Origin of the sequence: Streptomyces sp. NPDC051136 (assembly GCF_044455745.1) — a bacterium.
Taxonomy (GTDB): Bacteria; Actinomycetota; Actinomycetes; order Streptomycetales; family Streptomycetaceae; genus Streptomyces.
This window is the reverse complement of record NZ_JBITFE010000008.1, coordinates 335,142-449,765: the sequence shown is the minus strand read 5'-3', so window position 1 is coordinate 449,765 and position 114,624 is coordinate 335,142. Positions and strand designations below refer to the sequence as shown.

General features: G+C 72.6%; 98 protein-coding genes and 1 riboswitch (1 of these 99 cut by a window edge). Of the genes, 62 read left to right on the top strand and 36 right to left on the bottom strand.

What is annotated here, in order from left to right; genetic code table 11:
- Positions 1 to 1,902 carry the 5' portion of an ATP-dependent helicase gene (locus ACIBCJ_RS24870; RefSeq protein ID WP_365978462.1) on the bottom strand. 3,129 nt of this gene lie to the left of the window's left edge, so only the first 1,902 of its 5,031 coding nucleotides appear in the window; the start codon lies at positions 1,900 to 1,902; its stop codon lies beyond the left edge, outside the window.
- Between the two features lie 397 nt (positions 1,903 to 2,299).
- On the opposite strand from ACIBCJ_RS24870, the gene ACIBCJ_RS24865 reads away from it, so the two are divergent.
- From ACIBCJ_RS24865 to ACIBCJ_RS24855, 3 genes are read left to right on the top strand one after another with little or no spacing between them, the layout of a single operon-like run.
- Positions 2,300 to 3,166 (top strand): AraC family transcriptional regulator, encoded by an 867-nt coding sequence (locus tag ACIBCJ_RS24865; RefSeq protein WP_365978461.1) that lies wholly within the window; start codon positions 2,300 to 2,302, stop codon positions 3,164 to 3,166.
- Complete coding sequence (locus ACIBCJ_RS24860; RefSeq protein ID WP_365978460.1) at positions 3,163 to 3,933, top strand: AzlC family ABC transporter permease; 771 nt, start codon at positions 3,163 to 3,165, stop codon at positions 3,931 to 3,933. The genes ACIBCJ_RS24865 and ACIBCJ_RS24860 overlap by 4 nt, the downstream gene beginning before the upstream one ends.
- The gene (locus tag ACIBCJ_RS24855) at positions 3,930 to 4,238 is read left to right on the top strand and encodes an AzlD domain-containing protein (RefSeq protein WP_362105166.1); all 309 of its coding nucleotides are present in this window, start codon (positions 3,930 to 3,932) and stop codon (positions 4,236 to 4,238) included. Before ACIBCJ_RS24860 ends, ACIBCJ_RS24855 begins: the two co-directional genes overlap by 4 nt.
- Before the next feature lie 25 nt (positions 4,239 to 4,263).
- On the opposite strand, the gene ACIBCJ_RS24850 is transcribed toward ACIBCJ_RS24855, so the two are convergent.
- Complete coding sequence (locus ACIBCJ_RS24850; RefSeq protein WP_365978459.1) at positions 4,264 to 5,277, bottom strand: hypothetical protein; 1,014 nt, start codon at positions 5,275 to 5,277, stop codon at positions 4,264 to 4,266.
- Between the two features lie 80 nt (positions 5,278 to 5,357).
- Here ACIBCJ_RS24850 and ACIBCJ_RS24845 point away from each other — a divergent pair, with 80 nt between their 5' ends.
- The 4 genes from ACIBCJ_RS24845 (at position 5,358) to recX (ending at position 9,187) form a co-directional block, all read left to right on the top strand.
- Positions 5,358 to 5,552, top strand: coding sequence for a DUF3046 domain-containing protein (locus ACIBCJ_RS24845; RefSeq protein WP_007445009.1), 195 nt, complete (start codon positions 5,358 to 5,360; stop codon positions 5,550 to 5,552).
- Positions 5,553 to 5,612: 60 nt separating this feature from the next.
- On the top strand, positions 5,613 to 6,896 hold the full coding sequence (locus ACIBCJ_RS24840) for an AI-2E family transporter (protein ID WP_365978458.1): 1,284 nt from the start codon (positions 5,613 to 5,615) through the stop codon (positions 6,894 to 6,896).
- 380 nt (positions 6,897 to 7,276) lie between these two features.
- Positions 7,277 to 8,401: a recombinase RecA gene (gene recA / locus ACIBCJ_RS24835; protein WP_133890088.1), complete on the top strand. Its 1,125-nt coding sequence runs from the start codon at positions 7,277 to 7,279 to the stop codon at positions 8,399 to 8,401.
- 3 nt (positions 8,402 to 8,404) lie between these two features.
- Complete coding sequence (gene recX, locus ACIBCJ_RS24830; RefSeq protein WP_365978457.1) at positions 8,405 to 9,187, top strand: recombination regulator RecX; 783 nt, start codon at positions 8,405 to 8,407, stop codon at positions 9,185 to 9,187.
- Between the two features lie 150 nt (positions 9,188 to 9,337).
- Here the strand turns inward: recX and ACIBCJ_RS24825 are convergent, their stop codons facing one another.
- The 8 genes from ACIBCJ_RS24825 to ACIBCJ_RS24790 form a co-directional block, all read right to left on the bottom strand.
- Complete coding sequence (locus ACIBCJ_RS24825; RefSeq protein ID WP_365978456.1) at positions 9,338 to 9,736, bottom strand: rhodanese-like domain-containing protein; 399 nt, start codon at positions 9,734 to 9,736, stop codon at positions 9,338 to 9,340.
- On the bottom strand, positions 9,733 to 10,278 hold the full coding sequence (locus ACIBCJ_RS24820) for a cysteine dioxygenase (protein ID WP_362510973.1): 546 nt from the start codon (positions 10,276 to 10,278) through the stop codon (positions 9,733 to 9,735). The genes ACIBCJ_RS24825 and ACIBCJ_RS24820 overlap by 4 nt, the downstream gene beginning before the upstream one ends.
- A gap of 82 nt (positions 10,279 to 10,360) precedes the next feature.
- Positions 10,361 to 10,432 carry a putative leader peptide gene (locus ACIBCJ_RS24815; protein ID WP_309544753.1) on the bottom strand — a complete coding sequence of 24 codons (72 nt, stop codon included), beginning with the start codon at positions 10,430 to 10,432 and terminating at the stop codon, positions 10,361 to 10,363.
- Between the two features lie 196 nt (positions 10,433 to 10,628).
- Positions 10,629 to 12,245, bottom strand: a complete 1,617-nt coding sequence (locus ACIBCJ_RS24810) for an FAD-dependent monooxygenase (RefSeq protein WP_365978455.1) — start codon at positions 12,243 to 12,245, stop codon at positions 10,629 to 10,631.
- Between the two features lie 197 nt (positions 12,246 to 12,442).
- Complete coding sequence (locus ACIBCJ_RS24805) at positions 12,443 to 13,330, bottom strand: amino acid ABC transporter permease (protein WP_362105143.1); 888 nt, start codon at positions 13,328 to 13,330, stop codon at positions 12,443 to 12,445.
- The gene (locus ACIBCJ_RS24800) at positions 13,327 to 13,995 is read right to left on the bottom strand and encodes an amino acid ABC transporter permease (RefSeq protein WP_362105140.1); all 669 of its coding nucleotides are present in this window, start codon (positions 13,993 to 13,995) and stop codon (positions 13,327 to 13,329) included. The genes ACIBCJ_RS24805 and ACIBCJ_RS24800 overlap by 4 nt, the downstream gene beginning before the upstream one ends.
- A gap of 84 nt (positions 13,996 to 14,079) precedes the next feature.
- Positions 14,080 to 14,916, bottom strand: coding sequence for a glutamate ABC transporter substrate-binding protein (locus ACIBCJ_RS24795; RefSeq protein ID WP_133890095.1), 837 nt, complete (start codon positions 14,914 to 14,916; stop codon positions 14,080 to 14,082).
- 143 nt (positions 14,917 to 15,059) lie between these two features.
- Entirely contained in the window at positions 15,060 to 15,836 is a 777-nt protein-coding gene (locus tag ACIBCJ_RS24790; protein WP_133890096.1) for an amino acid ABC transporter ATP-binding protein, read from the bottom strand.
- 302 nt (positions 15,837 to 16,138) lie between these two features.
- On the opposite strand from ACIBCJ_RS24790, the gene ACIBCJ_RS24785 reads away from it, so the two are divergent.
- Together ACIBCJ_RS24785 and ACIBCJ_RS24780 are read left to right on the top strand one after the other, a co-directional pair.
- Positions 16,139 to 16,825, top strand: a complete 687-nt coding sequence (locus tag ACIBCJ_RS24785; protein ID WP_133890097.1) for a response regulator transcription factor — start codon at positions 16,139 to 16,141, stop codon at positions 16,823 to 16,825.
- 9 nt (positions 16,826 to 16,834) lie between these two features.
- The gene (locus ACIBCJ_RS24780) at positions 16,835 to 18,280 is read left to right on the top strand and encodes a HAMP domain-containing sensor histidine kinase (RefSeq protein WP_362105132.1); all 1,446 of its coding nucleotides are present in this window, start codon (positions 16,835 to 16,837) and stop codon (positions 18,278 to 18,280) included.
- Here the strand turns inward: ACIBCJ_RS24780 and ACIBCJ_RS24775 are convergent.
- From ACIBCJ_RS24775 to ACIBCJ_RS24765, 3 genes are all read right to left on the bottom strand, one after another.
- Positions 18,259 to 19,254 (bottom strand): TAXI family TRAP transporter solute-binding subunit, encoded by a 996-nt coding sequence (locus tag ACIBCJ_RS24775; RefSeq protein ID WP_362105129.1) that lies wholly within the window; start codon positions 19,252 to 19,254, stop codon positions 18,259 to 18,261. The two genes, ACIBCJ_RS24780 and ACIBCJ_RS24775, sit on opposite strands and share 22 nt — an antisense overlap.
- 343 nt (positions 19,255 to 19,597) lie before the next feature.
- Positions 19,598 to 20,824 carry a cation:proton antiporter gene (locus tag ACIBCJ_RS24770; RefSeq protein WP_362105126.1) on the bottom strand — a complete coding sequence of 409 codons (1,227 nt, stop codon included), beginning with the start codon at positions 20,822 to 20,824 and terminating at the stop codon, positions 19,598 to 19,600.
- 4 nt (positions 20,825 to 20,828) lie between these two features.
- On the bottom strand, positions 20,829 to 21,314 hold the full coding sequence (locus ACIBCJ_RS24765) for a cation:proton antiporter regulatory subunit (protein WP_133890101.1): 486 nt from the start codon (positions 21,312 to 21,314) through the stop codon (positions 20,829 to 20,831).
- Positions 21,315 to 21,416: 102 nt separating this feature from the next.
- Between ACIBCJ_RS24765 and ACIBCJ_RS24760 the strand changes: the two genes are divergently transcribed.
- The gene (locus ACIBCJ_RS24760; protein WP_365978453.1) at positions 21,417 to 22,499 is read left to right on the top strand and encodes a HAMP domain-containing sensor histidine kinase; all 1,083 of its coding nucleotides are present in this window, start codon (positions 21,417 to 21,419) and stop codon (positions 22,497 to 22,499) included.
- On the top strand, positions 22,499 to 23,158 hold the full coding sequence (locus tag ACIBCJ_RS24755; RefSeq protein WP_226030173.1) for a response regulator transcription factor: 660 nt from the start codon (positions 22,499 to 22,501) through the stop codon (positions 23,156 to 23,158). The genes ACIBCJ_RS24760 and ACIBCJ_RS24755 overlap by 1 nt, the downstream gene beginning before the upstream one ends.
- A 263-nt stretch (positions 23,159 to 23,421) precedes the next feature.
- Here ACIBCJ_RS24755 and ACIBCJ_RS24750 read toward each other — a convergent pair whose 3' ends face one another.
- Positions 23,422 to 24,597, bottom strand: coding sequence for a cellulose-binding domain-containing protein (locus tag ACIBCJ_RS24750; protein WP_365978452.1), 1,176 nt, complete (start codon positions 24,595 to 24,597; stop codon positions 23,422 to 23,424).
- Between the two features lie 138 nt (positions 24,598 to 24,735).
- Between ACIBCJ_RS24750 and miaB the strand changes: the two genes are divergently transcribed.
- Both miaB and ACIBCJ_RS24740 read left to right on the top strand, forming a co-directional pair.
- Positions 24,736 to 26,253, top strand: a complete 1,518-nt coding sequence (gene miaB / locus ACIBCJ_RS24745; protein WP_365978451.1) for a tRNA (N6-isopentenyl adenosine(37)-C2)-methylthiotransferase MiaB — start codon at positions 24,736 to 24,738, stop codon at positions 26,251 to 26,253.
- A 50-nt stretch (positions 26,254 to 26,303) separates the two neighbouring features.
- A complete protein-coding gene (locus ACIBCJ_RS24740; protein WP_362513737.1) occupies positions 26,304 to 27,020 on the top strand; it encodes a class III extradiol dioxygenase subunit B-like domain-containing protein in 717 nt (238 codons plus the stop codon).
- 130 nt (positions 27,021 to 27,150) lie between these two features.
- Here the strand turns inward: ACIBCJ_RS24740 and ACIBCJ_RS24735 are convergent, their stop codons facing one another.
- Together ACIBCJ_RS24735 and ACIBCJ_RS24730 are read right to left on the bottom strand one after the other, a co-directional pair.
- Positions 27,151 to 27,456: an antitoxin gene (locus ACIBCJ_RS24735; protein WP_365978450.1), complete on the bottom strand. Its 306-nt coding sequence runs from the start codon at positions 27,454 to 27,456 to the stop codon at positions 27,151 to 27,153.
- Positions 27,457 to 27,480: 24 nt separating this feature from the next.
- Positions 27,481 to 27,765, bottom strand: a complete 285-nt coding sequence (locus tag ACIBCJ_RS24730; RefSeq protein WP_362105107.1) for a hypothetical protein — start codon at positions 27,763 to 27,765, stop codon at positions 27,481 to 27,483.
- Positions 27,766 to 27,947: 182 nt separating this feature from the next.
- On the opposite strand from ACIBCJ_RS24730, the gene miaA reads away from it, so the two are divergent.
- The 6 genes from miaA to hflX all read left to right on the top strand — a co-directional run bounded on the left by miaA (position 27,948) and on the right by hflX (position 36,216).
- A complete protein-coding gene (miaA, locus tag ACIBCJ_RS24725) occupies positions 27,948 to 28,886 on the top strand; it encodes a tRNA (adenosine(37)-N6)-dimethylallyltransferase MiaA (RefSeq protein ID WP_365978449.1) in 939 nt (312 codons plus the stop codon).
- Between the two features lie 107 nt (positions 28,887 to 28,993).
- Positions 28,994 to 29,494, top strand: coding sequence for a hypothetical protein (locus tag ACIBCJ_RS24720; RefSeq protein ID WP_362513750.1), 501 nt, complete (start codon positions 28,994 to 28,996; stop codon positions 29,492 to 29,494).
- Between the two features lie 78 nt (positions 29,495 to 29,572).
- Positions 29,573 to 30,466: a diaminopimelate epimerase gene (gene dapF, locus ACIBCJ_RS24715; RefSeq protein ID WP_365978448.1), complete on the top strand. Its 894-nt coding sequence runs from the start codon at positions 29,573 to 29,575 to the stop codon at positions 30,464 to 30,466.
- A gap of 246 nt (positions 30,467 to 30,712) precedes the next feature.
- A complete protein-coding gene (locus ACIBCJ_RS24710; RefSeq protein WP_362105098.1) occupies positions 30,713 to 32,884 on the top strand; it encodes an HD domain-containing protein in 2,172 nt (723 codons plus the stop codon).
- Positions 32,885 to 33,016: 132 nt separating this feature from the next.
- Positions 33,017 to 34,576, top strand: coding sequence for a M1 family metallopeptidase (locus tag ACIBCJ_RS24705; protein ID WP_365978447.1), 1,560 nt, complete (start codon positions 33,017 to 33,019; stop codon positions 34,574 to 34,576).
- Between the two features lie 146 nt (positions 34,577 to 34,722).
- Positions 34,723 to 36,216 carry a GTPase HflX gene (hflX, locus tag ACIBCJ_RS24700; RefSeq protein ID WP_362105092.1) on the top strand — a complete coding sequence of 498 codons (1,494 nt, stop codon included), beginning with the start codon at positions 34,723 to 34,725 and terminating at the stop codon, positions 36,214 to 36,216.
- A gap of 89 nt (positions 36,217 to 36,305) precedes the next feature.
- Here hflX and ACIBCJ_RS24695 read toward each other — a convergent pair whose 3' ends face one another.
- Positions 36,306 to 37,523 carry a hypothetical protein gene (locus ACIBCJ_RS24695; protein WP_362513862.1) on the bottom strand — a complete coding sequence of 406 codons (1,218 nt, stop codon included), beginning with the start codon at positions 37,521 to 37,523 and terminating at the stop codon, positions 36,306 to 36,308.
- Positions 37,524 to 37,748: 225 nt separating this feature from the next.
- Complete coding sequence (locus ACIBCJ_RS24690; protein ID WP_365978446.1) at positions 37,749 to 38,975, bottom strand: hypothetical protein; 1,227 nt, start codon at positions 38,973 to 38,975, stop codon at positions 37,749 to 37,751.
- Between the two features lie 467 nt (positions 38,976 to 39,442).
- Here ACIBCJ_RS24690 and ACIBCJ_RS24685 point away from each other — a divergent pair, with 467 nt between their 5' ends.
- From ACIBCJ_RS24685 to ACIBCJ_RS24670, 4 genes are all read left to right on the top strand, one after another.
- On the top strand, positions 39,443 to 40,765 hold the full coding sequence (locus tag ACIBCJ_RS24685) for an aminotransferase class III-fold pyridoxal phosphate-dependent enzyme (protein ID WP_365978445.1): 1,323 nt from the start codon (positions 39,443 to 39,445) through the stop codon (positions 40,763 to 40,765).
- On the top strand, positions 40,762 to 42,873 hold the full coding sequence (locus tag ACIBCJ_RS24680) for an IucA/IucC family protein (protein ID WP_365978444.1): 2,112 nt from the start codon (positions 40,762 to 40,764) through the stop codon (positions 42,871 to 42,873). Before ACIBCJ_RS24685 ends, ACIBCJ_RS24680 begins: the two co-directional genes overlap by 4 nt.
- A gap of 29 nt (positions 42,874 to 42,902) precedes the next feature.
- On the top strand, positions 42,903 to 43,592 hold the full coding sequence (locus ACIBCJ_RS24675) for a GNAT family N-acetyltransferase (RefSeq protein ID WP_365978443.1): 690 nt from the start codon (positions 42,903 to 42,905) through the stop codon (positions 43,590 to 43,592).
- A gap of 216 nt (positions 43,593 to 43,808) precedes the next feature.
- Positions 43,809 to 45,863 carry an ATP-dependent DNA helicase gene (locus ACIBCJ_RS24670; RefSeq protein WP_365978442.1) on the top strand — a complete coding sequence of 685 codons (2,055 nt, stop codon included), beginning with the start codon at positions 43,809 to 43,811 and terminating at the stop codon, positions 45,861 to 45,863.
- Positions 45,864 to 45,985: 122 nt separating this feature from the next.
- Here the strand turns inward: ACIBCJ_RS24670 and lexA are convergent, their stop codons facing one another.
- Entirely contained in the window at positions 45,986 to 46,765 is a 780-nt protein-coding gene (gene lexA, locus ACIBCJ_RS24665; protein ID WP_133890119.1) for a transcriptional repressor LexA, read from the bottom strand.
- A gap of 617 nt (positions 46,766 to 47,382) precedes the next feature.
- On the opposite strand from lexA, the gene nrdR reads away from it, so the two are divergent.
- Positions 47,383 to 47,931 carry a transcriptional regulator NrdR gene (nrdR, locus tag ACIBCJ_RS24660; protein WP_362105072.1) on the top strand — a complete coding sequence of 183 codons (549 nt, stop codon included), beginning with the start codon at positions 47,383 to 47,385 and terminating at the stop codon, positions 47,929 to 47,931.
- A 167-nt stretch (positions 47,932 to 48,098) separates the two neighbouring features.
- Positions 48,099 to 51,002, top strand: a complete 2,904-nt coding sequence (locus ACIBCJ_RS24655; RefSeq protein ID WP_362105069.1) for a vitamin B12-dependent ribonucleotide reductase — start codon at positions 48,099 to 48,101, stop codon at positions 51,000 to 51,002.
- Between the two features lie 134 nt (positions 51,003 to 51,136).
- Here the strand turns inward: ACIBCJ_RS24655 and ACIBCJ_RS24650 are convergent, their stop codons facing one another.
- The gene (locus ACIBCJ_RS24650) at positions 51,137 to 51,670 is read right to left on the bottom strand and encodes a TerD family protein (RefSeq protein WP_362105066.1); all 534 of its coding nucleotides are present in this window, start codon (positions 51,668 to 51,670) and stop codon (positions 51,137 to 51,139) included.
- A gap of 156 nt (positions 51,671 to 51,826) precedes the next feature.
- Here ACIBCJ_RS24650 and ACIBCJ_RS24645 point away from each other — a divergent pair, with 156 nt between their 5' ends.
- The 3 genes from ACIBCJ_RS24645 (at position 51,827) to ACIBCJ_RS24635 (ending at position 54,134) form a co-directional block, all read left to right on the top strand.
- Positions 51,827 to 52,441: a YdbC family protein gene (locus ACIBCJ_RS24645; RefSeq protein WP_362105063.1), complete on the top strand. Its 615-nt coding sequence runs from the start codon at positions 51,827 to 51,829 to the stop codon at positions 52,439 to 52,441.
- 115 nt (positions 52,442 to 52,556) lie between these two features.
- A complete protein-coding gene (locus ACIBCJ_RS24640) occupies positions 52,557 to 53,216 on the top strand; it encodes a histidine phosphatase family protein (RefSeq protein WP_133890124.1) in 660 nt (219 codons plus the stop codon).
- Between the two features lie 12 nt (positions 53,217 to 53,228).
- Entirely contained in the window at positions 53,229 to 54,134 is a 906-nt protein-coding gene (locus ACIBCJ_RS24635; RefSeq protein WP_365978441.1) for an ADP-ribosylglycohydrolase family protein, read from the top strand.
- A 333-nt stretch (positions 54,135 to 54,467) separates the two neighbouring features.
- Here the strand turns inward: ACIBCJ_RS24635 and ACIBCJ_RS24630 are convergent, their stop codons facing one another.
- Positions 54,468 to 56,015, bottom strand: a complete 1,548-nt coding sequence (locus ACIBCJ_RS24630) for an MFS transporter (RefSeq protein ID WP_362513419.1) — start codon at positions 56,013 to 56,015, stop codon at positions 54,468 to 54,470.
- A gap of 187 nt (positions 56,016 to 56,202) precedes the next feature.
- Here ACIBCJ_RS24630 and ACIBCJ_RS24625 point away from each other — a divergent pair, with 187 nt between their 5' ends.
- From ACIBCJ_RS24625 to ACIBCJ_RS24615, 3 genes are all read left to right on the top strand, one after another.
- Positions 56,203 to 56,823, top strand: coding sequence for a TetR/AcrR family transcriptional regulator (locus tag ACIBCJ_RS24625; protein WP_362105052.1), 621 nt, complete (start codon positions 56,203 to 56,205; stop codon positions 56,821 to 56,823).
- Positions 56,824 to 56,904: 81 nt separating this feature from the next.
- A complete protein-coding gene (locus ACIBCJ_RS24620) occupies positions 56,905 to 57,606 on the top strand; it encodes a ribonuclease HII (RefSeq protein ID WP_362513417.1) in 702 nt (233 codons plus the stop codon).
- A 68-nt stretch (positions 57,607 to 57,674) separates the two neighbouring features.
- Positions 57,675 to 58,388, top strand: a complete 714-nt coding sequence (locus ACIBCJ_RS24615) for a hypothetical protein (protein WP_365978440.1) — start codon at positions 57,675 to 57,677, stop codon at positions 58,386 to 58,388.
- A 314-nt stretch (positions 58,389 to 58,702) separates the two neighbouring features.
- Here the strand turns inward: ACIBCJ_RS24615 and ACIBCJ_RS24610 are convergent, their stop codons facing one another.
- Positions 58,703 to 59,317, bottom strand: a complete 615-nt coding sequence (locus ACIBCJ_RS24610) for a hypothetical protein (protein WP_362101374.1) — start codon at positions 59,315 to 59,317, stop codon at positions 58,703 to 58,705.
- Positions 59,318 to 59,606: 289 nt separating this feature from the next.
- On the opposite strand from ACIBCJ_RS24610, the gene ACIBCJ_RS24605 reads away from it, so the two are divergent.
- From ACIBCJ_RS24605 to ACIBCJ_RS24575, 7 genes are all read left to right on the top strand, one after another.
- Entirely contained in the window at positions 59,607 to 61,766 is a 2,160-nt protein-coding gene (locus ACIBCJ_RS24605) for a RecQ family ATP-dependent DNA helicase (RefSeq protein WP_365978439.1), read from the top strand.
- A gap of 128 nt (positions 61,767 to 61,894) precedes the next feature.
- Entirely contained in the window at positions 61,895 to 63,463 is a 1,569-nt protein-coding gene (locus tag ACIBCJ_RS24600; RefSeq protein ID WP_365978438.1) for a DUF4192 domain-containing protein, read from the top strand.
- A gap of 366 nt (positions 63,464 to 63,829) precedes the next feature.
- Positions 63,830 to 64,588, top strand: a complete 759-nt coding sequence (locus ACIBCJ_RS24595; RefSeq protein WP_362101367.1) for an NUDIX hydrolase — start codon at positions 63,830 to 63,832, stop codon at positions 64,586 to 64,588.
- 124 nt (positions 64,589 to 64,712) lie between these two features.
- A complete protein-coding gene (locus ACIBCJ_RS24590; protein WP_365978437.1) occupies positions 64,713 to 66,767 on the top strand; it encodes an ATP-binding cassette domain-containing protein in 2,055 nt (684 codons plus the stop codon).
- A gap of 162 nt (positions 66,768 to 66,929) precedes the next feature.
- Positions 66,930 to 67,817, top strand: coding sequence for a sporulation transcriptional regulator WhiH (gene whiH / locus ACIBCJ_RS24585; RefSeq protein ID WP_362101361.1), 888 nt, complete (start codon positions 66,930 to 66,932; stop codon positions 67,815 to 67,817).
- A 425-nt stretch (positions 67,818 to 68,242) separates the two neighbouring features.
- A complete protein-coding gene (locus ACIBCJ_RS24580; RefSeq protein ID WP_365978436.1) occupies positions 68,243 to 69,775 on the top strand; it encodes an RNA polymerase sigma factor in 1,533 nt (510 codons plus the stop codon).
- 154 nt (positions 69,776 to 69,929) lie between these two features.
- A complete protein-coding gene (locus ACIBCJ_RS24575; protein WP_365978435.1) occupies positions 69,930 to 70,787 on the top strand; it encodes a serine protease in 858 nt (285 codons plus the stop codon).
- Positions 70,788 to 70,898: 111 nt separating this feature from the next.
- Here the strand turns inward: ACIBCJ_RS24575 and ACIBCJ_RS24570 are convergent, their stop codons facing one another.
- On the bottom strand, positions 70,899 to 71,129 hold the full coding sequence (locus ACIBCJ_RS24570) for a hypothetical protein (RefSeq protein WP_007445070.1): 231 nt from the start codon (positions 71,127 to 71,129) through the stop codon (positions 70,899 to 70,901).
- 440 nt (positions 71,130 to 71,569) lie between these two features.
- Between ACIBCJ_RS24570 and ACIBCJ_RS24565 the strand changes: the two genes are divergently transcribed.
- The 6 genes from ACIBCJ_RS24565 to ACIBCJ_RS24540 all read left to right on the top strand — a co-directional run bounded on the left by ACIBCJ_RS24565 (position 71,570) and on the right by ACIBCJ_RS24540 (position 78,583).
- Positions 71,570 to 73,693 carry a DNA topoisomerase IV subunit B gene (locus tag ACIBCJ_RS24565; RefSeq protein ID WP_362101352.1) on the top strand — a complete coding sequence of 708 codons (2,124 nt, stop codon included), beginning with the start codon at positions 71,570 to 71,572 and terminating at the stop codon, positions 73,691 to 73,693.
- A 288-nt stretch (positions 73,694 to 73,981) separates the two neighbouring features.
- On the top strand, positions 73,982 to 74,506 hold the full coding sequence (locus ACIBCJ_RS24560; RefSeq protein WP_362101349.1) for a DUF1453 domain-containing protein: 525 nt from the start codon (positions 73,982 to 73,984) through the stop codon (positions 74,504 to 74,506).
- Positions 74,503 to 75,657 (top strand): histidine kinase, encoded by a 1,155-nt coding sequence (locus ACIBCJ_RS24555; protein WP_365978434.1) that lies wholly within the window; start codon positions 74,503 to 74,505, stop codon positions 75,655 to 75,657. Before ACIBCJ_RS24560 ends, ACIBCJ_RS24555 begins: the two co-directional genes overlap by 4 nt.
- Positions 75,654 to 76,343, top strand: coding sequence for a response regulator transcription factor (locus ACIBCJ_RS24550; RefSeq protein WP_362101342.1), 690 nt, complete (start codon positions 75,654 to 75,656; stop codon positions 76,341 to 76,343). Before ACIBCJ_RS24555 ends, ACIBCJ_RS24550 begins: the two co-directional genes overlap by 4 nt.
- 69 nt (positions 76,344 to 76,412) lie before the next feature.
- Entirely contained in the window at positions 76,413 to 76,994 is a 582-nt protein-coding gene (locus ACIBCJ_RS24545; RefSeq protein ID WP_365978433.1) for a DUF485 domain-containing protein, read from the top strand.
- The gene (locus tag ACIBCJ_RS24540; protein WP_362101336.1) at positions 76,991 to 78,583 is read left to right on the top strand and encodes a cation acetate symporter; all 1,593 of its coding nucleotides are present in this window, start codon (positions 76,991 to 76,993) and stop codon (positions 78,581 to 78,583) included. Before ACIBCJ_RS24545 ends, ACIBCJ_RS24540 begins: the two co-directional genes overlap by 4 nt.
- A gap of 62 nt (positions 78,584 to 78,645) precedes the next feature.
- Here the strand turns inward: ACIBCJ_RS24540 and ACIBCJ_RS24535 are convergent, their stop codons facing one another.
- The 4 genes from ACIBCJ_RS24535 to ACIBCJ_RS24520 all read right to left on the bottom strand — a co-directional run bounded on the left by ACIBCJ_RS24535 (position 78,646) and on the right by ACIBCJ_RS24520 (position 83,421).
- The gene (locus ACIBCJ_RS24535; protein ID WP_365978432.1) at positions 78,646 to 79,326 is read right to left on the bottom strand and encodes a response regulator; all 681 of its coding nucleotides are present in this window, start codon (positions 79,324 to 79,326) and stop codon (positions 78,646 to 78,648) included.
- Positions 79,323 to 81,026 (bottom strand): sensor histidine kinase, encoded by a 1,704-nt coding sequence (locus tag ACIBCJ_RS24530; RefSeq protein ID WP_365978431.1) that lies wholly within the window; start codon positions 81,024 to 81,026, stop codon positions 79,323 to 79,325. The genes ACIBCJ_RS24535 and ACIBCJ_RS24530 overlap by 4 nt, the downstream gene beginning before the upstream one ends.
- 118 nt (positions 81,027 to 81,144) lie before the next feature.
- Entirely contained in the window at positions 81,145 to 82,089 is a 945-nt protein-coding gene (locus ACIBCJ_RS24525) for a sucrase ferredoxin (RefSeq protein WP_365978430.1), read from the bottom strand.
- A gap of 54 nt (positions 82,090 to 82,143) precedes the next feature.
- Entirely contained in the window at positions 82,144 to 83,421 is a 1,278-nt protein-coding gene (locus tag ACIBCJ_RS24520; RefSeq protein WP_362511133.1) for a citrate synthase, read from the bottom strand.
- Positions 83,422 to 83,543: 122 nt separating this feature from the next.
- Here ACIBCJ_RS24520 and ACIBCJ_RS24515 point away from each other — a divergent pair, with 122 nt between their 5' ends.
- Positions 83,544 to 84,728 (top strand): citrate synthase/methylcitrate synthase, encoded by a 1,185-nt coding sequence (locus ACIBCJ_RS24515; RefSeq protein WP_365978429.1) that lies wholly within the window; start codon positions 83,544 to 83,546, stop codon positions 84,726 to 84,728.
- Between the two features lie 137 nt (positions 84,729 to 84,865).
- Here the strand turns inward: ACIBCJ_RS24515 and ACIBCJ_RS24510 are convergent, their stop codons facing one another.
- A complete protein-coding gene (locus ACIBCJ_RS24510; protein ID WP_007387735.1) occupies positions 84,866 to 85,102 on the bottom strand; it encodes a hypothetical protein in 237 nt (78 codons plus the stop codon).
- Between the two features lie 150 nt (positions 85,103 to 85,252).
- Complete coding sequence (locus tag ACIBCJ_RS24505) at positions 85,253 to 85,783, bottom strand: DUF6082 family protein (protein WP_365978428.1); 531 nt, start codon at positions 85,781 to 85,783, stop codon at positions 85,253 to 85,255.
- Between the two features lie 318 nt (positions 85,784 to 86,101).
- On the opposite strand from ACIBCJ_RS24505, the gene ACIBCJ_RS24500 reads away from it, so the two are divergent.
- On the top strand, positions 86,102 to 87,268 hold the full coding sequence (locus tag ACIBCJ_RS24500) for a GTP-binding protein (protein WP_365978427.1): 1,167 nt from the start codon (positions 86,102 to 86,104) through the stop codon (positions 87,266 to 87,268).
- Here the strand turns inward: ACIBCJ_RS24500 and ACIBCJ_RS24495 are convergent.
- On the bottom strand, positions 87,265 to 89,721 hold the full coding sequence (locus ACIBCJ_RS24495) for a DNA topoisomerase IV subunit A (protein WP_362511142.1): 2,457 nt from the start codon (positions 89,719 to 89,721) through the stop codon (positions 87,265 to 87,267). The genes ACIBCJ_RS24500 and ACIBCJ_RS24495 overlap by 4 nt on opposite strands.
- Positions 89,722 to 90,079: 358 nt before the next feature.
- Here ACIBCJ_RS24495 and ACIBCJ_RS24490 point away from each other — a divergent pair, with 358 nt between their 5' ends.
- The 4 genes from ACIBCJ_RS24490 (at position 90,080) to ACIBCJ_RS24475 (ending at position 94,774) form a co-directional block, all read left to right on the top strand.
- Positions 90,080 to 91,429 carry a pitrilysin family protein gene (locus tag ACIBCJ_RS24490; protein WP_362101309.1) on the top strand — a complete coding sequence of 450 codons (1,350 nt, stop codon included), beginning with the start codon at positions 90,080 to 90,082 and terminating at the stop codon, positions 91,427 to 91,429.
- On the top strand, positions 91,426 to 92,814 hold the full coding sequence (locus tag ACIBCJ_RS24485) for a pitrilysin family protein (RefSeq protein WP_365978426.1): 1,389 nt from the start codon (positions 91,426 to 91,428) through the stop codon (positions 92,812 to 92,814). The genes ACIBCJ_RS24490 and ACIBCJ_RS24485 overlap by 4 nt, the downstream gene beginning before the upstream one ends.
- 190 nt (positions 92,815 to 93,004) lie before the next feature.
- Positions 93,005 to 93,169, top strand: a riboswitch (cyclic di-AMP (ydaO/yuaA leader).
- Between the two features lie 12 nt (positions 93,170 to 93,181).
- Positions 93,182 to 93,946 carry a M23 family metallopeptidase gene (locus ACIBCJ_RS24480; RefSeq protein WP_362101303.1) on the top strand — a complete coding sequence of 255 codons (765 nt, stop codon included), beginning with the start codon at positions 93,182 to 93,184 and terminating at the stop codon, positions 93,944 to 93,946.
- Between the two features lie 132 nt (positions 93,947 to 94,078).
- Entirely contained in the window at positions 94,079 to 94,774 is a 696-nt protein-coding gene (locus ACIBCJ_RS24475) for a GntR family transcriptional regulator (RefSeq protein ID WP_362511148.1), read from the top strand.
- Between the two features lie 280 nt (positions 94,775 to 95,054).
- Here ACIBCJ_RS24475 and ACIBCJ_RS24470 read toward each other — a convergent pair whose 3' ends face one another.
- On the bottom strand, positions 95,055 to 95,336 hold the full coding sequence (locus ACIBCJ_RS24470) for an HPr family phosphocarrier protein (RefSeq protein WP_133890157.1): 282 nt from the start codon (positions 95,334 to 95,336) through the stop codon (positions 95,055 to 95,057).
- A 199-nt stretch (positions 95,337 to 95,535) separates the two neighbouring features.
- On the opposite strand from ACIBCJ_RS24470, the gene ACIBCJ_RS24465 reads away from it, so the two are divergent.
- The 4 genes from ACIBCJ_RS24465 (at position 95,536) to ACIBCJ_RS24450 (ending at position 100,995) form a co-directional block, all read left to right on the top strand.
- On the top strand, positions 95,536 to 98,355 hold the full coding sequence (locus tag ACIBCJ_RS24465; protein WP_365978425.1) for a GNAT family N-acetyltransferase: 2,820 nt from the start codon (positions 95,536 to 95,538) through the stop codon (positions 98,353 to 98,355).
- Between the two features lie 160 nt (positions 98,356 to 98,515).
- Complete coding sequence (locus ACIBCJ_RS24460) at positions 98,516 to 99,112, top strand: DUF5998 family protein (RefSeq protein ID WP_362101294.1); 597 nt, start codon at positions 98,516 to 98,518, stop codon at positions 99,110 to 99,112.
- On the top strand, positions 99,112 to 100,305 hold the full coding sequence (locus ACIBCJ_RS24455) for a nucleotide pyrophosphatase/phosphodiesterase family protein (RefSeq protein ID WP_365978424.1): 1,194 nt from the start codon (positions 99,112 to 99,114) through the stop codon (positions 100,303 to 100,305). The genes ACIBCJ_RS24460 and ACIBCJ_RS24455 overlap by 1 nt, the downstream gene beginning before the upstream one ends.
- Positions 100,306 to 100,344: 39 nt before the next feature.
- On the top strand, positions 100,345 to 100,995 hold the full coding sequence (locus tag ACIBCJ_RS24450) for a thymidine kinase (RefSeq protein ID WP_362511154.1): 651 nt from the start codon (positions 100,345 to 100,347) through the stop codon (positions 100,993 to 100,995).
- 34 nt (positions 100,996 to 101,029) lie between these two features.
- Here the strand turns inward: ACIBCJ_RS24450 and ACIBCJ_RS24445 are convergent, their stop codons facing one another.
- On the bottom strand, positions 101,030 to 101,833 hold the full coding sequence (locus ACIBCJ_RS24445; protein WP_365978423.1) for a VOC family protein: 804 nt from the start codon (positions 101,831 to 101,833) through the stop codon (positions 101,030 to 101,032).
- Between the two features lie 251 nt (positions 101,834 to 102,084).
- On the opposite strand from ACIBCJ_RS24445, the gene ACIBCJ_RS24440 reads away from it, so the two are divergent.
- Entirely contained in the window at positions 102,085 to 102,936 is an 852-nt protein-coding gene (locus tag ACIBCJ_RS24440; protein WP_362511160.1) for a sulfurtransferase, read from the top strand.
- A gap of 107 nt (positions 102,937 to 103,043) precedes the next feature.
- On the opposite strand, the gene sepH is transcribed toward ACIBCJ_RS24440, so the two are convergent.
- The gene (gene sepH / locus ACIBCJ_RS24435) at positions 103,044 to 104,105 is read right to left on the bottom strand and encodes a septation protein SepH (RefSeq protein WP_365978421.1); all 1,062 of its coding nucleotides are present in this window, start codon (positions 104,103 to 104,105) and stop codon (positions 103,044 to 103,046) included.
- Between the two features lie 471 nt (positions 104,106 to 104,576).
- Between sepH and ACIBCJ_RS24430 the strand changes: the two genes are divergently transcribed.
- Complete coding sequence (locus ACIBCJ_RS24430) at positions 104,577 to 105,485, top strand: hypothetical protein (protein ID WP_365978420.1); 909 nt, start codon at positions 104,577 to 104,579, stop codon at positions 105,483 to 105,485.
- Here ACIBCJ_RS24430 and ACIBCJ_RS24425 read toward each other — a convergent pair.
- Together ACIBCJ_RS24425 and ACIBCJ_RS24420 are read right to left on the bottom strand one after the other, a co-directional pair.
- Entirely contained in the window at positions 105,409 to 106,758 is a 1,350-nt protein-coding gene (locus tag ACIBCJ_RS24425; protein ID WP_362511169.1) for a D-arabinono-1,4-lactone oxidase, read from the bottom strand. The two genes, ACIBCJ_RS24430 and ACIBCJ_RS24425, sit on opposite strands and share 77 nt — an antisense overlap.
- The gene (locus tag ACIBCJ_RS24420; RefSeq protein ID WP_362511172.1) at positions 106,688 to 107,956 is read right to left on the bottom strand and encodes an MFS transporter; all 1,269 of its coding nucleotides are present in this window, start codon (positions 107,954 to 107,956) and stop codon (positions 106,688 to 106,690) included. Before ACIBCJ_RS24420 ends, ACIBCJ_RS24425 begins: the two co-directional genes overlap by 71 nt.
- Before the next feature lie 174 nt (positions 107,957 to 108,130).
- On the opposite strand from ACIBCJ_RS24420, the gene ACIBCJ_RS24415 reads away from it, so the two are divergent.
- Both ACIBCJ_RS24415 and ACIBCJ_RS24410 read left to right on the top strand, forming a co-directional pair.
- Positions 108,131 to 109,258: a ferrochelatase gene (locus ACIBCJ_RS24415; RefSeq protein WP_362511175.1), complete on the top strand. Its 1,128-nt coding sequence runs from the start codon at positions 108,131 to 108,133 to the stop codon at positions 109,256 to 109,258.
- Between the two features lie 8 nt (positions 109,259 to 109,266).
- Positions 109,267 to 110,085, top strand: a complete 819-nt coding sequence (locus tag ACIBCJ_RS24410) for an inositol monophosphatase family protein (protein WP_365978419.1) — start codon at positions 109,267 to 109,269, stop codon at positions 110,083 to 110,085.
- A gap of 301 nt (positions 110,086 to 110,386) precedes the next feature.
- Here the strand turns inward: ACIBCJ_RS24410 and ACIBCJ_RS24405 are convergent, their stop codons facing one another.
- Complete coding sequence (locus ACIBCJ_RS24405; RefSeq protein ID WP_362101263.1) at positions 110,387 to 110,560, bottom strand: hypothetical protein; 174 nt, start codon at positions 110,558 to 110,560, stop codon at positions 110,387 to 110,389.
- Between the two features lie 426 nt (positions 110,561 to 110,986).
- On the opposite strand from ACIBCJ_RS24405, the gene ACIBCJ_RS24400 reads away from it, so the two are divergent.
- The 4 genes from ACIBCJ_RS24400 (at position 110,987) to ACIBCJ_RS24385 (ending at position 114,560) form a co-directional block, all read left to right on the top strand.
- Positions 110,987 to 111,640, top strand: coding sequence for a response regulator transcription factor (locus ACIBCJ_RS24400; protein ID WP_003993508.1), 654 nt, complete (start codon positions 110,987 to 110,989; stop codon positions 111,638 to 111,640).
- 6 nt (positions 111,641 to 111,646) lie between these two features.
- On the top strand, positions 111,647 to 112,891 hold the full coding sequence (locus ACIBCJ_RS24395) for a HAMP domain-containing sensor histidine kinase (protein ID WP_362101259.1): 1,245 nt from the start codon (positions 111,647 to 111,649) through the stop codon (positions 112,889 to 112,891).
- Between the two features lie 405 nt (positions 112,892 to 113,296).
- Entirely contained in the window at positions 113,297 to 113,593 is a 297-nt protein-coding gene (locus ACIBCJ_RS24390) for a DUF4193 domain-containing protein (RefSeq protein WP_003993510.1), read from the top strand.
- 13 nt (positions 113,594 to 113,606) lie between these two features.
- Positions 113,607 to 114,560 (top strand): hypothetical protein, encoded by a 954-nt coding sequence (locus ACIBCJ_RS24385; RefSeq protein ID WP_365978417.1) that lies wholly within the window; start codon positions 113,607 to 113,609, stop codon positions 114,558 to 114,560.
- The last annotated feature ends 64 nt before the right edge of the window (positions 114,561 to 114,624 follow it).

The window sequence follows — 114,624 nt, the reverse complement described above, 5'->3', positions numbered from 1 at the left end:
GGAGAGCGCACCGACCTCGCGCAGGAACGCACCCAGCGCGCGGCCCAGCTCCAGGGGGCGCCCCAGCTGGTCGCCCTTCCAGAACGGCAGCCTGCCCGGCACGCCGGGCGCCGGGGAGACCAGCACCCGGTCGCGCGTGATGTCCTCGATCCGCCAGGAGCTGGTGCCCAGCGTGAAGACGTCCCCCACCCGGGACTCGTACACCATCTCCTCGTCCAGCTCGCCGACCCGGCCGCCGCCCTTCTTGGGATCGGCACCGGCGAGGAACACTCCGAAGAGTCCGCGGTCGGGAATCGTGCCGCCGGACGTCACGGCGAGCCGCTGCGCCCCCGGACGGCCGGTGACCGTGCCGGCGATCCGGTCCCACACCACGCGCGGGCGCAGCTCGGCGAAGGCGTCGGAGGGATAGCGGCCCGCGAGCATGTCCAGGACGGCGGTGAAGGCCGACTCCGGCAGCGAGGCGAAGGGCGCGGCGCGGCGGACGGTGGTGAGGAGGTCGTCGACCTGCCAGGTGTCCAGCGCGGTCATCGCCACGAGCTGCTGGGCCAGCACGTCCAGCGGGTTCGCCGGGATGCGCAGCGCTTCGATGGCGCCGCTGCGCATGCGCTCGGTGACCACGGCCGACTGCACCAGGTCGCCGCGGTACTTGGGGAAGACCACGCCCGTGGAGACCGCGCCGACCTGGTGCCCCGCGCGGCCGACACGCTGGAGGCCGGAGGCGACGGAGGGCGGCGACTCGACCTGGATCACCAGGTCGACGGCGCCCATGTCGATGCCCAGCTCCAGGCTGGAGGTGGCGACGACGGCGGGCAGCCGGCCGGCCTTGAGGTCCTCCTCGACCAGCGCCCGCTGCTCCTTGGAGACCGAGCCGTGGTGGGCGCGGGCGATCACCGAGGGGGCGCCCTGGGCGGCGCCGGAGCCGCCCATCAGCTCGGCGGGGGAGTGGTGCTCGTCCAGGGGCTCGCCGGTCGCGCGCTCGTACGCGATCTCGTTGAGCCGGTTGCACAGGCGCTCGGCCAGCCGCCGGGAGTTGGCGAAGACGATCGTGGAGCGGTGCGACTGGACCAGGTCGGTGATCCGCTCCTCGACGTGCGGCCAGATCGACGGGCGCTCCGCGCCCTCGTCACCGTCCGCGACGGGGGAGCCGCCCAGCTCGCCGAGGTCCTCGACCGGGACGACGACGGACAGGTCGAACTCCTTGCCGGACTCCGGCTGGACGATCTCCACCTTGCCGCGCGGAGCCAGGAACCGGGCGACCTCGTCCACGGGGCGGACCGTCGCCGACAGCCCGATGCGGCGCGCGGGCTTCGGCAGCAGCTCGTCCAGCCGCTCCAGGGTGAGCGCCAGATGGGCGCCGCGCTTGGTGCCCGCGACGGCGTGCACCTCGTCCAGGATCACCGTCTCGATGCCGGTCAGCGCGTCGCGCGTGGCCGACGTCAGCATCAGGAAGAGGGACTCCGGGGTGGTGATCAGGATGTCCGGCGGCCGGGTGGACAGGGCGCGGCGCTCGGCGGGCGGGGTGTCGCCGGAGCGGATGCCCACCTTGACCTCGGGCTCGGGCAGCCCGAGGCGCACCGACTCCTGGCGGATGCCGGTCAGCGGACTGCGGAGGTTGCGCTCGACGTCGACGGCGAGGGCCTTGAGCGGGGAGACGTACAGGACGCGGCAGCGCTTCTTGGGATCGGCGGGCGGGGGCGTGGAGGTCAGCTGGTCCAGCGCGGCGAGGAAGGCGGCCAGCGTCTTGCCCGACCCGGTCGGGGCGACCACCAGGACGTCCGAACCCTGGGAGATGGCCTGCCACGCGCCCGCCTGGGCGGAGGTGGGCGCGGAGAAGGCACCCGTGAACCAGCCGCGGGTCGCGGGGGAGAAGCCGTCCAGGGCTCGGTGTGCGGAGCTGACCATGGATCCATCGTGCACCCGGCCACTGACATTCGGCCCGAGCCGGGCGTACGGGCCGTGCCCTCGCCGGTGCCGGGCGTCCGGCCGGCCGGGCGTCGAGACCGCTCGCGCGAGCCGGACGTGCGAGGGTGTCCGGGGCGAGTCCGGGGCCGGCCGGCCGTCCGCCCGTCGAGTCTGGGGCCGACCGCCGACCGCCGACCGCCGACCGCCGACGCCGGGGCCGACCGCTGAGGCCGGCCCGTCCGGTTGCCCGGCGTGTCCGGGCTCGTCGGCCCCGGCGGCAAGGCCGGGCCGGTCGTCGTGGGGGCTTGCGCGCCGGTCGTCGAGCCGGTCCGCCCCGGCATGGCCCCTGCCTTGCGAGGGACGAGGGGGTGGGGGCGGGTGGCGGAGAATGGACGGCATGACGGGAACACGTGAGCGGGCACGGCACTGGCGGTACGCGGAGCTGCCGGACGTCGACCTGCTCCGTGCCCAGTACATACGCAAGACCTTCGTGCGCCACACGCACGAGCACTTCGTCATCGCCGCCATCGCCGACGGCGTGGAGGTCTTCCACCACGGCGGGGGCGACCAGTACGCCGGGGCCGGCTCGCTCGCCCTGGTCAACCCGGACACGCCGCACACCGGACGGGCCGGCGTGCCGGAGGGGTGGCGGTACGGGGCCGTCTACCCGGCGCCCGAGCTGGTGGCCGCGATCGCGGCGGAGACGACGACGCTGCGCGGGACGCCGGGGTTCGTCCGCCCGGTGCTCGACGACCCGTACACCGTCGAGCTGGTGCACCGCGTGCTGCGCGCCGCCGACGAAGGGAACGCGCTCGCCGCCGACACCCTGCTGCGGGTGGCGGTGACCCGGCTGCTGCGTCTGAACGGCGGTCAGCTGCCACGGCGCCCGGTGCGCACGGCCGGAGCCGGGACGGCGGCACGCGCGCGTGCCGTGCTGGAGGAGCGGATGGCCGACCCGCCGAGCCTGGAGCGGCTCGCCGCGGAACTCGGGAGCAGCCCGTTCGCGCTGCTGCGGGCCTTCCGCGCCGCCTACGGAATGCCGCCCCACACCTGGCTGACCGACGCCCGGGTACGTCGGGCGCGGCGGCTGCTGGACACCGGGACGTCCCCGGCCGAGGCCGCCGTCGCCGTGGGGTTCACCGACCAGCCGCACCTCAACCGGCACTTCGCGCGGATCGTCGGGGTGCCGCCCGGTGCCTACCAGCGGGAGCGCAAGAACGTACAAGACGCGCCGCGGGAGCTGTTCCTACCGTTCGAGGCGTGAGAGAACAGACAGCCCCTCCCGACGTGTCCGGCGCCGGCGCGGACGGCGGCAAGCCGGACGCCGCCGTCGTACGCGATGCCCTCGGGGTCGGAGTCGCCGTCGGACTGTCCGGGTTCGCCTTCGGGGTGACCTCGGCCGGCAGCGGACTCACCCTGGCCCAGACCTGCGCGCTCAGCCTCCTGGTGTTCACCGGCGCGTCCCAGTTCGCGCTCGTCGGCGCGCTCACGGCCGGCGGCAATCCGCTCACCGCGGCGGCGGGGGCCTTCTTCCTCGGCGTGCGCAACGCCTTCTACGGGCTGCGGCTGTCCCAGTTGCTGGCCCTCCCGCGCGCGGTGCGGCCGTTCGCCGCGCAGTGGGTCATCGACGAGACGACGGCCGTGGCGCTCGCCCAGCCCACCCGGCGCAGCGTCCGGATCGGGTTCACCGTCACCGGGCTCACCCTGTACGTCCTGTGGAACCTCACCACCCTGCTCGGCGCGCTGGGCGCGGAGGCCATCGGGGACACCGACACCTGGGGCCTGGACGCGGCCGGTCCCGCGGTCTTCCTCGCGCTGCTCGCGCCGATGCTGAAGGACACCACCGAGCGCACGGTCGCGGCGCTGGCCGTCCTCCTGGGGCTCGGTCTGCTGCCCGTGCTGCCCGCCGGCGTGCCCGTCCTGGTGGCGGCGCTGGCGGCACCCCTCGTGCTCTGGGCGCGCGGACGCCGCGCGGGTGGCGCAGGCGAGGACAGGGGTCGTGGGGCCGCTGGAGGGGAGGACGGGCGATGAGCGTGTGGATCGCGATCGGCGTGACCGCGGTGGGCTGCTACGCCGTCAAGCTCCTGGGGCTGCTGGTGCCCGCGGGCGCTCTGGAACGTCCCCTGGTCCGGCGGCTCGCCGCGCTGCTGCCCGTTGCTCTCCTCGCGGCGCTCACCGCCCAGCAGACCTTCGCCGACGGCCGGACCCTCGTCCTGGACGCGCGGGCCGCGGGCGTCGCCGCGGCGGCGGTCGCGCTGCTGTTGCGGGCGCCGTTCCTGCTCGTCGTCGCGGCCGCCGTGGTCGTCACCGCCGGCGTACGGGCCATGGGCGGCTGAGCGGGCGCGCGGTGGTGCGTCCGGGTCAGCCGAGGGGGCGGCCGTACGCCCCGAGCGTGCGCAGGGCCTCGATCGTCACCAGGGCGCGCGCCTCCAGTGCCGGGGCGGGCGCCCATGGGCGCCGCCCGACGGGCCAGCCGCCGTCGTCGTCCTGCCGGGCCGCGAGGAAGTCGAGGGAGCGGTCCATCTCCTCGTCGGTGAACCACGCGCGCGCGAGCGCGTGCGGGTGCCCGGCGTAGTCGTGCGGGAAGCCGCGCCCGCCCGGCGCGCATCCGCTGGGGGCCGGGTCCGCGCCGGGAGCGTTCGGGTCAAGCACGGCGAGGTGGCGCTCGCGCACCAGGCGGCCCAGCCGGTCGGCCGCGGCCTGCGCGCGCGGGCGGTCCACGGCCGTGTCCAGGAAGGCCAGGGCGGCCTGGACCTCGTACGGGTCCGAGGGCTCCAGCGACTCGGCCGCCTGCCAGCAGAAGTCGGTGGCGCGGAACAGCCAGGCGTGCCAGACCTCGTTCCGGTGCAGCAGCCCGACCACCGGCCCGGTGACGAGCAGCGCGCCCGGGGGATCGGCCACGACCGGTACACGGGGTGCGACCGGATGCGCGAGCCCGTCCGCACGGACCACCGGCAGGGCGCCGTCCGGTGTGGACACGGAGGTCAGGTAGCGGCACACCCGCTCGACACGCTGCCCGCCGCAGCGGCCGACGGCATCCAGGACGCGCACGGCGCGCGCGGTGTGCAGCGGCTGGCTGACCGGGCCGCGCACATCGGGCTCCAGGGCGTGGCCGTACCCGCCGTCCGCGTTGCGGTACGCGTCGAGCGCGGTCTCCACCGGGTCGGGATCCCCGCCACGGAAGTGGTACGCGAACAGCCGCTGCTCCAGCACGCGCGCGGTGAGCCACACGAAGCGCTCCGCGCGCGCGAGCGGTGAGCGCGCGTCGGAGGGGCGCGCGTCCGGGATTCGCGGGTCCGAGGGGCCGGGGACCGCGCGGCCGGGAGTGGCGCGCGGTGGGATCGCGGGGAGGGGGGACGCTCCGGGTTCGGCCATGGGACAGACCGTAGGCCGGGAAGCGGTCACCGCAGGTGGCCTTGGCTCGGGGCCCACCCCAGGGACGCAATACTGGGGGCATGCGGTTGACGGTCTTCTGGGAGCGGATGACGGATCACTTCGGTCCGGGGTACGCCGACACCTTCGCGCGCGATCACGTGATGGCGGAGCTGGGCGGGCGTACCGTGCACGAGGCGCTGGACGCCGGCTGGGACGCCAAGGACGTGTGGCGGGTGGTGTGCACCGTCATGAACGTGCCGCGGGAACAGCGGTGACGGTCCGGGAAGATCGGGGAACGGGGCTTTCCCGTGGGTGGCGTGGGCGAGACTTGATCCGTGGCATCCACTGACGAGACCGGGCAGGCGACCCGGCACGCGACTCCGGCGGGCACGACGCCGCCCACCGGCCCCCCGGCCGCCGGCGCCGGCACCGGGCAGGGCGCCCGCATGCCGCGCTGGCTGCCGCGCGCCATGGTGCTGGCCCTCGCCCTCATCGCCGCCTTCCAGCTGGGCAGCTGGGCCTTCCACCAGCTCACCGGGCTGCTGATCAACGTCCTCATCGCGTTCTTCCTGGCCCTGGCCATCGAACCCGCGGTGAGCTGGATGGCCGCGCGCGGCCTGCGCCGCGGGTTCGCCACGTTCCTGGTCTTCCTCGCCGTGCTGGTCGCCGCCGCCGGGTTCGTCACCCTGCTCGGCTCCATGCTCGCCGGGCAGATCGTCAAGATGGTCGAGGACTTCCCGGACTACCTCGACTCCGTCATCAACTGGGTCAACGGCCACTTCCACACCGAACTGCGGCGGGTGGACATCCAGGAGGGCCTACTCCGCTCCGACTGGCTGCGCAACTACGTGCAGAACAGCGCGACGGGCGTCCTGGACGTGTCGGCCCAGGTCCTCGGCGGCCTCTTCCAACTGCTGACGATCGTGCTGTTCTCGTTCTACTTCGCCGCCGACGGGCCCCGGCTGCGGCGCGGCCTCTGCTCCGTCCTGCCGCCCGCCCGCCAGGCCGAGGTCCTGCGCGCGTGGGAGATCGCCGTGGACAAGACCGGCGGCTACCTGTACTCACGTGGGTTGATGGCGCTGGTCTCGGGCGTCGCGCACTACATCCTCCTGGAGTTCCTCGGGGTGCCCTACGCGCCGGCGCTCGCCGTGTGGGTGGGCCTGGTGTCCCAGTTCATCCCGACGATCGGCACCTACCTCGCGGGCGCCCTGCCCATGCTGATCGCGTTCACGGTCAATCCCTGGTACGCGCTGTGGGTGCTGGTCTTCGTGGTGATCTACCAGCAGTTCGAGAACTACGTGCTGCAACCCAAGCTCACCTCCAAGACCGTGGACATCCACCCCGCGGTCGCCTTCGGCTCGGTCATCGCGGGCACCGCCCTGCTCGGCGCGGTCGGCGCGCTGATCGCCATCCCGGCGGTCGCCACACTGCAGGCGTTCCTCGGGGCGTACATCAAGCGCTACGACGTCACGGACGACCCGCGCGTCCACGGGCGGCGGATCCGTCGGCCGGGGACCGGGAGGCCCACGCGTCTGCGCACCCTGTGGACCCGGCGCCCGGAACAGCGGCGCCCGGAGGTGGAGGGACCGGAGGAGCCCGGGGACGGCGGATCCTCCTGAGGAGCGGCGCCTTCGCCCGGCCGGGGGCGCGCCCCGTCCGTGGGTGAGAGCGGTCCGGGTCCCGGTGCCAGACGACGGCAGCCCGTAGCAGCACACCGCCCGGTCCGGGCTCCCCGAGGCCCGCCTCCGCGTCCGGAAGCCCGGTCCGCGGGGCCGGGAGACGTACGCTCGGAAGTGCCGTGTGGCGCGCTTGACACGAAAATCGAACATCCATTCTCATGGAGGCTCCGGCAGGGCTCGTGACGGGTGATTCGAGTGGGTTCAGGGAGATAAGTCCCCGAGTTATCCACAGGCCGGACCCGCATCGGGGCCCATTGTCAGTGGCAGGCATTAGCGTCTTTGACGTGAAGCGATCGAATCAAGCAAACCGGGTGGAACCCATGGCAGGAACCGACCGCGAGAAGGCCCTGGACGCCGCGCTCGCACAGATTGAACGGCAGTTCGGCAAGGGCGCGGTCATGCGCATGGGCGAGCGGCCGAACGAGCCCATCGAGGTCATCCCCACCGGGTCGACCGCGCTCGACGTGGCCCTCGGTGTCGGCGGTCTCCCGCGCGGCCGTGTCGTGGAGGTCTACGGCCCCGAGTCCTCCGGCAAGACGACCCTGACCCTGCACGCGGTGGCGAACGCCCAGAAGGCCGGCGGCCAGGTCGCGTTCGTGGACGCCGAGCACGCCCTCGACCCCGAGTACGCCAAGAAGCTCGGCGTCGACATCGACAACCTGATCCTCTCCCAGCCGGACAACGGCGAGCAGGCCCTGGAGATCGTGGACATGCTGGTCCGCTCCGGCGCCCTCGACCTCATCGTCATCGACTCCGTCGCCGCGCTCGTCCCGCGCGCGGAGATCGAGGGCGAGATGGGTGACAGTCACGTCGGTCTGCAGGCCCGTCTGATGAGCCAGGCCCTGCGGAAGATCACCAGCGCGCTCAACCAGTCGAAGACCACCGCGATCTTCATCAACCAGCTCCGCGAGAAGATCGGCGTGATGTTCGGCTCCCCGGAGACCACGACCGGTGGCCGGGCGCTGAAGTTCTACGCCTCCGTGCGCATCGACATCCGCCGCATCGAGACGCTGAAGGACGGCACGGACGCGGTCGGCAACCGCACCCGCTGCAAGGTCGTCAAGAACAAGGTCGCGCCGCCCTTCAAGCAGGCCGAGTTCGACATCCTCTACGGCCAGGGCATCAGCCGTGAGGGCGGCCTGATCGACATGGGCGTGGAGCACGGCTTCGTCCGCAAGGCCGGCGCCTGGTACACGTACGAGGGCGACCAGCTCGGCCAGGGCAAGGAGAACGCGCGGAACTTCCTGAAGGACAACCCCGACCTGGCCAACGAGATCGAGAAGAAGATCAAGGAGAAGCTGGGCGTGGGCGTGCGGCCCGAGGAGCCTGCCACCGAGTCCGGCGCGGACGCCGCCTCCGCCGCCACGGCCGACGCCGCACCGGCGGTGCCCGCCCCCGCGACCGCCAAGGCCACCAAGTCCAAGGCCGCGGCAGCCAAGAGCTGATCCGTGACCCGACGAACCGACTGGGCCGAGTACGCGAGCGGCTCCGCCGGGCCGGACGACGACGCGTACGGGGCGGCTGCGGCCCCGTACGGGACGGACCCTTCCGCCGGGGACTCCCACGAGGACGGTGAGGCGCGCCGCGGTGACGGCGAGGTGCGCCGCGGAGGAGGACGGGGCCGTGGTGCCGGCGGCACGCGCGGACGCCGGCGGCACACGCGCGCGGAGCCGTCCGCCGAGGACGGAGGTGCCACTTACTCGTCGAGGGCCGAGAAGGGGGAGCCTCCGCGGGACCCGGTCGAGCAGGCACGGGCGATCTGCCTGCGCCTGCTGACCGGGACCCCGCGCACCCGCAGACAGCTGGCGGACGCCCTGCGCAAGCGGGAGATCCCCGACGAGGCCGCGGAGGAGGTGCTGTCCAGGTTCGAGGAGGTCGGCCTGATCAACGACAGTGCCTTCGCGGAGGCCTGGGTGGAGTCCCGCCATCACGGCCGCGGGCTGGCCAGACGCGCCCTCGCCAGAGAGCTGCGCACCAAGGGCGTCGACGCCACCCTCATCGACGCGGCGGTGTCCCACCTGGACAGCGAGCAGGAGGAGGAGACCGCGCGCGACCTGGTCGCCCGCAAGCTGCGAGCCACCCGGGGCCTCGACCGCGACAAGAGGCTGCGCCGCCTCGCGGGCATGCTCGCCCGCAAGGGCTACCCCGAGGGCATGGCCCTGCGGGTGGTCCGCCGGGCGCTGGAGGAGGAGGGCGAGGACACGGAGTACCTCGACGGCGAGGAATTCTGACGTCCCGTCAGCCCGGAACTGCTGAGGGGCGGGCCGGGCGGACAGGGCAGTCGAGGACTGCACCGCTCAGGACCGCCTTGCGCTCCCCGAAGGAATCCCCCTGATCACCGGGGTCAACGCGGACACGGCGTCCCCGTACCGCCCCGCCGGCTACGGAGACGGAACAGTCACCGGCAGGCCCGCCGCGCGCCACGCCTGGAAGCCGCCGACCAGATCGGTGGCCCGGCGCAGCCCCAGGCGGTGCAGCGACTCCGCTGCCAGGCTGGAGGCGTAGCCCTCGTTGCACACCACGACCACCCGCACGTCGTGGTCCTTCGCCTCGGGGAGACGGTGGCTGCCCTGCGGATCCAGACGCCATTCCAGTTCGTTGCGTTCGACCACCAGGGCGCCGGGGATGACGCCGTCCCGCTCACGCAGTGCGGCGTACCGGATGTCGACCAGGAGTGCGGTGCCGGCCTCGGCGGCGTCGTGGGCCTCCTGCGGTGCGATCCGCCGGTAGCCGGCGCGTACGCGTTCCAGCAGGGCGTCGATACCGGTGGGCTCGCTCACTGCCAGTCCTGGGGGCGCTCTACCTGCTCCAGCCGAAGGGTCTGCCCGCTGCGGCTGTAGCGGCGGATCTGCGGCAGGGGCGGGTAGTAGGCGTGCACCGACACCGCGTGGTGGCCGGAGGACTCGTTGAGGACCTCGTGCACGTGGTGCCGGCCGAAGGCGCGCCCCTTGCCGGCGGTCAGCCTGCGTTCCCGGTCCACGCCGTCGCTGAGTTCCAGGGTCTTCCAGCCGTCGGTGGGCAGCCGGGCGGCGAGCGCGTTCTCCTTGAGTTCGCCCAGGGCGGTCACGAAGGCGCCCACGGAGTCGGCGTGGTCGTGCCAGCCGGTGCCCGTGCCCGGCGGCCAGCCGATGAGCCAGGCCTCGCTGCCGCCGGGACCCGCGAGCCGCACCCAGGTGCGGCCCTCGGGATCGAGCGGCAGGGAGTCGATCAGTTCGGTGTCGGCCGCCGCACGCCGTACGAAGTCGAGGAGCTCGGCCTGCGTAGGGGCGACCGCGGAGGCGGAGACGGAGGAGGAGACGGGAGAGAGGGAGGGGAGGGACACGGGTACCGTCCTGGGAGTTCGCGTGGAAGCGCGCGGCGGCACGTCCGAGCGGCGGCGCGCGCGCAGAAGAAGGGGTGCGAATTCAGCAGGACGGACGACACACGCAGCCCGCATAGCGGACGAGGTCCATATGGACCCTCCGCCACAGGCGCACACGGGTGTCGGTCACGCTCCGGAGTAGACCATGACGGTGCGGACCGGTCAACTCGCCGTCACCATGCGGACACCGCCGGACCGCGGGGCGACCGGCGGCCGGGAATCATCGACGGACCGCCCCTGGGCTCGGGGCCGGCCCGGCCCTGGGCGCGCGGCCCCCCCGGGACGTGCGGTCCGTGTCCACTCGGTGCGTCTCAGCGCGTCCCGGCCGCCGCTCCTGCCCCCTCGTCGGCTTCCGCTCCGGCCGCCGTCCCGCCCAGCGCGCTCTCCGCCGCCGCGTAGAGGTCGGCCGGACGCACCCCGTTCAGGGCCGTGACCAGATGGCCGTCGGGCCGCACCAGCAGCACCGTGTGCGCCGCGGCCCCCGGGTAGCTCTCGGCGACCAGCAGCTCGGCGCGGTGGGGCAGCGCCGTGACCGCGGCCGCCAGCCGGGGCATGATGCCGGCCGACACCCAGTGCTTGCGCTCCCACACCCCGGTGCCCGGCGCGATCAGCACCACCAGCAGCGCCCCGCGCCCGAGCCGGTCGCGCAGCCGTACGAAGGTGCCGTCCTCCGCCGTGACCCGCACATCGGCGACCGGCGCCCCGGGCGCCGTGCCGACCGACACGTCCCCGTCGAGGGCCTCGGGCGCGAGGGGTGAGTCGGCGTACGTCCCCGGTGCGCCCAGCGTCCCGCGGCCGAGGTGACCGTCCGTCAGCAGAGCGTCGTTGCCGCGCGAGGAGCCCGGGACGTAGGAACGCAGTCCGCCGCCGCCGCGCAGCAGCGGGAGCACCTGGTCGGCGGCGCGCAGTCGCACCGAGATCGCCGCCCGGCGTTCCTCCTGGTAGCTGTCCAGCAGGGCTTCGCGAGGACCGTGGTGCCAGGCCAGGGCCAGCTTCCAGGCGAGGTTGTCGGCGTCCAGCAGCCCCTCTTCGAGGCCCTGCGTGCCCAGCGCGCCCAGCAGGTGCGCCGCGTCCCCGGCGAGCAGCACCCGGCCCACCCGCCAGCGGCGGGCCAGGCGGTGGTGGACCGTGTGGACGCCGGTGTCGAGGAGTTCGTACGCCGGGGTCGCGCCGTCGGCCCAGCCGGTCAGGGTCTCGCGGACCCGGTTCACCAGGAGTTCCGGTGTGACCAGGTCCTTGCCGGGCGGCAACAGCCAGTCCAGGCGCCACACGCCGTCCGGCAGCGGGCGGGCGACGACCTCTCCGGCCGACGGGCCGGTCGTCCGCCACGGCGGCGTCCGGTGGAGCAGTGCCTCGTCGGCCCACGGGAGTTCGGTGCGCAGGGCGGCGACGGCGTATCGTTCCACCGCCGTACGGCCGGGGAAGCGGATGTCCTGGAGCTTGCGGACGGTGGAGCGGGGGCCGTCGCAGCCGATCAGGTAACTGCCGCGCCACCAGGTGCCGGCCGGGCCGCGGGTGTGGGCCGTGACGCCGGACTTCTCCTGCTCGACGCCGTCCAGCCGGCTGTCCACGGCGATCCTGACGAGCCGCTCACCGGTGAGCGCCGTGCGCAGGACGCCGGTCAGCTCGTGCTGGGCGATGTGCAGGGGAGCCGGATCGGCGTCCCCGAACACGACCTCGCGCGTCACCTGCTTGCGCCGCATCGACCGCCATCCGGCCCAACGCGCACCGAGCCCCGTCAGCGGAGTGCCGGTCAGCCGCTCGACGAGCGCGACGGCCTCCTCGCGCAGGACGACGGTGCGCGCGGGGCGCGGTTCGTCCTTGCCCGGCCCCTCGTCGAGGACGACGCAGGGCACCTCCTGCCGCGCCAGCGCCAGGGCGAGCGTGAGCCCGACGGGCCCCGCTCCGGTGATGATCACCGGGTCCACGGTGCGGCGCCCCCTGCCCGTGGCGGTGTCCCGGGGGACGTGGGTGAACAGGACGTTGGAGCAGGGTGCACGGTCACAGAACGTATGCAACCTATTGCCGCAGCTTGCGTCAAGCGAACGGAGGCCGTGGCGATCATGCCACGACCTCCGTTGATGGTCATACGAGATGACCGAGTGTCAGCTGTGCTCGGAAGTGGTCAGACCTTGCCGACCGTCCCGGCGTCGGCGGTCTCCACGTCGTCCGCACTGAGCACCGCACCGGTCGACTTCTTCCCCCGCCGCAGCCGGCGCTCCAGCCAGCTCGCGAAGGAGGTGAGGGCGAAGTTGAGCGCGATGTAGATCACGGCGACCACGGTGTAGCAGGCGATCACGTTGGCGCCGTAGTAGCCGCTCATCGTGTTGGCCGAGGAGAGCAGCTCGGGGAAGGTGAGGATGGCGCCACCGAGCGCGGTGTCCTTGAGGATCACGACGAGCTGGCTGACGATGGCCGGCAGCATCGCCGTGACCGCCTGCGGCAGCAGGATCAGCCGCATGACCTGGCCCTTGCGCAGCCCGATCGCCATCGCGCCCTCCGCCTGGCCCCTGGGCAGGGCCAGGATGCCGGAGCGGACGATCTCGGCGAGGACGGAGGCGTTGTACAGCACCAGACCGGTGACGACGGCGTAGAGCGGACGGTCGTCCGAGCTGACGTTCGTGTACTCGGCGAACAGCGCGAGACCGAAGATCATCAGGACCAGCACAGGGATGGACCGGAAGAACTCGACCACGATCGCGGCCGGTACCCGGACCCACCGGTGGTCGGAGAGCCGGGCGATGCCCAGCACGGCCCCCAGCGGCAGGGCGATGACCACGGCCAGGACCGCGGCCTTCAGGGTGTTCTGCAGACCCGGCCAGATGTACGTCGACCACGCCTCGGTGCCGGTGAAGAACGGCTTCCACAGGGCCCACTCCAGCTGCCCCTTGTCGTCGAGGGTGCTGAACACCCACCACAGCAGGGCGGCGAAGGCGACCAGGAAGACGACCGTGAAGAGGATGTTGCGACGCTTGGCGCGGGGGCCCTGTGCGTCGTAGAGGACCGAGCTCATCGCTTCACCGCCACCTTCTTGCCCACCCAGCCGAGGATCAGGCCGGTCGGCAGCGTCAACACCACGAACACGAGAGCGATGACAGCGGAGATGAGCAGCAGCTGCGCCTCGTTCTCGATCATCTTCTTCATCAGCAGCGCCGTCTCCGCCACGCCGATGGCGGCGGCGACCGTGGTGTTCTTGATCAGCGCGATCAGCACGTTCGCCAGCGGGACGACGGACGAGCGGAACGCCTGCGGCAGCACCACCAGGCGGAGCACCTGCCCGAAGCTCAGACCGAGGGCCCGGGCCGCCTCCGCCTGGCCGACCGGCACCGTGTTGATGCCGGAGCGCAGCGCCTCGCACACGAAGGACGAGGTGTAGAGGATCAGGCCCAGGACGGCGAGCCGGAAGTTGATCGTCTCGAAGTCGTTGCCCCCGCCGAGGGTGACCCCGAGCGTCTGGTTCAGTCCCAGCGACGCGAACAGAATGATCACCGTCAGCGGAATGTTCCGCACGATGTTCACGTACGCGGTTCCGAAAGCGCGCATCAACGGAACCGGGCCGACCCGCATGGCGGCCAGCATGGTGCCCCAGATCAGGGAGCCGACGGCCGAGAGCACAGCGAGCTGCACTGTCGTCCAGACGGCACCCGCCAGGTCGTAATCCTGAAGAAAGTCGAACACGATCTCCCGCGCTTCCGGGTGTAGGGATGCCCGCCCCGGTGCGCCGCCCCTGGCGTGGGGCGGCGCACCCTGTCAGGCCCGGCCTCAGCTCTTGATGTCGCCGATCTTCGGCGCCGGCTCGTTCTTGTAGTTGGCCGGGCCGAAGTTGTCCTTGACGGCCTTGTCCCAGGACTTGTCCGCGACCATGTCCTCAAGGGCCTTGTTGATCTTGTCCTTGAGGTCGCTGCCCTTCTTGACGCCGATGCCGTAGTTCTCGTTCGTCAGCTTGAAGCCGCCGAGCTTGAACTTGCCCTTGAACTGCGACTGGGAGGCGTAACCGGCGAGGATCGAGTCGTCGGTGGTCAGCGCGTCGATGGCGCCGTTCTGCAGGCCGGGCAGGCAGGCCGAGTACGTCGGGTACGGCTGCAGCTGCGCCTTGGGGGCCAGCTTGTCCTTGATGTTCTGGGCCGAGGTCGAACCGGTGACCGAGCAGAGCTTCGCGTTGTTCAGGTCCTCCGGCGACTTGACCTTGTCGTCGTCGGCACGGAGCAGCACGTCCTGGTGGGCGAGCAGGTAGGGGCCGGCGAAGTCGACCTTCTCCTGGCGCTGCGGGGTGATCGAGTAGGTGGCGGCGATGAAGTCGACGTCGCCGCGCTGCAGCATGGTCTCGCGGTCGGCGCTCTTCGACTCCTTCCACTCGATCTGGTCCTCGGTGTAGCCGAGCTTCTTGGCCACGTACGTGGCGACGTCCACGTCGAAGCCCGCGTAGCCGTCCGGGGTCTTCTGGCCGAGGCCGGGCTGGTCGAACTTGATGCCGATGGTGATCTTCTTGCCGTCGCCGCCGGACGAGCCGCTGTCCTTGTCGTCACCGCCGCACGCGGTGGCGGTCAGGGCGAGGGCGAGCACGGCGGCCGAGGCGGCGGAGACCTTGCGGAGCTTCATGGTGAACATCCTTTGGCTGTGATCGAGCTCCGATCGAGCGCGATCGGACGATCAGAGGATCAGGCGATCAGGTGATCAGGCGCGGCCGTCGACGGCGGCCGCCACGGTCGGGCGGCGCGGGACGCCGAAGCCGCCCCGGGACATCAGTGGTGCAGGATCTTCGACAGGAAGTCCTTGGCACGGTCGCTGCGCGGATTGCTGAAGAACTGGTCCGGCGTGGCCTCTTCGACGATGCGGCCGTCCGCCATGAACACCACGCGGTTGGCCGCCGAGCGGGCGAAGCCCATCTCGTGCGTGACGACGACCATGGTCATGCCGTCCTGGGCGAGCTGCTTCATCACCTCGAGCACCTCGTTGATCATCTCGGGGTCGAGGGCCGACGTCGGCTCGTCGAAGAGCATGACCTTCGGATCCATGGCCAGCGCCCGCGCGATGGCGACACGCTGCTGCTGACCGCCGGAGAGCTGCGCGGGGTACTTGTCCGCCTGGGCGCCCACGCCGACCCGGTCGAGCAGGGCGCGGGCCTTCTCCTCGGCCTTCTTGGCGTCGACCTTGCGGACCTTGACCTGGCCCAGGGTCACGTTCTCGAGCACCGTCTTGTGCGCGAAGAGGTTGAAGGACTGGAAGACCATGCCGACGTCGGCCCGCAGCCGGGCCAGCTCCTTGCCCTCGGCGGGCAGCGGCTTGCCGTCGATCGTGATCGAACCGTCGTCGATGCTCTCCAGACGGTTGACGGTGCGGCACAGGGTGGACTTGCCGGACCCCGAGGGGCCGATGACCACGACGACCTCGCCGCGGTGGATGGTCAGGTCGATGTCCTGGAGCACGTGCAACGCGCCGAAGTGCTTGTTGACACTCTTCAGGACGACCAGTTCGCCGGTCGCAGCCTTGTCTTCCTTGGCCACCGATACTTCGGTCATCGCTCTCGGGCTCCGTCCTCCTGGGTTTCGCAGGACAGTAGTGACCCGGGACACTCCGCGTCTCTACATCTGAGCGAGATCTGAGCATCACGATCCGATAGCAATCGGACACTGGTCGTAGCACTTGTGAGCTGGGCGCATATCGGCCGGGTAACTTCGAGCGGCCGCGACCGGAAGCCTCTTGACGCCGTCCCCTTGCATCGGCGTCACTGCACAGGACGCACGCGCGCGTGCCCGTGGTTCCACCCGCCCCGGCACCCCGACCAGCGCCCGCCGCCGAAACGAAACCGAAGGGAGCCCGGATGAGACTGCTGCTCGTCGAGGACGACAACCACGTGGCCGCCGCCCTGTCCGCGATCCTGGCACGGCACGGCTTCGACGTCACCCACGCGCGCAGCGGCGAGGAGGCACTCCAGGCGCTCGTCCCCGAGGGCGACGGCTTCGGCGTGGTCCTGCTCGACCTGGGCCTGCCGGACCAGGACGGCTACGAGGTCTGCGGCAAGATCCGCAAGCGCACCAGCACCCCGGTCATCATGGTCACCGCGCGCTCCGACGTGCGCTCCCGCATCCACGGCCTCAATCTCGGCGCCGACGACTACGTGGTCAAGCCGTACGACACCGGGGAGCTGCTCGCCCGGATCCACGCCGTCAGCCGGCGCACCGCCCACGAGGACGCGACCGGGAGCACCGAGACCGTGGTGCGCCTCGGCGCCGTGCGGATCGACCTGCCGACCCGCCAGGTGAGCGTGGACGGCTCGGTCGTCCAGCTCACCCGCAAGGAGTTCGACCTGCTCGCTCTGCTCGCCCAGCGCCCCGGAGTGGTCTTCCGCCGCGAGCAGATCATCAGCGAGGTCTGGCGCACCAGCTGGGAGGGGACCGGGCGCACCCTGGAGGTGCACGTCGCCTCCCTGCGTTCCAAGCTGCACATGCCCGCGCTCATCGAGACCGTCCGCGGCGTCGGCTACCGCCTCGTCGCCCCCGCGGGTTAGCGGGGCCCGGTGAGCACACGCCTGCTCCCGCTGCTCATCGTCCTGATGGCGGCCGTCCTGCTCGCGCTCGGTGTGCCGCTCGGCGTCAGCGTCGCCCGCGCCGAGCAGCAGAAGGTCGTCATCGACCGCATCGACGACACGGCACGCTTCGCCGCGCTCGCCCAGTTCGTCACGGAGGACGTGCCGGGCGGCGCGCCCCCGACCACCACGGACGAGCGCCTGGAGACCCTGCAGACCGAGCTGACCAGCTACTACGAGGTCTACGGCATCAAGGCGGGCGTCTTCTACCGCAACCACATCCCGATGGCCAACGCGCCCACGACGTGGTTCCTGCCGCAGACCGGAGAAGTCCGCGACTCCTTCGACGAAGCGCTGCTCAGCCGCCGCAGCCACGACCCCGCGCAGGTGTGGCCCTGGCAGGACGGCCGGCTCGTGGTGGCCTCACCGGTCATCCGGGACGGCGACGTGGTCGCGGTCGTGGTCACCGAGTCGCCGACCGACTCGATGCGCACGAGCACCCTGCGCGGCTGGCTGGTGATCGGCGCCGGGGAGTTCGCCGCCATGCTGCTCGCCGTCGGCGCCGCGCTCCGGCTCACCGGCTGGGTGCTCAGGCCGGTGCGGGTGCTCGACGCCACCACCCACGACATCGCCACCGGACGGCTCAAGTCCCGTGTCGCGCCGTCCGGGGGGCCGCCCGAGCTGCGACGCCTGGCCGGCTCCTTCAACGAGATGGCGGACCACGTGGAGGACGTGCTGGAGCAGCAGCGCGCCTTCGTCGCCGACGCCTCGCACCAGCTGCGCAACCCCCTCGCCGCGCTCCTGCTGCGCATCGAGCTGCTGGCCCTGGAGCTGCCCGAGGGGAACGAGGAGATCGCCTCCGTCCAGACCGAGGGCAAGCGCCTGGCCCGGGTCCTCGACGACCTGCTCGACCTGGCCCTGGCCGAGCACAGCCGGGCCGACCTCCAGATCACCGACGTCGGAGCGCTGACCGCGGAGCGAGTGGCGGCGTGGGCGCCGACGGCCGAGGCCCAGGGCGTACGGCTGGTCGGCGACTGCCCGCCGACCACCGGCTGGGCCGACCCGGTGGCCCTGTCCAGTGCCCTGGACGCGGTCATCGACAACGCGGTGAAATTCACGCCGTCCGACGAGACCGTGCGGGTCGAGGTCGCCTCCGCCGGGGACACCGCCACGGTCGTCGTCACCGACAACGGTCCGGGGCTCACCGACGAGGAGCTCACGCGCGTGGGAGACCGTTTCTGGCGCAGCGGACGGCACCAGAACGTCAACGGCTCCGGCCTCGGCCTGTCCATCTGCCGGGCGCTGCTCGCGGCGGGCGACGGGTCGATCTCCTTCGGCCACCACGACCCGCACGGCCTCCGGGTCACGGTCACCGTGCCGAGGACCGGCACCGCACCCCAGGAGCCGGAGCCGCCCTACGGCTTGACCGAGCGGTAGTAGCGCCGGGCGCCCTCGTGCAGCTCCAGCGGGTCGGTGTAGATCGCGGTGCGCAGGTCCACCAGCTGCGCGGAGTGCACGTGCGCACCGATGCCGTCGCGGCTGTCGAGCACGGTCCTGGTCAGCCACTCGGTGAGCCGCGGATCGACGTCCGCGCGGGTCACCAGCAGGTTGGACACCGCCATCGTGGGCACCACGGCACCGTTCTGCACGGTGGGGTAGGCCGACTCCGGCATGTTGGTGGTGCGGTAGTAGCGGGTCGCGCCGCCGGACTCGTGCAGCTTGGTCACCAGGTCGTCGCCGATCGGCACGAAGCGGAACGCGGAGGTCTCGGCTATCTTCCGGAGACCGTCCGTCGGCACCCCGCCCGACCAGAAGAACGCGTCCAGCTCGTCGCCGAGGCGTCCGGGACCGGTGTCGATCCCGTCCGCCCGGGGCGTGATGTCCGTCTCCGGATCGATGCCCACGGCCTTCAGCAGCCGGGTGGCGATCAGCCGGACCCCCGAGTCGGGCAGCCCTATGGCCACCCGCTTGCCCCGCAGGTCGGCCACCGACTGGATGTCCGAGCCGTTCGGCACCACCAACTGGACGTAGTCGTCGTAGAGCCGGGTGACCCCGCGCAGCTCCTCGGCGCCCGGGTTGCCGGCCAGTTTGTACGTCTCGACCGCGTCGGCCGCGGCGATCGTGAAGTCGGCCTTCCCGGACGCCACCCGCTCGACGTTCTCCTGCGAGCCCGCGCTGGTCGTCAGCCGCACGTCCAGGTCCGGCATGTCCTTGCGCAGCTCGGCGCGCAGCAGCTCGCCGTACTTCTGGTAGACACCCGCGCGGGTGCCCGTGCTGAACGTGATCGTCCCGCTCGGCGGCTTCTCGCCGAGCGGCAGCAGCCACCACAGCAGCAGCCCCAGCACGACGAAGCCGGCGAGCGCGCCCTGGACGGCGCGGCGCCTGCCGATACGGGGGAGCAGCGTGGACATGGGGCCGATCCTGCCAGCCCGCAACCGCACTGACCAGGGCCGAACTCACACGGCGACGCACCGCGCCGGTCCCGGCGTGCCCGGCGTACCGATACCGGGGTGGGCGTGCGGGGGCCGCAGACCGCGCGGACGCCGGGCGACCGGTTCCGGTGTGTGACGACCCTGGTGCGGGACGCCGGGTGACCGGTCCCGGCTTGTGACGACCCTGGTACGGGATGCCGGGTGACCGGTCCGGCGTGCGGCGACCCCGGTACGGGACGGCGGGCGAAACCGGTCCCGGCGTGCGGCGACCCCGGCACCGGTGTGCCGGGGTCGCCGGGTCCGAGCGGTGACCGCGGCCCGCTCAGTCGCCCACCGAGGCCTCCGCCGCCCGGGGTGCCTCCTCCGTGGGGCTCGCGGGGCGGTCGGGATCGACGCGGCGCCGGAAGAGGCGCATCGCCAGCGGCTCGGTGAAGCGGGCGGTGAGCGGCCCGAGGACGACCAGGATGAGCACGTACGCCGTGGCCAGCGGGCCCAGGGACGGCTCGATGCCGGCCGAGACCGCGAGGCCCGCGATGACGATCGAGAACTCGCCGCGGGCCACCAGCGCGCCGCCCGCCCGCCAGCGGCCCTTGACGGAGATCCCGGCCCGCCGTGCCGCCCAGTACCCGGTGGCGATCTTCGTCACGGCGGTCAGCAGCGCCAGTACCAGGGCGGGCAGCAGGACCGGCGGGATGCTGGCGGGATCCGTGTGCAGCCCGAAGAAGACGAAGAAGACCGCCGCGAACAGGTCGCGCAGCGGGCTCAGGAGCGTGTGCGCGCCCTCGGCGACCTCACCGGACAGTGCGATGCCCACCAGGAAGGCGCCCACCGCCGCCGACACCTGGAGCTGCTGGGCGACACCGGCGACCAGGATCGTCAGTCCGAGCACCACCAGGAGCAGCTTCTCGGGGTCGTCGCTGGAGACGAAGCGGGAGATGAGCCGCCCGTAGCGCACCGCGACGAAGAGCACGAGGCCCGCCGCGGCCAGCGCGATCGCCAGGGTGATGCTCCCGGTCATCAGACCGGCGCCGGCGACCAGGGCCGTGACGATCGGCAGGTACACCGCCATCGCCAGGTCCTCCAGCACCAGCACGCTCAGGATCACCGGCGTCTCGCGGTTGCCCACCCGGCCCAGGTCACCGAGGACCTTCGCGATGACACCGGACGACGAGATCCAGGTCACGCCGGCAAGGACCACGGCGGCCACCGGGCCCCAGCCCATCAGCAGGGCGGCCACCGCGCCCGGCACCGCGTTGAGCGCGCAGTCGACGAGACCGGCCGGGTAGTGGGACTTGAGGTTGGTGACCAGGTCGCTGGCCGTGTACTCCAGGCCCAGCATCAGCAGCAGGAGGATGACGCCGATCTCGGCGCCCGTCGCGACGAACTCCTCACTCGCGCCGAGCGGGAGCAGGCCGCCCTCGCCGAAGGCCAGACCGGCGAGGAGGTACAGCGGGATGGGGGAGAGGCGGTACCGGCCGGCGAACCGGCCGAGGAGCCCCAGCCCCAGGATGATGGAACCGAACTCGATCAGCAGAACCGCGGAGTGCACCGGCTCACTCCTGCCCGAGTATCGCCGCGGCGGCGTCGACGCCCTCACGGGTGCCGATCACGATCAAGGTGTCACCACCCACGAGCCGGAAGTCCGGCGCCGGCGAGGGGATCGCCTCGGCCCGCCGCAGCACCGCCACGATCGAGGCACCCGTGTCGGTCCGCATCCGGGTGTCGCCCAGCAGCCGCCCGTTCCAGCGGGAGGTGGCGGCGACCTCGATCCGCTCGGCGACCAGACCTAGATCGGTCGTGTAGAGCAGGCTCGCACTGTGGTGGGTGGGCTTCAGCGCGTCGATCAGCGCGCCCGCCTCGGGGCCGGTCATCCGCAGCGAGTGGGCGCAGGAGTCGGGGTCGTCCGACCGGTACACGTTCACCGTGCGGGCGCCGTCGCGGTGCGCCACCACCGACAGGTGGCGGTGTTCGCGGGTCACCAGGTCGTACTGGACCCCGATACCCGGGAGCGGAGTCGCCCTCAGGCGTGGAGCTGACACGTGCTTTCCCCTCACTCGTCCTGCGTCTGACGCCGTGCTTCGCCCACGTGGGTGACGTGCTCGCGGCCTCGCCATGCTGCCATCCGCACGTACGGTGGCGGTATGGGTGTCGTGACGGATATACGCAGCCGGTCGCGGGCGGCGAGACTGCCTGCGGGGGTGTCGTGCGCGAAGGCCGGGAGGAGCGGAAAGAGGAACGTGTCGCTGTTCTGGCGGATCTTCTCGCTCAACGCCGCCGGCCTGGTCGTCGCCACCGCACTGCTGCTGGGGCCGGTCACCGTGTCGACGCCCGTGCTGGCCGGGGAGGCCCTCGTCCTGCTGGCGGGCCTGGTGGCCCTGCTGGCCGGCAACGCGGTCGTCCTGCGCATCGGACTCACCCCGCTGCACCGGCTGGGCCGGGCCATGTCCACCGCGGACCTGCTGGTGCCCGGCACCCGGCCCGCGGTCTCCGGACCGGCCGAGGCGGCACAGCTGATCGCGACCTACAACACGATGCTGGACCGGCTCCAGGCCGAACGCGCCGCGGGCGCCGGCCGGGCGCTGCAGGCCCAGGAGCGCGAGCGCCACCGCATCGCCCGGGAGCTCCACGACGAGGTGGGCCAGACCCTCACCGCCGTCCTCCTCCAGCTCAAACGCGTCGCCGACCGGGTCCCCGGGGACCTGCGCGAGGACGTGACCCTGGCGCAGGAGGCCACCCGGGCCGGGCTGGACGAGATCCGCCGCATCGCCCGCCGCCTGCGTCCCGGCGTCCTGGAGGAACTCGGCCTGGCCAGCGCCCTGCGCTCGCTCGCCGCCGAGTTCACGCACCACGGCCTGACCGTCCAGCACCACATCCCCGGCGACCTGCCCCCGCTCGCCCCGGAGGCGGAACTGGTGCTGTACCGGGTCGCCCAGGAGAGCCTGACCAACACCGCCCGCCACGCCGCCGCCGACCGCGCCGCCCTCACGCTGCGCCCGCTGCCGCAGGCCGAGGGCGGCGGTGTCGAACTGCTCGTCCGCGACAACGGCACCGGCCTCGGTACGGCAGCCGAGGGTGCCGGCATCCGCGGGATGCGGGAGCGGGCCCTGCTGACCGGAGCCGAGATCCACTTCGAATCCGCCCCCGGAGGGGGCACCGACGTACGCCTGCGCGTCCCCGCGCCGCCCGGGGACCGTTCCGCAGACCGAACCGGAGACAGCCCCTGATGTCAGCACGGCCCCCGATCCGCGTCCTGCTCGCCGACGACCACACCCTCGTACGCCGCGGGGTCCGCCTCATCCTCGACGGCGAACCCGACCTGACGGTGGTCGCCGAGGCCGGGGACGGTGCCGAAGCGGTCGCGGCCGCGCGGGCCACCGAGGTCGACCTGGCCGTCCTGGACGTCGCCATGCCCCGGATGACCGGCCTCCAGGCGGCCCGTGAACTCTCCCGCCGCCTGCCCGGGCTGCGCATCCTCATCCTGACCATGTACGACAACGAGCAGTACTTCTTCGAGGCCCTCAAGGCGGGAGCCTGCGGTTACGTCCTGAAGTCCGTCGCCGACCGCGACCTGGTCGAGGCGTGCCGCGCCGCCGTGCGCGACGAGCCGTTCATCTACCCGGGCGCCGAGCGGGCCCTCGTCCGCTCCTACCTGGACCGTGTGCAGGGCGGAGGCGGCCTGCCCGAGCGGCCCATCACCGAGCGTGAGGAGGAGATCCTCAAGCTCGTCGCCGAGGGGCACACCTCCAAGGAGATCGGCGAGCTGCTGTTCATCAGTGCCAAGACCGTCGAGCGCCACCGCGCGAACCTCCTCCAGAAACTGGGCGTACGCGACCGTCTGGAACTCACCCGCTACGCGATCCGCGCCGGGCTCATCGAGCCGTGAGCGGCGGGCTCCGCGCGGGGCCCGCCGCTCGCGGGTCGGACGGCCGGTCCGTACGCCCGTGGCGTCTGCCGCCCGGCCGCCCGGCGTCCGCACCCGTACGAGTCGCGCGGCATCGCCTGGCGCCCCGCCCCCTCCCGTCGAGCGAGCGGAACGGAGCGGCCGGAGCCGCCCGAGTCGCCGGGCGGAGGACGCGGACGACGGGGCCGAGGCGACGGTCAGAGGCGCCCGTGCCCCGCCGCCCGCCCCCCCGCGCCGCCCGGCGGTCAGCAGCCGATCGGGGAGGAGCCCACGGCCACGTCGTCGAACCAGACCGTGTCGTCGCCCGTCGCGTAGCTCTCCCAGCCCAGCCGCAGGGCGGTCGGCCGGGGCGCCGAACCGCGGGCGAGCCATTGCTGGTCGACGTCCTGGGTCGGCACTCCGTCGGCGTGCAGGCCAGGCACCCGCTCGTCGCCGAGCCAGGTGTCCAGGTGGCCCGCCGAGGTGTCGATCGCGAACCGCAGGCACTGCCAGCCGTTCGTCGGCAGCGGCCGGCTCAGCGCGACCCCGGCCGGACTCTGCGCCGGCAGGGTGGCGTCGTCGCTCTCCCGGTTCCACTGCAACGCGCCGTTCTGGCCGCCCACCCGCAGCGTCCGGCCGCCCTGGGCCGAGTCCGGCATCGACACGAAGGTGACGTGCGAGGTCGGCAGCGCGGTGGAGTGCCGCACCCACATGCGTACGTACATCACCGGACCGACCGCCGACAGGTCCGCGGCATGGGCGACGAAGGCGTGGTTGCAGTAACCGGCCCTGCCGTCCACCCGGAGCGACCTGCCCCCCTCGTGCGCCACCGCCGAGTCGACGGCGACCGCGCCCGTGCCCCGGCAGTCGGGTGCGGTGAACCGCCAGTCGCCGGACGGCTCCGAGCCCGCCTGGTCCTCGAAGCCCGAACAGATCACGGCGTCACCGCACTCCGCGGACGGGGGCGGAGTCGTCCCGGGTGGTGTGGTCGGCGGCGTCGTGGGCGGTGTGCCGCCGTCGTCGCCGCAGGAGACACCGTTGAGCGCGAAGTCGCTCGGCACGGGGTCGGCGGACCGCCAGGTCCCCTGCAGCCCGAACTCGGCGGTGCCGCCCGTGGACAGCGCGCCGTTCCAGCCCGCGTCGACGGCGACGACGGAGGCGCCGGTCTGGGTGACGGACGCGTTCCACGCCGACGTCACCCGCTGATCGCCGGTGTAGGTCCAGGTCAGCTTCCAGCCGCTCGCGGCGGGACCGAGGTTGGTGATCTTCACTTGGGCGGTGTAGCCGCCCGCCCACGCGTTGACGGTGTAGTCGACGCGGCAGGCGGCGGCGTTCGCCGCACCGCTCGCGGGGATCGTCACCAGGACCGACACCACCAGCGCGGCGGCGGCCACCGCCGCGGTCCAGGGCCGGCGCAGTAATCGCAGCACTCGGATGAGCACAGGGTGCCTCCAGGGAGGGAAACGGGACAGGGGGCCGGTAGAGTGGGAGCGCTCCCATGCATCACACCGATGATGACGGTGTACTGTCAAGACGTGGGGCGGCGTTCACCACGATCGCGACCGCCTACCCTTGTTGCCATGAGCAGCATCGACCGGAGCCAGTCAGTGGGCGGCACGCGCACCTACGAAGTACGCACCTACGGGTGCCAGATGAACGTCCACGACTCCGAGCGATTGTCCGGTCTGCTGGAGGACGCGGGTTATGTCCGCGCCCCCGAGAGCGCCGACGGCGACGCGGACGTCGTCGTCTTCAACACCTGCGCCGTACGGGAGAACGCCGACAACAAGCTGTACGGCAACCTCGGCCACCTCGCCCCGAAGAAGGCGAGCCGCCCCGGCATGCAGATCGCGGTCGGCGGCTGCCTGGCGCAGAAGGACCGCGACACCATCGTGAAGCGGGCCCCCTGGGTGGACGTCGTCTTCGGCACCCACAACATCGGCAAGCTCCCGGTGCTGCTGGAGCGCGCCCGCGTGCAGGAGGAGGCGCAGGTCGAGATCGCCGAGTCCCTGGAGGCGTTCCCGTCCACCCTCCCCACCCGGCGCGAGAGCGCGTACGCGGCGTGGGTCTCCATCTCCGTCGGCTGCAACAACACGTGCACCTTCTGCATCGTCCCCGCCTTGCGCGGCAAGGAGAAGGACCGTCGTCCCGGTGACATCCTCGCCGAGGTCGAGGCCCTGGTCGCCGAGGGCGTCAGCGAGATCACCCTGCTCGGCCAGAACGTCAACGCCTACGGCTCCGACATCGGCGACCGCGAGGCGTTCAGCAAGCTGCTGCGGGCCTGCGGGAACATCGAGGGCCTGGAGCGCGTCCGCTTCACCTCCCCGCACCCGCGCGACTTCACCGACGACGTCATCGCCGCCATGGCCGAGACCCCGAACGCGATGCCGCAGCTGCACATGCCGCTCCAGTCCGGCTCCGACCCGGTGCTCAAGGCGATGCGCCGCTCCTACCGGCAGGAGCGCTACCTGGGGATCATCGAGAAGGTGCGGGCGGCCATCCCGCACGCGGCGATCACCACCGACATCATCGTGGGCTTCCCCGGCGAGACCGAGGAGGACTTCGAGCAGACCCTGCACGTGGTGCGCGAGGCCCGCTTCGCCCAGGCGTACACCTTCCAGTACTCCAAGCGGCCCGGGACCCCGGCCGCCGAGATGGACGGTCAGATCCCCAAGGCGGTCGTCCAGGAGCGCTACGAGCGCCTGGTCGCCCTCCAGGAGGAGATCTCCTGGGAGGAGAACAAGAAGCAGGTCGGGCGCACCCTGGAGCTGATGGTCGCCGAGGGAGAGGGGCGCAAGGACGGCGCCACGCACCGGCTCTCCGGCCGCGCCCCCGACAACCGCCTGGTGCACTTCACCAAGCCGGAGCAGGAGGTCCGCCCCGGCGACGTGGTGACGGTCGAGATCACCTACGCCGCCCCGCACCACCTCCTCGCCGAGGGCGCGGTGCTCGATGTGCGCCGCACGCGCGCGGGGGACGCCTGGGAGAAGCGCAACACGGCCGAGCAGGCCAAGCCGGCGGGCGTCCTGCTGGGCCTGCCGAAGATCGGCGTGCCCGAGCCCATGCCGGCGGTGGCGAGCGGCTGCGGCTGCGACTGACCGCGGGGGGTGCCGCCGGGGGGCGGTGGCACGGGGTTACGCTGCCGATCATGCTTGTCGCCGCCGCCGTCTGCCCCTGCCCGCCGCTCCTCGTACCCGAGGTCGCCGCGGGCGCCGCGCCCGAGCTGGACGCCGCACGCGCCGCGTGCACGGACGCGCTGGGCGTGCTCGCCGCGTCCCGCCCCGACCGGCTCGTGGTCGTCGGCCCCGCGGACTCCGCAGGACCCGAGGCCTACGCGTCGGGCGCGCGGGGTTCCTTCCGCGGCTTCGGCGTGGACGTGGACGTTTCCCTGGGCACCGCCGACGGCGCCGAGGAGCGGGGGACGGATCTGCCTTATGGGCTCGCCGTGGGCGCCTGGCTGCTCGACCGGACGGGGTGGGCCGACGCCCCCGTCGACGCCGTGGGCGTGGGGGAGGCGCTGCCCGCCGAGCGCTGTGCGGCCGTCGGCCGGGAGGTCGCCGCGCGGACCGGGCGCACGGCGCTGCTGGTGCTGGGCGACGCCAGTGCGTGCCGCACGCTCAAGGCGCCCGGGTACCTCGACGAGCGGGCGGCGCCCTTCGACGCGGCGGTGGGGCGGGCCCTGGGGGCGGCGGACCGGGCCGCCCTGGCCTCGCTGGACGTCGCACTGTCGCGTGAGCTCAAGGTGTCCGGCCGGGCTCCCTGGCAGGTCCTCGCGGGCGCGGCCGAGGGCACCGACCTCACCGGCACGCTGCTCTACGAGGACGCCCCGTACGGGGTGGGATACGTCGTGGCCGCCTGGTCGTAGCGGCCGGGCGGCGCCGTCACGGCGGCGGCGCAGCCGGTCACGGCGGCCGGGTGGCGACCCGCACGGCGCCCGCGGGCGGCCCGGAGCCGGTCAACCGATCCGGCTCCGTGCCGTCCGACGACGTGACGTGTCAGGAAGCCGGAGGCGGTCCGGCCGGAGGAGGGCCGCCAGGCGTGCCGCCGGGCGCTCCGCCAGGCGTGCCGCCGCCTCCTTCCGTGCCCTCGTCGTCCTTGTGGGCGAGGCGGTCCATGGCGCCCTTGGCCTTGCCGGTGCCCGTCTGGATCCGGTCGCTGTACTTGCCCTTGGTCCGCTCGTCGACGGTCCGCGCCATCTTGTCGATACCGCGGTCGATCTTGTCGCCGTGCTGCTGTGCGAGGTCGGAGACCTTGCCCTTCGCCGGTTCGAGTCTGGCCTTCAAGTTGTCCAGGAGACCCATGGTTCGCCTTCCCTCACGGGGCAGTCAGGTGCGGGCGCCCTTGTCGGCCTCGTTGTCGACGGCCTCTTCCGCGGACTGCTGCTTGGGGATGCCGACGCTCTCCGGGTCGCCGCCCTCGGCGGCGGAACCCGCGGCCTCGCCGGCCTCCGCCGTGTCCCGGGAGCCGGCGTCGGCCGTCTCCGCGGCCTCGGTCTCGGCCGTGCCCGCCTCCGCCGCGCCCTCGGTGTCCGGGGTGCCGGTCCGCGCCTCGGCGGCCGACGCCTCCTCGGTGCCCTTCGACCTCCGAAGAAGCCGTGCAAAAACGCCCATATCAACTCCATACGTTACTCGTGCGGGCGAAATCCCGCGGCGTCCGGTGCGTCCGTTTGCGTGGCCGGGGCCATGACCCGGTGGTCCGGGGAGCGGGAACCTCGCAACGGGCAACGACCCCGGCCGCGGAGCGTCACGTAACTCGTTCGAGGGCCGGGTGAGAGGTTTGCGAGACTGGTGCGGTGAGCAGCGCACCTTCCGCACCCCGCGTCATCGCCGTAGTCGGACCCACCGCGGCCGGGAAGTCCGATCTGGGCGTCTTCCTGGCCGAGCGGCTCGGCGGCGAGGTCGTCAACGCCGATTCCATGCAGCTCTACCGCGGGATGGACATCGGCACCGCCAAGCTGACGCCCGAGGAGCGCGGCGGCGTCCCGCACCATCTGCTGGACATCTGGGACGTGACCGTCACGGCGTCCGTCGCCGAGTACCAGCGCCTCGCGCGGGAGCGCATCGACGCCCTGCTCGCCCAGGGGCGCTGGCCGGTCCTGGTCGGCGGCTCCGGACTCTACGTCCGCGGGGCCGTCGACAACCTCGAGTTCCCCGGCACCGACCCCGAGATCAGGGCCCGGTTGGAGGACGAGCTGGAACGGCACGGCCCCGGCGCGCTGCACGCCCGCCTGGCCGCCGCCGACCCGGAGGCGGGGCGGGTCATCCTCCCCAGCAACGGGCGCCGGATCGTGCGCGCCCTGGAGGTGATCGAGATCACCGGCCGGCCCTTCACCGCCAACCTCCCCGGTCACGACTCCGTCTACGACACCGTGCAGATCGGCGTCGACGTCGCCCGCCCGGAACTGGACGAGCGCATCGCCCTGCGGGTCGACCGGATGTGGGAGGCCGGACTGGTCGACGAGGTGCGGGCACTGGAGGCGCAGGGGCTGCGCGAGGGGCGTACGGCGTCGCGCGCGCTCGGCTACCAGCAGGTCCTCGCGGCGCTGGCCGGCGAGTGCACCCTGGACGAGGCGCGCGCCGAGACCGTCCGTGCCACCAAACGCTTCGCGCGCCGTCAGGATTCGTGGTTCAGGCGCGACCCTCGGGTGCACTGGCTGAGTGGGGGCGTGGCGGACCGCACGGAACTTCCGCGGCTCGCTCTGTCGTTGGTCGAACGACCGGTTACAGCCTGATCACGTGATGGCATCGGGACGCCCCGCCCGTCATCCGGGCCTCCGGCGGCGTGCCATCATCGAGCTTCGATCGACCGAGTGAGTCCTAGTTGGGAGGGCGCGTGGCGATGGAGGCCGGCCCTCGCGACACCGCACCGAGCACCGAGCACGGCCCCGCCGACCGCGGCGGACCGGACCCGGAGGACGGTTCCCTCAGCCCCGACGGGCCCGACGCGACGCCGGACGGTGTCGCAGCGGACGGTCCCGAGCCCGACGAGATGTACGGGGACGAGGTCGAGGTCGAACTGCGTCCCCAGCGCCGGCTGCGCATCTGGCAGCTCGCGCCCATCGTGTGCCTGGCCGCGCTCGGCTCCCTGATGTTCGCCTTCCCGCTCGCCTTCGACTTCGGCGACAGCGGCGCCGTGATCGCGATGCTGGGCCTGCTGATCTGCTCCTGCGCGGCCGGCTGGGGCATGATGGCCGCCCGCCGGGTCGGGTACACGTGGCCGGGTCTGCCGCAGCGCGGATCGGGGCGTCGCCCCGACTGGCGGACGGTCCTCGTGTACGCGCTGGCGGTCGCCGCGGTCGTCGTGCTGGCCGTGTGGCGGGTCGCCCGCCTGCGGGGCTGACGGGGCGACCCCCGGTTCCACGCCGCTGCCGCCTCCGGCCCCCGCCGGCACCGTGCGCCCACCCCGTACGATCGAGGAATGAGCACGCGGATCGCCTTCCTCAAGGGACACGGCACCGAGAACGACTTCGTGATCGTTCCCGACCCGGAGAACGCCCTCGACCTGAGCCCCGCCGCCGTCGCCGTCCTGTGCGACCGCCGCGCGGGCATCGGCGGGGACGGACTGCTGCACGTGGTGCGGTCCGAGGCGCACCCCGAGGCCAGGGACATGGCCCCGGAGGCGGAGTGGTTCATGGACTACCGCAACGGCGACGGCTCGGTCGCCGAGATGTGCGGCAACGGCGTGCGGGTCTTCGCGCGCTACCTCCAGCACGCCGGGCACGTCGTGGAGGGCGACCTCGCGATCGCCACGCGCGGCGGCGTGAAGCGCGTGCACATCGCCAAGCCGGCCTCCGGCAGCGGCTCCGCCCCGGGTGACGTCACCGTCGGGATGGGCCGCGCGCGGCTCCCCGAGGGCGACGTCGAGGTGAGCGTGGGCGAGCGCACCTGGCCCGCGCGGAACGTGAACATGGGCAACCCGCACGCGGTCGCCTTCGTCGCCGACCTGGCCCACGCCGGCCACCTCCACGCTCCGCCGCCGTACGAGCCCGCCGATGCCTACCCCGACGGGGTCAACGTCGAGTTCGTGGTCGACCGGGGCCCGCGTCACGTCGCGATGCGCGTGCACGAGCGCGGTTCCGGCGAGACCCGCTCCTGCGGCACCGGCGCGTGTGCCGTCGCCGTGGCCACCGCCCGCCGGGACGGCGCCGACCCGGCGGTCACCGGCGTCCCGGCCACGTACACCGTCGACGTGCCCGGCGGCACCCTGGTGATCACCGAGCACCCCGACGGCGAGATCGAGATGACGGGGCCCGCCGTGATCGTCGCGGAGGGCGAGTTCGACTCCGCCTGGCTGGAGGGGGTGCTCGGCTGAACCACGACCCGGTGACCACGGCCGCGGTGAACCACAGCCCGGTCCATGACACTCAGTGCGAAAACGTAAACCCTCGGACCATCGCTCGAATGGGTGATCCGTTTCACGCTCGGCGAGAGGCGGTCAGCCGCACGTGATGGGCTCGATAGCATCAAGCACCGGCCCGGACGGGGGACCGACACCATCCCCTGAGCCGTGTCCGCCCTGGGGCTCCCCGTCCGCCGGTCCGCGCAGCCGGAGGTGCCCATGAACGCGGAGGCCGTGAACCCAGCGACCCCGGGCCCTGTGCCGCCCGCGGCCACCGGTGCCGTCGCGCCGGCACCCCGCAGGAAGGCCCGCCCCCGGATCGACCTGCGCCGGCTCGGCCGCGCCGCCCTGCTCGGCACCACCACCCGCAGCAGGGGCCTGCCCGACGCCATCGGCCACGTCGTCGAGGCCCACCGCGCCCACCACCCCGACGCCGACCTCGACCCGCTGCGCCGCGCCTACGTCCTGGCGGAGTCCTCGCACCGCGGCCAGATGCGCAAGAGCGGCGAGCCGTACATCACCCACCCCCTCGCCGTCACCCTGATCCTGGCCGAACTCGGCGCGGAGACCACCACGCTGACCGCCTCGCTCCTGCACGACACCGTCGAGGACACCGACGTCACGCTCGACCAGGTCGGCGAGCAGTTCGGCGCCGAGGTCCGCTACCTGGTCGACGGCGTCACCAAGCTGGAGAAGGTCGACTACGGCGCCGCCGCCGAACCCGAGACCTTCCGCAAGATGCTCCTCGCCACCGGCAACGACGTCCGGGTGATGTCGATCAAACTCGCCGACCGGCTGCACAACATGCGCACCCTCGGCGTCATGCGCCGCGAGAAACAGGAACGCATCGCCAAGGTCACCCGCGACGTCCTCATCCCGCTCGCCGAACGGCTCGGCGTCCAGGCGCTCAAGTCCGAGCTGGAGGACCTCGTCTTCGCGGTCATGCACCCCGAGGAGTACGCGCACACGCGGGAGCTGGTCCAGGAGAACGCCGCCCGCACGGACGACCCGCTCACCGCCGTCGCCGACGAGGTACGGGAAGTGCTGCGCGAGGCCGACATCCAGGCCGAGATCCTGATCCGCCCCCGGCACTTCGTCTCCGTGCACCGCGTCTCCCGCAAGCGCGGCACGCTCCGCGGCGCGGACTTCGGCCGCCTCCTGGTGCTCGTGCAGGAGGACGCCGACTGCTACGCCGTCCTCGGTGAACTGCACACCTGTATGACGCCCGTCGTCTCGGAGTTCAAGGACTTCATCGCCGTCCCCAAGTTCAACCTGTACCAGTCGCTGCACACGGCGGTGGCCCGCGCGCAGGACGGCCAGGTCGTCGAGGTCCTCATCCGCACCCACCAGATGCACAAGGTCGCCGAGGCCGGCGTCGTCGCGCTCGGCAACCCGTACGCCCAGCCGTCCGAGGAGCAGAGCGCGGGCGACGGCGAGCGCGCCGACCCGACCCGCCCCGGCTGGCTGTCCCGGCTGCTCGACTGGCAGCGCGGCGCCCCCGACCCCGACACCTTCTGGTCCACCCTGCGCGAGGACCTCGCCCAGGACCGCGAGATCACCGTCTTCCGCCCCGACGGCGGCACCCTCGGCCTCCCCGAGGGCGCGACGTGCGTCGACGCCGCCTACGCCCAGTACGGCGAGGACGCGCACGCGACCATGGGCGCGCGGGTCAACGGCCGGCTGGCGACCATGAGCACGGTGCTGCGGGACGGCGACACCGTGCAGCTGCTGATGGGACAGGACCCCGCCTCCGAGCCCTCCAGGGAGTGGCTGGAGCACGCCCACACGCCCGCCGCGCGGATCGCCATCCAGCGCCGGCTGGCGGCCTCCCCGCAACCGGCGCCCGAAGCGGCGGAGCCGGCCCGCGGCCCCGCCGCGCCCGACGCCCATCCCGACGCCCCGCGTCCGGCCGCCGACGCTCCGCCCGTGCGCCCCGCCTCCGCCGACGTGCTCGTGGACCCGCCGGGCGCGACGGTGCGGCTGGCGGGCTGCTGCACCCCCGTACCGCCGGACGAGATCACCGGTTTCGCCGTGCGCGGGGGAGTGGTGACCGTGCACCGTGCCCAGTGCGCCGTGGTGGCGCGCATGAAGAGCACCGGACGCGCGGAGGTCGGGGTGCGCTGGGGCGAGAGCACCGGATGCCGGGTGACCCTGCTCGCCGAATCGTTCGGCCGCCCGCACCTGCTGGCCGACCTCACCGAGGCCATGGCCCTCGAAGGCGCCGAGATCGTCTCCGCGACCGTCGAACCCCCGGACCGGCAGCGGGTCCGGCACAGCTACACCGTCGTGCTCCCGGACGCGGCCCGGCTGCCCGCCCTCATGCGGGCCATGCGCGACGTGGCCGGCGTGTACGACGTCAGCCGCGCCCAGCCGCAGCCCACCGGCGCCTGACCCGGCGCGCCCACCGGCGTCTGATCCGGCGCGCCCACCCGCGTCTGACCCGGCGCGCCGCACCGAACCCGTTCGGGTGCCCCGGGCGCGCGCCGTCGCCGCGGGACACGCGCGCGCTGATAGCGGTGAGGGATGCTGCACTCCCCTCACCTCCCGCCGCCACGCCCCCGCGCACGCCCCCGGCGGCTCAGAGCCGCGGCGCTGCTCGCCTGTGCCGTCTCCGTCTGCCTGGTCGCGGCGAGCGCCCCGCCGGCCCCGCTGGGTGTCGGCGACCGCCTCTTCCCGCATCTGGGCAACCCCGGCTACGACGTGGCGGCGTACGACCTCTCCTTCACCTACTCCGGCGACAACGGCAAGCCGCTGAAGGCCGTCACCACCATCGACGCCCGCACGACGACCGACCTGGACCGGATCAACCTCGACTTCGCCCACGGCAAGGTCGACTCCGTCGAGGTCGACGGCGACCCCGCGGGCTTCGCCGCGGCAGGCGAGGACCTCGTCGTCACGCCCGAGGACGCGCTGGACGAGGGCGAGTGGACGCGGATCACGGTGCGGCACAGCAGCGACCCCGTGTATCCCGAGGACCGCCAGGGCGGCTGGGTGCGCACCGCCGACGGCCTCGCCATGGCCAACCAGGCCGACGTCGCCCACCTGGTGTTCCCCTGCAACGACCACCCCTCCGACAAGGCGCGGTTCACCTTCCGCATCACGGCCCCCGACGGGCTCACGGCCGTCGCGAACGGCCTACCGACGGACGTGGACCGGGCGGCCGGAGCGACCACCTGGACCTACCGGAGCGGGCACCCCATGGCCACCGAACTGGCCCAGGTGTCCATCGGCCGTTCCACGGTGCTGCACCGCGCGGGCCCGCACGGGCTCCCCGTCCGGGACGTCGTGCCGACCCGGCACCGCGCGGCGCTCGAACCGTGGCTGGAGAAGACCCCCGGACAGATCGCGTGGATGGAGGAGAAGGTCGGCCGCTACCCCTTCGAGACGTACGGCCTGCTCATGGCCGACGCCACCACCGGCTTCGAACTCGAGACCCAGACGCTCTCCCTCTTCGAGCGGGAGTTGTTCACCGAGCCCGCCTACCCCCGGTGGTACGTCGAGTCGATCATGGTCCACGAACTGGCCCACCAGTGGTTCGGCGACAGCGTCGCCCCGGCCACCTGGTCCGACCTGTGGCTCAACGAAGGACACGCCACCTGGTACGAGGCGCTGTACGCGGAGGAGACCGCCGACAAGCCTCTGGCGACCCGCATGAAGGCCGCCTACGGCGCCTCCGACCGCTGGCGCACGGCCGGCGGCCCGCCCGCCGCCCCCAAGCCGCCGAAGAACGGCAGCAAGACCGGCATCTTCCGCTCCAACGTGTACGACGGCGCCGCGCTCGTGCTCTACGCGCTGCGCCAGGAGATCGGCCGGCCCGCCTTCGAAGGTCTCGAACGCGCGTGGGTCGCCCGGCACCAGGACGGCACGGCCACGACCGCCGACTTCGTCCGGCTCGCCTCCGAGACCTCCGGCCGCGACCTGGGTGCCTTCTTCCAGGCCTGGCTGTACGGCGAGAAGACCCCGCCGATGCCCGGCCACCCGGACTGGAAGCAGACTCCCGCCACCGAGACCCCCGCGAAGCACTCCACCAAGACCCCCGCCAAGGCCCCCGCCAAGGGTTCGCACCAGGCGCACGGGGAATAAGCCGGTGACGAGACGGCCCGTGCCGTGCGACCATCTTCGGGACGGCGCGGTACGGGCCACGGGAATCTCCCCGGCGGCCCGCACGTTGTACAGGATGTCGCGGCGGATGTGCCGCGCCCACCGTTTCCCGGCTACGTAAGGATCCAATGACCTCCTCTTCTTCCCCCTCCCAGGACACCAAGCGTCTCGCGCAGACCTATCCCGAGGGCCTTCGGGCCGATGCCCTGATGGAAGAGGACGTCGCCCGGAACCGCGAAACCGACTCGCAGTGGGACGGTGAGCAGTTCGACCGCTCCGACCGCGCGGCCCTGCGCCGTGTGGTGGGCCTGTCCACCGAGCTCGAGGACGTCACCGAGGTCGAGTACCGCCAGCTCCGTCTGGAGCGGGTCGTGCTCGTCGGCGTGTGGACCTCGGGCACCGTGCAGGACGCGGAGAACTCGCTGGCCGAGCTGGCGGCCCTCGCCGAGACGGCGGGCGCCCTCGTGCTCGACGGTGTGGTCCAGCGGCGGGACAAGCCCGACGCCGCCACCTACATCGGCTCCGGCAAGGCCGAGGAGCTGCGGGACGTCGTCCTCGACACGGGCGCCGACACCGTCATCTGCGACGGCGAGCTGAGCCCGGGGCAGCTGATCCACCTCGAGGACGTCGTCAAGGTCAAGGTCATCGACCGCACCGCCCTGATCCTGGACATCTTCGCCCAGCACGCCAAGTCCCGAGAGGGCAAGGCGCAGGTGGCGCTCGCGCAGATGCAGTACATGCTGCCGAGGCTGCGCGGCTGGGGTCAGTCGCTGTCCCGGCAGATGGGCGGCGGCAAGGGCGGCGGCCTCGCCACCCGTGGTCCCGGTGAGACCAAGATCGAGACGGACCGGCGCCGGATCCGCGAGAAGATGGCGAAGATGCGCCGTGAGATCGCGGAGATGAAGACCGGCCGCGAAATCAAGCGCCAGGAGCGCAAGCGTCACAAGGTGCCCTCCGTCGCCATCGCGGGCTACACCAACGCCGGCAAGTCCTCGCTGCTCAACCGCCTCACCGGCGCGGGCGTGCTGGTGGAGAACGCGCTGTTCGCCACCCTCGACCCGACGGTGCGCCGCGCGGAGACGCCGAGCGGCCGCCTGTACACCCTCGCGGACACCGTCGGCTTCGTCCGGCACCTGCCGCACCACCTGGTCGAGGCGTTCCGCTCCACGATGGAGGAGGTCGGCGACTCCGACCTGATCCTGCACGTGGTGGACGGTTCGCACCCGGCCCCGGAGGAGCAGCTGGCCGCCGTGCGCGAGGTGATCAGGGACGTCGGCGCCACCGACGTACCCGAGATCGTCGTGGTCAACAAGGCCGACATGGCCGACCCGCTGGTGCTCCAGCGGCTGCTGCGGGTCGAGAAGCGGTCCATCGCGGTCTCGGCGCGCACCGGTCAGAACATCGACCAGCTCCTCGCGCTGATCGACAACGAGCTGCCGCGTCCCTCGGTCGAGATCGAGGCGCTCGTGCCGTACACCCAGGGCAAGCTGGTCGCCCGCGCCCACGACGAGGGCGAGGTGATCTCCGAGGAGCACACCCCGGAGGGCACCCTGCTCAAGGTGCGGGTGCACGAGGAGCTGGCGGCGGAGTTCACGCCGTACGTTCCGGCACCGCTCGCCTGAGTCCCGGCCGCCCCGCGCGGCCGCGAAGCACGACCGAGGGCCCGCCCCCTGCCGCGGCAGGGGGCGGGCCCTCGGTCGTCACCTGCGGCTCACTGACCGCCGTACGTCTTGCTCATGTTCTGGTACATCGCCTCGGCCGACCGGCCCAGCTGCGGACCCGCCAGCCAGGTGTTCTCCAGCGGGCCGATCGAGGTGTTCGAGACCAGCCTGGTCTCGCCGTCCACCACCCGGAACCAGCCGCCGCCCGACGAACCACCGGTCATGGTGCAGCCGATGCGGTACATCGTCGGCAGCGACGGGCTCAGCGACAGCCGGCCGGGCCGGTCGACGCACTTGAACATCTCCAGGCCGTTGTACGGCGCCGCCGCCGGGTAGCCCCAGGCGCCCATGCTGGGCACCTCCGTCGCCGACGGAGCGGAGAAGTCCACCGCCAGCGCGGCGCCGACCGTCTCCTCCAGCGACTTGCTGCCCTGCTCGGGCTTCACATGCAGCACCGAGTAGTCGTACGCGGCCCCGTCGCCGCCGCTCTCCGAACCGCCCCGGATCCACTGGTCCGAGGTCGACGCCCAGTCGGCCCACCAGGTGCCGTACGGAGCCATCTCGGTGGTCGTCGCGTCCGCCAGCTGCGCCTCGGACTTGCCGTAGTCGTTGTACGACGGGACGAAGGCGATGTTGCGGTACCAGCCGCCGCTGCCGCCGGCGTGCACGCAGTGGCCCGCCGTCCACACCATGTTGGACTTGCCCGGGTGGTTCACGTCCTTGATCACGGTGCCTGAGCAGACCATCGAGCCCTCGGGGGAGTCGAAGAAGACCTTGCCCACCGGAGCGGCGTTCTCGTGGTACGGCTTCTTCTCCGCCACGGCCTCGACGGGCGCCGGCTCGGGATCGGTGGCGCCCTGGTCGGCGGCCGCGTCCTTGGTGGTGACGGTCTTGTCGGCCTCCTTGGCGGACTTCATCCGGTCCGGCTTCCACAGGCCCTCGATCACCGGGTTGACGAAGTCCTTCGCCTCACTGAGCCAGGTGTCCCTGTCCCAGTTCTTCCAGCCGCCGTCCTTCCACTGGTCGGCGTCGATGCCGTGCTCCTTGAGCCGGTCCGCCAGGCCGGTCGGCAGACCACCCTTCCCGCTGCCGGCGTCGCCCGTGCCGGCGGCCTGCGAGGTACCACCGCCCGGCTTGGTGTCGGCTTCGTCGTCCTCCGGCCCGCCGCAGGCGGTAGCGGTGAGCGCCAGCGCGGCGACCAGGCCGGCGGCGGTGAGTGCGGTACGCCGGCCGCGCCGTGGCGCGGCGGACACAGATGTGGAACGCATGGTGCGAGGACCCCCGTTGAAACGCGTGAGATGTCGATGGACGTATGAGTGAGTGAATGCCGATGACCCCGTGAAGCGTGCGCAGGGTCGATGACCCCGTGAAGCGTGCGCAGGGTCGTTGACCCGGTGGAACGTGCGCGGGAACGTCACGGGGCGCGCGGTGGGGTGCCGGCCCCGGCCCGACACACCCCACCGTCCGTACTGCTCAGCGCAGGCGCTGCGTGATCACTGGCCGGCGAACTTGTCGCTCACCGAGTCGAACACGCCCTTGGCCTCCTTGCCGAGGCGCGGACCCGCCAGCCATCCGGCCGTGATCGGGCCGATCGAGGTGTTGGAGACCAGCGCGGGCTTGCCGTCGGAACCGGCGGCGACCCAGCCACCGCCGGACGAACCACCGGTCATGGTGCAGCCGACGCGGTACATCGTCGGGTCGGAGGCGCTGATCGACAGCCGCCCGGGCTTGTCCTGGCACTGGAACAGCTTCTGACCGTCGTACGGCGGCGCGGCCGGGTAACCGATCGCCTTCATGCTCTTGACGTCCGGCACGGCGGGCGCGTCGAAGTCCACCGGCAGCGCGGCGCCGACCGTCTCCTCCAGCGACTTGCCGTCGCTGCCCTTCTCCGGTGTCACATGGATCACGGCGAAGTCGTACGGGGCGCCGTCACCGCCGGTCGAACCGCCCTGCTCGATCCACTGGTCCGAGGTCTGCGCCCAGTCGCCCCACCACACGCCGTACGGAGCGAGTTCCTCCTTGGTGGCCTTCTCCAGCTCCTCGACCGATTCGTTCGCGTCGTTGTACGACGGCACGAAGGCGATGTTGCGGTACCAGCCGCCGCTCTTGCCGGCGTGCACACAGTGACCGGCCGTCCAGACCATGTTGGACTTGCCGGGGTGGGCCGGGTCCTTCACGACCGTCGCCGAGCAGACCATCGAGCCCTTGGGGGAGTCGAAGAGGAGCTTGCCCGCGGTGGCGGCGTTGTCGTGGTACTTGGCCGGTACGGCCTCGGCCTCGACGGGGGCGGGCTCCGGGTCGGTGACGCCCTGGTCGCCGGAGATGTCGTTCTCGTCGACCCCTTGGTCCGGCTCCTCGGCGTCCCGCATCCGGTCCGGGTTCCACAGGCCCTCGATGATCGGGTTGACGAAGTCCTGCGCCTCGCGCAGCCAGTCGTCCTTGTTCCAGTTCTTCCAGGCGCCGTTCTTCCAGTCGTCGACGTCGATCCCGTGTTCCTTGAGCTTGTCCTTGATGTGCTCCGGGATCCGGATCGAGCCGTTGCCGTCGTCCGCGGCGGCGGACGCCGAGGCCGAGGCGTCGCCGCCCGCCTCGGGGTCGCCGTCCTCGCACGCCGTGGCGGTGAGCGCGAGCGCCGAGACGAGCGCCACGGCGGCGGCCGCGGAGGAGGCTCCGCGCCTTCCGCGTCCGCGCGTGGTGAACGACGGCCGTATGGATCGCATGGTGGTGACTCCCCCTGCTGTGAACGAACGTGATGCCGCGACCGGTCGCCGGACGACGGCGACTTCGGGAACGGCACCACACACTATGCGGTCGCTGTGGGGGACTTCCGACGGAACGGCAACGGTTCGGACACAGCCGCCTGACCTGGCACGCGGCGTCGGCCGGACCGCAAGGCCGGACCGAAGGCCGGACCGCGTCCCAGCGGCGGACCGCGAAGTCCTCGGCCCGGCAACGATCTTCGGGCAGGCCGTAACCCGGCGAACGGTCCGCGGTTGGTAGCGGTGGGGGGCCCGCTGTCCGGACGCGGCCCCCCGGCCCGGGAGTGCCCGGCACGCCGCACCGCGTCCGGGCAGCGGGAGGGCGACAAGACGTGGCGGGGTCCCCGTACGGGAACTGTGGTGCGGCCGGAGGCGGTAACGCCGGGCCGGCCGGGGTGAGGGCAGCCGGGCGGGCGCGTACGGCATGGGTGCGCACCGGACGGGAGGCCGCTGGGCAAGTCGGCTCCTCGACCGCGACGGAGGGCGCTTCGAGGCGTCAACCGGGGCGCGAACCGGCCGCCCGCACCTACCCGCGGGCGCTCCCGGTCGTACCGGTCCGGGCACGGGGACTCACCATCGAGGGCGCCGACGGCCGCCGTTACCTGGACTGCGTCTCCGGCGCGGGCACGCTGGCCCTCGGCCACAACCACCCCGTCGTCCTGGAGGCGATCCGCGCGGTCCTGGACTCGGGCGCCCCCCTGCACGTCATGGGCCTCACCACCCCGGTCGAGAACGCCTTCGTCACCGAGCTGCTGCGGACGCTGCCGCCCGGACTCGCCGATCACGCGCGCGTGCGGTTCTGCGGCCCGGCCGGGACCGACCCGGTCACCACCGCCACCGCACTGGTCCGCGCCGCCACCGGACGGACCCGGGTGGTGGCCGCCGCCGAGGACCACGCGTCGCTCCCCGACCTCGGGGAGTCGGCCCAGCAGTTGCCCGCGGGACTCCTCCTGGACCCGGTACGGAGCGAGGCCGGGGTGTTCCCGGCACCGGACGCCCTGGTACGGCGTCTGCGCGCCCGCACCGCCGAACGGGCCGTCCCGCTCATCGTCGACGAGAGCGAGACGGGGGTCGCACGGACCGGCGCCTTCTGGGCGTTCGAGCACAGCGGAGTCACGCCCGACGTGCTGGTCCTCGCGAAGGCGATCGGCGGCAGCCTGCCGCTGGCCGCGGTGGTCCACCGCGACGACCTGGGGGACGGGGGAGGCGTGCACACCGCGGACGGCACGGACGGTGCGGAAGGCTTCGGACGGCCGTGCGCCGGTGCGCCGCCCGGGGCCGGTGCCTTCCGGGGCAACCAACTGGCCCTGGCCGCAGGCGCGGCCACCCTCGCCCACGTCCGTGAACACCGCCTCGCCGAGCACGCCGCCGAGCTGGGCGGCCGCACGCTGACCCGACTGCGGGCGCTCGCCGAGGAGTTCGCGTGCCTCGGGGATGTCCGCGGGCGGGGCCTGCTGGCCGGCATCGAGCTGGTGGCACCGGACGGCGCGCCCGTAGGCCCCGCGGACCGTGCCCGCCCCGCCTCTCCTGCCGAACTGGCCGCCGCCGTGCGGCAGGAGTGCCTGCGCCGCGGGCTGATCGTGGACGTCACGGGACCGCACGCGAACGTCGTACGCCTGCTGCCTCCGCTCATCGTCACCGAGGAGCAGATGTCGGCCGTGCTGGACCGACTCGCGGACGCCGTACAGGCGGTGGACCGCCGGCGCGACGGTGGGGCTGCCGCTTCGCCCGGGGAGCACACCCCTCGATGAGGCCCCCCGTCCGGAGACACCACACGCCAGGAGGACCCGCGTTGCCCACCGACTCCGCACCCGAACCGCCGGTCTCCACGGCCGCCTTCGCATCCGAACCGCCGGTCTCCGCGGCCGCCTTCGCACCCGGGGCGCCGGTTGCTCCGGTGCGTCCGGCCGAAGCCGAGGCCCGATCGGTTGGGACCGGGAGTTTCCCCGGACCGCGGCAGCCGGGGGCCGGTTCCCCTTCGCACGGGGCCGAGCCCGGGGCTCCCCTCGGTCCCTACGCCGCCGCGCAGGCCACGGCCACGGAGAACCTCCTCCGCTGCTGGGCCAGGGAGGCCGGCGTGTCCGCCCCCGGCGACGGCGTCCTCCACGTCCCGCTCCCGGCCTCCGGCACGGCCCTCGTCGTCCCCGTCCACTACTGGTCCCCGACCGGAGGGCACCGTTTCGGCGCCCCCCGGCTGAGCGGTGCCCCCGTCTCGGCACCTCCCGTGGACGCGGTCACGCTGGCCGCGCTGCTCGCTCGGGAGACGGACGGTGTCCCGGGGCCCGAGGGGCTCGACCTCGTCGCGCGCGTCGCCGACTCCGTCCGCCACACCGCCGTATTCCTCCGGGACCGCGCGGAACGGCCCGCGCCCGCCCCCGGCGCTCGCCGCGACGGTGCGGGAGACAGCGACGGGCCCGACCTCTTCCTCGCCGCCGAACAGGCGCTTCTGCTCGGGCACCCGCTGCACCCCGCCCCGAAGAGCCGTGCCGGTCTCACCGATGCCGAGGCGCGCCGGTACTCCCCGGAGCTGCGCGGCGCCTTCCCCCTGCACTGGCTGGCCGTCGCCCCCTCCGTACTCGCCGCCGACTCCGCCTGGACCGAGGGCGGGCGCCCCGTCACCGCGCCCGCGCTCACCGCGCGCCTCGCCGCGGACGGCCCGGCGCCCCCGCACGGGTACGCCCTTCTGCCCCTGCACCCCTGGCAGTTCCGGGCGGTGCTGCACCGGCCGGAGACGGCCGCACTGCTGGACACCGGCCTGCTCCGGGACCTCGGCGCGCACGGCCCGGCGTGGCACCCCACGTCCTCCGTACGCACCGTGCACCGCAGCGGGGCTCCCGCCATGCTCAAGCTCTCGCTGGCCCTGCACATCACCAACTCCCGCCGGGAGAACCTCCGCAAGGAACTCCACCGCGGTGTCGAGGTGCACCGTCTGCTGCGCCGGGGGCTGTCCCGCCGGTGGCGGGCGGCCCACCCGGACTTCGACATCGTCCGCGACCCCGCCTGGCTCGCCGTCGACGCACCGGACGGCACGCCCGTGCGAGGGCTCGACGTGGTCGTCCGGCACAACCCGTTCCGGCCCTCGGACGACGTCTCCTGCGTGGCCTCGCTCGTCGCACCGCAGCCGCACCCCGGGTCGTCGGCGGCCGGGACCGCGGACGGCGGCGGGTGCGGGCAGGGCACGTCCGGGCGGGGCACGTCCGGGCACGGCGGGTGCGGACATGCCGCGTGCGGAGTCCCCGCACGGTCCCGGCTGGCCGAGATCCTCACCCGGCTCGCCGGGCGGACCGGCCGCCCGCGCGGAGCCGTCGCCGTCGAGTGGTTCCTGCGCTACCTCCACCACGTCGTGCGCCCCGTCCTGTGGCTGGACGCCCATGCGGGGATCGCGCTGGAGGCACACCAGCAGAACACGCTCGTCCTGCTGGACGCGCAGGGCTGGCCCGCCGGCGGCCGCTACCGCGACAACCAGGGCTACTACTTCCGCGCATCCCGGCGCGCGGAACTCGACGCCCGGTTGCCCGGCATCGGAGCGCACAGCGACACGTTCGTGGCCGACGACGTCACCGACGAGCGTTTCGCCTACTACCTCGCCGTCAACAACGTCTTCGGTCTCGTCGGTGCCTTCGGCTCCCAGTCGCTCGCCGACGAGAGGACGTTGCTGGCGGCCTTCCGCCGTTTCCTCGGCGAGCAGGCCGCGAGCGCCGCCGCACCGGCGAGCCCGCTCCCCGCCCGCCTCCTCGACTCGCCGGTGCTGCGCTGCAAGGCGAACCTGCTCACCCGGCTGCACGGCCTCGACGAACTCGTCGGCCCGGTGGACACCCAGTCCGTCTACGTCACCATCGCCAACCCCCTGCACGCCTGAGCGGGCCGCCCTGCCGAAGGAGCGACACTGTGAATCCCACCGACGCGAGCGCCGAGGACACCCTGGACCTCCAGCTGCCCGAGGAGTTCGTCGCCCTCTTCCGCGGCGCCGGGAACGATGCCGGTCGGGCGGCGGAGCACGGACCCGCCGATCTCCTCGACCGGCTCGCCGACTGGGGGCCGGGCGCCACCACCGCCGGCGTCCTCCGGCTGGTGCCCGTCGACCTCGACCGGGACACCGCGCTGGTCGCGCGCTGGATGAACGACCCCGCCGTCGCCGCGTACTGGGAGCTGGCCGGACCGCCGAGCGTGACCGAGGAACACCTGCGGGCGCAGCTGGCCGGGGACGGACGCAGCGTCCCGTGCGTCGGGACGCTGGACGGGGCGCCGATGAGCTACTGGGAGATCTACCGGGCCGACCTGGACCCGCTGGCCCGGTACTGCCCGGTCCGGCCGCACGACACCGGGGTCCACCTGCTGATCGGCGACGAGGCCGACCGGGGGAGGGGTCTCGGGACCGAGCTGCTCAGGGCCGTCGCCGACCTGATCCTCGCGGCGCGCCCCGCCTGCACGCGCGTGCTCGCCGAACCCGACGTCCGCAACGAGACGTCCGTCGCGGCGTTCCTCGGCGCCGGGTTCCGGCAGACGGCCGTGGTGGACCTGCCCGGCAAGCGGGCCGCCCTGATGGTCCGCGAACGGGCGGCGCGGGAGCCCTCCTGACGCACCGTGCCCGTCGCCGCCGCGCGCACCACCAGCCGGCCGCCTCTCGCCCCGCTGACCGGCCGCCTCTCGCCCCGCCAGCCGGCCGCTGCCCGTACAGGAGCCACCGATGCCCCGCCCGTCCCCGCAGCCCCGCCCGTACCCGGCGCCGCTCCCGCCCCCGGCATCCGCCTTGCCCACCCGTCTGTCAGTCCTGGGCCGTAGGGTGGTCGCGCTATGACGAAGCCCTCACTCCCCGAACTCCTGCACGCCGCCGTCACCGCCGTCGGCGGCACGGAGCGTCCCGGCCAGGTGGCCATGGCCGAAGCCGTCGAGGAAGCCATCGACGGCGGCTCCCATCTGCTGGTCCAGGCCGGCACCGGCACCGGAAAGTCACTGGGGTACCTGGTGCCCGCGCTGGCACACGGGGAGCGGGTGGTCGTGGCCACGGCGACCCTGGCCCTGCAGCGCCAGCTCGTCGAGCGCGACCTGCCCCGCACGGTCGACGCGCTCCACCCGCAGCTGCGCCGCCGCCCGGAGTTCGCGATGCTCAAGGGCCGGTCGAACTACCTGTGTCTGCACCGCCTGCACGAGGGCGTGCCGCAGGACGAGGAGGAAGGCCTCTTCGACCAGTTCGAGGCGGCCGCCCCCACCAGCAGGCTGGGCCAGGACCTGCTGCGGATGCGCGACTGGGCCGACGAGACCGAGACCGGTGACCGTGACGACCTCACACCGGGTGTCTCCGACCGCGCCTGGTCGCAGGTCTCGGTGTCCTCCCGGGAGTGTCTGGGCGCCTCGAAGTGCGCCTACGGCGCCGAGTGCTTCGCCGAGGCGGCCCGGGAGCGGGCCAAGCTCTCCGACGTCGTCGTCACCAACCACGCCCTGCTCGCGATCGACGCCATCGAGGGCGCCCCCGTCCTGCCGCAGCACGAGGTGCTGATCGTCGACGAGGCGCACGAGCTGGTCTCCCGGGTCACCGGCGTTGCCACCGGCGAGCTGACCCCCGGCCAGGTCAACCGCGCGGTGCGCCGCGCCGCGAAACTGGTCAACGAGAAGGCCGCCGACCAGCTCCAGACCGCCGCCGAGGGCTTCGAGCGGCTGATGGAGCTGGCGCTGCCCGGCCGCCTGGAGGAGATCCCGGAGGACCTGGGCTACGCCCTGATGGCGTTGCGGGACGCCTGCCGCACGGTCATCTCGGGCATCGGGTCCACCCGGGACAAGTCCGTGCAGGACGAGGACGCGGTCCGCAAGCAGGCACTGGCCTCCGTGGAGTCCGTGCACGACGTGGCGGAGCGGATCACCAACGGCTCCGAGTGGGACGTCGTCTGGTACGAGCGCCATGAGCCCCGCGGCGGAGCCGCGTATCGCCACAGTGGGGCCTCCCTGCGGGTCGCTCCGATGTCCGTCTCGGGCCTGCTGCGGGAGAAGCTCTTCACCGACCGCTCGGTAATCCTGACCTCCGCCACCCTGAAGCTGGGCGGTGACTTCAACGGCGTCGGGGCGTCGCTCGGCCTGGCCCCCGAGGGCACTGAGGGCGACGACGTGCCCCAGTGGAAGGGCGTCGACGTGGGCTCCCCCTTCGACTACCGCAAGCAGGGCATCCTCTACGTCGCCAAGCACCTGGCCCGCCCCGCCCGGGACGGCGACCGCGGCGACATGCTCGACGAGCTCACCGAGCTGATCCAGGCGGCGGGCGGCCGCACGCTGGGGCTGTTCTCCTCGATGCGCGCGGCCCAGCTGGCCGCCGAGGAGCTGCGCGCGCGGATCCCGGAGTACCCGATCCTGCTCCAGGGCGAGGAGACCCTCGGGGAGCTGATCAAGAACTTCGCCGCCGACCCGCAGACCTGCCTCTTCGGCACGCTGTCCCTGTGGCAGGGCGTCGACGTCCCCGGGCCGAGCTGTCAGCTGGTCGTCATGGACAAGATCCCGTTCCCGCGCCCGGACGACCCCCTGATGAGCGCGCGCCAGAAGGCGGTGGAGGAGGCCGGGGGCAACGGCTTCATGGCGGTCGCCGCCACCCACGCCGCCCTGCTGATGGCCCAGGGCGCGGGCCGGCTCGTCCGGGCGTCCGGCGACCGTGGGGTGGTCGCGGTCCTGGACCAGCGGCTGGCGACGGCCCGGTACGGGAGCTATCTGAAGGCGTCCCTGCCCGACTTCTGGTTCACCACGGACCGCAACCAGGTCCGCAAGTCGCTCGCCGCGATCGACGCGAAGGCGAAGCAGGCCGAGACCGCCGGGCCGACGGAGGGCGCGGCGCGGACGGAGAGCGCGGAGCAGCCCCAGGGCGACTGAAGACACCGCCCCGCGCCGGTCCACCCGGCCCCGGACAGCGCGGGGCCCCGGAACCGGCGCAGAGGTTCCGGGGCCCGGTCGGGTCGGCGGGTCGCTTCACGCGTACCCGCCCGCCGTGGCGCTCAGACGCGACGCAGTACGGCCACCACCTTGCCGAGGATGGTCGCGTCGTCGCCGGGGATCGGCTCGTAGGCCGCGTTGTGCGGAAGGAGCCAGACGTGGCCGTCCTCGCGCTTGAAGCGCTTGACGGTGGCCTCGCCGTCCAGCATCGCGGCCACGATGTCGCCGTTCTCCGCGACCGGCTGGCGGCGGACCGTGACCCAGTCGCCGTCGCAGATCGCGGCCTCGATCATCGAGTCGCCGACGACCTTCAGGACGAACAGCTCGCCGTCGCCGACCAGCTGCCGGGGGAGCGGGAAGACGTCCTCGACGGACTCCTCGGCGAGGATCGGACCACCGGCGGCGATGCGCCCGACCAGCGGCACGTACGACGCGGCCGGCTTTCCGGCGGTGTCCGTGGGCTGCACCGAGGCCGCCTGGTCGGAACCGCGCACCTCGTAGGCGCGGGGCCGGTGCGGGTCGCGGCGCAGGAAGCCCTTGCGTTCCAGCGCCATCAGCTGGTGGGCCACGGACGACGTGCTGGAGAGGCCGACGGCCTGGCCGATCTCCCGCATCGACGGCGGGTACCCGCGTCGCTGCACCGAGTCGCGGATGACCTCGATGACGCGGCGCTGGCGGTCGGTGAGCCCCGAGCTGTCCGCCCGGATGCCGGGAGGTCGCCCGGGCAGGGAGCGCTTGTGCCCCTCGGGATTCGCGGCGTCGTTCATCGCGTGCACCGGCTCAGGGCGGCCCTGGGGGCGCTCCTGGGCAGTGATGGTGGCACTGTCGGCGGTGGTGGTCACGTCGGCCCCTCTCGATGGTCTCCCTGCAGCACAACGGTAGTAGCTTTCGAAAGGTTGCGCCAAACACACGTTCGAGTGAAAAAACGGGAATCGCTCGCTCGATTTGCATGTCTGGGTGTATAGCTACCGTGGCGCCTGGCGGACAAAAGGGCCTATTGCTGTACTCTTCACCGCCGTGGTGACAACCTGCGGGATGTCGCCCCAGTCTGCCATCCGGCTTCCCGTTCGACGGGACCGGTCTCCCATCTGTGCGGTAGTCCCACGCCCCCTCCCCGCGGCGCCCACGGTATCTCCGCATGCGCGAGAGGGATACGGCCGTACGGGTGCGGGTACCGGGGGCCCTGCGCCTCCCCGCGGTGAGCGTGCGGGCGCGGCGTCTCCGTGGCGCCCCCGGACCGGCGAGCGCCTGCGCGCGTACGGAGAGCTGCGACACGCGTGCACGGCGTGTATGTATGAGCCAATCCCCACATCTAGTGGTTGGATTGCATCAGCAGCCCACAAGTTGTGGTCCCCCGGGTCTTCGAGTCCATCGCGATCGCCTATGCTGGGGGCTGCTTCGAGGGGCCTGAAGGGCCTTTCGAGGCTGTTGAGTCTGCTGTGAGGAGGGTTCGGAGTCCATGCACTGCCCCTTCTGCAGGCACCCCGACAGCCGTGTCGTCGACAGCCGTACGACCGACGACGGCACGTCGATCCGCAGGCGCCGCCAGTGCCCCGACTGTTCTCGACGGTTCACCACCGTGGAGACCTGCTCGCTCATGGTGGTGAAGCGGTCCGGGGTCACCGAACCGTTCAGCCGCACCAAGGTCATCAACGGTGTGCGCAAGGCCTGCCAGGGCCGGCCCGTCACCGAGGACGCGCTCGCCCAGCTCGGCCAGCGGGTCGAGGAGGCGGTGCGGGCGACCGGAAGTGCCGAGCTGACCACCCACGACGTGGGGCTGGCCATCCTCGGCCCGTTGCAGGAGCTCGACCTCGTCGCCTACCTGCGGTTCGCCTCGGTCTACCGGGCGTTCGACTCGCTCGAGGACTTCGAGGCCGCGATCACGGAACTGAGGGAGACGACGAGGCCCTCCGGCCCGGACGACGACACCGGCGCGGGGAGCCAGGAGAACGACCGCGGGCCCGCGGGGGCCGGACAGGTCCCCGAGCCCGCAGGCGCCGCCGACTGATCGGCGGGCCGGACCCGGACTTCGGCGCCCGGGGCCGGCCGGACGGCGGCGAACGAGAAAGACCTGTTGCGGGCAGTGCAGGAGAGGCCCGCAACACCAGACAGAACACCGTGCCACGGGAACAATCGGGGCACTTCAGGGCGTTTTCGCCCGTACAGGGAGGCGGCATGACAGAGACGGCGAGCGGTCCGGCACGGAGTTCCCGCGCCAAGGGCACCAAGGCGGGCAAGGGACTCCGCGTCGAGCGCGTCCACACCACTCCCGGCGTCCACCCCTACGACGAGGTGGCGTGGGAGCGTCGTGACGTCGTCATGACCAACTGGCGCGACGGCTCGGTCAACTTCGAGCAGCGTGGCGTCGAGTTCCCCGAGTTCTGGTCGGTGAACGCGGTCAACATCGTCACCAGCAAGTACTTCCGGGGCGCCGTGGGCACCCCGCAGCGCGAGGTGAGCCTGAAGCAGCTCATCGACCGCATCGTGAAGACGTACCGGAAGGCCGGTGAGGACCACAAGTACTTCGCCTCGCCCGCCGACGCCGAGATCTTCGAGCACGAGCTGGCCTACGCCCTCCTGCACCAGATCTTCAGCTTCAACAGCCCGGTGTGGTTCAACGTCGGCACGCCCCAGCCGCAGCAGGTCTCCGCCTGCTTCATCCTGTCCGTCGACGACTCCATGGAGTCGATCCTCGACTGGTACAAGGAAGAGGGCATGATCTTCAAGGGCGGCTCCGGAGCCGGCCTGAACCTCTCCCGGATCCGCTCCTCCAAGGAACTGCTCTCCTCCGGCGGCAACGCCTCGGGACCGGTCTCCTTCATGCGCGGCGCCGACGCCTCGGCCGGCACCATCAAGTCCGGCGGTGCCACCCGCCGCGCGGCCAAGATGGTCATCCTCGACGTCGACCACCCCGACATCGAGGACTTCATCGAGACCAAGGTCAAGGAGGAGGAGAAGATCCGCGCCCTGCGCGACGCGGGCTTCGACATGGACCTGGGCGGCGACGACATCACGTCCGTCCAGTACCAGAACGCCAACAACTCGGTCCGTGTGAACGACACGTTCATGAAGGCCGTGCAGGACGGCGGCAAGTTCGGCCTGACGTCCCGCATGACCGGCGAGGTCATCGAGGAGGTCGACGCCAAGGCGCTGTTCCGCAAGATGGCCGAGGCCGCCTGGGCCTGCGCCGACCCGGGCATCCAGTACGACGACACCATCAACGCGTGGCACACGTGCCCGGAGTCCGGCCGCATCAACGGCTCGAACCCGTGCAGCGAGTACATGCACCTGGACAACACGTCCTGCAACCTCGCCTCGCTGAACCTGATGAAGTTCCTGAAGGACGACGGCAAGGGCAACCAGTCCTTCGACGCCGAGCGCTTCTCCAAGGTCGTCGAGCTGGTCATCACCGCGATGGACATCTCCATCTGCTTCGCGGACTTCCCGACCCAGAAGATCGGCGAGAACACCCGCGCCTTCCGGCAGCTCGGCATCGGCTACGCCAACCTCGGCGCGCTGCTGATGGCGACCGGCCACGCCTACGACTCCGACGGCGGCCGCGCCCTGGCCGGTGCCATCACCTCCCTGATGACCGGCACGTCGTACCGGCGCTCCGCCGAGCTCGCCGCGATCGTCGGCCCCTACGACGGCTACGCCCGCAACGCGCAGCCGCACCTGCGGGTCATGAAGCAGCACTCCGACGAGAACGCCAGGGCCGTCCGCATGGACGACCTCGACACGCCGATCTGGGCCGCCGCCACGGAGGCCTGGCAGGACGTGCTGCGCCTCGGCGAGAAGAACGGCTTCCGCAACTCCCAGGCGTCCGTCATCGCCCCCACCGGCACCATCGGTCTCGCGATGTCCTGCGACACCACCGGCCTGGAGCCCGACCTCGCGCTGGTCAAGTTCAAGAAGCTGGTCGGCGGCGGCTCGATGCAGATCGTCAACGGCACCGTCCCGCAGGCCCTGCGCCGCCTGGGCTACCAGGAGGAGCAGATCGAGGCGATCGTCGCCCACATCGCCGAGAACGGCAACGTGGTCGACGCGCCCGGCCTCGCGCACGAGCACTACGAGGTGTTCGACTGCGCGATGGGCGAGCGCTCCATCTCCGCGATGGGCCACGTCCGCATGATGGCCGCCATCCAGCCGTGGATCTCCGGCGCCCTCTCCAAGACGGTCAACCTGCCGGAGTCGGCGACCGTCGAGGACGTCGAGGAGGTCTACTTCGAGGCGTGGAAGATGGGCGTCAAGGCGCTCGCCATCTACCGCGACAACTGCAAGGTGGGCCAGCCCCTCTCCGCCAAGACCAAGTCGGTCAAGGACACGGAGAAGGCGGAGATCACCGAGAAGACCGAGGCGGCCATCCGCGAGACCGTCGAGAAGGTCGTCGAGTACCGCCCGGTGCGCAAGCGTCTCCCGAAGGGTCGTCCCGGCATCACCACCTCCTTCACGGTCGGCGGCGCCGAGGGCTACATGACGGCCAACTCCTACCCGGACGACGGCCTGGGCGAGGTCTTCCTCAAGATGTCCAAGCAGGGCTCGACCCTCGCGGGCATGATGGACGCGTTCTCCATCGCGGTCTCCGTCGGCCTCCAGTACGGGGTGCCGCTGGAGACGTACGTCTCGAAGTTCACCAACATGCGCTTCGAGCCGGCCGGCATGACGGACGACCCGGACGTGCGGATGGCGCAGTCGATCGTCGACTACATCTTCCGCCGCCTGGCGCTGGACTTCCTGCCCTTCGAGACGCGCTCCGCGCTCGGCATCCACTCCGCCGAGGAGCGTCAGCGCCACCTGGAGACCGGGTCCTACGAGCCGTCCGACGACGAGATGGACGTCGAGGGCCTGGCCCAGTCGGCGCCGCGCGCCCAGGAACTGAAGGCGGTCGCCACGCCGAAGGCCGAGTCCGAGGCAGCCAAGCCCGTTCCGCAGCAGGCGCACACCAGCGCCGAGCTGGTGGAGATGCAGCTTGGCATCCAGGCCGACGCCCCGCTGTGCTTCTCCTGCGGCACGAAGATGCAGCGCGCGGGCTCCTGCTACATCTGCGAGGGCTGCGGCTCGACCAGCGGCTGCAGCTGAAGCCGGCACCGCCCGCCGAACGCGGGCGGTCCCGCGGCCGACACGCCGTCGGGCACCGGCCGCCGAGGGCACTGAGCCACGCATGAGAGAGGGCGCCGACCACGGGTCGGCGCCCTCTCCGCTTCCGTGGGACCTCAGGGGCGGTGTGCCGCGCCCATCACCCGGGTGAAGGTCGCGGGGTCCCCGTCGAAGCCGTGCACTCCGGCTCGGAACTCCCATGCGCCCGTCTCGTCCCGGACGAACTCCGCGACCGTCGCCGCCGTGGCGCCCAGGACGCCGCCGAAGTCCTCGGTGGCCAGGTCGGTGTACCCCTCGCGGATGCGCAGACCGGGGGCGGACACGTCGGCGAACGTCCGGTCCTCGGCGCGCTGCTGTATGGCGACGCCCACCACCACGCGCGCGTACCGGACGTCGAGCCGCTCCAGCTCCAGCATCATGACCTCGTCGAAACCGAAGCCCTTGCCGTCCTTGCTGTCCCGGTTGAGATAGATCGTGCCGTCGGGCGAGCGGCTGTCGAAGTGCACCAGGTAGGCCGGAGCGCCGTACGGATCGTCCGCCGTATAGGTCCCGGCGACGAGGTCCAGGTCGGCGGCCGGCGTCCCCGCCGGACTCGGGTCCCACCGCAGCGCGACCTCGACCTTGCGCATGCCTTTGCTGAGACCGTTCACAGACTCCCCTTCCCAGGTCCCCCGCCCTGCCCGGCCCCCGAACTGCCGGGCGGTGGCGGCCGGTTGTCCATCCTGCCACGCACCAGGACACAGGTGCGGGCAAGCGTTCGTCCGGAGAGCAGCCAGTACCACGTTCCTGGGCCTTACCATGGCGCGGTGCTGGTCAAGTGGATTCGCTGCACCGTGGTGGACCGCCGCGGTTTCGAGCGGGGGCAGCGGAAGTGGGCGGGGCTTCCGGGGGAGCCGGGATTTCGTGGGCAGGGGGGCGGCTGGAGCCGGGAGCGGCCGGACGTGGCGCACGTCTTCGCTTTCTGGGAGAGCCGCGCCTTCTACGACTCCTTCATGGCCCGCTCCCACGACAGGCTGGCCGCGGCCCAGGTGGGCACTTTCAAGGACGCCCAGGTCAGACTCTTCGACCACCGGTTCGACGTGAAGACCGGATTCGAGCCGCGCTTCACCGACGCCGACGTGCTGAGGGTGGCGCTGTGCCGGGTCCACGAGGAGCGGGCCGAGCACTACGTCCTCATGCAGGAGAAGGTCTGGAACCCGGCGATGGCGGGTTCGCCCGGCATGATCCGCGGCCTGTTCGGCGAATCCCCGGGCAACGGCCACAACGAGTACCTCGTCCTGTCCATGTGGCTGTCCGCGGCCGAGCACGGGAAGTACCGCACCGAGCGGCTGGAGCGGCTCGCGCTGCGTGCCCAGACGGAGGCCGACATCGCCGCGCTGACGGGTGACATCGTGCGGCTCGAACCCTCCTGGACCGTCTGAGACCCGGTGCCGCCTGGCCGCCCCCCGCTTCCGCCAGGTGTGGAATCTGTGTGACGTACGCCGTACGGGGCCGTACGAGTCTTGGGTTCCGCCCGTCTCGATCTAGGGTTCTGGCATGGCACGACCACGGCGCATCGTCCTTGTCCGGCACGGCGAGTCGATCGGCAACGCCGATGACACCGTGTACGAGCGCGAACCCGACCACGCGCTGGCCCTCACCGACCGGGGCCGGGCGGAGGCCGAGGAGACCGGCAGGGGGCTGCGCGAGATCTTCGGCCGTGAGCGGATCAGCGTCTACGTCTCCCCCTACCGCCGTACCCACGAGACCCTCCGCGCCTTCCGCCTCGACCCGGACCGCATACGGATACGGGAGGAGCCCCGACTGCGCGAGCAGGACTGGGGCAACTGGCAGGACCGTGACGACGTACGTCTGCAGAAGGCCTACCGGGACGCCTACGGACACTTCTTCTACCGGTTCGCGCAGGGCGAGTCCGGCGCCGACGTGTACGACCGGGTCGGCGGCTTCCTGGAGAGCCTGTTCCGCAGTTTCGAGGATCCCGACCACCCGCCGAACGTGCTGCTGGTGACCCACGGGCTGGCCATGCGGCTGTTCTGCATGAGGTGGTTCCACTGGACGGTCGCCGAGTTCGAGTCGCTGTCCAATCCGGGGAACGCCGAGATGCGCATGCTCGTTCTCGGTGAGGACGGCAAGTACACCCTTGACCGGCCCTTCGAACGCTGGCGAGATCCGGAACCGTACGGGATCACCGGATAGAGTGGCAGGGCGATGACCGCTCAATCTTCTCCCGACGGGCGCCTGGACCGCGCCCTTTCCAGCCTGCGCGGACTGTCGGTCGGGGACGCGCTGGGCTCGCAGTTCTTCGTCCCCGCGAACTATCCGCTGCTGGGACGCCGCGAGCTGCCGCCCGGCACCTGGCAGTGGACGGACGACACGGAGATGGCCTGTTCCGTGGTCTCCGTCCTCGCCGCCCACCACCGCGTCGACCAGGACGCGCTGGCGCTCTCCTTCGCCCGGCATCACGACTTCGACCGGGGGTACGGCCCCGCGGTCAACCGGCTGCTGCGACTGGTCCGGGAGGGCGGCGACTGGCGCGAGCTGGCCGCGGCGCTGTTCAACGGCCAGGGCTCCTGGGGCAACGGCGCCGCCATGCGCATCGCGCCGCTGGGCGCCTGGTACGCGGACGACCCGGAACAGGCGACCCACCAGGCGGAGATCTCCGCCTACCCGACCCACCAGCACCGTGAAGCGGTGGTCGGCGCCATGGCCGTCGCTGCCGCCGCCGCGCTGGCCGCGGATCCGGCCGGCCCGCCCTCCGCTCACGCGCTCCTCGACGGGGTGATCGCACTGGTGCCGAAGAGCGCGGTGGGCGCGGGTCTGCGCCGCGCCCGGGACATGCTCGACTACGGCGACGCGGCCACGGTCGCCGCCGTCCTGGGCTGCGGCCGGCGTACGACCGCGCACGACACGGTCCCCTTCGCGCTCTGGTCCGCGGCACGGGCGCTCGGGGACTACGAGACCGCGTTCTGGACCACCGCCCAGGTCGGCGGAGACGTGGACACGACCTGCGCCATCGTGGGCGGGGTCGTCGCGTCCGGCCGTGCGGGGGCACCGCCGCCCGAGTGGGTGGCACGGGTCGAGGCGCTGCCCGCCTGGATGACGGCGGCGGCCTGACGGAACCGCGCGTCGCGACTCTCCGTGCACTTCGGGAACTCTTCGTGACGGCTCCGGCGTTGTCATGACAGCAGTTGCGCGGGGCATCGGTGCCCGGCGGGCTCGGGAGTCACGAGGGGGTGGGACATGGAGGCGCCGTCGGCGCTCGCCGCGCCGCTGTCCGTCGTCCGGCTTTCCGCCGTACTGCTGTCCGTGCTCCTGCCGGCCCTCGGGCTGTCCGCACTTTCGTACGGGCGGTGGGGCACCGGGGTGGCCGGGTGCCCGCGGGCCGGGCTGCGGCGGGCGGCCGGGCCGTCCGCCGGTGGCTCCCGCCCGTCCCGCGGTTCCGCAGGGTCAGCCCATGCCCGGCCCGGCCGTGCCGGACAGCGCCTCCAGGTCGCTCTTGCGCACCCGGATCACCAGCCACGCCGTGACCAGGGCGAGTACGGCCATGGCGGCAGCGGGGATGAAGGCCGCGCTGATGCCCTGGGCCAGCACCTCGTGCGACCAGGGAGCGGGCAGCTGGTGCGTCCGCGCGAACTCCGCCTTCTGCTCCGGCGACGCGTTGGCGAGGAAGTCCGGCACCTGTGTCTTGGCCTCGTCCCTGCTGGCCGTGCCGAAGACCGTGGTCAGGATGGCCAGACCGATCGAGCCGCCCACCTGCTGCATCGCGTTGAGCAGCCCCGACGCGGCGCCCGCCTCGTGCTGGGCGACCCCGGAGACGGCGGTCAGCGTCAGCGTCACGAAGTTCAGCCCCATACCGAAACCGAAGATCAGCATCGGTCCCAGGATGCCGCCGACGTAGGAGCTGTCGGAGCTGATCAGGGCCTGCCAGCCGAGCCCGATCGCGGCGAGCGTCGAGCCCGCGACCATAAAGGGCTTGGGACCGAAGACGGGCAGGAACCGCTGCGACAGGCCCGCCCCCAGCGCGATCACGACCGTGACCGGCAGGAAGGCCAGACCGGCTTCGATGGGGGTGTAGCCGAGCACGTTCTGGACGAACAGCACGATGTAGAAGAACATGCCGAACATCGCCGCGGCCAGGCACAGCATGATCACGTACGTGCCGGAGCGGTTGCGGTCGGCGAACATCTTCAGCGGTGTGATCGGTTCCTTGGCCCGCTGCTCGATGAAGACGAAGGCCGCCAGCAGGACCGCGGCCGCCGCGAAGGAGCCGATGGTCAGGTTGTCCCGCCAGCCCTTGTCCGCGGCCCGGATGAAGCCGTAGACGAGCGACGCCATGCCTGCCGTGGAAGTCACGGCGCCGGCTATGTCGAAGCGGCCGGAGTGCCGTTCGGACTCGTTGATGTATAGCGGTGCGAGCACGGCGATCAGCAGGCCGATCGGCACGTTCACGAAGAGCACCCAGCGCCAGTCGAGCCACTCGGTGAGCATGCCGCCCGCCAGCAGGCCGATGGCGCCGCCGCCCGCGGAGACGGCGGCGAAGACACCGAAGGCCCGGTTGCGTTCCGGTCCCTCGGGGAAAGTCGTGGTGATCAGGGCCAGCGACGTGGGCGACGCGATGGCACCGCCCATGCCCTGGAGGACGCGCGCCGCCAGCAGCTGCCAGGGCTCCTGGGCGAAGCCGCCGAGCAGCGAGGCGAAGGTGAACAGCAGGATGCCGGTCATGAAGACCCGACGCCTGCCGAGGATGTCACCGGCTCGGCCGCCGAGCAGCAGCAGCCCGCCGAAGGTGAGCGTATACGCGCTGACGACCCAGGTGAGGTCGGTGGTGCTGAACGCGAGCGCGCTCTGGATGTGCGGGAGCGCGATGTTCACAATCGTCGCGTCGAGTACGACCATGAGTTGGCAGGCCGCGATGACGGCGAGTGCGATGCCGGGATGCCCCTCCCGGCGGGCCGCTCCCGGCTTCTGGTCTTTGGACAGAGAAGAGGTTGTCACTATGTGTCCCCCACGATGACTTAGTGAACGCTCGCGTTCACTGTTGCTTCAACGTTAGTGAACCGGAGACAGTGAACGCAACCGTTCACTTATTGAGCCGTCGTGCGTCCGATCCCCCGTTGCGGGCGCGCGATGACCGCCTTATCCCCGAATACCCGTTTTCACCGCTTTTCTGGAGGCCTCCGACATGGTTGCTTCACACTGGGTGGCCGCCTCCGCCCAGACGCCCTCCCGCCGGCGAGGCGCAGTCCTGGAGCGCGCCATCCTCGAAGCCGCGCTTGACCAGCTGGGCACCGTCGGCTGGAACGGCCTGACGATGGAGGGTGTGGCCGCGAGCGCGCAGACCGGCAAGGCGGCCGTCTACCGTCGATGGCCGTCGAAGGAGGACCTCGTCGCGGACGCGCTGCGGTCCGGGCTGCCCGATTTCGACACGCTCCCCGACCTCGGGAGCGTGCGCGAGGACCTGCTCGAGCTGTGCCGCAGGGCGCGCGACGCGATGTACTCCCGGCCCGGTTTCGCGCTGCGTTCGGTGATTCACGAATGCGACACGACGCAGGCCGAGCGTTTCCATGCGGTGATCATCAAGGGCGTGGTGGAGCCGACCCTCGTGATGATCCGCGAGGTCGTCAACCGGGGAATGGCGCGGGGGGAGGTGCGGCATGACGCGGCCAACGGGTACGTCTTCGACGCCATCCCGGCGATGATGATGTATCGCGCGAAGATTTGTGCAAGTGAATGGACGGACCGCGAGCTCGAGGAAATGATCGACCAGCTGATGGTCCCGCTGCTGCGGCCCGACAGCCCCTGAACCGGGCCGCCGAGCAGCCCCGGACGCGTTCGGGGACCGGGGTGTCGCCGAAGGTTCACGGCGGCGTAGGCTAAGGGCGTCATGCCGTACGAACCCCCTACTCACACCGTCGAGCGCTCCCTTCGCGCCACGACCGGAGCGAAGATCATTGCCGGTGTCGACGAGGTGGGGCGCGGTGCGTGGGCCGGTCCGGTCACCGTCTGTGCCGCGATCACCGGTCTGCGCCGGCCCCCGGCCGGCCTGACCGACTCCAAGCTCCTCACCATCAAGCGGCGCACCGAACTCGCGGTCGAGCTGCACACCTGGGTCACGTCCTACGCCCTGGGGCACGCCTCCCCGGAGGAGATCGACGCGCTGGGTATGACCGCCGCGCTGCGACTGGCGGCGGGGCGGGCCCTGGAGGCCCTGCCGGTCCGGCCCGAAGCCGTCATCCTCGACGGCAAGCACGACTACCTCGGGGCGCCTTGGCGGGTCCGTACGGTGATCAAGGGCGATCAGTCCTGCGTCGCCGTCGCGGCGGCCTCGGTGCTCGCCAAGGTTCAGCGCGACAAAATGATGGCCGAACTGGGTGTCGACCATGCAGACTTCGGTTTTGCGGACAACGCCGGGTATCCGTCGCCCGTGCACAAGGCCGCACTGGAGGAGCGGGGCCCCACCCCGCACCACCGCTTGTCGTGGGCGTATCTTGATGCGCTGCCCCAGTGGCGGCACCTCAAGAAGGTCCGCAGTTGGACGGACGGAAGCGTTCCGGCCATGAACGGTCAGCTCGGCTTCGACTTCTGACCGTTGCGCTCGCAGGCAGGTGACACCCGCCGACGCGAGCCGCACCAGTGTTTGATAGATATCAGCTCATGCCTCTCATTCCCGAGGAGCCTCAGATTCACGAGAAGGCCCAGGGTCCCCGCGCCACTCCGGCCAGTGGCCGCACCGCGTCGACCCCCCGCCCCGTACCCGGTCCCCGCCCCGCGGCTCCGCCGCGCCCCGGCCGTCCCGGCCCGGTGCGGCCGGCGCCGCCGGCGCAGCGCGCGCCGCGCGACACCGCCGCGGCCAAGCCCGCACCGGCCGCCAAGCCCGCACCGGCCGCCAAGCCCGCACCGGCCGCCAAGCCCGCACCTGCGGCCGTGCCCGCACCCGCGGGCCCGGCTGTCCCGGCCCCCGCGGCCACCACGCCGGCCGCCCCGCAGATCCAGTTGGTCCCGGCCACGCCCGACGGTGCGCTCGACGCCGCCGAAGAGGCCGTGGACCTGCTGCTGGACTCGGGGCGCACCCCCGGTGACGTGCTGGTGATCACCACCGGTGACCCGCACCCGTGGGCGGCGCATGAACTTTCCTTCGGCGATGCCGCCTACTGGGCGCAGCACGACGCGGGCGACGACGTCTTCTACGCCGACGCTGCCCTCGCCGACCGTGCCGCGTCGCGAGCGGTGGTCGTGGTCGCGCTCAACGGAGGCCCCGAGGCCGCCGCTGTCACCGCCCTGGCCGCGGCCCACTCCCGGGCCGGCGCCCTGCTGATCGTCTGCGGCGACCCGCAGCGGATCAACTCGGTGCTGGGCGCGGGCGTCTGAGCCCTTCCCGTCCACTGTGACGAGGTGCCGGTGCGCCACGGGGTGCCGGCCGCAGAACCGCAGGACTTAGGGATTGCGGGACTGCGGGACTGCGGGACCGCACGGTGGCGGCTCCGGCGCACCCGGTCGCGTCCGACGCGACTCCGGGGCTGCGTACGGGTTCACCCGCGCGCAGGCCGGTTCGCCGACCGGGTGGTGGCCGGTCGTGAGCGGGGCGTGCATCGCCGTTCTGGCCGGCCGTGGGCGGTCGCGCGTCGCGCGTCACCGTTCGGGTCGGCCCTGGGCCCGCCTCGGCACCGTCGCTCGCGCGGGGTTCAGCGGGCCGCCGCGCGGCGCAGCACGTCCGAGGCGACGCCTCCGGTGCGTGGCGGCGGGGGTGGAGCCTCCGCCGTGGCGAAGGGCTCCGGTGCCGACGCCGCGTTGGGCCGGCGCCCGCCGCGGTCCTCGCCGAGCACCTGCCAGCCGTCCCGGGTCAGCGTGATGTACGCGCCGCAGCGCAGTCCGTGCAGTGTGCAGGCGTCCCGCAGCCCCCACATCCACGCACCGTCCTCCTGCGTCCAACGCGCGTCGCCCTCACGGCAGTAGAGCAGCACGGCGGTGCGCACCGGTGTGCGGCGCCGCAGGTCGTGCGGGATGACGCGGCGCAGCTGGGAGAGCAGGGCGTTGCGGAACAGCCATCCGTCGGCGGGGGAGCGTCGGCTGGTGAACGAGGCGCTGGCGCGCAGCCGTTCGTCCGGGTCGAGCACGGCCACGACCGCCGTCGCCGGTTCGGGACGGTGGCGCGCGTGCAGCCCGCTGACGACCTCCCGCGGATTGCGCAGCAGCGGGATGCCGGCGGCGGCCCACTCCGCCGGTTCGAGCATGCGAGTGGCGGAAGCGGCGGACGGTGAAAACGAGGCCGCCGAGGACGGAGCGAATCCGAAGGTCACGTTCCTCCCTTCGGCTACGCGCCCACACTGCGGGCAGGGTCGGATTCGGGGAGCGCGCACCGCAGCGACGCCCTGCCGGAGACTCGGAAGGGCCCTGCGGGGAGCGGACTTCAATTCTTCCTGTCGAACTCAGATGCGGCAACGAGCAATTGGGACCGAGGACCCATATCAGCCGATGTGCGTTCTATATCCCTACCCGGAGTGGTGCCGGACGACGCATGGGACGCGGCGCGCGCTGCGGGCCCCTCCTGATTCGCCGATTGTCGGTGCCATCGGGTTGCATGGGGGGATGGACCACGTGGAACTGCGCACCGAAGCCGACGCCGTCCTCGCCGAGCTGGTCGGCGACCGGGACGGTTCCGCGCGGCTGCGGGAGGATCAGTGGCAGGCCGTCGCGGCCCTGGTGGAGGAGCAGCGGCGCGCTCTCGTGGTGCAGCGCACCGGCTGGGGCAAGTCGGCCGTGTACTTCGTCGCCACCGCTCTGCTGCGCCGGCGTGGCGCGGGGCCCACGGTGATCATCTCGCCGCTGCTGGCGCTGATGCGCAACCAGGTCGAGTCGGCCGCTCGGGCGGGGATCCGGGCGCGCACGATCAACTCGGCCAACCCGGAGGAGTGGGAAACGGTCTACGGCGAGGTCGAGCGGGGCGAGACCGACGTCCTCCTCGTGAGCCCGGAACGCCTCAACTCCGTGGACTTCCGCGACCAGGTGCTGCCGAGGCTCGCGGCCACGACCGGTCTCCTCGTGGTGGACGAGGCGCACTGCATCTCGGACTGGGGCCACGACTTCCGCCCCGACTACCGGCGCCTGCGCACGATGCTGGCCGAGCTGCCGCCCGGGGTGCCCGTGCTGGCCACCACCGCCACCGCCAACGCGCGGGTCACGGCCGACGTGGCGGAGCAGCTGGGCACGGGGGGCGGGGACGCCCTGGTGCTGCGGGGACCGCTCGACCGGGAGAGTCTCCGCCTCGGCGTGCTCGAGCTGCCCGACGCGGCGCACCGGCTGGCGTGGCTGGGGGAGCGGCTCGGGGACCTGCCGGGGTCCGGGATCATCTACACGCTGACGGTGGCGGCCGCCGAGGAGGTGGCGGCGTTCCTGCGGCAGCGCGGCTACCCGGTGGCCTCCTACACAGGGAAGACCGAGAACGCCGACCGGTTGCAGGCCGAGGAGGATCTGCTGGCGAACCGGGTGAAGGCGCTCGTGGCCACGTCGGCCCTCGGCATGGGTTTCGACAAGCCCGATCTCGGCTTCGTCGTGCACCTGGGATCACCCTCGTCCCCGATCGCCTACTACCAGCAGGTGGGGCGTGCGGGTCGTGGTGTGGACCATGCGGACGTCCTGCTGCTGCCGGGGCGGGAGGACGAGGCGATCTGGGCGTACTTCGCCTCGGTGGGCTTCCCGCCGGAGGAGCAGGTGCGGCGCACGCTGGCGGTGCTGGAGGAGGCGGGGCGGCCGATGTCCCTGCCGGCGCTCGAGCCGCTGGTGGACCTCCGCCGTTCGCGGCTGGAGACCATGCTCAAGGTGCTCGACGTGGACGGCGCGGTCAAGCGCGTGAAGGGCGGCTGGACCGCCACGGGCCGGCCGTGGGTGTACGACGCGGAGCGGTACGCGTGGGTGGCCCGGCAGCGGCAGGCGGAGCAGCAGGCCATGCGGGACTACGTGGCCACCACCGGGTGCCGGATGGAGTTCCTGCAACGGCAGCTGGACGACGAGAAGGCCTCCCCGTGCGGACGCTGTGACACCTGCGCCGGGCCCTGGCTGGACCCCGCCGTCTCCGCCGCCTCCCTCGCGGCGGCGACGGGAGAGCTGGACCGCCCGGGCGTGGAGGTCGAGCCGCGCAAGATGTGGCCGACCGGCCTCGCCGCGGTGGGCATGGACCTCAAGGGCCGAATTCCCGCAGGTCAGCAGGCCATGACAGGGCGGGCGCTGGGAAGGCTTTCGGACATCGGCTGGGGCAACCGGCTGCGCCCGTTGCTGGCGGCGCAGGCGGCGGACGGCCCCGTCCCGGACGACGTGCTGGCCGCCGTCGTGACGGTGCTGGCCGACTGGGCCCGCTCACCGGGCGGCTGGGCCGACGGCTCTCCCGGCGCGGTGGCGAGGCCCGTGGGCGTCGTCGCCATGCCCTCCCGCAGCCGCCCCCAGCTGGTCTCCTCGCTCGCCGAGGAGGTGGCGCGGGTCGGCAGGCTCCCGCTGCTGGGCACCCTCGCCCACACCCCGCAGGCCGACGAGTACGCCGCCCACCGCAGCAACTCCGCCCAGCGGCTGCGCGCCCTGGCCGATTCGTTCACCGTGCCCGGCGATCTCTCGGCCGCCCTGGCGGGCACCCCCGGCCCCGTCCTCCTCGTCGACGACTACACCGACTCCGGCTGGACCCTGGCCGTGGGCGCGCGCCTGCTGCGCCGGGCCGGTGCCGCCGAGGTGCTCCCGCTCGTCCTCGCCCTGGCGGGGTAGGGCGAGGGACCACAGGCCGCCGGTTCGGACGGAGCGAGGCCCCGCGGTGATGAGGGAAATGGCATGGCCCTGTCGGCAGTTATCCACAGGGCAAAGCGGAACATGTCGATCCGCGAGATCGTCGAGTCATGACGAACCACAGCGAAACGACTGGATCCTCCGACAACGGTGACATCACGGAAGCCTCGATGTCGTCCCGGGCGGATCACGCCCCGTGCGGTGGCCCCGCGGACGAACACCAGGTCACCCTGCGCACCCCCGCCGAACTCGCCGACGCCTTGCCGTACCTGCTCGGGTACCGCCCCGAGGACAGCATCGTCCTGGCCGCCCTGCGTGAGAAGGACGGGCGGGGTCGTTTCGGCGGGCGCGCACGACTCGGTATCCCGGCCTGCCCGGACGACTGGGCGGGTGCGGCCGGACAACTGGTCCACGGCCTGGTGACCGGAAGCGAGCGGCGAGGGGTGCGCCCCGAGCAGATGGTCGCCTACCTGTGCCAGGAACCGGGTCCGGGCGAGACCGGACGGGACGTGATGGAGCGGCTGCGGCCGCTGGCCCAGAAGCTGCGCGTCGAGTGCGGTGCCCTGGACGTCCCCGTCGTGGAGGCGCTGTGCATCTCGGCCGGGCGCTTCTGGTCGTACTGCTGCGACGAGGAAGCCTGTTGCCCGGCCGGCGGCCTTCCCATGGGGCTGCCGGGTACGTCGGTGCTGGCCGCGGCGGCCACCTACGCCGGTATCCAGGTGCGCGGCTCGCTCAGCGAGCTGCGCGCCAGGCTGCTTCCGTGGGAGGACGGGGCGGTGGTCGAGCAGACGGCCGCCCTCGACGCGTCCGCCACGACGCTGGTCTCCCGCATTCTGGACACAGGCGGCCGGTCCGAGGTCGCCGAAGAGACCCTGGAGACCGCGGAGCGGGTCATGCGGCGCCTCGCCGGGGCCCCACCCGTGTCCGGCGTCCCGGCCGAGGACCTCCGCGACGACCACCTGCTCGGGCACGACGAGGCGGCGGCCCTGATCCTCGGCCTCCAGGACCGTACGACACGGGACCGCGCGGCCGCGTGGATGGAGGGTGACGAGGCGGCGCCCGCGATGCGCCTCTGGCGGGCCCTGGCCCGCCGCTGCGTCGGGCCGTACGGCGAGCACGCGGCCGCACCCCTCACCCTCGCGGGCTGGGTCGCCTGGTCCACCGGTGACGAACTGGAAGCGCGGGAGGCGCTGGCCATGGCCCTCGGCGCGGACCCCGACTACCTCTTCGCCCGGCTCCTGCACCAGGCCTGCAACGAGGGCCTCGACCCCGAGTCGATCCGCCGCTGCCTGCGCGAGGGGCGGGAGGGAGGCGGACGCACCGGAGACGTCACCGCGGACGAGGCCGGACCTAGCGAGGCGCCCACGGACCCGGACTGCGCCGGACCTCAGCCCGCCGAGCCCGCGGCCGCCCTGCCGCCGGGCCGCCGACGCCGTTCCGGCACCCTCGCCCCGGCGGACGGCGCCCGGCGCCGGGCGAGGGCGCAGGCGCACGGACGGGGTGCCGGGACCGCACGTCCCCGCACCCCTTCCCCGGCCGGCCGCTCCGGGGCCGCACGGACCGGCCGGGGCCGCCTCCACGATCCGGGGGTGCCGGCCGCGGGCGGGCAGCGGGAAGTGCGCCCGCGAGGAGGGTGTGCGGGAGAGCACGGGACCGGTGGTGCCAGTGAGGGCTCCTGAGGCGGTCGGTCGTGCGGTGGGGGCGTCTCCGCAGTCGCCACCGTGGGGCACCGGATACGCGTCCGGGTGGGTGGTGCCCCGCCTGGAGGGCTGCTGCCGTCGCACGTGGTGACCGCTCGTGCCGTCTCCGGTGCCGACCCGGCCGGCATCGCGGCTGCCGCTGGAGGCCGGCCTGCCGCCTCCTGGCCACCCGTCGGCCCTCCCGCCGGCGGCCTCACCCGCCGACGCGATGCTGACCTGGGACGAAGCGTCCTCGTGCGGTAGGCCGGGGCAAGTCGTGGACGCCGAGCGGGAGGAAGTGGATCAGTGCCCGAAGCGGCCCGCGAAGGGAGTGTTTATCGTCAGGCAGACGACTAAGATCGCCGCATGCCCTACGACCCGTCAGCCTTTCCGCCCTTCGCCGTCACTGTGGACCTGGTCGTGCTGACCGTGCGCCGCCACTCCCTGTGCGCGCTGGCCGTACGCAGGGGCGAGTCGCCGTTCCAGGGCCGTTGGGCCCTGCCCGGCGGGTTCGTACGGGCCGACGAGGACCTGGCGCAGGCGGCGGCGAGGGAGCTGGCCGAGGAGACCGGGCTGCGCGTCCACGACCCGGCCGCCCCGGCCGAGGACAGCGGCGCACATTTGGAGCAGCTCGCGACCTACGGCGACCCCGGACGCGACCCCCGGATGCGGGTGGTCAGCGTGGCCCACCTCGCGCTCGCCCCCGACCTGCCCGCACCCCGGGCGGGCGGTGACGCCGGCGACGCCCGCTGGGCGCCGGTCGAGGAGCTGCTGGAACAGAGCGGCTACGGCCCCACCGGCGAGGCGGTGGCGCCGCTCGCCTTCGACCACGCCCAGATCCTGGCGGACGGGGTGGAGCGAGCCCGCTCCAAGATCGAGTACTCGTCGCTGGCCACCGCTTTCTGCCCGCCCGAGTTCACCGTCGGTGAGCTGCGCCGCGTCTACGAGGCGGTGTGGAGCGTGGCGCTCGACCCCCGCAACTTCCATCGCAAGGTGACGGGGACGCCGGGCTTCCTCGTGCCCACCGGCGGGACGACCACCCGCCAGGGCGGCCGTCCCGCCCAGCTCTTCCGCGCCGGTGGCGCGACCCTCCTCAACCCCCCGATGCTGCGCCCCGAGGTGTGACGCCGAGGCCGGGCGGATTCCCGGTGCCGGTGGCCTGCGAGGGGTTCATGACGGGGTGCCGCCCCCGCCCCGGCAGGCCGTGCGGTGCCCGGAAAACCGGACATAGCACGCTATCTTGCTTCGGGTGATCCAGGCCTTCGGACTGACCAGCAACCCCCGCAAAGAGCTCCCGCCCGCCGCCGACGACGTGTCGTTCGAGGCGCGCGCGGGCCGCGTCACCGCACTGCTCGGAGCATCGGGCGCCGGCAAGACGACAGTCCTCAGACTCATGCTCGAGCTGCAACGCGGCCGTGGCCTCACCCACTTCAGAGGCCGCCCCCTGCACCGCATCGCCCACCCCTCCCGCGAGGTCGGAGTGCTGCTGGGGGACGTTCCGGGCCACCCGGCGCGTACCGTGCGCGGCCATCTCCGCATGCTGTGCGCGGCCGCCGGCGTCCCCGTGCGCAGAGCCGACGAGGTCCTGGAGTCGGCCGGACTCGCGCACCTGCGCGACGAACGCCTCGGCACTCTCTCCCGGGGCATGGACCGGCGCCTCGGCCTGGCCTGCGCTCTGGTACCCGATCCGCACACCCTGGTCCTCGACGACCCCGCCTGCGCCCTTTCCGTCCCCGACGCACGGCATCTGCACGACGTGCTGCGCGCCCACGCCGCCCAGGGCGGCACGGTCCTGTTCACCACGCCCGACCCCAAGGAGGCCGCGCGCGGCGCCGACCGCGTCGTCACACTGGAGCGGGGCAGAGTCGTCGCCGACCAGGAGGCGGCGGAGTTCTCCCGCACCCGGCTGCGCCCCCGCGTCGCCGTCCGCAGCCCGCACGCGGCCCGCCTCGCCGCTCTGGTGGCCAAGGAGGCCCGCACGGCACGCCGTTCCGTCGAGGTGGTGCGCGAGGGCGGCAACCGGCTCGCGGTGTACGGCAGTACGTGCGCCGACGTCGGGGAGACGGCCTTCCGGCACGGCATCCTGGTGCACCAACTGGCCGACGAGGTGGGCGACATGGGGCCCGGTGCCGATGAGGCCCCGGCAGCCCGGAACCAGGAGCGACGGGAGACGTCCGGCGAACGTGCGCAGGGCTCCCGGACGCCGAGCGGGCCCGGCCCGACGCTCGCAGGCCCCCCGGTGTCTCACGTCGGCACCCCACAGCCGCACCCCGACGTCCGGCCCCTCGGCGCCCCCCGGCAGGTGCCCACCACCCATGAAGATCCCGGTGGCCCCGCGGCCGGGACCGCCCTTCACAGGGCCCCCGGCCCCCGGCACGCCCCGGCCCCCGGCCGTCACCCGCAAGCCTCCGAGTCCGCCGCCCCCGACACGGGCCCGCACCGTACCCCGCGCCCGTTCGGCGTCCTCACGCCCGGCCCCGCGAGGCGACGGAAGCCGGCGGTCACGCTTCCGCCTCCCATCTCGGTCCGTTCCGCCCCCAGCCCCCTGCGGCCGCTGCGCTACGAACTGCGTCGTGCGACGGGCGTGGGCACCGGGTTCGTCGTCGGTGCCCTGGTGCTCCTGGTGTCCGCCGCCACCGCCGTGGTGCTGGCCCGGATCGGACACACCCCGCAGCCGCGGCTCCTCGCCGCCTGGCCCCGGGAGTTCCCGCTGCCGCCCGCGGCGCTGGGCGCCGGGCTGCTCGGCGCGCTCGCCTTCGGCGACGAGTTCCGCCACCCCGCGCTGGCGGCGGACCGCGGCACCGTGCCCCGCCGCATGGGTCTGCTCACCGCCAAACTCCTCGTCTCCGCGGTCGTGGCGCTGCTGCTTGCAGCCCTGACGGTGGGCTGTGACGCTCAAGTGCTGCGCCTGTTCTACGGGCCGGAGTTCTCGGAGGTCCCGGCCGACTGGTCCGCCCTGAGTGCCGGTTGGCTCGGACTCGTCGTGGGATGCGCCTGGTCCGGCGTGCTCGCCGCGGGCATCTTCCGGTCCACCACCGCCGGACTGGCGGCGGTCGTCGCCGTTCCGGTCGTCGTCGTACCGCTCGTACAGAAGGTCTGGGAGGGCCCGTCCGTACGGACGGCCGCCGGCCTCCCGCTGCGCGTGCGCGAGATCCTGCTGACCCAGTGGCCGTTCGGAGGCGAGCGGTACGTGGTGGAGGTGCTGACTCTCGTCTCCCAACCCGTGGGCGGCGCAATGACGTTGTCGCTGACCACCCTGCTCTGCGCGTATCTGCTCATGACCCTGCGCAGCAGGGCCCGATGACCTCTGTCCATGCCCTGACGTTCCGACCGTGCGCGCAACTCCCCGGGGAAAGCCCATTTCTTTCCGATAAGGCGTCAATTGCGACGGGGTGAGCGATCACCCTTTCGTGTGCTTTTCACCAAAGACCTCAAGGGAGTTGGGATCCGCGCCGACAAAGGATGCGTGAGTACCCTTGCGCACACCATGATGACCGCCGCCCGTTCCGCCGACTCCGGCCTCGTGAACCCGGGCGAACTCGACCGCTACCCGTACGCCGAGACGCCTGCCGTCGACCGCGTCGGAGCGCCCTCCTGGGAAGGAGTGGAGCCCGAGCTGGGCCGCGTGGGCCGACGCACCACGGGAAACCGCGGACGCGGGCTGCACGGGCAACTCGTCCAGCAGCTGGGCCAGATGATCGTTTCGGGTGACCTGGGTGCCGACCGCCCGCTGGTGCCCGAGGAGATCGGGCAGCGTTTCGAGGTCTCCCGCACCGTGGTGCGCGAGTCCCTTCGCGTCCTGGAGGCCAAGGGGCTGGTCAGTGCTCGCCCCAACGTCGGCACCCGGGTGCGCCCCGTCAGTGACTGGAACCTGCTGGACCCGGACATCATCGAATGGCGTGCCTTCGGACCGCAGCGCGACGACCAGCGCCGCGAGCTGAACGAGCTGCGCTGGACGATCGAGCCGCTCGCCGCGCGCCTGGCCGCCGGGCACGGTCGCGAGGACGTCCAGCAGCGGCTGTCGGACATGGTCGGGATCATGGGACACGCCATGGGGCAGGGGGACGCGCTCACCTTCTCCCGTGCCGATGCCGAGTTCCACACCCTGCTCATCCAGGTCGCGGGCAACCGGATGCTGGACCATCTCTCCGGGATCGTCTCGGCCGCCCTTCACGTCTCCGGCGGGCCGGTCACCGGCTGTGACCGGCCGAACGACGCGTCGCTCGCCCAGCACGGCAGAATCGTCGACGCCCTCGCCACCGGCGACGGCTCGGCGGCCGAGGCGGCCATGCGCCAGCTTCTGACCGTCCACCCCGAGGTGGAACGCGTGGTGCCCGCCCCGCGCGAGCACTGACCGCTTTCCGCCGCGACGGCGCGGTCCGGGCACGCCAAACCCCTCCTGTGGCAGTGGTCGGCCGCCGTCGTCCTCGTCGGACCCCGCGGACCCGCTGAGGGTTTCGCGGGGTCCGACGGTGTGATGAGAGGCTGAGCCTTCCCACGGTGCCCGGAAGCCATGAGTCGGTGACCTTTTCCATCCATATTTGACCGGTTTTGATCGCTTACGGGGTGTGACTCGGGCCACGCGGATTGGGCGTAACGCTCTTGGGAACAACACGATGACCTAAGAGGTGACAGCCGCGGAGGGAATACAGCCGTCGTTCACGGCGCTGTGCATCTCCCGGCCCGCCCGCACCGTCGGCCCATCCCAAGCCGGTGGTCGGCTCCCGTCCGCCGTGGACGGGGCCGGAAGCCGTTTTTCAACGTTCCGAGAGGTTGTTCGTGTCGGCCAGCACATCCCGTACGCTCCCGCCGGAGATCGCCGAGTCCGTCTCTGTCATGGCGCTCATTGAGCGGGGAAAGGCTGAGGGGCAGATCGCCGGCGATGACGTGCGTCGGGCCTTCGAAGCTGACCAGATTCCGGCCACTCAGTGGAAGAACGTACTGCGCAGCCTCAACCAGATCCTCGAGGAAGAGGGTGTGACGCTGATGGTCAGTGCCGCAGAGCCCAAGCGCACCCGAAAGAGCGTCGCAGCGAAGAGTCCCGCCAAGCGCACCGCCACGAAGACGGTCGCTGCGAAGCCGGTGACCAGCAGGAAGGCGGCCGCCCCCGCCGCCCCGGCGGCGCCCGCCTCCGAGCCCGCCGCCGAGGAAGAGGCTCCCGCCAAGAAGACGGCGGCCAAGAAGACCACCGCCAAGAAGGCGACCGCGAAGAAGGCGACCGCCAAGAAGACGGCGGCCAAGAAGACCACCGCCAAGAAGGAAGACGGCGAGCTCCTCGAGGACGAGGCGACCGAGGAGCCGAAGGCCGCGACGGAGGAGCCCGAGGGCACCGAGAACGCGGGCTTCGTGCTGTCCGACGAGGACGAGGACGACGCTCCGGCGCAGCAGGTCGCCGCGGCCGGCGCCACCGCCGACCCCGTCAAGGACTACCTCAAGCAGATCGGCAAGGTCCCCCTGCTCAACGCCGAGCAGGAGGTCGAACTCGCCAAGCGCATCGAGGCCGGTCTGTTCGCCGAGGACAAGCTGGCGAACTCCGACAAGCTCGCGCCGAAGCTCAAGCGCGAACTGGAGATCATCGCCGAGGACGGCCGCCGCGCCAAGAACCACCTGCTGGAGGCCAACCTCCGCCTGGTGGTCTCCCTGGCCAAGCGCTACACCGGCCGCGGCATGCTCTTCCTGGACCTCATCCAGGAGGGCAACCTCGGTCTGATCCGCGCGGTGGAGAAGTTCGACTACACCAAGGGCTACAAGTTCTCCACGTACGCCACCTGGTGGATCCGCCAGGCGATCACCCGCGCGATGGCCGACCAGGCCCGCACCATCCGTATCCCGGTGCACATGGTCGAGGTCATCAACAAGCTCGCGCGTGTGCAGCGCCAGATGCTCCAGGACCTGGGCCGCGAGCCCACCCCGGAGGAGCTGGCCAAGGAGCTCGACATGACCCCGGAAAAGGTCATCGAGGTCCAGAAGTACGGTCGCGAGCCCATCTCGCTGCACACCCCGCTGGGCGAGGACGGCGACAGCGAGTTCGGTGACCTCATCGAGGACTCCGAGGCGGTCGTCCCGGCCGACGCGGTCAGCTTCACACTCCTGCAGGAGCAGCTGCACTCCGTTCTCGACACCCTGTCCGAGCGCGAGGCGGGCGTCGTCTCCATGCGCTTCGGTCTCACCGACGGTCAGCCGAAGACCCTCGACGAGATCGGCAAGGTGTACGGCGTCACGCGCGAGCGCATCCGCCAGATCGAGTCGAAGACCATGTCGAAGCTGCGCCACCCGTCGCGCTCCCAGGTGCTGCGCGACTACCTCGACTAGGTCGCGGCAGCCCGTAGGGCGACCACGGTACGAGCGACGAGGCCCGGTCCCGCCAGGTGCGGAACCGGGCCTTCGCGCTGGGGCAGCGGGTGCGCGGCACGGCGTACTGGATCACTCTGGGTGTCTCGTGACCACCTGTGAGTGAGGAGCCCGCATGCGTCGTCTCGTTGCCCGGACACTGGCCCGGCCGCTGGTGCTGGCGGCCGCCGCGACCGCGATACCGCTGGGGACCGCCGCCCCCGCCGCCGCCGACAGCATCGTCGTCGGAGGGTTCCCGGTCGAGGTGTCCGACAGTCCGTGGACCGTGGCCCTGTCCAGTCGTGACCGGTTCGGAGGTACCCGGGCGGGGCAGTTCTGCGGGGGCGTGGCCGTCGGCCGGACCACCGTGCTCACGGCGGCCCACTGTCTGGGCGAGGAGGTGCTCGGGTCGCCGCCGGAGGAGGTCGACGACCTGAGGGTCATCGCCGGCCGGACCGATCTGCTCTCGGACCAGGGCCAGGAGATCCCGATCCGCTCCGTCTGGGTCAATCCGGCGCACGACAACAGCAGCAACGCCGGCGACTTCGCGGTGCTCACCCTCTCCGAGGCGCTTCCCGCGGGCTCCGTCCTGGGGATGGCGGCAGAGGGCGACCGGGCGTACACGGCCGACACCGCGGCTCTCGTCTACGGCTGGGGCGACACCTCGGGGGCCGGCGACTACGCGAACGGTCTGCACGCGGCCCGCGTACGGGTGCTGCCCGACGCGTCCTGCGAGCGCGCGTATCCAGGGAGCGACGACGGGCGGTACCTCGCGAGCACCATGCTCTGCGCCGGACAGGAGGCAGGCGGCCGGGACGCCTGTCAGGGGGACAGCGGAGGGCCGCTGGTCGGCGAGGGGAGGCTCATCGGCCTCGTGTCCTGGGGGAGTGGCTGCGGGCGCCCGGGCAGCCCCGGCGTCTACACGCGCGTCTCGTCGGTGCTGCGGACGCTGGGCTGGGACGGCGCTGCCGCACGGCAGCACGGGGGCGGCTGAGGGCCGCTGAGAGCCTGCCGGGCACGAGTACGGGCGGCTGCCTCCGGGATCCGGAGGCGGCCGCCCGCTCATCGGCCTCAGCCGATTCGGCTCGTCGTCGGGCGCGTCGGGTCAGCGCTCTTCCTCGGCGGAAGATGCCGGAACGGCCGTCAGCCGCTCCGTCTCGTCCTGTATCTCAGCGGCGATCTTCTTGAGTTCCGGCTCGAACTTGCGCCCGTGGTGGGCGCAGAAGAGCAGTTCTCCGCCGCTCAGCAGGACGACGCGCAGGTATGCCTGGGCGCCGCAGCGGTCGCAGCGATCGGCGGCCGTCAGCGGGCTTGCGGAAGTCAGAACAGTAGTCACGTCGCCTCTTCTCTAGCTCGACGAGCTGTCGTACCAGGGTCAACATCCAACCAGCCCCAAAACGTTCCCGCTCGTGGCTTTTCCTCGAAAAAACTTTCCGAGGGGCCGGCTGTTGCCGATTGGCGGCGAATGTGCCGTAGTGCGTGTCTCTGTGTCGTACGGGTTCGCGCTGTCGGTCAGTGTCGGTCCGGCCGGCTGGGTTGCCGGTTTGTTCATGAGGACGTGCCCGGAGCCTAAATGGTTCATGCCTCGAAGGGAACGTGATGTGTACTTCACCCCATCGAGGGATCGAACAGGCATGCGACTCTGGACTAGGGTGAGCCGGAGACGAGGGTGGCGTTACAACGGCTCTACCAGGCCTCGGTACCCTCTGACCGGTGAACCGAGCCGCGCCCTTACCCAGCGGGGCCCCATCTGAAATTCAGCGAGGAGCGAACCGCGTGACCGCCGAGACATCCGTGCCGTCCACTGCGCTGCTGGCAGGAGCAGACCGGGACGGATCCAACTACACCGCGCGGCACCTGCTCGTCCTCGAGGGGCTCGAGGCCGTGCGCAAGCGTCCGGGCATGTACATCGGATCCACCGACAGCCGTGGCCTGATGCACTGCCTGTGGGAGATCATCGACAACTCGGTCGACGAGGCCCTGGGTGGTTACTGCGACCACATCGAGGTGATCCTCCACGACGACGCCTCGGTGGAGGTCCGGGACAACGGCCGGGGCATCCCGGTCGACGTCGAGCCCAAGACCGGCCTGTCCGGCGTCGAGGTCGTCATGACCAAGCTGCACGCCGGCGGCAAGTTCGGCGGCGGCGCCTACGCCGCCTCCGGCGGTCTGCACGGCGTCGGCGCCTCCGTGGTGAACGCCCTGTCCGCCCGCCTGGACATCGAGGTCGACCTCGGCGGGCACACCCACGCCATCAGCTTCCGTCGGGGCGTCCCGGGCACCTTCGCGAAGACCGGACCGGACGCCAGGTTCGAGCCCGGCAGCGGACTGCGCAAGGTCAAGAAGGTTCCCAAGAACCGCCGCGGCACGCGCGTGCGGTACTGGGCGGACCGCCAGATCTTCCTCAAGGACGCCAAGCTCTCCCTGGACACGCTGCACCAGCGGGCCCGCCAGACCGCGTTCCTGGTGCCCGGCCTGACGATCGTCGTGCGCGACGAGTTCGGTCTGGGCGACGGGGGGAGCAAGGGCGAGGAGTCGTTCCGCTTCGACGGTGGCATCAGCGAGTTCTGCGAGTTCCTGGCCGGCGACCGGCCGGTCTGCGACGTCCTCCGCTTCAGCGGACAGGGCAGCTTCAAGGAGACGGTCCCGGTCCTGGACGAGGACGGGCAGATGACGCCCAGCGAGGTCACCCGCGACCTCGGTGTGGACGTCGCGCTGCGCTGGGGCACCGGGTACGACACCACCGTCAAGTCGTTCGTCAACATCATCGCCACGCCCAAGGGCGGCACCCACGTCGCCGGCTTCGAGCAGGCCGTCGCCAAGACGATGAACGAGGTGCTGCGCGCCAAGAAGATGCTGCGCGTCGCCGAGGACGACATCGTGAAGGACGACGCCCTGGAAGGGCTGACGGCGGTCGTGACGGTCCGGCTCGCCGAGCCGCAGTTCGAGGGTCAGACCAAGGAGGTCCTCGGCACCTCGGCGGCCCGCCGGATCGTGAACACCGTGATCAGCAGGGAACTGAAGGCGTTCCTGACCTCGACCAAGCGTGACGCGGCCCAGCAGGCCCGGGTGGTCATGGAGAAGGCCGTCGCCGCGGCCCGCACCCGCATCGCCGCCCGCCAGCACAAGGACGCCCAGCGCCGCAAGACGGCCCTGGAGTCCTCCTCACTGCCCGCGAAGCTCGCCGACTGCCGCAGCGACGACGTCGACCGCAGCGAGCTGTTCATCGTCGAGGGCGACTCCGCCCTGGGCACGGCCAAGCTCGCCCGGAACTCCGAGTTCCAGGCGCTGCTGCCGATCCGCGGCAAGATCCTCAACGTCCAGAAGTCGTCCGTGACGGACATGCTGAAGAACGCCGAGTGCGGGGCGATCATCCAGGTCATAGGAGCCGGGTCGGGCCGTACCTTCGACATCGACGCGGCCCGCTACGGCAAGATCATCATGATGACCGACGCCGATGTGGACGGCTCCCACATCCGCACCCTGCTGCTGACCCTGTTCCACCGGTACATGCGGCCCATGGTGGAGGCGGGACGGGTGTTCGCCGCGGTGCCGCCGCTGCACCGCATCGAGCTGATCCAGCCGAAGAAGGGCCAGGACAAGTACGTCTACACGTACTCGGACCGTGAGCTGCGCGACAAGCTCATGGAGTTCCAGAGCAAGAACATCCGGTACAAGGACTCCATCCAGCGCTACAAGGGTCTGGGCGAGATGGACGCCGACCAACTGGCGGAGACCACCATGGACCCGCGTCACCGCACCCTGCGCCGGATCAACCTCACCGATCTGGACTCCGCCGAGCAGGTCTTCGACCTGCTGATGGGCAACGACGTCGCTCCCCGCAAGGAGTTCATCTCCAGCTCCGCGGCCACGCTGGACCGGTCGCGCATCGACGCGTGAGCATGCTCAGCCGTCGGACCGGGCCCGGGAGCGACACCGGGCCCGGTCCCGCGTCGGGGCCCACGCCCGCACTGCCGCGCCGGGCCACCGCTCCGGGCCCTTGGACTGCCGCCCCGCACCATCGCCCCGGGCTCTCGCACGGCTCCACCCTCGGGTGGAGCCGTGCGGCGGACCGGTCTCCACCCATGATCCACCCGGGCTCCGATCCCGTGACCTCGCCGCTTCCGTAACGTCGAAGACGCCGGCGGGACCGCTGCCGGCATCACCTTCTCCGCTCAGGGAGGCACGATGTCCGGGCTCGTCGACGCGCTCGCCGTCACGGCGGCGGCCGTCCTGGTGATCGTCCGCCAGTTCCGCGCCGGCCGGATCGACACCGACCGGCGCTGGTGGGTGCTGCCCGTGGTGCTGGGCATCGTCGCACTGCGTGAACCGGGCGTGATCGACACCCACCACCACACCGCCGCCGTGCTGCTGCTCGCCGCCGAGCTGCTCATCGGCCTGGTCACCGGCGCCGGCTGGGCCTGGACCACCCGCATATGGGTCGAGTCCGACGGCGGTGTGTGGGGCAGGGGCAGCCGGGCGAGCGTCGCCGTGTGGACCGCGGGCATCGTGCTCCGCGCCGGTCTCTACGGGGTCGGAGCGGCCCTGGGGGTGCGGCAGGACAGCTCCGCCCTGCTGCTCGCCCTCGCGGCGACCCTGCTGGTCCGCTCCGCGGTCCTGGCCTGGCGCGTCCAGGCCGCGCGTCCGGCCGGTGCACCGACCCCGGCGTACCGTGACCGCGTGTCCCGGCCGGCCCGGAAGGAGCCCGCGTGACGGAGAACGTCTGGACGAGGTGGCCTTCCCGGGAGGCGCTCCTGCACGAGGGCGTCTCACGCCCCCGGCGCCTGCTCGCCCGGGGGGTGCGCCTGGTCGTGCTGGGGGCGCTGCTGTGGGGCGCGTTCACCAGCAGCCGTCTGCACGGCTGGGGCTCGGTCGCGGCGGTCGTCGGCCTGCTGGCCGCGGTGTGCGCCGCGTATGCCTTCTTCCGGACCACGCTCGCGCATCGCCTGTGGCCGTCCCTCGCCCTGGTCGCCGTGCTGCTGGCGATCGCGGTCGGCGCCCGGTCCGTCGGCTTCGGCGTCCCCGCTCTGGTCATCTGGTGCGGGTGCGCCGTCATGGCCCTGGAGCGGATGCCCGTCGCGGCGGCGCTGCCCGTGATCTCGGTGGCGCTGCCCTGCTACGCCGTGGCCAGCGACGACGCATGGCCGGCCACGGCGGCCACGGTGGCCGGCCTGATTCTCGCCGGTTACGTCCTGCGGCTCGACGCCGAGGCGCGGGGCAGCGCGCAGCGGCTGCTGGCCCAGGAGCGGGCCGCCCGGGCGGCCGAGGCCGAGTCCGCGGCACTCGCGGAGCGGGCCCGTATCGCCAGGGAGATCCACGACGTGCTGGCGCACAGCCTCTCGGCGCAGCTGGTGCACCTGGAGGCCGCCAGGCTGCTGATCGAGCGGGACGCCGACCGCCGGCAGATCCTGGACCGGGTGGTGGCGGCACGCGGGATGGCCCGGGAGGGACTCGCCGAGACCCGCCAGGCGCTCTCCGCGCTCCGTGGCGATCTGACGCCGCTGGAGGACTTCCTGGCCCAGCTCGTCGACATGGCCGAGGGCGCGGCGGACGTCACCATTACGGGGGATCGCAGACCGCTGCCGGCCGAGGCGTCGCAAGCCGTGCGCAGAGTCGCCCAGGAGGCGCTGACGAACGCCCGCAGGCACGCCCCCGGCGCCCGGGTGCGGGTGCGGCTGGAGTACGGCGCCCACGAAGTGATGCTGGACGTGCGGGACTCGGGGGGCCCGTCCGGCGAAGGCACCGGCACCGGAGGTGGGTACGGTCTGCTGGGCATGCGGGAGCGTGCCGAGTTGCTGGGCGGCTCGCTGTCGGCAGGTCCGGGCGAGGAGGGGTTCGTGGTGACGTTGAAGGTGCCCGTATGACGGAGGAAGGCGAGCAGAGGCCCGCGCGGGTGGTGGTCGCCGATGATCAGACCGTGGTGCGCGAGGGGATCGTGATGCTGCTCGGACTGCTCCCCGGAGTGGAGGTCGTGGGCGCCGCCGGAGACGGCGAGGAGGCGGTGCGGCTCGTCGCCGAACTCGCGCCGGACGTGGTCCTGATGGACCTGCGCATGCCCCGATGCGACGGAGTGGAGGCCACCCGCCGGATCCGGTCCGAACACCCCGCGACGCAGGTGGTCGTGCTCACGACGTACGCGGACGACGCGTCCGTGTTCCCCGCGTTGCGAGCGGGGGCGCGCGGTTATCTCACCAAGGACGCGGGCGGGGACGAGATCGTCCGGGCGGTGCACGGCGTGCTGTCCGGGGACGCGGGACTTGCTCCCAGCATCCAACGGCGGCTGCTGGAGCGCCTTTCCGAGTCCGAGTCCGAGCCGCGGCCGACGGGGCCTCCCGATTCCTCGGACGGGCTCACCGCGCGGGAGACCGAGGTGCTGGTCCTCATCGCCGAAGGGTTCAACAACCAGCAGATCGCGAGCAGGCTGCACGTCTCACCGGCGACGGTGAAGACGCACATCAACAACCTGTTCGCCAAGACCGGCGTCAAGGACCGTGCGCAGGCGGTGCGTTACGCCTACGGGAAGGGACTGGTGCGGCCACCGAGGGGATGAATCACCTGATGGGGTGAAGTGCGTGAGGAAGATGTGTCGGGGCTCTTCCCGTTCTGTCCATCCTTGGGCATGCAGTCAAGCAACGATCGGCTCCGCGGCACCGGGGGCGGTCCCGAGCGCACGGCCGACCACCGCGCCGTACCGGGCAGAGCCCCTGTCGAGACGGCCCCGGACGGTGGGTACGCCGACCCGCGGTACGACGACCCGTGGTACGACGCGCTCGCCTCGGGGTGGGGAGAATCGGCCGGTCCCGGAGCCCCCGAGCCGACGCTGCCGTCGATGCGCCGGGACGTCGCCGCGGAGCCGTCCCGGGCCGCGGCCGCCGACGTGTATCTGGAGGTCCAGCGCAGCGCGGCCTTCCAGGAGGTCCGCAGCCGGTACCGGAGGTTCGTCGTGCCGGCGGTCACCGCCTTCTTCCTCTGGTACGTCGCCTACGTGGTGGCCGCCACCACGGCGCCCGCCCTGATGGCCCGGCCGGTGGCCGGTGCGGTGAACGTGGCGATGGTCGCGGGGCTCGGGCAGTTCCTGACCACGTTCCTGCTCACCTGGGCCTACGCGCGGCACGCCCGGCTGCGCAGGGACCGGGCCGCGCTCGAGCTGCGCTGGGACACCCAGGAACTGACGCGCGGCGTGCGAGGCGGTGCGTCATGACGGGAGACCACCAGGCGCTGGCACTGCTGCTGTTCAGCACGTTCGTAGCCGTCACGCTCGGCATCACCACCTGGGTCGGCCGCCGTCGGCAGGGGTCCGCCGAGGAGTTCTACACGGGCGGCCGTCTCTTCTCGCCGATGGAGAATGGTTTTGCCATCTCCGGCGACTACATGTCGGCCGCCTCCTTCCTCGGCATCTCGGGGCTGATCGCGCTCTACGGCTACGACGGCATGCTCTACTCGGTGGGCTTCCTCGTGGCCTGGCTCGTCGTGCTCTTCCTGGTCGCCGAACTGGTCCGCAACTGCGGGCGGTTCACCCTCGCGGACGTCGTGGCCGCCCGGATGAGGGAGCGGCCGGTCCGGATCGCGGCGGGTACCTCCTCGGTCACCGTCTCCGTCCTGTACCTGGTCGCGCAGATGGTGGGTGCGGGCAGCCTCGTCGCGTTGCTGCTGGGCGGGACGTCCGAGGCGGCGCGGACGTGGACCGTCATCGGTGTCGGCGCCCTCATGGTGATCTACGTGTCACTCGGCGGGATGCGCGCCACCACCTGGATCCAGATCGTCAAGGCGGTCCTGCTGCTCGGCGGCACCGTGGCGCTGACCACGCTCGTCCTGGTGCGCTTCCACGGCGACGTCGACCGGCTGCTGCGCACGGCGGCCGAGCGCAGCGGCCACGGAGAGGCGTTCCTCGCGCCGGGCCTGGCCTACGGCGGGGACTGGGTCTCCCGCTTCGACTTCATCAGCCTGGGTCTCGCCCTGGTGCTGGGCACGGCCGGGTTGCCGCACATCCTGTCCCGCTTCTACACCGTGCCCACCGCGCGGGCCGCGAGGCGGTCCGTGGTCTGGTCGATCGGCCTCATCGGCGGCTTCTACCTGATGACGATCGTCCTCGGATTCGGTGCCGCCGCCCTGATCGGCCCGGACGCCGTACGCGCGTCGAACGCCGCCGGGAACACGGCGGTGCCGCTCCTCGCCCTGGACCTGGGCGGCGGCGCGCACTCGACCGGCGGGACGGTCCTGTTCGCGGTCGTCGCCGCCGTCGCGTTCGCCACCATCCTCGCGGTGGTCGCCGGCATCACCCTGGCGTCCTCGGCATCCGTGGCCCACGACCTGTACGCGTCCCTGCGGCGTCGCCACTCCAAGCCGCGCAGCGAGGTCGCCGTGGCGCGGGTCGCCGCGGTCGGTATCGGCGCCGTCGCGATCGGGCTCGGGCTGCTCGCCCGCGATCTCAACGTCGCCTTCCTGGTCGGCCTCGCCTTCGCCGTGGCCGCTTCGGCCAACCTGCCGGTGCTGCTCTTCTCGCTGTTCTGGCGCGGCTTCACCACCCGGGGCGCGGTCTGGGCGGTCTACGGCGGCCTGGTGCCGTCCGTGGTGCTCGTGCTGCTGTCCCCGGTGGTCTCCGGCAGCCCCCAGTCGCTCTTCCCGGGCGTCGACTTCCAGTGCTTCCCGCTGCAGAACCCCGGCCTCGTCTCGATCCCGCTGGGCTTCGTCGCCGGCTGGCTGGGCACGGTCACCTCGCCGGAGATCCCGGACGAGGCCAAGCACGCCGAGACCGAGGTGCGGTCGCTCACCGGGGCGGGGGCCGCATAGGGCGGCCCACGGCGTGCCGTCACTCCGGCCGGCCTCGACGGTTTTGGTGCCCGAGGGGCGTCTCAGGCGCGGGTCGCCCACGCGTAGCGGTGCTCGGGTCGGCCCGCCTCGCCGTACTTGAGGGTCAGTACGGCCCGTCCGGTGCGTTCCAGGAGCTTCAGATAGCGCTGCGCGGTCTGGCGGCTCACCCCGGTCCGTTCGGCGATCTCCTGGGCGGAGAGCGGTCCGTCGGCCTTCAGCAGGCACTGGCGTACCAGTTCGGCGGTGGTGGGGGAGTGCCCCTTCGGCAGCCCCGGCTCGGACGGTGCCGACAGGGCGCCGAAGATCCGGTCGACCTCGGCCTGTTCCGCCTCACCGCCGCCGTCGAGTGTGCGGCGCAGCTGCGCGTACGCCTCCAGCTTGGCGCGCAGACCCGCGAAGGCGAACGGTTTCACCAGGTACTGCAGGGCGCCCTGGCGCATCGCCGCCTGCACGGTCGACACGTCCCGCGCGGCCGTCACCATGATCACGTCGGTCTGCACGCCTCGTCGCCGCATCTCCCGGACGACCTCCAGACCGGTCCGGTCCGGCAGATAGTGATCCAGGAGGATCAGGTCCAGGCGGGGCAGCCGCTCCACGGCGCCCAGTGCCTCCAGCGCGCTGTGTGCCTCGGCGGCGACGTGGAAGCCCGGCACCTTTTCGACGTACGCGGCGTTGACGCGCGCAACCCGCGTGTCGTCGTCCACGACCAGGACCTCGATCATCGGGACTCCTCCTCGACGGGGGCGGGGGCGGGGGCAGGGGCGATAGCGGCGGCGGCGGCCGCGGGGACGGTGGGAACGGGCTCCGGGCCGGGTTCCGTCAGGGCCTCGGGCAGCGCCACGACGAACTCCGCGCCCCCGCCGTACGCCTCGCCGACGGTGGCGCTGCCGCCCTGCCGTTCGGCCAGGCGGCGCACCAGGGACAGCCCGATCCCGCGTTCGCGGTGTGCCGGAGGTTCCTTGGTGGACCAGCCCGCCGTGAACACCAGCTCACGGTGGTCCACCGGTATGCCGGGTCCCGTGTCGCGCACCGTCAGCGTGGCGGCGCGCCCCTCGGCACGCAGCTCCACCTCCACGCGCGCGTGCGGCGTCCCCGCCGCGGCGTCGAGGGCGTTGTCGACCAGGTTGCCGACGATCGTGACGAGCCCTCCCGGGTCGACCAGACGGTCCGGCAACCGCGTCCGGTCCGAGACCCACAGCGCCACCCCGCGTTCGGCCGCGACGGTGGCCTTGCCGACCAGCAGGGCGGCGAGGAGGGGGTCCTGGATCCGTTCGGTGATCTGTTCCGCGGTGACCCGGTGGTCGCCCACCACCTCTCCGACGAACTCCACGGCGTCGTCGAACATCTCCAGCTCCAGCAGCCCCAGCAGCGTGTGCATGCGGTTGGCGTGCTCGTGGTCCTGCGCCCGCAGGGCGTCGATCAGGCCGCGCGTGGAGTCCAGCTCCCGGCCGAGCTGCTCCAGCTCGGTGCGGTCGCGCAGCGTGGCGACGGCGCCGCCGTCGTCGGTGGGCATCCGGTTGGCGACCAGGACCCGCTGGCCGCGTACGGTCAGCAGGTCGGTGCCGGTCACCCGGCCGGCCAGGACGTCGGCGGTGCGCCCCGCACCCAGTGCCTCGTCCGGGAACCGGCCGATCGCCTCGCCGCCGATGCCCAGCAGGCGTTGCGCCTCGTCGTTGAGCAGCCGCATCCGGCCCCCGCGGTCAAGGGCGACGACGCCCTCCCGGATGCCGTGCAGCATGGCCTCGCGCTCCGCCAGCAGGCCCGCGATGTCCGAGAAGGCCAGGTCCCGGGTCTGCCGCTGCACCCGGCGCGAGATGAGCCAGGACGCCAGGGCGCCGACGGCCAGCGCGCCACCGGCGTAGGCGAACAGGCCGGGGATGGCGTGGATCAGCCGCGCCCGGACGCTGTCGTACGCGATGCCCACCGAGACCGCCCCGACGATCTCGCCGTCGCTGTCGCGCAGCGGCACCTTCCCGCGGGCGGAGCGGCCCAGCGTGCCGTCGTCGATCTCCATGATCTCGCGGCCGGACAGCGCCTGGCCCGGGTCGGTCGAGACGACCTGACCGATCCGCTCCGGGTCGGTGTGCGACCAGCGCACGCCCTCGCGGTCCATCACGACGACGTACTCCGCCCGGGTGGCCTCGCGGACCCGTTCCGCCTCCCGCTGCACCGGTCCGTCGGCCGACGGCCGGGTGGTCCGCAGGTCCCGTACGACCTGCGGCTGCTGAGCGGTGGTCTGCGCGATCGCCAGCGCCCGGCGCATCGCCTGGTCGTCCAGCTGGTCGCCGAGCGGCGCGAGGAACAGCCCGGTCGCGAGCACGGCGACACCGGCGGCGATCGCCAGCTGCATCAGCAGCACCTGCGAGAACACCCGCCGCGGCAGGCCCAGGCGCCGTCGGCGGACGGGGGGAGTGGAGCTCATGGCCACGACGGTACGTGGGAGGCGCGGCGGGCCCCAGGGGGGTGTGGCGCATCTATCGCCGGCGGCGCCCGGGCCTTCGGCGGCGCCCGGGCCTCCGGCGGCACCCGGGCCCGCAGCGTCAGCTCGCCAGTACCGCCGGCGCCGACAGCGCGCGCACCGCGGTGACCTCCATCCGCGCCGGTGCACCCAGCACCGACGCTCCGCAGCTCTCCGGGCGCGGCGGCTGCGAGGCTCCCTGGACGACGGTGACCCGCCACCGGCGGCCGTCCGAATGGGCCAGGGTCACCTCCCAGCGTGGTGCGGCGCCGTCGGTGCGTACGACGGTCAGCGCCTGGGCCGCGTCCTCGTCGACGGCCGACCGCAGGGCCAGCTCGGCCGCCTGGCCGGGGCGCTCCCAGGCGGAGTTCCCGCGGCAGCCCTCGACGGCGATCCGGCCCTCCCGCGCACCGTGCAGGATCTCCTTGACGACGTGGGCCTGGACCCGGCCGTAGACGTAACCGTGCGGCAGCACGAGCACGGTCGGCGAGAAGCGGTGGCCGCCCAGGTGGGTCACCTCCCAGACGCCGTCGGCTCCGGACGCGGCGAGTTCGGCAGCCAGGGGCCTGCCGAGAAGGGCGCAGCACCGGTCGCGTTTTCCGTTGGTGCAGACGAGGGCGAGCGGATCGCCCGGGTGCGGGGCGCCGCCCAGCACCGAGTCGAAGGTGCGGCGATCGCCCCGGCCGAGTGCCGCGAAGTCGAGATCGAGCAGGCGGCGGGGGTCCTCGATCGTGGCGCCGTGCAGCCACACGTCGCCCGGCACGGTGTGGGCCGCGTACACCCTGCGCTCGGCCGGCGCCCCCTGGTCCGCGTGGCGCCCGGGACGGCGGATGAGGGCGACGCGCACCCCCGTTCCCTTCGCCGCGGCGTCCAGGGCGCGGCCCAGCGCGGGGTCCAGGTGGCTCGCGGTGAGCGCCTTTGCGCCCCACGGCCCGGGCTGTTCGAGCAGCAGCCAGGTCCTCGCGACGGGTGCGGTGCCCGGAACGGGCTCGTCGAGGTCCCGGGAGACGACTGAGCACGTACTCACAGAGGTGAGCCTAACCTGACTTAGGCCGCGACCGCTTCCGGCCGCGCCCGGCCGCTACTCCGGCAGAGGACGCGGCGGCCTGGGCCCGCTGTACAGCCCGCTCGGCCGCATCCGCAGCGGGCGCTCCCCGTACTCCTCCAGGGCATGGGCGATCCAGCCCGCCGTACGGGCCACGGCGAAGATCGTCTCTGCGGCGCTGGGGGCCATCCCGGACGACGCCGTGAGTACGGCGAGCGCCAGGTCGACGTTGGCGTGCAGCGGGGTGTGGCGGGCGGCGGTGGCCTGGACGTCCCGGGCCGCCGCGAGCGCGGGCGCCGCCCGGGGGATGTCCTCGAGCAGCCTGAACAGGGCACGCGCGCGTGGGTCCTCGCCGGGGTAGAGCCGGTGGCCGAGTCCCGGAACGCGCCGGCCGGCCCGCAGCTCCGCCGCGACCACCGGAGCCGCGCTGCCCAGGTCGAGGACCTCCAGCAGCATCCGGTGGGCCAGTCCGCCGGCGGCGCCGTGCAGCGGTCCCTCGATCACTCCGAGCCCGGCGGACACGGCGGCGTAGACGTGGGCACGGGCCGACGCGGCGACCCGTACCGCGAGCGTGGAGGCCGCCAGGTCGTGGTCGGCGAGGAGGCAGAGCGCCGTGTCGAGAGCACGCAGGGACGGCTCGTCGGCCTCGTGCCCGCTGAGCCTGCTCCACAGGCGGTGGGCGATCGGGGCCCCGTCGTCTCCATCGGGCGGCACGGGCGGCACGGGCGGCAGCGCGGCGACGAGGGAGGGGATGAGGACGCGCGCCGTGTCCAGTACCGCGTCCTCGGACAGGTCGAAACGGAGCGGGTCCGCGACCGCCGCGGCGATCGCCGCCACCCGGAGCCGGTCGGCCGGGCCGGCGTGTGCGGGCAGGGCGTCGACGGCACGGCGGGCGACGGCCACGGAGGGTTCCGGGGCCGAGAAGGCGGCGCCGGAACGCAGCCGCCCGGTCCAGAGCCACTCGGCCACCTCCTCGTAGGAGTGCCGCGCGGCCAGTTCGACCGCGTCGACCCCCCGGTAGTAGTACCGGTCGCTCTCGATGAGCGTGAGCCGGGTGCGCACGGTCAGCTCCTGGCCGGTGGCCGCGGCCCCGGGGGCGGCTCCGTCGCGCCGGTTGCGCCGGGCGAGGGCCCGGACCTCGTCGGCGTCGAAGGTGCTGCCCCGACCGCCGGGTGCGCGTCGGCTGCCGAGCTGGCCGCGGCTGACGTACGCGTAGACGGTCTCGGGCTTCACCCCGAGCAGGTCGGCCGTCTCCCTGGTGGTCAGGCGCCGCTCGGTGCCGTCGGAGGAATGCTCGGGCTCTTGATCGCGCATGGGCTCACCGTATCGATCCGGGCCCGACTGTGTTGAGTCGTGGTGAAGTCATGTTGATTCAATCAATATTGACAGGCTACTCGTCAAGTATGGACAGTTGAGTCAAGTTCGAGGAGGTAATCATGTCCACACACAGGACCGAAGCCGCCGCACGGCCCGCCGCACAACTCGTCGAGGTGCCGCGCGGGCTCGCCGGGGTCGTGGTGGCCGACACCGAGGTCGGCGACGTGCGCGGGCTCGAAGGCTTCTACCACTACCGGCAGTACTCCGCAGTCGAGCTGGCGCAGAGCCGCGCCTTCGAGGACGTCTGGCATCTCCTGGTCCACGGGGAGCTCCCCGACGCGCGACGCGCGGCCGCCTTCGCCGCCGAGACGGCGGCACTGCGGCGGCTCCCCGACGCGGTGCGCGGGGCGCTGCCCGCCATCGCCGCCGCCGGCGGGCGCTCCGGTCCGCTCGCCGGGATGCGCACGGGCCTGTCCCTGCTGGGCGCGGCCCTGGGCTTCCGCCCGGTGTACGACCTGTCGGCCGACAGGCGGCGGCAGGACACGCTGGCAGCCGCCGCGGCCGTACCGACGCTGCTGACCGCGCTGCACCGGCTGGGGCGGGGGCTGGAGCCGGTGGAGCCCCGCGAAGACCTGTCGTTCGCCGCGAACTACCTCTACATGATGACCGGCGAGGAACCGGACCGGGAGCGCACGCGGGCGATCGAGCAGTACCTGATCTCCACCATCGACCACGGGTTCAACGCGTCGACCTTCACCGCGCGGGTCATCGCCTCCACCGGAGCGGACGTCGCGGCCTGCCTGGCCGGTGCCGTGTCGGCGCTGTCCGGTCCCCTGCACGGGGGCGCCCCCAGCCGGGCCCTGGACACGCTGGACGCGATCGGTACGCCCGGCCGCATCGACGCGTGGATCCGCGAACGGGTGCTCGCCGGCGACCGCATCATGGGTTTCGGCCACGCGGTCTACCGCACGGAGGACCCGCGCTCGCGGATGCTGCGCGAGGTGGCGCGGCGGTTCGGCGGCCCCCGTGTGGAGTTCGCCGTCGAGGTCGAGCGGCAGGTCGAGGTGATCCTCGCGGAACTGAAGCCGGGGCGCGAGCTGCACACCAACGTCGAGTTCTACGCGGGGGTGGTCATGGAGCTGTGCGGCCTGCCCCGAGAGATGTTCACGCCCACCTTCGCGGCGGCGCGGGTGGTGGGCTGGAGCGCGAACATCCTGGAACAGGCGCGCGACTCGAAGATCATCCGGCCGGTGGCACGGTACGTGGGGCCGGGGGCGCCGGAGGCTGTGCCGGCGGCCGCCTGAGGAAGACGAGCGGCCTGGTGCCGTTCGGGCGCCAGGCCTGGTCGGGGGAGCGTCGAGCGAGGACGGGGTGCCGGGCTGCTCGCCGGTGGTGGTCCGTGTGCGGTCGGCGGTGGGTACGGCCACGGACAGGGGTGACGTCAGGCGTCGGGGATGTCCGCCTTCGCCCGGATGAGGGTCTCCCGGCTGATGACCACGATGCGTTCGTAGTCGGCCCGGGCGGCGTCGGCGGGAAGCTCCCGCTCCAGCGCCTCGGTGGCCTCGGTGCCGATGACGGCGAAGTTGCCGTCGCTCAGTTCGAACAGGTCGGGGCAGGTGGATCCCGAGTTACTGCCCCGGGCGCTGGGAGGCACACCGATGCGGCGCACGATCTTCAAAGGTACCGGTCCTTATGAGTCTCCGGAGTGATGGTGAGCACACGCTACTGGCGTCCACGAGGCAGACGTGACGGGATGGCCGAAAAACACTCCGTCGTGTCGCGGGCCCGGGCACATCGACCTGGGCGCCCGGGCCCGCGGCCCGCACCGTCAGTCCGTCGGCGGGGTCCCCACGACCCACCATTCGTCGGTGTCCGCCTCGTCGAGGTCCTGGACGAGGCCGTCGACCATGCGGCCCAGACGGGCTTCCTCGGACGCCTCGTTGAGGGAGGCGCGCATGTGCGCGGACGCGCCCCAGTACTCCCGGAAGACGGGGCTCTGGAAGAACTCGCGCAGGGTGCGGTACAGCTCCTCCCGGTCCAGCAGGCCTGCCCGGTAGCAGTGGTACAGGTACGTGTACCAGGCGTTCGCGTAGAGGAACTGCCGGCGCCGCGCGGCCGGGATGCTCTTGTCGTACGTGTCGATGACCTCGGCCAGCGAAGGGTCGTTGATCGCCCTCGTCAGCAACTCCCAGTGCATACGCTGCTGGTGCCGCATCGCCTCGCGCCTGAGCGCCGACTCCTCCAGACGCAGTTCCCGTTCGTCCAGACGTGTCCTGGCCAGTCGCCGCTGCCGCGCGGCCGTCAGCACCCCGGCCGCGGCGGAGCCGAACCTCCCCGTGACGTTCTTCCGTGTGACCATGTCAACCCCCGAATCAGGCGACCGCCCGCCGGACGTCGAGTGCGGGTCGGCTGACGGGGGCCGGCGAGCGATGGGCGGTGCTGCCGCCTCCAGGGTGCCGAGCGGCGCTGACCGGCGGGGAGGCGGAGAGGCGGCGCACGGAGGGAAGCGAGGGTCGCACGGTCCGGCGCCATGCAAAACGTCTGCCCACCAAGTGCTGCTAACAATCGTTCACTCCGCGCGGACTGTCCCGGCTCGTATCCTGAGCAGGCAATTCCGTACGTGGACGTACGCGCCGCCGCGGACCGGCGTACGCGTGGGTGAGAGAGAGGTCGCACGGTGGGGCAGCGCCCGACGTCGCAGCAGATCCCGGTCGTCGTACTCGCCGGATTCCTCGGTTCCGGGAAGACCACCCTCCTCAACCACCTCCTCCACCGCAGCGGAGGCAGCCGTATCGGCGCCGTCGTCAACGACTTCGGCTCCATCGAGATCGACGCGATGGCCGTCGCGGGCGCCCTCGGCGACTCCACCGTGTCCCTCGGCAACGGGTGCCTGTGCTGCGCGGTCGACGTGAGCGAACTCGACGGGTACCTGGAGCGGCTAGCCCGGCCCGAGGCCGGCATCGACGTCATCGTCATCGAGGCCAGCGGCCTCGCCGAACCGCAGGAACTGGTGCGCATGCTGCTCGCCAGCGAGCAGCCGGAGGTGGTCTACGGCGGGCTCGTCGAGGTCGTCGACGCCGCCGAGTTCGACGACACGCGCGCCAAGCACCCCGAGATCGACCGGCACCTGGCCCTGGCCGACTTGGTCGTGGTCAACAAGACCGACCGGGCGCCGGACGCCGAGCGCGTCCTCGCCCTGGTGCACTCGCTCGGCGACGGTGCCGCCGTCGTGCCCGCGACCTACGGGCGTGTCGACCCCGCCTTCCTCTACGACTGCCGGCCCAGCGAGGAACGGGTCGGACAGCTGTCCTTCGACGACCTGCACGACCACTCCGAGAGCGGCGCCCACGCCGGACACCTGCACGCCGCCTACGACACCCTGTCGTTCGTCTCCGACCGCCCGCTCGACCCGCGCCGGCTCATGCGCTTCCTCGACAGCCGGCCCGAGGGGCTCTACCGGATCAAGGGCTACGTCGACTTCGGCCCGTACGACCCGCGGAACCGGTACGCCGTCCACGCCGTGGGACGCTTCCTGCGTTTCTACCCGGAGCCCTGGGAGTCCGCCGATGCCACGGAGGGCGACGCCGCGCAGGCCGGGGACGCCGGCGGCGTCCGCCGCACCCAGCTCGTCCTCATCGGCACCGGCATCGACGCGGCGGCCCTCGGCGAGGAACTCGGCGCGTGCCGCCGGGACGCCGACGCCCCACCCGCCGACGAGCACGGCATGTGGGGCGTCCTGCGCTACGTGACCGACGGCGAGGACCCCGACGGCGAAGAGCCGGGGGGAGAAGAGCCCCACGGCGCGGAGCCGGACGGGGAAGTCCTCGGCGACGGCACCCTCTAGGCCGGACCCGCCACCACCGCCACCGTCTTCGGCAGCGACACGCCCGAGCCGTCGCGGCGCGGGTCGATGTCGGGGAGCTGGGCGGGCGTGCCGTTCCGCTGAGCGGCGAGCGCCGGAGTGGCACCCGCCCAGGCGAAGGCCAGGCAGTCCTCGCCCTTCAGGAACCGCTGGCAGCGCACGCCACCCGTGGCCCGGCCCTTGCGCGGATACTGGTCGAACGGCGTCAGCTTGGCCGTGGTCTGCACGGAGTCGTCCAGCGTGCCGCGCGATCCGGCGACCGTGAAGACGACCGCCTCGGCGGCCGGGTCCACCGCCGTGAAGGAGATGACCTTGGCGCCGTCGGCGAGCTTGATGCCCGCCACACCGCCCGCCGGACGGCCCTGGGGCCGGACCTGCGCGGCCTGGTAGCGCAGGAGCTGCGCGTCGTCCGTGATGAAGACCAGGTCCTCCTCGCCGGTGCGCAGCTCGACCCCGCCGACGATGCGGTCGCCCTCCTTGAGGGAGATGACCTCCAGCTCGTCCTTGTGGGAGGGGTAGTCGGGCACCACCCGCTTGACGACGCCCTGTTCCGTGCCGAGCGCCAGCCCCGGCGAGGACTCGTCCAGCGTGGTCAGGCAGATGACGTCCTCGTCGTCCTCCAGGGACACGAACTCGGCCAGCGGCGCACCGCCCGCGAGGTTCGGCGTCGGCATGGACTCCGGCAGCTGGGGCAGGTCCACCACGTTCACCCGCAGCAGCCGTCCGCCGGACGTCACCACGCCCACCTCACCGCGCGCCGTGGCCGGCACCGCCGAGACGATCAGGTCGTGCTTGACGCGCTTGGCGCCCTCCTCCGTGACGAGCGGCTCACCGTTCGCGGTGCGGGCCAGCAGTCCCGTCGACGACAGGAGCACCCGGCACGGGTCGTCCGCCACCTGGAGCGGCACCGTGGCGACCGGGGCGCCGCCCGACTCCAGCAGCGTCGTGCGCCGGTCGGTGCCGAACTTCTTCGCCACCGCCGCCAGTTCGGTCGAGACCAGCTTGCGCAGCTCCGCGTCCGAGTCGAGGATCCGGGTCAGCTCCTCGATCTCCGCGTTCAGCCGCTCCTTCTCGGACTCCAGCTCGATGCGGTCGTACTTCGTCAGCCGGCGCAGCGGCGTGTCCAGGATGTACTGGGTCTGGACGTCGCTCAGCGAGAAGCGCTCCATCAGGCGCTGCTTGGCCTGCGCGGAGTTCTCGCTGGAGCGGATGAGCCGGATGACCTCGTCGATGTCGACCAGGGCGGTGAGCAGGCCCTCCACCAGGTGCAGCCGGTCGCGCCTCTTGCCGCGGCGGAACTCGCTGCGGCGCCTGACGACGGTGAAGCGGTGGTCGAGATAGACCTCCAGCAGCTCCTTCAGGCCCAGGGTGAGCGGCTGGCCGTCCACCAGGGCGACGTTGTTGATGCCGAAGGACTCCTCCATGGCCGTCAGCTTGTACAGCTGCTCCAGGACCGCCTCGGGCACGAAGCCGTTCTTGATCTCGATGACCAGGCGCAGACCGTGCTCGCGGTCGGTGAGGTCCTTGACGTCCGCGATGCCCTGGAGCTTCTTGGCGCCGACCAGGTCCTTGATCTTGGAGATGACCTTCTCCGGGCCGACCGCGAAGGGCAGCTCGGTGACGACGAGCCCCTTGCGGCGGGCGGTCACGGTCTCCACGGACACCGTCGCGCGGATCTTGAACGTGCCGCGGCCCGTCTCGTAGGCGTCCCGGATGCCGGGCAGGCCGACGATCCGTCCGCCGGTCGGCAGGTCGGGACCCGGCACGTGCTTCATCAGCGCGTCCAGATCGGCGTTCGGATGCCGGATCAGGTGCCGGGCCGCCGCGATCACCTCGCGCAGGTTGTGCGGCGGCATGTTGGTGGCCATGCCGACCGCGATGCCCGAGGCGCCGTTGACCAGCAGGTTGGGGAAGGCGGCGGGCAGCGCCACCGGCTCCTGCTCCTGGCCGTCGTAGTTGGGGGCGAAGTCGACGGTGTCCTCGTCGATGGACTCCGTCATCAGACCGGCGGGCTCGGCCATCCGGCACTCGGTGTACCGCATGGCGGCCGGCGGGTCGTCGTTGCCCAGCGAGCCGAAGTTCCCGTGGCCGTCCACGAGCGGCACCCGCATCGAGAAGGACTGGGCCATGCGCACCAGCGCGTCGTAGATCGACGCGTCGCCGTGCGGGTGCAGCTTGCCCATCACCTCGCCCACGACACGGGCGCACTTCACGTAACCGCGCTCGGGCCGCAGCCCCATCTCGTTCATCTGGTAGACGATGCGGCGGTGCACCGGCTTGAGGCCGTCGCGGGCGTCCGGCAGCGCACGGGAGTAGATGACCGAGTACGCGTACTCGAGGAAGGAGCCCTGCATCTCGTCGACGACGTCGATGTCGAGGATCTTCTCCTCGTACGGGTCGTCGGGCGGCGGGGTCTTCGTACTACGGCGGGCCATCGCTGCCGGCTCCTTGCTGAAGCGTGAACGGTGATCTGACGCCGTCCATTGTGGACTGCGGCACTGACAGCGACCGACCAGGACCCGTCACGGGCTGCCGGCCCGGCGCTGCCCGCAGGGTACGCCCTCGGCCGGGCCCGCCGTCCGCGGCCGCCCGCAGACCGCGCTGCCGCGCCCGGCCGACCGCGTTTCTCGCTCTCGGCGTACGAGGGCCGGGAACTCCACCGGCGGCCCGCACGCTTGCATACAGTGGCGGGACCGGCGGAATTCCGCAGTTCCGCCCAGTGATTCACCACGTGACGCACCCGGTGCCTCACCCGGTGACTCCAGCAAGGATTCCGCGATCGAAGGGACGTACATGCCCATGGGTCACACGGCCACAGCCCAGGCAGGCTCCGGCGGCCTGACAGCGACCGAGCACCGCCTGGCCAACGGCCTGCGCGTGGTGCTCTCCGAGGACCACCTGACCCCGGTCGCGGCGGTGTGCCTCTGGTACGACGTCGGCTCGCGCCACGAGGTCAAGGGGCGCACCGGCCTGGCTCACCTCTTCGAGCACCTGATGTTCCAGGGCTCCGCACAGGTCAAGGGCAACGGCCACTTCGAGCTGGTGCAGGGCGCCGGCGGCTCGCTCAACGGCACCACCAGCTTCGAGCGGACCAACTACTTCGAGACCATGCCCGCCCACCAGCTGGAGCTCGCCCTCTGGCTGGAGGCCGACCGCATGGGATCCCTGCTGGCCGCCCTGGACGAGGAGTCCATGGAGAACCAGCGGGACGTCGTCAAGAACGAACGCCGCCAGCGCTACGACAACGTCCCCTACGGCACGGCCTTCGAGAAGCTGACCGCCCTCGCCTACCCCGAGGGCCACCCCTACCACCACACGCCGATCGGTTCCATGGCCGACCTGGACGCGGCGACCCTGGAGGACGCGCGCGCGTTCTTCCGCACCTACTACGCGCCGAACAACGCGGTGCTGTCGGTCGTCGGCGACATCGACCCCGAGCAGACGCTCGCCTGGATCGAGAAGTACTTCGGCTCCATCGCCTCGCACGACGGCAAGCAGCCGCCCCGGGACGGTTCGCTGCCCGACGTCATGGGCGGGCAGCTGCGCGAGGTCGTCGAGGAGGAGGTCCCGGCCCGCGCCCTGATGGCGGCGTACCGCCTGCCGGAGGACGGCACGCGCGCGTGCGACGCGGCCGACGTGGCCCTCACCGTCCTGGGCGGCGGCGAGTCGTCCCGTCTCTACAACCGGCTCGTGCGCCGCGACCGCACGGCCGTCGCCGCCGGTTTCGGCCTGCTGCGGCTCGCCGGAGCGCCGTCCCTGGGGTGGCTGGACGTCAAGACGTCCGGTGACGTCGAGGTGCCGGTCATCGAGACCGCCGTCGACGAGGAGCTGGCCCGGTTCGCCGAGGAGGGGCCCACGGCCGAGGAGATGGAGCGCGCCCAGGCTCAGCTGGAGCGGGAGTGGCTGGACCGGCTCGGCACGGTCGCGGGCCGCGCCGACGAACTGTGCCGGTACGCCGTCCTGTTCGGCGACCCGCAGCTCGCCCTCACCGCCGTGCAGCGGGTGCTCGAGGTGACCGCGGAGGAGGTCCAGGAGGTCGCCAAGGCCCGCCTGCGCCCCGACAACCGCGCGGTGCTCGTCTACGAGCCCACCGCCCCCGCCGACGCCGACGCCCACGACGAGAACGAGGAGGCGGCCAAGTGACCGAGCTCGCCACCATGGAATTCCACGACCGGCCCCAGGCCGGCGAGCCCAAGCCGTGGGCGTTCCCGGCCCCCGAGCGCGGCAGCCTGGACAACGGCCTCACCGTGCTGCGCTGCCACCGCCCCGGTCAGCAGGTCGTCGCCGTCGAGGTGCTCCTCGACGCGCCCCTGGAGGCCGAGCCGTCCGGTCTCGACGGCGTCGCCACCATCATGGCGCGCGCCTTCTCCGAGGGCACCGACAAGCACTCCGCCGAGGACTTCGCCGCCGAGCTGGAGCGCTGCGGCGCCACCCTGGACGCACACGCCGACCACCCCGGCGTCCGGCTGAGCCTCGAGGTGCCCGCCTCGCGCCTCGCCAAGGCCCTCGGTCTGCTCGCCGACGCCCTCAGGGCGCCCGCCTTCGCCGACGGCGAGGTCGAACGGCTGGTGCGCAACCGGCTCGACGAGATCCCGCACGAGCTGGCCAACCCCGCCCGCCGCGCCGCCAAGGAGCTCTCCAAGGAGCTGTTCCCGGCCGACTCGCGCATGTCGCGGCCGCGTCAGGGCACCGAGGAGACCGTCGCCGCCATCGACTCGGCGGCCGTACGCGCCTTCTACGAGCGGCACGTCCGCCCGGCGACGGCCACCGCCGTGGTCGTCGGCGACCTCACCGGCGTGGACCTCGACGCGCTGCTCGGCGACACCCTGGGCACCTGGACCGGTTCGGCCGCCGAGCCGCGCCCCGTGCCCCCGGTGACCGCCGACGACCGCGGCCGGGTGGTCATCGTCGACCGTCCCGGCGCCGTCCAGACGCAGCTGCTGATCGGCCGTACCGGCGCCGACCGGCACGACCGTGTGTGGCCCGCGCAGGTGCTCGGCACCTACTGCCTCGGCGGCACCCTCACCTCCCGTCTGGACCGCGTCCTGCGCGAGGAGAAGGGCTACACCTACGGCGTCCGGGCGTTCGGCCAGGTCCTGCGTTCCGCGCCGGACGGCACGGGCGCCTCGATGCTCGCCATCAGCGGATCCGTCGACACGCCCAACACCGGCCCGGCCCTGGAGGACCTGTGGACGGTGCTGCGCAAGCTCGCCGCGGAGGGGCTCACCGACGCCGAGCGCGACGTGGCCGTGCAGAACCTCGTCGGCGTGGCGCCGCTGAAGTACGAGACGGCGGCGGCCGTGGCGAGCACCCTGGCCGACCAGGTGGAGCAGCACCTGTCCGACGACTTCCAGGCAACGCTCTACCGTCAACTCGCCGCCACGGGCACCGTGGAGGCCACGGCGGCGGTCGTGAACGCCTTCCCGGTGGACCGCCTCGTGACGGTCCTCGTCGGCGACGCGGCGCAGATCAAGGAGCCCGTCGAGGCCCTCGGCATCGGTGAAGTCACCGTGGTGGCGGCCGAGTAGCGGCACACGCGTGCGGCGGCCCTGGTGACCGGAGTGTCACCAGGGCCGCCGTTTGTCCGGATTGGGGGAGTGATCACCGTCTGCCCTGTGGCGTGCACTACAAAATCCCTGTTGCGTTTGAGAATTGAACACAGCCGCGTTTAGCGTCGTCCGGGCTGTTCGTCAGGCAGTGCGCCGCACCCGCGGCACCGGACAGTCATCGCCGAGTCCCCGTACGGCGCGAGCCAGGGGAGCCGGGGACCCATCGCAGTCCCTGGGGTGAATCGGACGCCCGCGCCCACGGCGAGGGGGTCCGTAGGAGACCTTCCTGCTCCGAACCCGTCAGCTAACCCGGTAGGCGAGAGGGAAGGAAAGGACAAGCCTCTACATGGCGTTCACGCGCGCCACCGGGAAGCACCGCCGTCCTGGACGGGTGCACCGCACCACCGCCCGCGCCGCGGGAGTCGCGGCCCTCGCCACCACCGGTGTCGTCGGCACCCTCGCCGCTCCGGCGCTCGCCGCGGAGCCCGCGGTGGAGCAGAGCGGCATCACCCCGGTCGTCACCATCGGCGGTTCCGTGGCCGACGAGATCGACGCCCAGGCCGTCGCCCAGCGGCAGGCGGCCGTGGACGCCGCCGCCCGCGAGGCGGCCCAGGAGGCGGCCCGCGAGCGGGCGGCCGAGGCGGCCAAGGAAGCCCGCGAGGCCAAGGAGCGTGCCGCGCGCGAGGCGGAGCGCAAGCGCCTCAACACCTTCGTCGCGCCGATCACCGCCTCCTACGTCTCCACCGCCTACCAGGCCGGCAGTTCCCTGTGGTCCTCCGGCAGTCACACCGGCATCGACTTCCACGCCTCCAGCGGCACCTCCGTGCACGCGGTCGGCGTCGGCACCGTCGTCGAGGCCGGCTGGGGCGGCGCCTACGGCAACCAGGTCGTGATCAAGATGCACGACGGCACGTACACGCAGTACGGGCACCTGTCGTCGATCGGCGTCTCGGTCGGCCAGTCGGTCGACGCCGGTCAGCAGATCGGCCTCTCCGGTGCCACCGGCAACGTCACCGGGCCCCATCTGCACTTCGAGGCCCGTACGAGCCCCGAGTACGGCTCGGACATGGACCCCGTCGCCTATCTCCGTTCCCACGGCGTGAACGTCTGACAGCGGCACCCTCCCGAAAGCCCCGGCTTCCCGAGCCGGGGCTTTTCGCATTTAATAACGCTTGATTGGCCGGTGGTTGCGCAACGCGCGTCAATCGTCGACGCTTCACGGGGGTCAAAGGGGAGGTCGGTCATGCGTATTCCGGCGCATTCGGTGTGCACGGCGATCCGGGACGACATCGTCTCCGGCGTACACGGCCGCGGGAGCCGGCTCACCGAGGAACTCCTCGCCGGCCGTTACGGAGTCTCCCGGGTGCCCGTCCGCGAGGCGCTGCGCACGCTGGAGGCCGAGGGCTTCGTGGTGACCAGGCGGCACGCGGGCGCGTGCGTCGCGGAACCGACCGAGCGGGAGGCCGCCGACCTGCTGGAGGCGCGCGCGCTCCTGGAGCCGCTCGGCGCTTCCCGGGCCGCCCGGCGGCGCACCGAGGCCCACCTCAAGGTGCTGCGCGGCCTGGTCAGGTTGGGGCAGGAACGGGCCAGGCAGGGCACCGGCGACGACCTGCGCTCCCTGGGCGGCTGGTTCCACGAGACTCTCTCCCGGGCGGCCGGCAGCCCTTCTCTGACGGCGCTGCTCACCCAGCTCCGCCACAAGATCGCCTGGATGTACGTCGTGGAGGCCCCCGCCGGGCCGGTGGAGTACTGGGCGGAGCACGGCGCGATCGCCGACGCGGTGGCCCGGGGCGACGGCGAACGCGCGCGGGCGCTCATGACCCTGCACGTCGAGCGGTCGGCGTCCGCGCACCGCCTGCGCTTCGCCTCAGGCGACGGACGGACGGGACCGGTGAGGAATGTGCAACATTCCGTAAACACGGCGATCTCGCGGCGGTAACACGGGTGCCTTACACAAAAGGGTGGCTGATTTTCGGCCGTGCTTTTCCCGCTGCCTCGTAAATGTGTGGCGGGCGTGAATATCTGTCCGGTCCGGGTCGGCCGACAAAAGACGAAAGGCCCGGCCGGTGTCCGGCGAGCCTTTCGGTGCTGCTGTTCGTACTGCCGTACTGCCGTACTGCCGTACTGCCGTACTGCCGTACTGCCGTACTGCCGTACTGCCGTACTGCCGTACTGCCGTACTGCCGTACTGCTGTATTGCTGTCCCGTGCTGCTGTCCGTCAGACGGTCTCGGGAAGCTCCTCGAGCCCCTCGGCGACCAGCTTCGCCAGCCGCTCCAGGGCGGCTTCGGCACCCTCGGCGTCGGAGGCGAGGATGATCTCCTCGCCGCCCTGGGCGCCGAGGCCGAGGACGGCCAGCATGGAGGCCGCGTTGACGGGGGACCCGTCGGCCTTGGCGATCGTCACCGGGACGCCTGTGGCCGTGGCGGCTCGGACGAAGATGGAGGCGGGACGGGCGTGGAGGCCCTCGGCCCAGCCGACGTTGACGCGGCGCTCAGCCATGTGATGCTGCCCTTCGGTGTTCAGAGGCGTTGGAGTTGTCTGGACCAGGTTGTCTAGACCAGTTTCCCACATCGTGAAGCAAGCCGGGACGACCGCTGCGCCGTCCCGTCCGGTCGTCGGACCGCGGCCTCGGTCCGAGTCTCCGTCCTCCACAGACTGCCCCGCGCCGTTGTCGTACGCGAGCCGTAGTCTGGGGCCCATGCAGACCTCGTCGGACCGGCACGAGTACCCCGCCCACTGGGAAGCCGACGTGGTGCTGCGCGACGGCGGCACCGCGCGCGTCCGCCCCATCACCGTTGATGACGCCGAGCGCCTGGTCAGCTTCTACGAGCAGGTCTCCGACGAGTCGAAGTACTACCGCTTCTTCGCGCCGTACCCTCGCCTGTCCGCCAAGGACGTCCACCGCTTCACGCACCACGACTTCGTGGACCGGGTGGGACTCGCGGCCACCGTCGGCGGCGAGTTCATCGCCACCGTACGCTACGACCGGATCGGCGCCGGCGGAGCGCCCGCCCCCGCACCGGCCGACGAGGCCGAGGTCGCCTTCCTCGTCCAGGACGCCCACCAGGGGCGCGGCGTCGCCTCGGCGCTCCTGGAGCACATCGCGGCCGTGGCCCGCGAGCGCGGCATCCGCCGCTTCGCCGCCGAGGTGCTGCCCGCCAACAACAAGATGATCAAAGTCTTCATGGACGCCGGGTACACCCAGAAGCGGAGCTTCGAGGACGGCGTGGTCCGGCTGGAGTTCGATCTCGAACCCACCGACCGCTCGCTCGCCGTGCAGTACGCGCGCGAGCACCGCGCGGAGGCCCGTTCCGTCCAGCGGCTGCTGCAGCCCGGCTCGGTCGCGGTCGTCGGCGCCGGCCGCGCCCCGGGCGGCGTCGGCCGCAGCATCCTCGGCAACATCAGGGACGCGGGCTACACGGGCCGTCTGTACGCCGTGAACAGGGCCTTCCCCGAGGACCGGAAGGAGCTGGACGGGGTCCCGGCGTGCCGCTCCGTGCGCGACATCGACGGGCCCGTCGACCTCGCCGTCGTCACCGTGCCCGCCGAGCGCGTCCCCGACGCCGTCGCCGACTGCGGCGAGCACGGCGTGCAGGGACTCGTGGTGATCTCCGCCGGGTACGCCGACAGCGGTCCCGAGGGGCGCGAGCGGCAGCGCGCCCTCGTGCGGCAGGCGCGCACGTACGGCATGCGGATCATCGGACCCAACGCCTTCGGGATCATCAACACCTCACCGGACGTGCGGCTCAACGCCTCCCTCGCCCCCGAGATGCCGCGCCCCGGCCGGATCGGCCTGTTCGCCCAGTCCGGCGCCATCGGCATCGCCCTGCTCTCCCGGCTGCACCGGCGCGGCGGCGGGGTCACCGGCCACACCGGCGTCTCCACCTTCGTCTCGTCCGGCAACCGCGCCGACGTCTCCGGCAACGACGTCCTCCAGTACTGGTACGACGACCCCGAGACCGACGTCGCGCTGATGTACCTGGAGTCCATCGGCAACCCGCGCAAGTTCACCCGCCTGGCCCGGCGGACCGCGGCCGCCAAACCCCTGGTCGTGGTGCAGGGCGCCCGGCACGGCGGGGTGGCGCCGCAGGGACACGCCGTCCGGGCGACGCGGCTGCCGCACGCGACGGTCTCCGCGCTGCTGCGGCAGGCCGGCGTGATCCGGGTCGACACCATCACCGACCTGGTCGACACGGGACTGCTGCTCGCCCGCCAGCCGCTGCCCGCCGGACCGAGGGTGGCCATCCTGGGCAACTCGGAGTCCCTGGGACTGCTCACCTACGACGCGTGCCTCTCCGAAGGACTGCGCCCGCACCCTCCGCTGGACCTGACGACGGCCGCCTCGGCCGACGACTTCCACGCGGGCCTGTCCCGGGCCCTGGCCGACGACACGTGCGACGCGGTCGTCGTCACCGCCATCCCGACGGTGGGGGAGGGGGCGGCCGGGGACGCCGCACTGGCGGAGGCCCTGCGCTCGGCGGCGGCCGCGGTCCCCACCAAGCCCGTCCTCGTCGTCCACGTGGAACTGGGCGGCCTGGCGGAAGCCCTGTCGGCGGCGGCGAGCACCGCCCCGCAGGCCGCTCCGGGACCCGCCGAGGCGGCCGCGCCGGCCGCCCCGGCCCAGCAGCTGCCCGCCGTCCGCGCCCCGGAGGGCGCCCACCTCATCCCCGCCTACCCCGCCGCCGAGCGCGCCGCCCGCGCCCTCGGCCAGGCCGTCGCCTACGCCCAGTGGCGGCGCGAGGCCGCCGACCCCGGCAAGGTGCCCGAGTACGAGGACATCGACGAGAAGGGCGCGGCCGGGCAGATCGCGGGCCTCCTCGCCCGCGGACAGGGACTCACCCTCGGCGCCGAGGAGACCTGCGAGCTGCTCGGCAGGTACGGCGTCCACGTCCACCGCGCCCTGCCCGCCCCCACCCCCGACGAGGCCGTGGCCGCCGCGCGGACCCTCGGCTACCCCGTGGCCCTCAAGGCCACCGCCCCTCACCTGCGGCACCGCGCCGACCTGGGCGGCGTACGCCTCGACCTCGCCGACGAGGAGCAACTGCGGCGGGCCTACGCCGAGTTGTCCGAGCTGTTCGGCAAGCCCGAGGAGCTGCGCCCGGTGGTGCAGGGCATGGCCCCGCGCGGCGTCGACACCGTCGTACGGGCGGTCATCGACCCGGCGGCGGGAGCGGTGCTCTCCTTCGGGCTCGCCGGCGCCGCCACGCAGCTGCTCGGAGACATCGCGCACCGGCTGATCCCGGTCACCGACCGGGACGCCACCTCGCTCATCCGCTCGGTGCGCACGGCACCCCTCCTCTTCGGCTGGCGCGGCTCGGCCCCCGTCGACGCGGCGGCCCTGGAGGAGCTGCTGCTGCGGGTCTCCCGGCTGGTCGACGACCACCCGGAGGTCGTCGCCGTCACCCTGGAACCGGTCGTGGTCGCCCCGCACGGTCTGAGCGTCCTCGGCGCCTCCGTCCGCCTCGCGCCCCCTCCCGCCCGCGACGACCTGGGCCCGCGGACCCTGCCGGCCTACTGATCCGCCGGGCCCCGGCGACGGCCCGCCACGGCGCGGCGACGGCCCGGGCACGGCCCGGCGGCCTCCCGCGCGCGGCCGGGCGTGGGCCCGTGCACGTCCCGCGCACGGCCCGGGCCGGGTCCCGCGGGAGCGTCCCTCGCAGTCAGTGGGTCCCCGTAGGATGGACGGCATGGCCAAGACCAGTACGACGACCCAGGGGCTGCGAGCGGCGATCGAGCGCAGCGGCTACTACCCGGCCCTCGTGGCCGAGGCGGTGGAGGCCGCCGTGGGCGGCGAGCCCGTGCGGTCGTACCTGGTCCACCAGGAGACGACGTTCGACCAGAACGAGGTGCGCCGGCACGTGACCGTGCTGGTCCTGACCGGCAACCGCTTCATCGTCAGCCACACCGACGAGCAGGCCGCCGACGACACCTCCCCGACGCCGTACGCCACGACGTCCACGGAGTCCGTCAAGCTCGGCCGGATCTCGTCCATCGTCGTCAGCCGCGTCGTCGCCAACCCGGAGCAGTACAAGCCGGGCACGCTGCCCCGCGAGATCGTGCTGACCATCGGCTGGGGCGCCGTCTCCCGCCTCGACCTGGAGCCCGCCGCCTGCGGCGACCCCAACTGCGAGGCCGACCACGGCTACACGGGCAGTTCGACGGCCGACGACCTGAGCCTGCGCGTCAGCGAGGCCGGCGACGGACCCGAGACGGTGCGCCAGGCGCTCGTCTTCGCCCAGGCCCTGTCCGAGGCGACCGCGGACTCCGCCCGCTGATGGTGCAGCACACCGCCTGGGACACCCACCCGGAACCGCTCCCCGTCGACTCCGCCCCCGTACCCGAGTACGGCACGGGCTCCCTCGCCGACCTGCTGCCCACCCTGGCCGCCGGCCTCGGCGTCCCCGGCATGACCGCGGGCATCACCGAGCTGACCCCGGCCGACCGCAACTGCGTCTTCCTGATCGACGGCCTCGGCTGGGAGCAGCTGCGCGCCCACCCGGACTACGCCCCCTTCCTCAGCTCGCTGCTGGACAGCTCGCGCGGCGGCACCGGGCGCCCCATCACGGCCGGCTACCCGGCGACCACCGCCACCTCCCTCGCCTCCGTCGGCACCGGCCTGCCGCCGGGCGCCCACGGCCTGCCCGGCTACACGGTGCGCGATCCCGCCACCGGCGCGCTGATGAACCAGCTGCGCTGGCAGCCGTGGACCGCGCCCGGCCCCTGGCAGCCGTACCCGACCGTCTTCGGCCTCGCCCACGAGGCGGGCGTGCACGCCGCCCAGGTCTCCTCCCCGGCCTTCGCCAACACGCCGCTGACCAAGGTCGCGCTCAGCGGCGGCGAGTTCCACGGACGCCTGTCCGGCGAGGACCGGATGGACTGCGCCGCCGAGCAGCTGGCCCGCGCCGACCGCGCCCTCGTCTACACCTACTACGCCGAGGTCGACGGCGCCGGCCACCGCTTCGGCGTCGACTCCGACACCTGGCGCGGCCGGCTCGGGCACGTCGACCGGCTCGTCCAGCGCCTCGCCGAGCAGCTGCCGCCGCGCAGCGCCCTGTACGTCACCGCCGACCACGGCATGATCGACGTGCCGTTCGACGAGGACCACCGCATCGACTTCGACGAGGACTGGGAGCTGAAGGCGGGCGTCGCCCTCCTCGGCGGCGAGGGCCGCGCCCGCCACGTCTACGCCGTCCCGGGTGCGCGGGGCGACGTGCTGGCCTGCTGGCGCGAGGTGCTCGGCGAGCAGTTCTGGGTCGCCTCGCGGGACGAGGCGGTCGCGGCGGGCTGGTTCGGCCCCCGCATCGACGACCGGGTGTACGAGCGCATCGGCGACGTGGTCGCCGCCGCGCGCGACGACGTCCTGCTCATCGCCTCCGAGCGGGAGCCCAAGGAGTCGGCGATGGTCGGCAACCACGGCTCGATGACCCCCGCCGAGCAGCTCGTCCCGCTGCTCGAAGTACGCTCCTGACCCCGCACGCCCCCTCCGCCGAAAGGTGCCCAACCCCTCATGCCCGAGCTGGTGTTCTTCTCCGGAACGATGGACTGCGGGAAGTCGACACTGGCTCTCCAGATCGAGCACAACCGCTCGGCGCGCGGCCTGGCCGGGATGATCTTCACCCGTGACGACCGCGCCGGCGAGGGCAAGCTCTCCTCCCGCCTCGGCCTGGTCACCGACGCGGTCGAGGTCGGCGACGGCCAGGACCTGTACGCCCACATCGTCGATCACCTCTCGCAGGGCGGCCGGGTGGACTACGTGATCGCGGACGAGGCGCAGTTCCTCGCGCCGGACCAGATCGACCAGCTCGCGCGCGTGGTGGACGACCTCGACGTCGACGTGTACGCCTTCGGCATCACCACGGACTTCCGCTCCAAGCTCTTCCCCGGATCCCAGCGCCTGGTGGAACTGGCCGACCGGGTGGAGGTGCTCCAGGTCGAGGCCCTGTGCTGGTGCGGCGCCCGCGCCACGCACAACGCCCGTACCGTGGGCGGCGTGATGGTCGTCGAGGGCGCCCAGGTGGTCGTCGGCGACGTCGCCCAGTCCCCCGACGAGATCGGTTACGAGGTGCTGTGCCGACGTCACCACCGGCGCCGTACGACCGCCGCGACGGCCCGGGCGGCGGCGCTGTCGCCGGACGTGCTGCCGGTGTCGTCCGGCTGAGGCCCGCCCGCCGCGCCGGCCGTCGCCGCCCGGCTCACCGGTGGCCGTGCAGCAGCGTGAACCGCGCCCCCTCCGGGTCCGCCACCGTCGCCGCCCGGCCGCGGGGCGTGTCCCGGGCCGGGGTGAGGACGTGCCCGCCCAGGTCGACGAGTCGCGCGACGGACGCGTCCGTGTCGGCCACTTCGAAGTACGTCATCCAGTGCGGCCCCCGGTCGCGCGGCAGGGTGTCCCCGACGCCGTGGACACCGGCGACGGGGTGGCCGTCGAGGCGCAGGGTGACGTGGTCGCGGCCGGTGGAGCGCTCGGGGACCAGCTCGAAGCCGAACACCGTCTCGTAGAACGTGGCGACGCTCGCCGTCTCGTAGGTCAGCAGCTCGTTCCACGCCGGCGTGCCGGGCACACCGGTGACGGCCGCGCCCAGGTGGGCGGCCGCCTGCCAGATGCCGAAGACGGCGCCCGACGGGTCGGAGCCGAGGGCCAGGCGGCCCGCCTCACTCGCGTCGAGCGGGCCGACGCCGATCGTGCCGCCGCACAGGCGCACCGTCCCGGCCGTCCGGTCGACGTCGTCGGAGGCGAAGTACGGGGTCCAGGCGATGGGCAGTTGCCGGTCCGGGGGCAGCTGCCCGATGCCGGCCACCTCCCGCCCGTCGAGCAGGGCCCGCGCGTACGGGCCCAGTTGCTGGGGACCCGGCCGGAACTCCCAGCCGAACAGGGCTCCGTAGAAGTCGTGGGTGGCCGCAGGTCCGTGCACCATCAGACTCACCCAGCAGGGTGTGCCGGGCGCGCGCCGGGCGTTCGTCTCGCCGGTCCGGCTGTCCGATCCCCGTGCGTCGGTCATCGTCACCCTCTTCTCGACCCTTCGCGGGCCGTGCGTCCGCTTCCGCTCCGACGGGCTCGCGCGGCCTGCGCACCGAAAGCGGCACCGGATCCGGTGCGGGTTTCGGGCAGGTTCGCGCGCGTGAGGGCAGCCCGCCCTGCCCGGGCAGTACAGCATGTGCCCGAACCCGTACGCCTCGTGACCGGTACTGTCCGGCGGGCAGAGTAGCCGGACATCGACGCCTCGGCCACTCGGTACGCCAGGATGGAGCCATGAATGCCATCATCTCCGCATCCGAACTCGCCGGTGAACTGGCGGGCGCACACCCGCCGGTACTGCTCGACGTCCGCTGGCAGCTGAGCACGGCGAAGGCGGCCGGCGCCCCGCCGTTCGACGGCCGGGCCGCGTACGCGGCCGGACACCTCCCCGGTGCCGTCTTCGTCGACCTGGACAGGGAACTCGCCTCCGCGCCCGGCGCGGGCGGGCGGCACCCGCTGCCCGACCTCGGGGAGTTCGGCGCCGCGATGCGCCGGGCGGGTGTCTCGGGGGCGCGGCCGGTCGTCGTCTACGACGGCGGACAGGGATGGGCGGCGGCCCGGGCCTGGTGGCTGCTGCACTGGACGGGTCACCCGAACGTGCGGGTCCTCGACGGCGGGTTGCCGTCCTGGCGGGCGCCGCTGTCGACGGACGTGCCGGCTCCCGCGCCGGGCGACTTCGCGCCGGTGCCGGGTGCGGCGGGACTGCTGGACGCGGACGGGGCCGCGGCGCTGGCCCGGTCCGGGGTGCTGTTCGACGCCCGCGCGGGGGAGCGCTACCGGGGCGAGGTCGAGCCGATCGACCCGGTCGGCGGACACATCCCGGGCGCCGTGTCCGCGCCCACGTCCGACAACGTGGCTCCCGACGGCCGCTTCCTGCCCGCCGAGGAACTCCGGGCGCGGTTCAAGACCCTGGGCGCCACGGAGGATGGCGCGGTCGGCGTGTACTGCGGTTCGGGCGTGTCGGGCGCCCACGAGGTGCTCGCCCTGGCGGTGGCCGGCATTCCGGCGGCGCTGTACGTGGGCTCGTGGTCCGAGTGGTCCTCGGACCCGGACCGACCGGTCGCGGTGGGTCCCGATCCGCAGTAGGACGGCGCCCGGCGGTCGCGGTCAAGGCGTGACGGCGCAGGGGGCGGGGGCCGCGCCCGGGCAGGCACGGCCCCCGCCCCCTTTCACTCACCTCGGGCGGGGCCCGGTCACTCCTGCTTCTTGCGCCGTGTCCCGAAGACGATCTCGTCCCAGCTCGGCACCGCCGCACGGCGGCCCGGGCGGACGCCGTCGGCCTCGGCCTGGCGGTCGGTGGAACCGGTGAGGCGGTCGCGGTGGCTGGCCACCGACCGCGGCATGAGCACGTCCGCGTAGGCGGACCCGGCCGACGCCGCGGGCGCGGGAGGCTCCTCCACCTCGGGTTCCTCGACGGGCTCCTCCACCGGGTCGGGAGCGCGCTCGGGCACCACCAGGTCGCCGCGGAAGCTCGGTACGGCCTCCAGCAGGCTGGTGAGCGAGTCGCGTTCGCGCTCGGCCGAGGCGGTGACCACGGTGTCGTCGGCCGGCTCGGCCGGCGGCGGCGGGGGCAGACTCGGCCGCTCGCGCTGCTCCCGGTCGAGGGTGCGGTCCAGCGGCCGGTCGCGCGGCAGTCTGGCGATGCGCGGCACGAACGGGAAACTGGGCTCGGCCGCGGCGAGATCGTCGGACTCGCCGATCAGCGCGCGTGCCTCCGCGTCGACGGCCTGGACGAGCCGCCGGGGCGGGTCGTACGTCCAGCTCGCCGAGTGCGGTTCGCCCGCGACCAGGTAGACCAGCAGCACTTCCCAGGTGCCGTCGTCGCGGCGCCAGGAGTCCCACTGGACGGTGTCCTTGTCGGCGCCGCGCAGCAGCAGCCGCTCCTGGACGGCCTCGCCGAGGGGCGGTCCGGAGTTCTCGCCGGGGCGGCGGACGGGGGTCTTGCGGGCTCGCTCCGCCATGAAGGCGCGCTCGGCCAGCACGGGGCCCTCGAAACGCCGTACGCGATCGACGGGGATGCCGGCCATCTGGGCGACCTCTTCGGCGGTCGCGCCGGCTCGTATACGTGCCTGGATGTCGCGGGGGCGGAGATGACTCTCCACCTCGATCTCGATCTGGCCGAGGCGGGGACGGTCGCCGCGCACGGCGGCCCGGAGTCGCTCGTCGATCGGAAGCGTGTACTCCGTGCTGTCCGCAGCCTTCAGCACCAGCCGTGTGCCGTCATTCGAGACGGCCACGACACGCAGTTCGGGCATGGGGACCTCCCGGGTGGTGCCTGCCGACGTCACGTGCGTCGCTGCTTCCGCTCTGTCGAGTGTGGCCTGCCCGGGTGCAGGCTGCCACAACCTTGCCGAGTTGCCCGGCGTGTCGGGCGCGGGCCCTGGATCGCCGTTATGGCACGGTTACCTATTCGCAACGCTGAGTGACCAACTCCGTCACCCTGTGCAACTAGCCCCCTCCCGGCGGTCCTTCAAGGGGTCGAGCCCCCGTCGGGAGTCCGGCTCCAGGGCTCGCAACAGTACTCCATTCGGGCCACGTGCGTGGATTGGCGCGCCGTCCGACTTACGGCAAGAGGCCACGCCCGGCCATCGCCGGCGCGGTCCCCGCGATCTTGGACGTGGCGTACTTCACGCAATCACCAGAAACGGAACTAATGGTTTCGGCCGCACGTCCCTTTCTCGTGCAGTTGATCGCTCCCGTAGGGGAAAGGAAGGCAAGGTCCGAGGATGCGTGAAAGGTCCGATGACGCAGGTGAGGCGGACGTGGGTTCGAAGGGGGAGTCCAAGCGGATCGACCTGAGCGTGCCCCAGGTGGCGGGCAGTGCCCTGGCCGCGGTGGTGGCCGCCAAACTCGCCTCCTCCTTCGGCGTCTACGGCACGATCGTCGGCGCCGGTCTGATCAGTGTCGTCGCCACCTGCGGCGGCTCGGTGCTCCAGCACTTCTTCAAGCGCACCGGGGAGCAGATCCGGGTGAAGCGCACCGTCGCCACGGTGCGGACCGCGGGGCGTGCCGCCTCGGTCTCCGACGCGGCGCCGGCCTCGGCCTCGGCCGCGGGTCCGGGTGCCGGACCGGAGCCGGGACCCGGCGGCGGGTTCACCGCGGGCACCGTCTACCGCGCCCGGGCCAAGAGCTGGCGGCGCCCGCTGGTCGCGGCCGCCCTCGTCTTCGGCGTGACCATGGCCGGGATCACCGCGTACGAGGTCGCCTCCGGCCAGAGCCTGAGCGGCGGCCACAGCACCACCGTGACAAGCGCCTTCACAGGTCACAACAAGTCCGCGACGGATTCCGGCGGTTCCGGCGACTCCGACGGTCCCGGCGGCTCGGACGACGCGCCGGACGACCGTGGTTCGGAGGGTCCCGGTGACACGGGTGACGCGAAGGACTCCGGTTCCGGCAGCGACGCCCCCGCCTCCACCCCCTCCGGAAGCGCGGACGGCGGCGCCGCGGAGAACGGCGGCACGGAGAACGGCGGCGCGGGTTCCAGTCCCGCGCCCACCCCGGACGCCACCGGCGACGAGGACGCCGGTGACTCCGCGACCCCGGACCCGGGCGCGTCGGCTACGGCCCCAGCACCCGGCGCAAGTAGTCGTTCAGGAACAGGCGCTCCGGGTCAAGACGGTCCCGCAGCGCCGTGAACTCGCCGAAGCGGGGGTACACCCGGGAGAAGTACTCGGCGTCCCGGGTGTGGACCTTGCCCCAGTGCGGACGGCCCTCGTGCGCCGTGAAGATGCGCTCGGCCGCGGTGAAGTACGCCTGGTAGGGCGTGCCCCGGAACATGTGCACGGCGATGTACGCGCTGTCGCGCCCCGATGCGGTGGACAGGGTGATGTCGTCGGCCGGCGCCGTGCGCACCTCGACCGGGAAGCTGATCCGCAGCCGCGACCGGTCGACCATCGCCCTCAGCTCGCGCAGCGCCTCGACGACGGCCTCGCGCGGGACGGCGTACTCCATCTCCACGAACCGCACCCGGCGCGGGGAGGTGAAGACCTTGTACGGCGCGTCCGTGTAGGTCCGTGCGGACAGTGCCCTGCTGGAGACCCGGGCGATCGCCGGGATGGTGGCGGGCGCCGCACGGCCGACCCAGTTCACCGCCTGGAAGAGGCCGTTGGACAGGAACTCGTCGTCCAGCCAGCCCTGCAACCGGCCCACCGGCTGCTCCGGACCCGCGCTGCGGTTGTTGCGCTTGGTGTTGGTGCTGCCGGTGTGCGGGAACCAGTAGAACTCGAAGTGCTCGTTCTCCGACCACAGCTCGTCGAAGTCGGCCAGGACCCGGTCGAACGGCATCGGTTCCTCGCGGGCCGTGAGCAGGAAGATCGGCTCGACGGCGAAAGTGATCGCGGTGACGACGCCGAGCGCGCCGAGGCCGATCCGGGCGGCGGCGAACACGTCGGGGTTCTCGTCCGCGGAGCAGGTCAGCACCGAGCCGTCCGCCGTGACCAGTTCGAGACCGCGGATCTGGGCGGCGATCGAGGCGGAGTCCCGGCCCGTTCCGTGGGTGCCGGTGCTGGTGGCCCCGGACACCGTCTGCTCCATGATGTCGCCCATGTTCGTCAGCGACAGGCCCTCCCGCGCGAGCGCCAGGTTGAGCCTCTTGAGCGGGGTGCCCGCCTCGACCGTGACCGTCATGGCGTCGCGATCGATGTCGCGGATGCCCGTCAGCAGGTGAGGGCGGATCAGCACGCCGTCCGTCGCGGCTATCGACGTGAAGGAGTGCCCGGTGCCCACCGGCTTGACCCGCAGCCCGTCCTCGGCCGCCCTGCGGACGGCGCCGGCCAGTTCGTCGACGGAGGCGGGAGCGACCTCCCGCGCGGGCCGTGCGGAGACGTTCCCGCCCCAGTTACGCCAGGTGCCGTTCCGGCTGCCCGGCCTTCCGCTCTTCCTGCCGTTCGCCGTGCGTGTGCTGCTCAACGGTCCCTCCCCGACGCGGTTCCGGCCGCTTGAGCCGGCGGTACCCGAGGAAACCGACCGCGACCGCGACGACCCCGGCCACCGCCGGAACCCCGTACCCGGCACGCGCCCCGGAGGCGTCGATCACCCAGCCGCCCGCGGAGGAGCCGAGCGCGACCCCGACCGCGAGTCCGGTACTCACCCAGGTCATGCCCTCGGTGAGCTGCGTGCGTGGTACGTGCTCTTCGATGAGGGACATCGTCGTGATCATCGTGGGAGCGATGGACAGACCCGCAACGAACAGCGCCGCGGCCAGAAACGGCAAGTTTCCGACCAGTAGGAGGGGGATCATACTCACGGCCATCGCACACACGCCCAGGAGCCAGCGGCGCTCGGGCGGTCCGGCGAAGCGCAGCAGCCCGAAGATCATGGCCGCCGTGCACGATCCGGCCGCGTAGAGGGCGAGGACGAGGCTGGCGGCGGCCTTGTGCCCCTCCTCCTCGGCGAACGCGACGGTGACCACGTCGATGGCCCCGAAGATCGTCCCCGTCGCCGCGAACGTGCCGACCAGGACCTGGAGGCCCCGCGAGCGCAGGGCGGTGCCGCCGCCCTTGTGCTCACGCGGGTGCGGCGCCGGCTCGGTGGCGCGCTGCGAGGTCAGCCAGAAGACGCCGGTCGCCAGGAAGCAGGCGGCGAGCAGCGGACCGGCCTCCGGGAACCAGGCGGTGGACAGGCCGATGGAGATGATCGGGCCGAAGATGAAGCAGACCTCGTCCACCACGGACTCGAAGGAGTACGCGGTGTGCAGCTGCGGCGTGCCCCGGTACAGGGCCGCCCAGCGGGCCCTGACCATCGCGCCGAGGCTCGGCACGCAGCCGATGCCGACGCAGGCGACGAACAGCACCCAGTCCGGCCACCCGTAGTGCGCGGCCGGCAGCAGCACCGCCGCCGCGGTCAGCGAGACCAGGGTCGCCGGACGCAGCACCCGGCGCTGCCCGTACCGGTCCACCAGGCGGGAGACCTGGGGTCCGGCCACGGCGGCGGCGAGCGCGATGGTGGCCGACAGCGCGCCGGCCAGTCCGTACCGGCCGGTGAGCTGCGAGATCATCGTCACCACGCCGATGCCCATCATCGACAGCGGCATCCGGCCGAGGAGGCCCGCGGCGGAGAAGCCCTTGGTGCCGGGCACGGCGAACAGGGCGCGGTAGGGACTGGCCAACGAGGTCTCCGGAAGCGGTTCAGTGACTGCTGGACGGCGGGTGCGTAAGGTGCGAACGCAGCTGATACAGATTACTCGCCCCCGCGTTCGGAAACACCCCCTAGGACCTGGCGGAACACACGGGCGGTACCCCGTCGTTTCCTCGCCGTCAGTGGCGGGTGGCAGGATCGAGACATGCCAGACGTGCTCGATGCCAGCCCCTACGACGCCCTGCTCCTGCTCTCGTTCGGCGGCCCGGAGGGCCCGGACGACGTGGTCCCGTTCCTGGAGAACGTGACCCGGGGGCGCGGCATCCCCAAGGAACGCCTCAAGGAAGTCGGACAGCACTACTTCCTCTTCGGCGGAGTCAGCCCCATCAACGACCAGAACCGCGTCCTGCTGGACGCCCTGCGCAAGGACTTCGCCGAGCACGGTCTGGACCTGCCCCTCTACTGGGGCAACCGCAACTGGGCGCCGTACCTGACGGACACCCTGCGCGAGATGGTCCGCGACGGCCGCCGCCGCATCCTGGTCCTCGCCACCAGCGCCTACGCCTCGTACTCCGGCTGCCGCCAGTACCGCGAGAACCTCGCGGACGCGCTCGCCACGCTCCAGGCCGAGGGCCTGGAGCTGCCGGAGGTCGACAAGCTCCGGCACTACTTCAACCACCCCGGCTTCGTCGAGCCCATGGTCGACGGGGTCGTCCGCTCCCTCGCCGAGCTGCCGGAGGAGGTCCGGGACGGCGCGCACCTCGCGTTCTGCACCCACTCGATCCCCACCTCCGCCGCCGACACCTCGGGGCCGGTCGAGGAGCACGGCGACGGCGGGGCGTACGTGCGCCAGCACCTGGACGTGGCACGGCTGATCGCCGACGCCGTCCGCGAGCGCACCGGCGTCGACCACCCGTGGCAGCTCGTCTACCAGTCGCGCTCGGGCGCCCCGCACATCCCGTGGCTGGAGCCCGACATCTGCGACCACCTGGAGGAGCGGCACGCGGCCGGAGCCCCCGCCGTGGTGATGGCGCCCATCGGGTTCGTCTCCGACCACATGGAGGTCCTGTACGACCTCGACACGGAGGCCACCGCCAAGGCCGCGGAGCTGGGGCTGCCGGTGCGCCGCTCGGCCACCGTGGGAGCCGACCCCCGGTTCGCCGCCGCGGTGCGCGAGCTGGTCCTGGAGCGGGCCACCACCGAGCGCGGGCAGGACGTCGCGCCGTGCGCCCTCGGGACCCTGGGCGCGAGCCACGACCTGTGCCCGGTCGGCTGCTGCCCCGCCCGCGCCCCCCGGCCCGCCGCCGCGGGCGCCGACAGTCCCTACGCGTGAGGAGCCCCGTGACCGACGTGACGCCCGACCCGCTCCACGCCGACCTGCTGAGGATCGCCCAGGAGGCGGCCCACCGCGCGGGCGAGCTGCTGCGGGACGGCCGCCCGGCCGACCTCGCGGTCGCCGCCACCAAGTCCAGCCCGATCGACGTGGTCACCGAGATGGACATCGCGGCCGAGAAGCTGATCACGGGGATGATCGCCGACCGGCGCCCCGACGACGGCTTCCTCGGCGAGGAGGGTTCCGCCACCGAGGGCACCAGCGGCGTCCGCTGGGTCATCGACCCGCTGGACGGCACGGTGAACTACCTGTACGGGCTGCCCACCTGGGCGGTCTCCATCGCCGCCGAGCAGGACGGCGAGCGGGTGGCCGGCGTGGTCGTGGCGCCGATGCGGGGCGAGACGTACCACGCGCTGCTCGGCGGCGGCGCCTGGGCGACGGGCGCCTGGGAGGGCGAGCGCAGGCTCACCTGCCGGTCCGCCGCACCGCTGGACCAGGCGCTGGTCTCCACCGGGTTCAACTACGTCGCCGACGTCCGCGCGGAACAGGCCGAGATCGCGCGGCGGCTGATCCCGCTGGTCCGGGACATCCGGCGCGGCGGCTCGGCCGCGATCGACCTGTGCGACGTGGCCGCGGGCCGGCTCGACGGGTATTACGAGCGCGGTCTGCACCCCTGGGACCTCGCGGCGGGCGACCTGATCGCCCGTGAGGCGGGCGCGGTGACCGGTGGACGCCTCGGTGAGCGCCCCGGCGGCGAGCTGACCATCGCCGCCACCCCGGCCGTCTTCGAACCGCTCCAGCGGCTCCTGACGGACTTCGGCGCGTAGCCCTCCGTCGGTCCGGAGGCAGGCTGCCGGCCGGCGCGGGGAGGTGCGCCGGGGCCGCTCCTCCGGCCGGGCGGGCCCGCATCCGGCCCGGTGTGCGGCGCCGTCGGTGTGGTCCGGTGCGAGGTGCGGCAGAGGTGCCGCCCTCCCCGGCGTCGGCGGGGCGTGCCCCAGTGGCGGGCCGGCGCGGGCAGGCACAGGCGGGGGTGCCCGTCGGGCGCCCGCCCCCGCGTCCCCGCGCCGGCCGTACGCATGACGAGGCCCCGGCGCTGGATCTCGCCGGGGCCTCGTCCTCGCGGGCCGATCAGGCGTTGGTCGCGCTGACCTCCACACCGTGCTCGGCGGCAAGGCGGCGCAGATCGTCGAGCTCGCCCAGCTCCACCTCGACGAGGAACTCGTCGCCCTCGTCGCGGGCCCGGGTGAGGTCGGACTCGGTCGTCTGTATGCGCTGCAGAAGTCCTGCGGTGAAAGCGTCCATGCTGCGCCCCCTCGTCCTGGGTCGTGGGTCGTTGGCACGGGGGTGTGCCGGTCGAAAGGGACGATCACGTCTCCGGTGGAGTGCCCAGCGCAGCCCGGCCGGGCGGCGACGGTGCCGGACACCCACGCCCGCTCTGCGGAAGCGGACCGCGGCGTACCGCGTGGTAACGCGGTACAGGCAGAGCGTGATCGCGGGGTGTAAAGCCGTCCTCCCCCAGCTCCCCTTCGCGGAAACCTCAACCGCGCGAGAAAATCCGGCATTCCCGCTCCCGCAGCCTTTCCGCACCCTTCTTCGTCACCGCCTCCTCACCCGCCTTACAGCCGACTTATGGCCGAAAAGGGCAGGATGGAGGCAACACACCCACCAGCCCCCTGCCCTCGTGCGCCGAGAAGCGCTACGCGGGTGGACACAGGAAGGACCAGCGACGTGCGCGTACTCGTCGTCGAGGACGAGCAGCTGCTCGCCGATGCGGTGGCCACCGGACTGCGCCGGGAGGCCATGGCCGTCGACGTCGTGTACGACGGTGCGGCCGCCCTCGAGCGCATCGGCGTCAACGACTACGACGTGGTCGTCCTGGACCGCGACCTCCCCCTGGTGCACGGCGACGACGTCTGCCGCAAGATCGTCGAGCTGGGCATGCCCACGCGCGTGCTCATGCTGACGGCCTCCGGCGACGTCAGCGACCGCGTCGAGGGCCTGGAGATCGGCGCCGACGACTACCTGCCCAAGCCGTTCGCGTTCAGCGAGCTGATCGCCCGCGTGCGTGCCCTGGGCCGGCGCACCAGCGTCCCCCTTCCGCCCGTCCTGGAGCGCGCCGGCATCAAGCTGGACCCGAACCGCCGCGAGGTCTTCCGGGACGGCAAGGAGGTGCAGCTCGCGCCCAAGGAGTTCGCCGTCCTGGAGGTGCTCATGCGCAGCGAGGGAGCCGTGGTCTCCGCCGAGCAGCTGCTCGAGAAGGCCTGGGACGAGAACACCGACCCGTTCACCAACGTCGTGCGCGTGACCGTCATGACGCTGCGCCGCAAGCTGGGCGAGCCGCCCGTCATCGTCACCGTCCCCGGCTCCGGCTACCGGATCTGACCGGCCGTGGCGACGACACCCGCGCCCCCCGGAGCGCCCCCGAAGCCCACGTGGGACCCGCGCTCGGTCACGCCCCTGCCGTGGCTGCGCCCCACCATCCGGATACGGCTCACCCTGCTGTACGGCGGCATGTTCCTGATCGCCGGCATCCTGCTGCTGTCGATCATCTACCTGCTCGCCGCCCAGGCGGTGCGCACCGGCAACGAACCGCTGTACAAGATCGTCGACTTCACCGACCTCAAGGTCTCCAGCAGCACCTGCCCCGTGGTCGACAACGGCGGCCTGTCGCTGTCCGACTTCAACGCCGCGATCAGCGACTGCATGGACCACCAGCGCAAGGTCGCCCTGGACAACCTGCTCAGCCGCTCCCTGCTGGCGCTGCTCGGCCTCGCCGTGATCGCCTTCGCCTTCGGCTACGCCATGGCGGGCCGCGTCCTGTCCCCACTGGGCCGCATCACCCGCACCGCGCGCGCGGTGGCGGGCTCCGACCTCTCCCGCCGGATCGAGCTGGACGGCCCGGACGACGAGCTGAAGGAGCTCGCCGACACCTTCGACGACATGCTGGAGCGGCTGCAGCGGGCCTTCACCGCCCAGCAGCGCTTCGTCGGGAACGCCTCCCACGAGCTGCGCACGCCCCTGGCGATCAACCGCACCCTCCTGGAGGTGCACCTGTCCGATCCGGGCGCCCCGGTAGAGCTGCAGCAGCTCGGCAGGACGCTGCTGGCGACCAACGAACGCAGCGAGCAGCTGGTCGAGGGACTGCTGCTGCTCGCCCGCAGCGACAACCAGATCGTCGAGCGCAAACCGGTGGACCTCGCCGAGGTGGCCGGCCAGGCCATCGACCAGGTGCACGGCGAGGCGGAGTCCAAGGGCGTGGAGCTGCGCGGCACCCGCGAGGCCGCGGTGGTCCAGGGCAACGGCGTCCTGCTGGAGCGGATCGCCCTGAACCTCGTCCAGAACGCCGTGCGCTACAACGTGGCCGAACGGGGCTGGGTGGAGGTCACCACGGCCGTGGAGGGCGGGCTGGCGGTCCTCGTGGTCACCAACACGGGCCCGGTCGTACCGGCGTACGAGGTGGACAACCTCTTCGAGCCGTTCAGGCGGCTGCGCACCGAGCGCACGGGCAGCGACAAGGGCGTCGGGCTCGGCCTGTCCATCGCACGGTCCGTGGCCCGGGCGCACGGCGGGCACATCTACGCGCAGCCGCGCGAGGGCGGAGGCCTCGTGATGCGGGTGACGCTGCCCGTCTGAGATCATGACCCCGACATCCCACCGAGACCCGAGGTTGTTCGCTTTGAGCGGAATTTCCAGGCCACCGGCCCGGAAGTCTCGTGTGTGATCGATCACAACCGAGCCTTTCCCGCCCTCTACTCTCCGTGATCATGCACCCTGTCGGAAAGCCGGGAAAATCCCGGTTTTCAGGGGTCAGGATCACGGGAAGTACACGGTGAGACGCCTTTGGCGTGCGGCATTCGGACCGTGTACGGTCCCCATCGCCATCCAAGCCGATCACTCAAGAGAGGGCCGGTTGGGTGTCGATTGAGTAACAGACCTTGATGTGAGGCAAAATCTCCGCCTCGGGTCGGGCACAAGTCCGGCCTCTCACGCGTTACGTGCGCTGAAGACACCGCAGACACCCAGAGGGGGAGAGCGACCATGGCAACCGATTACGACACTCCACGCAAGACCGACGACGACGTCGACTCGGACAGCCTCGAAGAGCTGAAGGCCCGGCGGAACGACAAGTCCGCCTCGGCCGTCGACGTCGACGAGTTCGAGGCCGCGGAAGGCCTCGAGCTTCCCGGCGCCGACCTCTCGAACGAGGAACTGGCGGTCCGTGTGCTGCCGAAGCAGCAGGACGAGTTCACGTGCATGAGCTGCTTCCTGGTGCACCACCGCAGCCAGCTGGCCCGGGAGAAGAACGGCCAGCCGATCTGCCGCGACTGCGACTGAGGCGGGGTCGGCCGTGACAGGCTCGACCCCTCCCTGGAAGCGCCGCTTCTCCAGGCGGGAAGCGGACCAAGGACCGTTCGACGGTCCGCACAGCGCGCGTGACGAAGAGCGGGGCCCCGCCGGTACGGGGACGGCCCCGCTCGAGCCAGTGGCCGGCCGGAGTGACCTCCCGGCGACCACGCAGCCACCGGCACCCGCTGCCCGGCGCAGGGCAGCGGCGTTCCGGGACAGGGCCGGACAGGGCGTCCGCAACGGCGGCGCTCGCGCCAGGGCCGCCCTGGCCCACCTCGCCGACCGGATCATCGACCTGGCACCCCGCGTGCCCGTACGGGACCTGGCGACGCTCCGGGCGCAGTTCCCCGGCCTCGGACCCGAGGAGCTCGCCGACCGGCTCGTGGCCGGCGCGGCCAAGGGCACGGCGACCGTCGGCGCGGGTGTCGGAGCGGCCGCGATGCTGCCCGTACCGCCCGCGATGCCCACCGAACTGGCCGCCGAGATCACCGGCGTCGCCGCGATCGAGCTCAAGCTGATCGCCGAACTCCACGAGGTCTACGGCGTACGTCCGCCCGGCGGCCTCACGCAGCGCAGCACCGCGTACCTGAACTCGTGGTCCGGTGAGCGCGGCGTCGACGTGACCAAGCCGTCGACCCTCGGCTCGGCGATGAACAGCCACATGAAGCGCCAGCTGCGTCAGCAGATCATGAAGCGGATGGTGCGCGATCTGCCCAACCTGATGCCCTTCATGGTGGGCGCGGCCGTGGGCGCCGTCATGAACCGCCGCGACACCAGGAAGCTGGCGGCGAGAATCCGGACCGACCTGCGCAAGCACCAGGTCGCCTGGAGAGACCTCGAAGGCCTCCCGGCGCTGGAACGGCCGCAGGACGCCCTGGACATGGGTGAGGTCGCCAAGGGCATCGGACCCGGACCCGGCGGCCTCGGGAAAAACTTCGGCAAAGACGGCCGCTGACAGACGAACGCCGGCAGCCGACCGCCGACGGGCCCACGCGCGCGAGCGGGGACGGGCGGCCCGG

Coding starts and splice junctions, on each gene's coding strand:
- ACIBCJ_RS24775 (WP_362105129.1), bottom strand. CDS start 19,254: ATGTCCACGCTGCTCCCCCGTATCGGCAGGCGCCGCGCCGTCCAGGGC.
- ACIBCJ_RS24595 (WP_362101367.1), top strand. CDS start 63,830: ATGCCCTACGACCCGTCAGCCTTTCCGCCCTTCGCCGTCACTGTGGAC.
- hflX (WP_362105092.1), top strand. CDS start 34,723: ATGACCTCCTCTTCTTCCCCCTCCCAGGACACCAAGCGTCTCGCGCAG.
- ACIBCJ_RS24390 (WP_003993510.1), top strand. CDS start 113,297: ATGGCAACCGATTACGACACTCCACGCAAGACCGACGACGACGTCGAC.
- ACIBCJ_RS24505 (WP_365978428.1), bottom strand. CDS start 85,783: ATGGTCACACGGAAGAACGTCACGGGGAGGTTCGGCTCCGCCGCGGCC.
- ACIBCJ_RS24465 (WP_365978425.1), top strand. CDS start 95,536: ATGCAGACCTCGTCGGACCGGCACGAGTACCCCGCCCACTGGGAAGCC.
- ACIBCJ_RS24615 (WP_365978440.1), top strand. CDS start 57,675: ATGCCTCTCATTCCCGAGGAGCCTCAGATTCACGAGAAGGCCCAGGGT.
- ACIBCJ_RS24740 (WP_362513737.1), top strand. CDS start 26,304: ATGCTTGTCGCCGCCGCCGTCTGCCCCTGCCCGCCGCTCCTCGTACCC.
- ACIBCJ_RS24680 (WP_365978444.1), top strand. CDS start 40,762: ATGAGGCCCCCCGTCCGGAGACACCACACGCCAGGAGGACCCGCGTTG.
- ACIBCJ_RS24720 (WP_362513750.1), top strand. CDS start 28,994: ATGGAGGCCGGCCCTCGCGACACCGCACCGAGCACCGAGCACGGCCCC.
- ACIBCJ_RS24530 (WP_365978431.1), bottom strand. CDS start 81,026: ATGAGCTCCACTCCCCCCGTCCGCCGACGGCGCCTGGGCCTGCCGCGG.
- ACIBCJ_RS24635 (WP_365978441.1), top strand. CDS start 53,229: ATGACCGCTCAATCTTCTCCCGACGGGCGCCTGGACCGCGCCCTTTCC.
- ACIBCJ_RS24695 (WP_362513862.1), bottom strand. CDS start 37,523: ATGCGTTCCACATCTGTGTCCGCCGCGCCACGGCGCGGCCGGCGTACC.
- ACIBCJ_RS24755 (WP_226030173.1), top strand. CDS start 22,499: ATGTCAGCACGGCCCCCGATCCGCGTCCTGCTCGCCGACGACCACACC.
- ACIBCJ_RS24855 (WP_362105166.1), top strand. CDS start 3,930: ATGAGCGTGTGGATCGCGATCGGCGTGACCGCGGTGGGCTGCTACGCC.
- ACIBCJ_RS24845 (WP_007445009.1), top strand. CDS start 5,358: ATGCGGTTGACGGTCTTCTGGGAGCGGATGACGGATCACTTCGGTCCG.
- ACIBCJ_RS24455 (WP_365978424.1), top strand. CDS start 99,112: ATGGTGCAGCACACCGCCTGGGACACCCACCCGGAACCGCTCCCCGTC.
- ACIBCJ_RS24625 (WP_362105052.1), top strand. CDS start 56,203: ATGGTTGCTTCACACTGGGTGGCCGCCTCCGCCCAGACGCCCTCCCGC.
- miaB (WP_365978451.1), top strand. CDS start 24,736: ATGAGCAGCATCGACCGGAGCCAGTCAGTGGGCGGCACGCGCACCTAC.
- ACIBCJ_RS24560 (WP_362101349.1), top strand. CDS start 73,982: ATGTCCGGGCTCGTCGACGCGCTCGCCGTCACGGCGGCGGCCGTCCTG.
- ACIBCJ_RS24605 (WP_365978439.1), top strand. CDS start 59,607: ATGGACCACGTGGAACTGCGCACCGAAGCCGACGCCGTCCTCGCCGAG.
- ACIBCJ_RS24430 (WP_365978420.1), top strand. CDS start 104,577: ATGCGTGAAAGGTCCGATGACGCAGGTGAGGCGGACGTGGGTTCGAAG.
- ACIBCJ_RS24805 (WP_362105143.1), bottom strand. CDS start 13,330: ATGAGCTCGGTCCTCTACGACGCACAGGGCCCCCGCGCCAAGCGTCGC.
- ACIBCJ_RS24600 (WP_365978438.1), top strand. CDS start 61,895: ATGACGAACCACAGCGAAACGACTGGATCCTCCGACAACGGTGACATC.
- ACIBCJ_RS24640 (WP_133890124.1), top strand. CDS start 52,557: ATGGCACGACCACGGCGCATCGTCCTTGTCCGGCACGGCGAGTCGATC.
- ACIBCJ_RS24440 (WP_362511160.1), top strand. CDS start 102,085: ATGAATGCCATCATCTCCGCATCCGAACTCGCCGGTGAACTGGCGGGC.
- ACIBCJ_RS24575 (WP_365978435.1), top strand. CDS start 69,930: ATGCGTCGTCTCGTTGCCCGGACACTGGCCCGGCCGCTGGTGCTGGCG.
- ACIBCJ_RS24450 (WP_362511154.1), top strand. CDS start 100,345: ATGCCCGAGCTGGTGTTCTTCTCCGGAACGATGGACTGCGGGAAGTCG.
- ACIBCJ_RS24480 (WP_362101303.1), top strand. CDS start 93,182: ATGGCGTTCACGCGCGCCACCGGGAAGCACCGCCGTCCTGGACGGGTG.
- ACIBCJ_RS24730 (WP_362105107.1), bottom strand. CDS start 27,765: ATGGGCGTTTTTGCACGGCTTCTTCGGAGGTCGAAGGGCACCGAGGAG.
- ACIBCJ_RS24790 (WP_133890096.1), bottom strand. CDS start 15,836: ATGACCGAAGTATCGGTGGCCAAGGAAGACAAGGCTGCGACCGGCGAA.
- ACIBCJ_RS24460 (WP_362101294.1), top strand. CDS start 98,516: ATGGACGGCATGGCCAAGACCAGTACGACGACCCAGGGGCTGCGAGCG.
- ACIBCJ_RS24710 (WP_362105098.1), top strand. CDS start 30,713: ATGAACGCGGAGGCCGTGAACCCAGCGACCCCGGGCCCTGTGCCGCCC.
- ACIBCJ_RS24535 (WP_365978432.1), bottom strand. CDS start 79,326: ATGATCGAGGTCCTGGTCGTGGACGACGACACGCGGGTTGCGCGCGTC.
- ACIBCJ_RS24490 (WP_362101309.1), top strand. CDS start 90,080: ATGCCCATGGGTCACACGGCCACAGCCCAGGCAGGCTCCGGCGGCCTG.
- ACIBCJ_RS24620 (WP_362513417.1), top strand. CDS start 56,905: ATGCCGTACGAACCCCCTACTCACACCGTCGAGCGCTCCCTTCGCGCC.
- ACIBCJ_RS24475 (WP_362511148.1), top strand. CDS start 94,079: ATGCGTATTCCGGCGCATTCGGTGTGCACGGCGATCCGGGACGACATC.
- ACIBCJ_RS24690 (WP_365978446.1), bottom strand. CDS start 38,975: ATGCGATCCATACGGCCGTCGTTCACCACGCGCGGACGCGGAAGGCGC.
- ACIBCJ_RS24785 (WP_133890097.1), top strand. CDS start 16,139: ATGAGACTGCTGCTCGTCGAGGACGACAACCACGTGGCCGCCGCCCTG.
- ACIBCJ_RS24795 (WP_133890095.1), bottom strand. CDS start 14,916: ATGAAGCTCCGCAAGGTCTCCGCCGCCTCGGCCGCCGTGCTCGCCCTC.
- ACIBCJ_RS24865 (WP_365978461.1), top strand. CDS start 2,300: ATGACGGGAACACGTGAGCGGGCACGGCACTGGCGGTACGCGGAGCTG.
- ACIBCJ_RS24655 (WP_362105069.1), top strand. CDS start 48,099: ATGACAGAGACGGCGAGCGGTCCGGCACGGAGTTCCCGCGCCAAGGGC.
- ACIBCJ_RS24415 (WP_362511175.1), top strand. CDS start 108,131: ATGCCAGACGTGCTCGATGCCAGCCCCTACGACGCCCTGCTCCTGCTC.
- ACIBCJ_RS24850 (WP_365978459.1), bottom strand. CDS start 5,277: ATGGCCGAACCCGGAGCGTCCCCCCTCCCCGCGATCCCACCGCGCGCC.
- sepH (WP_365978421.1), bottom strand. CDS start 104,105: ATGCCCGAACTGCGTGTCGTGGCCGTCTCGAATGACGGCACACGGCTG.
- ACIBCJ_RS24735 (WP_365978450.1), bottom strand. CDS start 27,456: ATGGGTCTCCTGGACAACTTGAAGGCCAGACTCGAACCGGCGAAGGGC.
- ACIBCJ_RS24545 (WP_365978433.1), top strand. CDS start 76,413: ATGCAGTCAAGCAACGATCGGCTCCGCGGCACCGGGGGCGGTCCCGAG.
- ACIBCJ_RS24760 (WP_365978453.1), top strand. CDS start 21,417: ATGGGTGTCGTGACGGATATACGCAGCCGGTCGCGGGCGGCGAGACTG.
- recA (WP_133890088.1), top strand. CDS start 7,277: ATGGCAGGAACCGACCGCGAGAAGGCCCTGGACGCCGCGCTCGCACAG.
- ACIBCJ_RS24445 (WP_365978423.1), bottom strand. CDS start 101,833: ATGACCGACGCACGGGGATCGGACAGCCGGACCGGCGAGACGAACGCC.
- ACIBCJ_RS24515 (WP_365978429.1), top strand. CDS start 83,544: ATGTCCACACACAGGACCGAAGCCGCCGCACGGCCCGCCGCACAACTC.
- ACIBCJ_RS24705 (WP_365978447.1), top strand. CDS start 33,017: ATGCTGCACTCCCCTCACCTCCCGCCGCCACGCCCCCGCGCACGCCCC.
- ACIBCJ_RS24520 (WP_362511133.1), bottom strand. CDS start 83,421: ATGCGCGATCAAGAGCCCGAGCATTCCTCCGACGGCACCGAGCGGCGC.
- ACIBCJ_RS24550 (WP_362101342.1), top strand. CDS start 75,654: ATGACGGAGGAAGGCGAGCAGAGGCCCGCGCGGGTGGTGGTCGCCGAT.
- ACIBCJ_RS24540 (WP_362101336.1), top strand. CDS start 76,991: ATGACGGGAGACCACCAGGCGCTGGCACTGCTGCTGTTCAGCACGTTC.
- dapF (WP_365978448.1), top strand. CDS start 29,573: ATGAGCACGCGGATCGCCTTCCTCAAGGGACACGGCACCGAGAACGAC.
- nrdR (WP_362105072.1), top strand. CDS start 47,383: ATGCACTGCCCCTTCTGCAGGCACCCCGACAGCCGTGTCGTCGACAGC.
- ACIBCJ_RS24670 (WP_365978442.1), top strand. CDS start 43,809: ATGACGAAGCCCTCACTCCCCGAACTCCTGCACGCCGCCGTCACCGCC.
- ACIBCJ_RS24405 (WP_362101263.1), bottom strand. CDS start 110,560: ATGGACGCTTTCACCGCAGGACTTCTGCAGCGCATACAGACGACCGAG.
- ACIBCJ_RS24495 (WP_362511142.1), bottom strand. CDS start 89,721: ATGGCCCGCCGTAGTACGAAGACCCCGCCGCCCGACGACCCGTACGAG.
- ACIBCJ_RS24470 (WP_133890157.1), bottom strand. CDS start 95,336: ATGGCTGAGCGCCGCGTCAACGTCGGCTGGGCCGAGGGCCTCCACGCC.